104 protein-coding genes, 2 tRNA genes and 1 pseudogene (1 of these 107 running past the window's edge) are annotated in these 113,603 nt (G+C 67.9%); 66 read left to right on the forward strand and 41 right to left on the reverse strand.

Annotation, left to right across the window (positions count from 1 at the left end; genetic code table 11):
• Positions 1–401: 401 nt before the first annotated feature.
• The 5 genes from SH203_RS12785 (at position 402) to aguB (ending at position 6,879) form a co-directional block, all read left to right on the forward strand.
• Positions 402–1,760, forward strand: a complete 1,359-nt coding sequence (locus SH203_RS12785) for a capsular biosynthesis protein (protein WP_234989506.1) — start codon at positions 402–404, stop codon at positions 1,758–1,760.
• A gap of 24 nt (positions 1,761–1,784) precedes the next feature.
• Positions 1,785–4,391: a TonB-dependent receptor gene (locus SH203_RS12790; protein WP_234989507.1), complete on the forward strand. Its 2,607-nt coding sequence runs from the start codon at positions 1,785–1,787 to the stop codon at positions 4,389–4,391.
• A 172-nt stretch (positions 4,392–4,563) separates the two neighbouring features.
• The gene (locus SH203_RS12795; RefSeq protein ID WP_087121494.1) at positions 4,564–5,571 is read left to right on the forward strand and encodes an agmatine deiminase family protein; all 1,008 of its coding nucleotides are present in this window, start codon (positions 4,564–4,566) and stop codon (positions 5,569–5,571) included.
• Between the two features lie 24 nt (positions 5,572–5,595).
• Entirely contained in the window at positions 5,596–5,970 is a 375-nt protein-coding gene (locus SH203_RS12800; RefSeq protein ID WP_200808942.1) for a four helix bundle protein, read from the forward strand.
• Between the two features lie 45 nt (positions 5,971–6,015).
• Entirely contained in the window at positions 6,016–6,879 is an 864-nt protein-coding gene (aguB, locus tag SH203_RS12805) for an N-carbamoylputrescine amidase (protein ID WP_087121344.1), read from the forward strand.
• Positions 6,880–7,009: 130 nt separating this feature from the next.
• Here the strand turns inward: aguB and SH203_RS12810 are convergent, their stop codons facing one another.
• The gene (locus SH203_RS12810; protein WP_087121345.1) at positions 7,010–7,750 is read right to left on the reverse strand and encodes an alpha/beta fold hydrolase; all 741 of its coding nucleotides are present in this window, start codon (positions 7,748–7,750) and stop codon (positions 7,010–7,012) included.
• A 192-nt stretch (positions 7,751–7,942) separates the two neighbouring features.
• Here SH203_RS12810 and SH203_RS12815 point away from each other — a divergent pair, with 192 nt between their 5' ends.
• The 6 genes from SH203_RS12815 (at position 7,943) to rplT (ending at position 13,821) form a co-directional block, all read left to right on the forward strand.
• Positions 7,943–8,917: a glycosyltransferase family 9 protein gene (locus SH203_RS12815; protein WP_234989508.1), complete on the forward strand. Its 975-nt coding sequence runs from the start codon at positions 7,943–7,945 to the stop codon at positions 8,915–8,917.
• Positions 8,918–9,042: 125 nt separating this feature from the next.
• Positions 9,043–9,564: a translation initiation factor IF-3 gene (gene infC, locus SH203_RS12820; RefSeq protein WP_087121347.1), complete on the forward strand. Its 522-nt coding sequence runs from the start codon at positions 9,043–9,045 to the stop codon at positions 9,562–9,564.
• Positions 9,565–9,693: 129 nt separating this feature from the next.
• The gene (locus SH203_RS12825) at positions 9,694–11,682 is read left to right on the forward strand and encodes a S9 family peptidase (RefSeq protein ID WP_087121348.1); all 1,989 of its coding nucleotides are present in this window, start codon (positions 9,694–9,696) and stop codon (positions 11,680–11,682) included.
• A 28-nt stretch (positions 11,683–11,710) separates the two neighbouring features.
• On the forward strand, positions 11,711–12,997 hold the full coding sequence (locus SH203_RS12830) for an MFS transporter (RefSeq protein ID WP_087121349.1): 1,287 nt from the start codon (positions 11,711–11,713) through the stop codon (positions 12,995–12,997).
• A 163-nt stretch (positions 12,998–13,160) separates the two neighbouring features.
• Positions 13,161–13,358 (forward strand): 50S ribosomal protein L35, encoded by a 198-nt coding sequence (gene rpmI / locus SH203_RS12835; RefSeq protein WP_003166435.1) that lies wholly within the window; start codon positions 13,161–13,163, stop codon positions 13,356–13,358.
• A gap of 109 nt (positions 13,359–13,467) precedes the next feature.
• Entirely contained in the window at positions 13,468–13,821 is a 354-nt protein-coding gene (rplT, locus tag SH203_RS12840) for a 50S ribosomal protein L20 (RefSeq protein ID WP_087121350.1), read from the forward strand.
• A 185-nt stretch (positions 13,822–14,006) separates the two neighbouring features.
• Here the strand turns inward: rplT and SH203_RS12845 are convergent, their stop codons facing one another.
• Entirely contained in the window at positions 14,007–15,599 is a 1,593-nt protein-coding gene (locus SH203_RS12845; protein WP_087121495.1) for an ATP-binding protein, read from the reverse strand.
• Between the two features lie 171 nt (positions 15,600–15,770).
• Here SH203_RS12845 and SH203_RS12850 point away from each other — a divergent pair, with 171 nt between their 5' ends.
• The 5 genes from SH203_RS12850 to pheT are packed head-to-tail and all read left to right on the forward strand — an operon-like array spanning position 15,771 to position 21,095.
• Complete coding sequence (locus SH203_RS12850) at positions 15,771–16,754, forward strand: polysaccharide deacetylase family protein (protein WP_087121351.1); 984 nt, start codon at positions 15,771–15,773, stop codon at positions 16,752–16,754.
• A 42-nt stretch (positions 16,755–16,796) separates the two neighbouring features.
• Complete coding sequence (gene pheS, locus SH203_RS12855) at positions 16,797–17,873, forward strand: phenylalanine--tRNA ligase subunit alpha (RefSeq protein ID WP_087121352.1); 1,077 nt, start codon at positions 16,797–16,799, stop codon at positions 17,871–17,873.
• Between the two features lie 3 nt (positions 17,874–17,876).
• Complete coding sequence (locus SH203_RS12860) at positions 17,877–18,269, forward strand: hypothetical protein (protein WP_087121353.1); 393 nt, start codon at positions 17,877–17,879, stop codon at positions 18,267–18,269.
• Complete coding sequence (locus tag SH203_RS12865) at positions 18,266–18,664, forward strand: hypothetical protein (protein ID WP_087121354.1); 399 nt, start codon at positions 18,266–18,268, stop codon at positions 18,662–18,664. The genes SH203_RS12860 and SH203_RS12865 overlap by 4 nt, the downstream gene beginning before the upstream one ends.
• A gap of 7 nt (positions 18,665–18,671) precedes the next feature.
• Positions 18,672–21,095, forward strand: a complete 2,424-nt coding sequence (pheT, locus tag SH203_RS12870; protein WP_087121355.1) for a phenylalanine--tRNA ligase subunit beta — start codon at positions 18,672–18,674, stop codon at positions 21,093–21,095.
• Between the two features lie 9 nt (positions 21,096–21,104).
• On the opposite strand, the gene SH203_RS12875 is transcribed toward pheT, so the two are convergent.
• Positions 21,105–21,725: a LysE/ArgO family amino acid transporter gene (locus SH203_RS12875; RefSeq protein WP_087121496.1), complete on the reverse strand. Its 621-nt coding sequence runs from the start codon at positions 21,723–21,725 to the stop codon at positions 21,105–21,107.
• A gap of 71 nt (positions 21,726–21,796) precedes the next feature.
• Here SH203_RS12875 and SH203_RS12880 point away from each other — a divergent pair, with 71 nt between their 5' ends.
• Together SH203_RS12880 and SH203_RS12885 are read left to right on the forward strand one after the other, a co-directional pair.
• The gene (locus tag SH203_RS12880; RefSeq protein ID WP_087121356.1) at positions 21,797–22,690 is read left to right on the forward strand and encodes a LysR family transcriptional regulator ArgP; all 894 of its coding nucleotides are present in this window, start codon (positions 21,797–21,799) and stop codon (positions 22,688–22,690) included.
• Positions 22,691–22,830: 140 nt separating this feature from the next.
• Positions 22,831–23,442: a DUF1134 domain-containing protein gene (locus tag SH203_RS12885; protein ID WP_087121357.1), complete on the forward strand. Its 612-nt coding sequence runs from the start codon at positions 22,831–22,833 to the stop codon at positions 23,440–23,442.
• Positions 23,443–23,574: 132 nt separating this feature from the next.
• On the opposite strand, the gene SH203_RS12890 is transcribed toward SH203_RS12885, so the two are convergent.
• Both SH203_RS12890 and SH203_RS12895 read right to left on the reverse strand, forming a co-directional pair.
• The gene (locus SH203_RS12890) at positions 23,575–24,468 is read right to left on the reverse strand and encodes an NAD(P)-dependent oxidoreductase (protein WP_087121358.1); all 894 of its coding nucleotides are present in this window, start codon (positions 24,466–24,468) and stop codon (positions 23,575–23,577) included.
• A gap of 26 nt (positions 24,469–24,494) precedes the next feature.
• Entirely contained in the window at positions 24,495–25,718 is a 1,224-nt protein-coding gene (locus SH203_RS12895) for an NAD-dependent epimerase/dehydratase family protein (protein ID WP_087121359.1), read from the reverse strand.
• Between the two features lie 354 nt (positions 25,719–26,072).
• Here SH203_RS12895 and SH203_RS12900 point away from each other — a divergent pair, with 354 nt between their 5' ends.
• The 4 genes from SH203_RS12900 to SH203_RS12915 all read left to right on the forward strand — a co-directional run bounded on the left by SH203_RS12900 (position 26,073) and on the right by SH203_RS12915 (position 29,978).
• Entirely contained in the window at positions 26,073–27,023 is a 951-nt protein-coding gene (locus tag SH203_RS12900; protein ID WP_087121360.1) for a DUF4167 domain-containing protein, read from the forward strand.
• Between the two features lie 58 nt (positions 27,024–27,081).
• Positions 27,082–28,389 (forward strand): response regulator, encoded by a 1,308-nt coding sequence (locus tag SH203_RS12905; protein WP_087121361.1) that lies wholly within the window; start codon positions 27,082–27,084, stop codon positions 28,387–28,389.
• A 43-nt stretch (positions 28,390–28,432) separates the two neighbouring features.
• A complete protein-coding gene (locus tag SH203_RS12910) occupies positions 28,433–29,137 on the forward strand; it encodes a DUF4893 domain-containing protein (RefSeq protein WP_087121362.1) in 705 nt (234 codons plus the stop codon).
• Positions 29,138–29,201: 64 nt separating this feature from the next.
• Complete coding sequence (locus tag SH203_RS12915) at positions 29,202–29,978, forward strand: DUF4893 domain-containing protein (protein WP_087121363.1); 777 nt, start codon at positions 29,202–29,204, stop codon at positions 29,976–29,978.
• Between the two features lie 331 nt (positions 29,979–30,309).
• Here the strand turns inward: SH203_RS12915 and SH203_RS12920 are convergent, their stop codons facing one another.
• From SH203_RS12920 to SH203_RS12930, 3 genes are all read right to left on the reverse strand, one after another.
• The gene (locus tag SH203_RS12920; RefSeq protein ID WP_087121364.1) at positions 30,310–30,765 is read right to left on the reverse strand and encodes a hypothetical protein; all 456 of its coding nucleotides are present in this window, start codon (positions 30,763–30,765) and stop codon (positions 30,310–30,312) included.
• A gap of 92 nt (positions 30,766–30,857) precedes the next feature.
• Positions 30,858–32,510 carry a serine hydrolase gene (locus SH203_RS12925; RefSeq protein ID WP_087121365.1) on the reverse strand — a complete coding sequence of 551 codons (1,653 nt, stop codon included), beginning with the start codon at positions 32,508–32,510 and terminating at the stop codon, positions 30,858–30,860.
• 46 nt (positions 32,511–32,556) lie between these two features.
• Complete coding sequence (locus SH203_RS12930) at positions 32,557–34,458, reverse strand: BCCT family transporter (protein ID WP_087121366.1); 1,902 nt, start codon at positions 34,456–34,458, stop codon at positions 32,557–32,559.
• A 162-nt stretch (positions 34,459–34,620) separates the two neighbouring features.
• Between SH203_RS12930 and SH203_RS12935 the strand changes: the two genes are divergently transcribed.
• The 4 genes from SH203_RS12935 (at position 34,621) to SH203_RS15405 (ending at position 41,244) form a co-directional block, all read left to right on the forward strand.
• Positions 34,621–36,858, forward strand: coding sequence for an outer membrane beta-barrel family protein (locus SH203_RS12935; protein WP_087121367.1), 2,238 nt, complete (start codon positions 34,621–34,623; stop codon positions 36,856–36,858).
• Between the two features lie 66 nt (positions 36,859–36,924).
• On the forward strand, positions 36,925–37,575 hold the full coding sequence (locus tag SH203_RS12940) for an HPP family protein (protein ID WP_200808944.1): 651 nt from the start codon (positions 36,925–36,927) through the stop codon (positions 37,573–37,575).
• Between the two features lie 114 nt (positions 37,576–37,689).
• Positions 37,690–40,290 carry an ATP-dependent chaperone ClpB gene (clpB, locus tag SH203_RS12945; RefSeq protein WP_087121369.1) on the forward strand — a complete coding sequence of 867 codons (2,601 nt, stop codon included), beginning with the start codon at positions 37,690–37,692 and terminating at the stop codon, positions 40,288–40,290.
• 87 nt (positions 40,291–40,377) lie between these two features.
• Positions 40,378–41,244 carry a hypothetical protein gene (locus tag SH203_RS15405; RefSeq protein WP_143275738.1) on the forward strand — a complete coding sequence of 289 codons (867 nt, stop codon included), beginning with the start codon at positions 40,378–40,380 and terminating at the stop codon, positions 41,242–41,244.
• Between the two features lie 589 nt (positions 41,245–41,833).
• On the opposite strand, the gene SH203_RS12950 is transcribed toward SH203_RS15405, so the two are convergent.
• Complete coding sequence (locus tag SH203_RS12950; protein WP_087121370.1) at positions 41,834–42,082, reverse strand: DUF559 domain-containing protein; 249 nt, start codon at positions 42,080–42,082, stop codon at positions 41,834–41,836.
• Between the two features lie 239 nt (positions 42,083–42,321).
• Positions 42,322–43,233: a peptide chain release factor N(5)-glutamine methyltransferase gene (gene prmC / locus SH203_RS12955; protein ID WP_087121497.1), complete on the reverse strand. Its 912-nt coding sequence runs from the start codon at positions 43,231–43,233 to the stop codon at positions 42,322–42,324.
• 77 nt (positions 43,234–43,310) lie between these two features.
• On the opposite strand from prmC, the gene SH203_RS12960 reads away from it, so the two are divergent.
• A complete protein-coding gene (locus SH203_RS12960; RefSeq protein ID WP_087121371.1) occupies positions 43,311–44,588 on the forward strand; it encodes a YihY/virulence factor BrkB family protein in 1,278 nt (425 codons plus the stop codon).
• A gap of 9 nt (positions 44,589–44,597) precedes the next feature.
• On the opposite strand, the gene hslU is transcribed toward SH203_RS12960, so the two are convergent.
• The gene (hslU, locus tag SH203_RS12965) at positions 44,598–45,899 is read right to left on the reverse strand and encodes an ATP-dependent protease ATPase subunit HslU (RefSeq protein ID WP_087121372.1); all 1,302 of its coding nucleotides are present in this window, start codon (positions 45,897–45,899) and stop codon (positions 44,598–44,600) included.
• Positions 45,900–45,956: 57 nt separating this feature from the next.
• Positions 45,957–46,958, reverse strand: a complete 1,002-nt coding sequence (locus tag SH203_RS12970; RefSeq protein WP_087121498.1) for a DUF2268 domain-containing putative Zn-dependent protease — start codon at positions 46,956–46,958, stop codon at positions 45,957–45,959.
• A gap of 156 nt (positions 46,959–47,114) precedes the next feature.
• Between SH203_RS12970 and SH203_RS12975 the strand changes: the two genes are divergently transcribed.
• Positions 47,115–47,645 carry a GNAT family N-acetyltransferase gene (locus SH203_RS12975; protein WP_087121373.1) on the forward strand — a complete coding sequence of 177 codons (531 nt, stop codon included), beginning with the start codon at positions 47,115–47,117 and terminating at the stop codon, positions 47,643–47,645.
• Positions 47,646–47,712: 67 nt separating this feature from the next.
• On the opposite strand, the gene ppa is transcribed toward SH203_RS12975, so the two are convergent.
• Positions 47,713–48,273 carry an inorganic diphosphatase gene (ppa, locus tag SH203_RS12980; protein WP_087121374.1) on the reverse strand — a complete coding sequence of 187 codons (561 nt, stop codon included), beginning with the start codon at positions 48,271–48,273 and terminating at the stop codon, positions 47,713–47,715.
• A gap of 130 nt (positions 48,274–48,403) precedes the next feature.
• On the opposite strand from ppa, the gene SH203_RS12985 reads away from it, so the two are divergent.
• Positions 48,404–49,087: a DUF599 domain-containing protein gene (locus SH203_RS12985; protein ID WP_087121375.1), complete on the forward strand. Its 684-nt coding sequence runs from the start codon at positions 48,404–48,406 to the stop codon at positions 49,085–49,087.
• Between the two features lie 245 nt (positions 49,088–49,332).
• Here the strand turns inward: SH203_RS12985 and SH203_RS12990 are convergent, their stop codons facing one another.
• Positions 49,333–50,157: an N-formylglutamate amidohydrolase gene (locus tag SH203_RS12990; protein WP_087121376.1), complete on the reverse strand. Its 825-nt coding sequence runs from the start codon at positions 50,155–50,157 to the stop codon at positions 49,333–49,335.
• Between the two features lie 110 nt (positions 50,158–50,267).
• Between SH203_RS12990 and cpdR the strand changes: the two genes are divergently transcribed.
• On the forward strand, positions 50,268–50,624 hold the full coding sequence (gene cpdR, locus SH203_RS12995; RefSeq protein ID WP_017506825.1) for a cell cycle two-component system response regulator CpdR: 357 nt from the start codon (positions 50,268–50,270) through the stop codon (positions 50,622–50,624).
• Between the two features lie 125 nt (positions 50,625–50,749).
• Positions 50,750–50,824 (forward strand) — tRNA-Val (locus SH203_RS13000).
• A gap of 86 nt (positions 50,825–50,910) precedes the next feature.
• On the opposite strand, the gene SH203_RS13005 is transcribed toward SH203_RS13000, so the two are convergent.
• The 3 genes and pseudogenes from SH203_RS13005 to SH203_RS13015 all read right to left on the reverse strand — a co-directional run bounded on the left by SH203_RS13005 (position 50,911) and on the right by SH203_RS13015 (position 54,434).
• Positions 50,911–51,093, reverse strand: coding sequence for a hypothetical protein (locus SH203_RS13005; RefSeq protein ID WP_087121377.1), 183 nt, complete (start codon positions 51,091–51,093; stop codon positions 50,911–50,913).
• A pseudogene (locus SH203_RS13010) lies at positions 51,090–52,181 on the reverse strand (PepSY-associated TM helix domain-containing protein); the annotation flags it as partial. The gene SH203_RS13005 and the pseudogene SH203_RS13010, both read right to left, overlap by 4 nt.
• An 81-nt stretch (positions 52,182–52,262) precedes the next feature.
• Positions 52,263–54,434, reverse strand: a complete 2,172-nt coding sequence (locus SH203_RS13015) for a TonB-dependent siderophore receptor (protein WP_087121379.1) — start codon at positions 54,432–54,434, stop codon at positions 52,263–52,265.
• 132 nt (positions 54,435–54,566) lie between these two features.
• Here SH203_RS13015 and SH203_RS13020 point away from each other — a divergent pair, with 132 nt between their 5' ends.
• The gene (locus SH203_RS13020; RefSeq protein WP_087121380.1) at positions 54,567–55,217 is read left to right on the forward strand and encodes a DUF1345 domain-containing protein; all 651 of its coding nucleotides are present in this window, start codon (positions 54,567–54,569) and stop codon (positions 55,215–55,217) included.
• Positions 55,218–55,236: 19 nt separating this feature from the next.
• Here SH203_RS13020 and SH203_RS13025 read toward each other — a convergent pair whose 3' ends face one another.
• The 3 genes from SH203_RS13025 to SH203_RS13035 form a co-directional block, all read right to left on the reverse strand.
• On the reverse strand, positions 55,237–55,488 hold the full coding sequence (locus SH203_RS13025) for a DUF2171 domain-containing protein (protein WP_200808945.1): 252 nt from the start codon (positions 55,486–55,488) through the stop codon (positions 55,237–55,239).
• A gap of 156 nt (positions 55,489–55,644) precedes the next feature.
• A tRNA-Ala gene (locus SH203_RS13030) sits at positions 55,645–55,720 on the reverse strand.
• 290 nt (positions 55,721–56,010) lie between these two features.
• Positions 56,011–56,475, reverse strand: coding sequence for a TIGR02300 family protein (locus SH203_RS13035; protein ID WP_087121381.1), 465 nt, complete (start codon positions 56,473–56,475; stop codon positions 56,011–56,013).
• 125 nt (positions 56,476–56,600) lie between these two features.
• Between SH203_RS13035 and aroA the strand changes: the two genes are divergently transcribed.
• The 6 genes from aroA to mscL all read left to right on the forward strand — a co-directional run bounded on the left by aroA (position 56,601) and on the right by mscL (position 61,865).
• Positions 56,601–57,908, forward strand: a complete 1,308-nt coding sequence (gene aroA / locus SH203_RS13040) for a 3-phosphoshikimate 1-carboxyvinyltransferase (RefSeq protein WP_087121382.1) — start codon at positions 56,601–56,603, stop codon at positions 57,906–57,908.
• Complete coding sequence (locus SH203_RS13045; protein WP_143275739.1) at positions 57,905–58,174, forward strand: hypothetical protein; 270 nt, start codon at positions 57,905–57,907, stop codon at positions 58,172–58,174. The genes aroA and SH203_RS13045 overlap by 4 nt, the downstream gene beginning before the upstream one ends.
• Positions 58,175–58,317: 143 nt before the next feature.
• Positions 58,318–58,956 carry a (d)CMP kinase gene (gene cmk, locus SH203_RS13050; RefSeq protein WP_087121384.1) on the forward strand — a complete coding sequence of 213 codons (639 nt, stop codon included), beginning with the start codon at positions 58,318–58,320 and terminating at the stop codon, positions 58,954–58,956.
• Positions 58,957–59,155: 199 nt separating this feature from the next.
• A complete protein-coding gene (rpsA, locus tag SH203_RS13055; RefSeq protein ID WP_087121500.1) occupies positions 59,156–60,859 on the forward strand; it encodes a 30S ribosomal protein S1 in 1,704 nt (567 codons plus the stop codon).
• Positions 60,860–61,119: 260 nt separating this feature from the next.
• On the forward strand, positions 61,120–61,410 hold the full coding sequence (locus tag SH203_RS13060) for an integration host factor subunit beta (protein ID WP_087121385.1): 291 nt from the start codon (positions 61,120–61,122) through the stop codon (positions 61,408–61,410).
• 32 nt (positions 61,411–61,442) lie between these two features.
• Positions 61,443–61,865: a large-conductance mechanosensitive channel protein MscL gene (gene mscL, locus SH203_RS13065; RefSeq protein ID WP_087121386.1), complete on the forward strand. Its 423-nt coding sequence runs from the start codon at positions 61,443–61,445 to the stop codon at positions 61,863–61,865.
• On the opposite strand, the gene SH203_RS13070 is transcribed toward mscL, so the two are convergent.
• Positions 61,866–63,014: a hypothetical protein gene (locus SH203_RS13070; protein WP_087121387.1), complete on the reverse strand. Its 1,149-nt coding sequence runs from the start codon at positions 63,012–63,014 to the stop codon at positions 61,866–61,868.
• Between the two features lie 284 nt (positions 63,015–63,298).
• Here SH203_RS13070 and SH203_RS13075 point away from each other — a divergent pair, with 284 nt between their 5' ends.
• On the forward strand, positions 63,299–65,230 hold the full coding sequence (locus SH203_RS13075) for a peptide MFS transporter (protein WP_087121388.1): 1,932 nt from the start codon (positions 63,299–63,301) through the stop codon (positions 65,228–65,230).
• Between the two features lie 75 nt (positions 65,231–65,305).
• On the opposite strand, the gene SH203_RS13080 is transcribed toward SH203_RS13075, so the two are convergent.
• On the reverse strand, positions 65,306–67,378 hold the full coding sequence (locus SH203_RS13080; protein ID WP_087121389.1) for a TonB-dependent siderophore receptor: 2,073 nt from the start codon (positions 67,376–67,378) through the stop codon (positions 65,306–65,308).
• A 146-nt stretch (positions 67,379–67,524) separates the two neighbouring features.
• On the opposite strand from SH203_RS13080, the gene SH203_RS13085 reads away from it, so the two are divergent.
• Complete coding sequence (locus tag SH203_RS13085) at positions 67,525–68,469, forward strand: TraB/GumN family protein (RefSeq protein ID WP_087121390.1); 945 nt, start codon at positions 67,525–67,527, stop codon at positions 68,467–68,469.
• A 19-nt stretch (positions 68,470–68,488) separates the two neighbouring features.
• Here the strand turns inward: SH203_RS13085 and SH203_RS13090 are convergent, their stop codons facing one another.
• The 5 genes from SH203_RS13090 to SH203_RS13110 all read right to left on the reverse strand — a co-directional run bounded on the left by SH203_RS13090 (position 68,489) and on the right by SH203_RS13110 (position 73,095).
• On the reverse strand, positions 68,489–68,794 hold the full coding sequence (locus tag SH203_RS13090) for a hypothetical protein (RefSeq protein WP_087121391.1): 306 nt from the start codon (positions 68,792–68,794) through the stop codon (positions 68,489–68,491).
• 60 nt (positions 68,795–68,854) lie between these two features.
• The gene (gene tldD / locus SH203_RS13095; RefSeq protein ID WP_087121392.1) at positions 68,855–70,285 is read right to left on the reverse strand and encodes a metalloprotease TldD; all 1,431 of its coding nucleotides are present in this window, start codon (positions 70,283–70,285) and stop codon (positions 68,855–68,857) included.
• Between the two features lie 66 nt (positions 70,286–70,351).
• Positions 70,352–71,356 (reverse strand): hypothetical protein, encoded by a 1,005-nt coding sequence (locus tag SH203_RS13100; protein WP_087121393.1) that lies wholly within the window; start codon positions 71,354–71,356, stop codon positions 70,352–70,354.
• A gap of 42 nt (positions 71,357–71,398) precedes the next feature.
• Positions 71,399–72,166, reverse strand: coding sequence for an ABC transporter permease (locus SH203_RS13105; protein ID WP_087121394.1), 768 nt, complete (start codon positions 72,164–72,166; stop codon positions 71,399–71,401).
• Positions 72,163–73,095 carry an ABC transporter ATP-binding protein gene (locus SH203_RS13110; RefSeq protein WP_087121395.1) on the reverse strand — a complete coding sequence of 311 codons (933 nt, stop codon included), beginning with the start codon at positions 73,093–73,095 and terminating at the stop codon, positions 72,163–72,165. Before SH203_RS13110 ends, SH203_RS13105 begins: the two co-directional genes overlap by 4 nt.
• A 159-nt stretch (positions 73,096–73,254) precedes the next feature.
• Between SH203_RS13110 and SH203_RS13115 the strand changes: the two genes are divergently transcribed.
• The 13 genes from SH203_RS13115 to SH203_RS13175 all read left to right on the forward strand — a co-directional run bounded on the left by SH203_RS13115 (position 73,255) and on the right by SH203_RS13175 (position 87,655).
• Positions 73,255–74,616, forward strand: a complete 1,362-nt coding sequence (locus SH203_RS13115; RefSeq protein WP_087121396.1) for a hypothetical protein — start codon at positions 73,255–73,257, stop codon at positions 74,614–74,616.
• Between the two features lie 58 nt (positions 74,617–74,674).
• Entirely contained in the window at positions 74,675–75,493 is an 819-nt protein-coding gene (ccmI, locus tag SH203_RS13120) for a c-type cytochrome biogenesis protein CcmI (RefSeq protein ID WP_087121397.1), read from the forward strand.
• A gap of 58 nt (positions 75,494–75,551) precedes the next feature.
• Positions 75,552–76,046 carry a cytochrome c maturation protein CcmE gene (ccmE, locus tag SH203_RS13125; RefSeq protein WP_087121398.1) on the forward strand — a complete coding sequence of 165 codons (495 nt, stop codon included), beginning with the start codon at positions 75,552–75,554 and terminating at the stop codon, positions 76,044–76,046.
• Positions 76,043–78,031 (forward strand): heme lyase CcmF/NrfE family subunit, encoded by a 1,989-nt coding sequence (locus tag SH203_RS13130; RefSeq protein ID WP_087121501.1) that lies wholly within the window; start codon positions 76,043–76,045, stop codon positions 78,029–78,031. The genes ccmE and SH203_RS13130 overlap by 4 nt, the downstream gene beginning before the upstream one ends.
• Positions 78,028–78,534, forward strand: a complete 507-nt coding sequence (locus SH203_RS13135; RefSeq protein ID WP_087121399.1) for a cytochrome c-type biogenesis protein — start codon at positions 78,028–78,030, stop codon at positions 78,532–78,534. The genes SH203_RS13130 and SH203_RS13135 overlap by 4 nt, the downstream gene beginning before the upstream one ends.
• Positions 78,535–78,641: 107 nt before the next feature.
• Positions 78,642–80,186 (forward strand): Do family serine endopeptidase, encoded by a 1,545-nt coding sequence (locus tag SH203_RS13140; protein ID WP_087121400.1) that lies wholly within the window; start codon positions 78,642–78,644, stop codon positions 80,184–80,186.
• A gap of 82 nt (positions 80,187–80,268) precedes the next feature.
• Entirely contained in the window at positions 80,269–80,940 is a 672-nt protein-coding gene (locus SH203_RS13145) for a response regulator transcription factor (RefSeq protein ID WP_087121401.1), read from the forward strand.
• A 145-nt stretch (positions 80,941–81,085) separates the two neighbouring features.
• Entirely contained in the window at positions 81,086–82,504 is a 1,419-nt protein-coding gene (locus SH203_RS13150; RefSeq protein WP_087121402.1) for an ATP-binding protein, read from the forward strand.
• Positions 82,505–82,644: 140 nt separating this feature from the next.
• Positions 82,645–85,569: a bifunctional [glutamine synthetase] adenylyltransferase/[glutamine synthetase]-adenylyl-L-tyrosine phosphorylase gene (locus SH203_RS13155; protein ID WP_087121403.1), complete on the forward strand. Its 2,925-nt coding sequence runs from the start codon at positions 82,645–82,647 to the stop codon at positions 85,567–85,569.
• 45 nt (positions 85,570–85,614) lie between these two features.
• A complete protein-coding gene (locus SH203_RS13160) occupies positions 85,615–86,073 on the forward strand; it encodes an EF-hand domain-containing protein (RefSeq protein WP_087121502.1) in 459 nt (152 codons plus the stop codon).
• Between the two features lie 66 nt (positions 86,074–86,139).
• Complete coding sequence (locus tag SH203_RS13165) at positions 86,140–86,715, forward strand: RNA polymerase sigma factor (protein WP_087121404.1); 576 nt, start codon at positions 86,140–86,142, stop codon at positions 86,713–86,715.
• A complete protein-coding gene (locus tag SH203_RS13170; RefSeq protein ID WP_087121405.1) occupies positions 86,712–87,119 on the forward strand; it encodes a hypothetical protein in 408 nt (135 codons plus the stop codon). Before SH203_RS13165 ends, SH203_RS13170 begins: the two co-directional genes overlap by 4 nt.
• Positions 87,116–87,655 carry a periplasmic heavy metal sensor gene (locus tag SH203_RS13175; RefSeq protein ID WP_087121406.1) on the forward strand — a complete coding sequence of 180 codons (540 nt, stop codon included), beginning with the start codon at positions 87,116–87,118 and terminating at the stop codon, positions 87,653–87,655. Before SH203_RS13170 ends, SH203_RS13175 begins: the two co-directional genes overlap by 4 nt.
• Here SH203_RS13175 and SH203_RS13180 read toward each other — a convergent pair.
• A complete protein-coding gene (locus SH203_RS13180; protein WP_087121407.1) occupies positions 87,652–88,332 on the reverse strand; it encodes a bifunctional 4-hydroxy-2-oxoglutarate aldolase/2-dehydro-3-deoxy-phosphogluconate aldolase in 681 nt (226 codons plus the stop codon). The two genes, SH203_RS13175 and SH203_RS13180, sit on opposite strands and share 4 nt — an antisense overlap.
• Positions 88,333–88,542: 210 nt before the next feature.
• Here SH203_RS13180 and SH203_RS13185 point away from each other — a divergent pair, with 210 nt between their 5' ends.
• From SH203_RS13185 to SH203_RS13200, 4 genes are all read left to right on the forward strand, one after another.
• A complete protein-coding gene (locus tag SH203_RS13185; RefSeq protein WP_087121408.1) occupies positions 88,543–89,055 on the forward strand; it encodes a GNAT family N-acetyltransferase in 513 nt (170 codons plus the stop codon).
• A 72-nt stretch (positions 89,056–89,127) separates the two neighbouring features.
• On the forward strand, positions 89,128–89,385 hold the full coding sequence (locus tag SH203_RS13190) for an Lrp/AsnC ligand binding domain-containing protein (RefSeq protein WP_087121409.1): 258 nt from the start codon (positions 89,128–89,130) through the stop codon (positions 89,383–89,385).
• Positions 89,386–89,455: 70 nt separating this feature from the next.
• Positions 89,456–90,751 (forward strand): homogentisate 1,2-dioxygenase, encoded by a 1,296-nt coding sequence (gene hmgA, locus SH203_RS13195; protein ID WP_200808946.1) that lies wholly within the window; start codon positions 89,456–89,458, stop codon positions 90,749–90,751.
• Positions 90,748–91,113: a hypothetical protein gene (locus tag SH203_RS13200; RefSeq protein WP_087121410.1), complete on the forward strand. Its 366-nt coding sequence runs from the start codon at positions 90,748–90,750 to the stop codon at positions 91,111–91,113. Before hmgA ends, SH203_RS13200 begins: the two co-directional genes overlap by 4 nt.
• Before the next feature lie 61 nt (positions 91,114–91,174).
• Here the strand turns inward: SH203_RS13200 and SH203_RS13205 are convergent, their stop codons facing one another.
• The 13 genes from SH203_RS13205 to SH203_RS13265 form a co-directional block, all read right to left on the reverse strand.
• On the reverse strand, positions 91,175–91,480 hold the full coding sequence (locus SH203_RS13205) for a hypothetical protein (protein WP_087121411.1): 306 nt from the start codon (positions 91,478–91,480) through the stop codon (positions 91,175–91,177).
• Between the two features lie 81 nt (positions 91,481–91,561).
• Complete coding sequence (glk, locus tag SH203_RS13210; RefSeq protein WP_087121412.1) at positions 91,562–92,533, reverse strand: glucokinase; 972 nt, start codon at positions 92,531–92,533, stop codon at positions 91,562–91,564.
• A gap of 31 nt (positions 92,534–92,564) precedes the next feature.
• Complete coding sequence (edd, locus tag SH203_RS13215) at positions 92,565–94,454, reverse strand: phosphogluconate dehydratase (RefSeq protein WP_087121413.1); 1,890 nt, start codon at positions 94,452–94,454, stop codon at positions 92,565–92,567.
• Positions 94,454–95,164 (reverse strand): 6-phosphogluconolactonase, encoded by a 711-nt coding sequence (gene pgl / locus SH203_RS13220; RefSeq protein ID WP_200808947.1) that lies wholly within the window; start codon positions 95,162–95,164, stop codon positions 94,454–94,456. The genes edd and pgl overlap by 1 nt, the downstream gene beginning before the upstream one ends.
• 146 nt (positions 95,165–95,310) lie before the next feature.
• Complete coding sequence (gene zwf, locus SH203_RS13225) at positions 95,311–96,771, reverse strand: glucose-6-phosphate dehydrogenase (protein WP_087121415.1); 1,461 nt, start codon at positions 96,769–96,771, stop codon at positions 95,311–95,313.
• Between the two features lie 43 nt (positions 96,772–96,814).
• Positions 96,815–97,444: a bifunctional phosphoribosyl-AMP cyclohydrolase/phosphoribosyl-ATP diphosphatase HisIE gene (hisIE, locus tag SH203_RS13230; RefSeq protein ID WP_087121416.1), complete on the reverse strand. Its 630-nt coding sequence runs from the start codon at positions 97,442–97,444 to the stop codon at positions 96,815–96,817.
• A gap of 142 nt (positions 97,445–97,586) precedes the next feature.
• Entirely contained in the window at positions 97,587–98,354 is a 768-nt protein-coding gene (gene hisF, locus SH203_RS13235) for an imidazole glycerol phosphate synthase subunit HisF (protein WP_087121417.1), read from the reverse strand.
• A 31-nt stretch (positions 98,355–98,385) separates the two neighbouring features.
• Complete coding sequence (gene hisA, locus SH203_RS13240; RefSeq protein ID WP_087121418.1) at positions 98,386–99,117, reverse strand: 1-(5-phosphoribosyl)-5-[(5-phosphoribosylamino)methylideneamino]imidazole-4-carboxamide isomerase; 732 nt, start codon at positions 99,115–99,117, stop codon at positions 98,386–98,388.
• Between the two features lie 145 nt (positions 99,118–99,262).
• On the reverse strand, positions 99,263–99,865 hold the full coding sequence (gene hisH / locus SH203_RS13245; protein ID WP_087121419.1) for an imidazole glycerol phosphate synthase subunit HisH: 603 nt from the start codon (positions 99,863–99,865) through the stop codon (positions 99,263–99,265).
• The gene (gene hisB / locus SH203_RS13250; protein ID WP_087121420.1) at positions 99,862–101,286 is read right to left on the reverse strand and encodes an imidazoleglycerol-phosphate dehydratase HisB; all 1,425 of its coding nucleotides are present in this window, start codon (positions 101,284–101,286) and stop codon (positions 99,862–99,864) included. Before hisB ends, hisH begins: the two co-directional genes overlap by 4 nt.
• Positions 101,287–101,422: 136 nt before the next feature.
• Positions 101,423–102,742, reverse strand: coding sequence for a histidinol dehydrogenase (gene hisD, locus SH203_RS13255; protein ID WP_087121421.1), 1,320 nt, complete (start codon positions 102,740–102,742; stop codon positions 101,423–101,425).
• Positions 102,742–103,623, reverse strand: coding sequence for an ATP phosphoribosyltransferase (gene hisG, locus SH203_RS13260; RefSeq protein WP_087121422.1), 882 nt, complete (start codon positions 103,621–103,623; stop codon positions 102,742–102,744). The genes hisD and hisG overlap by 1 nt, the downstream gene beginning before the upstream one ends.
• A 10-nt stretch (positions 103,624–103,633) precedes the next feature.
• Positions 103,634–103,918: a YerC/YecD family TrpR-related protein gene (locus SH203_RS13265; RefSeq protein WP_087121423.1), complete on the reverse strand. Its 285-nt coding sequence runs from the start codon at positions 103,916–103,918 to the stop codon at positions 103,634–103,636.
• A gap of 180 nt (positions 103,919–104,098) precedes the next feature.
• On the opposite strand from SH203_RS13265, the gene SH203_RS13270 reads away from it, so the two are divergent.
• From SH203_RS13270 to SH203_RS13310, 9 genes are all read left to right on the forward strand, one after another.
• The gene (locus tag SH203_RS13270) at positions 104,099–105,304 is read left to right on the forward strand and encodes an NAD(P)/FAD-dependent oxidoreductase (RefSeq protein ID WP_087121424.1); all 1,206 of its coding nucleotides are present in this window, start codon (positions 104,099–104,101) and stop codon (positions 105,302–105,304) included.
• A gap of 109 nt (positions 105,305–105,413) precedes the next feature.
• Complete coding sequence (locus SH203_RS13275; RefSeq protein ID WP_087121425.1) at positions 105,414–106,835, forward strand: circularly permuted type 2 ATP-grasp protein; 1,422 nt, start codon at positions 105,414–105,416, stop codon at positions 106,833–106,835.
• Positions 106,835–107,773, forward strand: a complete 939-nt coding sequence (locus SH203_RS13280; RefSeq protein WP_087121426.1) for an alpha-E domain-containing protein — start codon at positions 106,835–106,837, stop codon at positions 107,771–107,773. Before SH203_RS13275 ends, SH203_RS13280 begins: the two co-directional genes overlap by 1 nt.
• A gap of 2 nt (positions 107,774–107,775) precedes the next feature.
• The gene (locus SH203_RS13285; protein WP_087121427.1) at positions 107,776–108,618 is read left to right on the forward strand and encodes a transglutaminase family protein; all 843 of its coding nucleotides are present in this window, start codon (positions 107,776–107,778) and stop codon (positions 108,616–108,618) included.
• Between the two features lie 61 nt (positions 108,619–108,679).
• Positions 108,680–109,471 (forward strand): peptidase, encoded by a 792-nt coding sequence (locus tag SH203_RS13290; RefSeq protein ID WP_087121428.1) that lies wholly within the window; start codon positions 108,680–108,682, stop codon positions 109,469–109,471.
• A gap of 92 nt (positions 109,472–109,563) precedes the next feature.
• Positions 109,564–111,930 (forward strand): TonB-dependent siderophore receptor, encoded by a 2,367-nt coding sequence (locus SH203_RS13295; protein WP_087121429.1) that lies wholly within the window; start codon positions 109,564–109,566, stop codon positions 111,928–111,930.
• 76 nt (positions 111,931–112,006) lie between these two features.
• Complete coding sequence (locus tag SH203_RS13300) at positions 112,007–112,693, forward strand: Fe2+-dependent dioxygenase (protein WP_087121430.1); 687 nt, start codon at positions 112,007–112,009, stop codon at positions 112,691–112,693.
• Between the two features lie 67 nt (positions 112,694–112,760).
• Complete coding sequence (locus SH203_RS13305; protein WP_087121431.1) at positions 112,761–113,438, forward strand: PepSY-associated TM helix domain-containing protein; 678 nt, start codon at positions 112,761–112,763, stop codon at positions 113,436–113,438.
• 11 nt (positions 113,439–113,449) lie between these two features.
• Positions 113,450–113,603: the start of a DUF2271 domain-containing protein gene (locus SH203_RS13310; RefSeq protein WP_087121432.1), read on the forward strand. Its footprint extends 359 nt past the window's final position; 154 of the gene's 513 nt are visible here — the first part of the coding sequence; it begins with the start codon at positions 113,450–113,452; the stop codon falls past the right edge of the window.

A 113,603-nucleotide genomic window follows, 5' to 3' on the forward strand; every position in this document is an offset into this window, starting at 1 on the left:
GATCGCCCTGGACGGCAAGGGCGAGACCAACCTGGCCAAGCCCACCGCCGACGGCGTGCGTGAACCGCTCAACCGCCGCGCGACCATCGACATCAACTTCTAAGTCCCCAAGGCCGGCCGGTCTGGACACCCGGATCGGCCGGCCAAAGGATCGATGAAGATGTCGATTTCGATACCGGAAGCCGTCGTCGCCTCATGGGCGATGGCGGCTTTCGTGCCATTAAGTCACAGCCGCCGACCCATTTCGGGAAACGTCGCCTTGATCGATGTTTCCTGTTGATCGCGCGGAACCGGCGCGACACAAGGCAAGGAATGACCGCTTTGTTTGAACGTCCTGATTGCGCCTTCCGCGCCAAAGCGGCGCCGGGCAAGGCGGGAGTGTTCGAGGGCGGGCGAGCGAGATGACCGACCTCAGATCGTCTTCCCGAATGCTGTCGGCGCGCCGTCGTCGTCGTTACCGCCTGCGTGCGGATACGGCGCAGCGCGAGGCCGTCTTGCGCGCAAGATCGGTTCAGTCGGGCGTCTCCGCCACCATCTCTGCCTTTCCGTCGCCGACAGCCCGTCTCCGCAGCGGTCTCAAAGGTCGTCGTTTTCTGATCGTCTCGGCGCCCTTCGGGGCCTTCGGCATGGCGCTGGCCAGCGTGCTGGAAGGGCAGGGCGCCAGCGTCAATCGCATGATCTTCAACGCCGGCGATGCGATGAACTGGCGTCGCGCGGGCGGCGTCCGTTTCAAGGACACGGCGCAGGCCTGGGCCGATGGGATCGCCGATCTGGACGCCTACAGCGACATCGTCGTCTTTGGCGAGGCCGGCCCCTACAATCGCGCCGTCCTGGCGGCGGCCGATGTCTTGTCCGCCCGCATCTGGGTGTTGGAAAACGGTTATTTCCGTCCCGACTGGATCACGGTGGAGCGGAACGGCGTCAACGGCTCCAGCGCCCTGCCGCGTTTCCGCGACGGCTATCCCGAGCCCGCGCCGCATCTGCCCGAGCCGCATCAGGTCGGCAAGATCCTGCCCCACCATGTCGCCAACATCAGCGCCTATCATACGGCTCAGATCTTGGGCGGCGCGCTGTTCCCCAACTACGCCGCCCCCTATGTCTTTTCCCCGCTGAAACAGTGCGCGGGTCATATCCGACGCTATGTCAGCCTGGCCTTCCGTCGCCCCGAAAACTGCGACGCCGATCTCATCAGGGCGAAGGGCGACTTCTTCATCGCCTGTCTTCAGCGCGAGGGCGACGCCCAGCTGCTGCGCTATTCGCGCTATGCCGACAACACCGCCTTCCTGACGGCGGTGATCAAGAGCTTCGCGGAACGGGCGCCCGCCGCCAGCCGGCTGGTGGTCAAGAACCATCCCCTCGATCCCGGCATCATCGACCTGCGCAAGGTGACGCGGCGCCTGGCCCGCGAGCATGGGCTGGACGGACGCATCGACTTCATCGACGGCGGCAATCTGGCGGCCCTGTGCCGGGCGTCGCGGGGCATGGTGGTCAACAACTCCAGCGCCGCCCTGTCGGCCCTGGGCTTCCACACGCCGGTCAAGGTGCTGGGCGACGCCTTCTTCGATTTCGAGGGGCTCACCGACCAGAAATCCATCGACGATTTCTGGTCCGCGCCGCAGGCGCCGGACACGGCCCTGTTCACCCGCTTCCGCGCCCATGTGATCGCCCAGAGCCAGGTCAACGGCAATTTCCACGAGCCCCACGCCATCCTGCCCACGGCGCGCGGCGTCGCCGACGTTTTCGAGCGCGCCGGCCTCTAGAGATTTCTCCTGCCGATCGGCGGGGTGTGTCGCGCGCGCCACCCTCGGCCGCTGTCATATTGCTGTTACATAACTGTCGTCCCAAGGTCGGAGATGGGTCCTAGAGGGGGCTGGATTGCGACAAGCGATGCACGCCTGTCGTCTTGGCCCTATGCCGTCGTCCATCTGGGGATAGATGTAATGAACACTCGTAAAAGCCTGATCTGGGCGACCACCGCCCTCGTCGGCTCGCTCGCCTTCGCCAGCGCCGCCGCCGCGCAATCGACCGGCACGACCGCTGTCGAAGTTGAAGAAGTCGTTGTCTCGGGACAACGCGGTCCCCGCAACATCGACGGCGCCATTGTGGCTGAAACCGTCGGCAAGTCGCGTTCGACGGTCACGCAGGAGTTCATCGAGGCCCAGGCCGCCGGTCAGACGATCAACGAAGTTCTGAACCTGGTTCCCGGCATGAGCTTCACCAACAACGACGCCTATGGCTCGTCGGGCGGCAACATCCGCCTGCATGGTTTTGACGGCCCTCGCATCTCGCAGACCTTCGACGGCATGCCGCTGAACGACTCGGGTAACTATTCGCTGTATTCGAACCAGCAGCTGGACAGCGAACTGATCGGCTCGGCTTCGGTCAACACCGGCACGACCGACGTTGACTCCCCGACGGCCTCGGCTTCGGGCGGCACCATCAACATGTCCTCGATCCCTGTTCCGACCGAGTTCGGCGGCCGCATCAAGGGTTCGCTGGGCGACAGCGACTATCGTCGGGTCTTCGCTCAACTGAATACGGGCGAAGTCGGTCCCTTCGGCACCCGCGCCTGGCTGGCCTATTCGGACCAGTCGTATGACAAGTACAAGGGTCGGGGCGACCTGAACAAGACACAGTACAACTTCAAGATTTTCCAGCCGATCCGCGACAACGGCGACTTCGTCTCGCTGGCCGGTCACTGGAACCGCAACCGCAACAACAACTATGCGGACCTGCAACTGCAACGCAACGCTGACGGTTCGGCCAGCCTGGCCAATGGCGTGACCTGGAACAGCGACTTCGACACCAACTACACGGCTCCGACCTACCGCAACGGCCAAGCCGATGTCGACGGCAACAGCAACCGTTTCTGGGCTCTGCGTCAGAACCCCTCGGATACGGGCAACCTCCGCGCCCAGTCGCGCTTCACCCTGCGCGACAACCTGATCTTCACCTTCGATCCGTCGTTCCAGTACACCCTGGCGACCGGTGGGTCGGGTCAGTTCGTCCTGTCTGAAACCGATCGTATGATCCGCGGCTCCAAGACCACGGGCGGCGTTGACCTGAACGGTGACGGCGACACGCTGGACAACGTCCGCATTCACTCAACCAATGTGACGCATACTCAGCGTTACGGCATCAGCTCTTCGCTGATCTGGAAACTGTCGGATACGCAGACAATCCGCGCCGCCTACACCCTGGACGACGCCCGTCACCGTCAGACCGGCCTCTATGGTCGGATCGACTTCTCGAATCCGACTGAGCCGCGCTTCTTCGATCCGTTCGCCGGCTTGCGTGACGACGATCATCGCATCGTCAACCTGGATGGTTATGAACTGCGTGCCCGTGACCGTCTGTCCTACGCCATCCTGAATCAGTTCGCGGTCGAATACGCCGGTCGCTTCCTCGACGATGCGCTGCGCGTCAACGTCGGCCTGCGCGTGCCCTACTTCAAGCGCGAGATGAACCAGAACTGCTATTCGCAGTCCAAGAGCAGCTCGGTTGTCTGCACGACTGAAACTGCAGTCAAGCAAACGGACGGCACCTACAAGGTCGGCACGCGCTCGCAGAGCTACATTGCGCCGTATTCGCGTGACGTGAAGTTCGATGACGTCTTGCCGAACGTGAACGTCAGCTGGAACTTCTCGGGCCCGCATTCGGTCTATGCTTCGTTCGCTCAGTCGCTGACCCTGCCGCGTACAGACAACCTGTACACCGTCTTCTTCGACGCGAAGGGCGAAATCACCTCGCCCATCACGGCGCCGGAAAAGACCACCACCTACGACCTGGGCTACCGTTATCAAACGGGCGCCCTGATCGCTTCGGCCAACGTCTGGTACACCCAGTTCCAGAACCGCATCGTGTCGCGCTACGATCAGGATCTGGGCGTTTCGTTCGACTCGAACGTCGGCGATGTGAAGCTGTACGGCTTCGACTCGCAGGTCGGCTGGTCGCCGATGGAAGGTCTGTCGCTGTACGCCACGGCTTCGTACACGGACTCGGAAATCGCCAACGACTATCTGGACGGCACGAACCTGATCAAGACGGGCGGCAAGTCGCTGACCGAGACGCCGGATTGGACCTTCGGTGGTCGCATCCAGTATGAAACCGGCCCGCTGCAACTGGGCGCTCAGGTCAAGTACACCGGCGAGCGTTGGGTGACTGACGTCAACGATCTGTACACGGACGCCTACACCGTCGTTAACGCCGACGCCAAGTTCGACCTTGGCTACTTCGGGTACAAGCACTCCAGCCTTGCGCTGCGTGTCGTGAACCTGTTCGACGAGAAGTACTTCGGTTCGATCTCCGGTGCGACGGATTCGTCCAAGTCCACCTATGCCTACCGTGGCGCCCCCCGCACCATCCAGGCGACCGTCACCTACGCCTTCTGATCGCGTAGCCGTTCAAGACGCTGAAAGGGCGGTCCGTTCGCGGGCCGCCTTTTTTGTTTGTCCGGGGCGCGGCGTTGAAGTCGGCGGGGGTTGGGGCCATATGGCGCGGTCCGGCGGTTTGACCGGGTTTCGCCCCAGTGAGGACGTCTGAATGACCGCCCCCGTCGTCGCCATGCCCGCCGCCATCCCTGCCGAATGGGCGCCGCACCGCGCCATGTGGGTGGGGTGGCCCAGCCATGCGGAATACTGGTTCGAGGCGCTGGAGCAGGCGCGCGACGAGGTCGAGGGGCTGGTGCGGGCGCTGGCCGGGCCGGGGCGCGAGCAGGTTCGGCTGATGGTCGGAAAGCCGGAAATCCTGGCCGAGGTTCAGGCGCGGTTCGCGGGCGTCGACAATGTCGAGGTGGTGGGCGGCGTTTTCGGCGACATCTGGCTGCGCGACACCGGGCCGATCTTCGGCGTGGGATCGAAGACGGCGGCGGCGTTCCGGTTCAACGGCTGGGGCGGCAAATACGACATGCCGGGCGATGATCTGGTGGCGGGCCAGATCGGCGAGCGGTCGGGTACGCCCCTGACCTGGAACGACTTCGTCATGGAGGGCGGCTCGCTGGATCACGACGGGGAGGGGACGGTCCTGACCACGCGCCAGTGCCTGCTGAACCCCAACCGCAACCCGGCCTGGAACCAGGACGAGGCCGTCGCGGCGGCGGCGCTGGAAAAGGCCGTGGGCGCGAAGGTCGTGCTGTGGCTGGGCGACGGGCTGTTGAACGATCACACGGACGGCCATGTCGACAACCTGGCCCGGTTCGTCGCGCCGGGCGTCGTCGCCTGCCCGATCGCCTGGGGAAGGAACGACGTCAACGCCGACGTCTATGACGCCACGGCGCGCGATCTGTCGGCCATGACGGACGCGGCGGGCCGCCGGCTGAAAGTGGTGCGGATTCCGTCGCCAGGCCTGGTGCTGGACGAGGACGAACGCCCGATCCCCGCCAGCCACATGAACTTCCTGATCGCCAATGGCGCGGTCGTGGTGCCGACCTATGGCGACGCGCGTGCGGCCGACATGGCCTGTCAGGCGTTGAAGGAGGCCTTCCCCGACCGCGAGATCATTCCGCTGCCCTCCAACGCCATCCTGACCGGCGGCGGCTCGTTCCACTGCATTTCGCAGCAGGAGCCGGAATGAGTGATGAGTGCTAGTGAGCAAGGGGTGAGCGAGGTCGCGCTCCGCAGTCACCGGGATCTGAAGGTCTGGCAAATCGCGCTGGATATGACCGAGACGCTCTATCGGACGACGGCGGACTGGCCCAAGTCGGAGCAGTACGGTCTGGTCAGCCAGGTGCGGCGGGCGGCCGTGTCTGTTCCTGCGAATATCGCAGAAGGGGCGGGCCGCAGGACATCGGGAGAATTCGCGCATTTCATAGGGATCGCGCGGGGCTCGTTGGCGGAGCTGGAAACCCTGCTGATCATTGCGCGTCGTCTTGGCTACATCGAAGAGCCGTCGTTCCGTGCCATAATGGATGACCTATTCGAGTTGGGCCGGATGACCACCGGCCTTCTGAAATCTCTGAGCGAGCGTCGCTGATCGGCTCACCCCTTGCTCACTCGCACTATTCACCCGGAGCCCCGCATGACCCGCACAATTACCGTCGCCGGCATCCAGACCTCGTATGGCGAGGACCTGCAGGCCAATATCGACAAGACCATCGGCTTCGTGCGCGAGGCGGCGGGGCGGGGGGCGCAGGTGATCCTGCCGTCGGAGCTGTTTCAGGGGCCGTATTTCTGCGTGTCGCAGGAGGAGCATTGGTTCAGCCACGCCTATGAATGGCGCGAGCATCCGTGCGTGACGGCGATGTCCGAGGTGGCGAAAGAGCTGGGCGTGGCCATTCCGGTGTCCATCTTCGAGAAAGACGGACCGCAATATTACAACTCGTTGGTCATGCTGGACGCGGACGGCGAGGCGCTGGGTGTCTATAGGAAGAGCCATATCCCCGACGGCCCCGGCTATCAGGAGAAATACTATTTTCGGCCGGGCGACACCGGCTTCAAGGTCTGGAAGACCCGGTTCGGCAAGGTCGGGGTCGGCATCTGCTGGGACCAGTGGTTCCCGGAATGCGCGCGGGCGATGATGCTGATGGGCGCCGACGTCCTGATGTATCCGACCGCCATCGGCACCGAGCCGCACGACGCGACGCTGCACACCGCTCAGCCGTGGTGCCGCGCCATGCAGGGCCATGCGGTGTCCAACGCCGTGCCGGTGGTCGGCGCCAACCGGATCGGGCATGAGCGCGTGACCGAGGTCGGCCAGACCTTCTACGGCCATTCCTTCATCGCCGACCAGCAGGGCGAACTGGTCCAGCAATTGGGCGCAGAGGAGGAGGGTGTGCTGGTCCACGGCTTCGACCTGGACGAGTTGGACAAATACCGCGCGGCCTGGGGTTTCTTCCGCGATCGGCGGACGGATCTGTATGGGGCGCTGACGGGCGGGAAATAGTCTTCCTGCCTTGCGTCATCCTCGGGCTTGACCCGAGGATCGGGCGCTGATCGGGCTGTGCGCTGTCCCAGGCGCAAGGCGGCGGAGGGCCCGGCCCTCGGGTCAAGCCCGAGGGTGACGGCGTTGTTATCTAGCCCCGCATCGCCTCCACCGCCGCGACCAGCCGGTCGAGGTCGGCGGGCGAGGACAGGCGGTGGTCGCCGCCTTCGATCAGGTCCAGGCGCACGTCGCCGCCGGTCAGGCGTTCGACCAGTTCGACCTGATGACGCCAGGGCACCACATCGTCGGCGCGGCCCTGAAGGATGTGGACGGGGGCGGCGATGTCGACGGCGTCTTCCAGCAGCAGCCAGTCCTTCGCCTCCTCGAACATCCGGCGGGTCAGGACGTATTCGCCCAAGCCCTCCTCGACGATCAGGGTCTCGCCCTCGCGCAGGATGGCCTGGCGTTCGTGATCGGCCAGACCGGGCCACATCAGCCGTTCGGTGAAGTCCTGGGCCGGATTGACCAGCACCAGCCCCCTGATCCGATCCGGCCGCGCCAGGGTCGCCAGCAGCGACACCCAGCCGCCCATGGACGAGCCGACCGGAATCACCGGACCCGACAGGCTGTCGATCAGGGCGACGGCGTCCTCTCGCCAGCGGCCGATGGTCGCCTGTCGCCAGTCGCCGGAGGAGCGGCCGTGGGCGAAATGGTCGTAGCGGACGAAGTTCCAGCCGCGTTCGCGCGCGGCGGCGTCCAGCGCCAGGGCCTTGGTCCCCTCCATGTCGGAACGGAAGCCGCCGACCCAGATCACGGTCGGGCCGTCGCCCTCGACACGTTTGAAGGCCAGGGTTTCGCCAGAGGGGCGGGGCAGGTGCTGGATGTCGGTCATGGCGGTGTTGTGCCCCGACTTTCAGCCTGCGTCATCCAGATGTTCCCCTGTCCGTCATCCTCGGGCTTGACCCGAGGATCAGGCGTGACGCACACGGACGACTGAAGGCGGCCCAGGCCGTAACCCCCGTCGCGCACGTTCCGCGCGGCGCTGCCGATCCTCGGGTCAAGCCCGAGGATGACGGAGGAAGAATTGTCCGCACCCCCAAAGTCGCCCCAGGTCCTGTTCGTCACCTCCAACCGCATCGGCGACTGCGTCATCTCGTCGGGCGTGATCCGCGAGATCGCGCGTCAGGTTCCGGGGGCCGAGATCACCGTGGCCTGCGGTCGGCCGCCCGCGCCCTTCTTCCGTTCGGCGCCCGGCGTGGTGCGGACGATCATCCTGGACAAGAAGAAGATGTCCGGCCACTGGCTCGATCTGTGGAAACAGGTCGTCGGCACGCGCTGGGATCTGGTCATCGACATCCGGGGCTCGGCGCTCGGCTATCTGATTCCGGCGAAACGGCGCATCGTCTATAATCGGTCGTGGGAGACGGGCCTGCGAAAGGTCGAGATGGTGTCGCGCCTGATGGGATCGCCCGCGCCGCTGGACCCCGAAATCTTCCTGGACGACCGGGCGCGGGCCGAGGCCGCCGCCGTCATCGACCCGCAGCTGGCGGGGGGCGCCGGTCCCGGCCGGATCATTGCTTTGGCCCCCATCGCGCACCAGCCGGGCAAGAGCTGGCCCGCCGACCGCTGGGGCGCGCTGGTCGAGAAGCTGAAGGCCGAGCCGCGTTTTGACGGCTGGCGCTTCATGCCCGTGGGCGGGCCGGGCGACCGGCCGCCGGCGACGCCTGCGCTGGAAGCCGCCGGGCTGAGGGCGATCGACTTCGTGGGCAAGGGCGACATTCTGGCCTCCGCCGCCGCCATCGACCGGGCCGATCTGTTCGTGGGCAATGATTCGGGGCTGATGCATGTCTCGGCGGCGCTGGGGCGGCCGACGCTGGGCCTGTTCGGCCCGACCGAATGGTGGCTTTACGGCCCGTGGGGGCCCCGGACGCGCACGGCGGCCTCTAACGAGACGCGGGGCCAGTTCGCGCCCATTGAGGACCTGAGCGTGGATCACGTGTTCGAGGCGGTGCTGGCGCTTCATGACGCCTATGTCGGCGAAACGCCCGCCAACCCTTGAAAAACGGGGCTTCCAGCGTCATATTGCCGACCTTGAGGGGAACGTGGCGCTCGCCGCGCGTTTCTGCTCATCAAGACACACGCTTCATCTGACCACATAAGGAAACGACGCCCATTCGCCGTCCCATGCAAGCGCCGCCCGTGAAAGACGGGCCGCGTATGAACCAGGATATCCGCGCCCCTCGCGTTCTGCTCATCGACCAGAACGGCGAAAAACAAGGCGTCATGCCCACCTCCGCCGCTCTGGAAGCCGCCGAGGAAGCCGGGATGGATCTGGTCGAGATCGTCTCCACCTCCGAACCGCCGGTGGCCAAGATCCTCGATTACGGCAAGCACCGTTTCCAGGAGCAGAAGAAGAAGGCCGAGCAGCGCAAGCGCCAGAAGGTCGTCGAGCTGAAGGAAATCAAGCTCCGTCCGAACATCGACACCCACGACTATGAGGTGAAGGCCAAGGCCATGCACCGCTTCTTCGACGAGGGCGACAAGGTGAAGGTCACGCTGCGCTTCCGCGGTCGTGAAATGGCGCACCCCGAACTGGGCATGAAGCTGCTGAACAAGGTCCAGGCCGACTTCGACGAAGTCGCCAAGGTCGAGTTCGCGCCCAAGATGGAAGGCCGCCAGATGATCATGATCCTGGCCCCGCGCTGATCGCGATCCCTCGCTGAAATCCAGAACGCCCCGGTCGCCAGACCGGGGCGTTTTTCGTTTGCGGAATGGAACGGGGTTGTCTGGACTTTCCTCTTCTGGTTGAGCTTGACCGTGGAGATGGGGGCGTCGATGCGGAAATCCGGTTTTGTCGAGCGGTTGGCGTTGGGCGCCGTTCTGGCCCTGACGCTGTTTGGACACGTCGCCGAGGCGGAGCCTGCGCCCGCGCGCGTCGAGGCCCTGCCGCTTGAGGTCTATGCCGCTTCGCCCGCCGTCGATCTGATGGCCTTGTCGCCCAGCGGCAAGCTGGTGGCGCGTGTGGCGGTGGCGGGCGAGGCGCGGGCCATCGTCGTCACCCATCTGGATACGGGCCAGAATCTGTTCACCGCGACCCTGGGCGATTCCAAGGTGCGCGACCTGGCCTGGATCGGAGAGGGGCGGGTGCTGGTCGTGGCGTCCGAAACTCGCGGCATTCCCATGTTGGGCGTGCCCAAGACGGAACTCTATTTCGGCGTCATCGCCGACCTCGCGAACGGCAAGCTGGTTCGCGTGCTGGACGGCACCCCGGATGTCCTGCCCGTGCTTTACGGCTCGGCCTCGGTGCGAAGGACCGACGCGGGCGAGACCCTGTTCGTGCGCGGCGTGACCCTCACCACCGATGCGATCGACCTCTACCGGATCGACCTTCGAAACGGTCGGGGCCGGGCGGTGCAGCCGATGGACAGGGAGACGGACGACTATGTTCTGGATCGCGCCGGCGGTTTGCTGGCGAGGGCGCGCTATGTCGAACGCACGGGCGCCTGGACGATGCAGCTGCCGCGCAACGTCCGGTTCCGCGACGCCTGGTCGGTGACGGAGCCGATCGATACGCCCCACTTCCTGGGCATGGGGCGTTCGCCCCGAACGGTGGTGGTCGAGGCGGATCGACCGGACCTGGCGGGCGGTGATCCCGAGGCCGAAGGGGCGGTGCTGTTCGAAGTGGATGTCGACACCGGGGAATGGACCCGCCTGCCGTTCGAACACGATCCCGACCAACTGCTGCATCACCCCGAAACCCGCCTGCTGATCGGCGCCGCGCGCACGGAGGAGGATGGCGAACAGTATGAGTTCATCGATCCGACGGCGGCCAGTCGCTGGCGCTCGATCCGGCGCGCGCTGCAAGACAAGCCCGCGCGGCTGGTGTCGTGGAGCGACGACTTGAGACAAATCCTGATCTTCACCGACACGGAAGAATCGGGTCTCTATCAGCTGGTCGATTTCGATCGCGGCGTCGCCGATGCGGTGGCCGAGGCCTACCCGGACATCACGCCCGAGCAGGTCGGCGTGGCGCGCCCCATCCGATACGTCGCCGCCGACGGTCTTGAGATTTCCGGTTATCTGACCCTGCCGCCCGGCGTCGAGACGGCCGAAAACCTGCCCTTGATCGTACTGGCCCACGGCGGGCCGGCGTCGCGCGACGTGGCCGGCTTCAACTGGGAGGCCCAGGCCCTGGCCTCGCGCGGCTATGCGGTGCTGCAGGCCAATTTCCGGGGCTCTACGGGCTATGGCCGCACCTTCCTGGAAGCCGGCTATGGCCAGTGGGGGCGCAAGATGCAGACGGACCTGTCGGACGGGGTTCGGTGGCTGGCGGGGCAAGGCATGATCGATCCCCGGCGCGTCTGCATCGTCGGCGCCAGCTATGGCGGTTACGCCGCCATGGCCGGTCTGACGCTGGATCGCGGGGTCTATCGCTGCGCGGTGTCCTACGCCGGGGTTTCCGACCTGAGGCGCATGGTCAATCGGGAGGCCCGGCAACAGGAACGGCGCGACAATCAGACGGTGCGCTACTGGAATCGGTTCATGGGCGCGGCGCGGTTGAACGACCGGGCGCTGGACGCCCTGTCGCCCGCCTTTCTGGCCGAGGCGATGGACAAGCCCTTGCTGCTGATCCACGGCCGCGACGACACCGTCGTTCCCATCGAGCAGAGCCGGGTCATGGCCGAGGCGATGCGGCGCGCCGGAAAGCCGGTGGAGTTGATCGAGCTGGCGGGCGAGGATCACTGGATGTCGCGGGCCGACACCCGGTCGAGGGCGCTGCAAGAGACTGTGCGGTTTCTGGAGGCGAACAATCCGCCTCGCTAGACGGGCGGGGCCGCGCTAGATCATCGGCATGACGACATCCGCCGCTCCGCCCAAGATCCATGCGCCCGCCTTGGCGGTGCTGTTTGCGGTGGTGTTCATCAATCTGGTCGGGTTCGGGCTGGTGGTGCCGTTGCTGCCGTTCTTCGCCCAGAGCCTGAAGGCCGAGGCGTGGCAGATCACCTTGATGTTCTCGGCCTATTCGCTGGGGCAGTTCTTCGCCGAGCCATTCTGGGGGCGGCTGTCGGATCGGATCGGGCGAAAGCCGGTGCTGCTGATGACGCTGGTCGCCAATGCGCTGGGCTATCTGATGCTGGCCTTCGTTCCCAACATCTGGCTGGCCATCGCGGTGCGGCTGTTCACCGGCCTGGGGGCGGGCAATATTTCGACGGTCCAGGGGTATGTGGCCGATGTGACGCCGCCCGAGCAGAGGGCCGGGCGGATGGGGCTGATCGGGGCGGCGTTCGGCCTGGGCTTCATCGTCGGGCCGGGTCTGGGCGGGCTGCTGACCCAGCCGCAGATGGGCCATATCGGCTATCAGCTGCCGATCTTCCTGGCGTCGGCGCTGGCGGCCCTGGCGGCGGTCGGGGTGATCGTCTTTCTGCGCGAAAGCCGAGCCAAGGCCGATCCGGCCGCGCCGCGCCCGGCCTTCCTGTCGGGCCTTAAGGCGGCGCGCGACAACGATGTGGTGTCGCGGGTTCTGGTCGTGACCCTGATCTATATGGCCGGGTTTTCGGCGATGGAGAGCGTGTTCGGCCTGTGGGCCGAGAGTCGCTATCAATGGGGCGCGCGTGAGGTGGGGCTCAGCTTCATGATCGTGGGGGTGATTTCGACCCTGAACCAGGGATTCCTGGCCGGGCGGCTGGCGCGGCGGTTCGGGGAATCGCGCGTGCTGGCGACCGGGATGCTGCTGTTCGGAACGTCGCTGGTGCTGCAGGTGCTGGCGCCTGTCGCCTGGTTTCCGGCGACGGAACTGAGGCTGGGCGCCCTGTCGATCCCGGTGGTGCAGGGCTGGAGCATTCCCATCGTCATGGCGGTGGGGGCGTGCGGCATGTCGCTGGCCATGCCCAATATCTCGGCCATGATCAGCCGGGCCTCGCCGCCCGACCGGCAGGGGGCGATGCTGGGGCTGAACATGGCGTCCAGTTCGGTGGCGCGCATCTTCGGGCCGATGATCGCCGGCGCCCTGTTCTCGGGCCTGGGCCACGACTGGCCCTTCCTGATCGGGGCCTTGCTGACCGTCCCCGCGGCGGTCATGGCGATCAACGCCGGGCGGGCGATCCGGCGCGGCCAGAGCGCGGCCAAGCTGTTGAACTGACTCGCCTTGCGTCGCGGGGCGTCTTGGCGTAGAAGCCGCGCCTTCGCGTACCGAACCGTCGGGCGAACAGGCATGCCTGGGCGGTTCTTAAACTCTGGAGAGACGCCACCCAACGGGCTCAAGTAGTCCGAAGGACGGTAGCCCCTCCAAAAAGGAGACTGAAATGCCGAAACTGAAGACGAAGTCGGGCGCCAAGAAGCGCTTCAAATTCACGGCCACTGGCAAGGTCAAGGCCGGCGTTGCGGGCAAGCGTCACCGCTTGATCAGCCATAACTCGAAATACATCCGCCAGAACCGCGGCACCTCGGTCATGGCCGACGCCGACGCCAAGAAGATCAAGTCCTACATGCCCTACGCCTGATCGGCGCCGGGTTCACAGACGATCTTCCGCACTGAATTTGAACAACAGTCCCTCAAGCAGCAAGCCGCCGCGCGGCGCGCGATAGGGACTTCCCGAAGGGAAAAACATCATGGCTCGCGTTAAACGTGGCGTAACCTCGCACGCCAAGCACAAGAAGGTTCTGGAGCAGGCCAAGGGCTTCTCCGGCCGCCGCAAGAATACGATCCGCACGGCCAAGGCCGCCGTCGACCGCGCCGGGCAATACGCCTATCGCGACCGTCGCGCCAAGAAGCGCAACTTCCGCGCTCTGTGGATTCAGCGCATCAACGCCGCGGCCCGCATCGAAGGCTTCACCTACAGCCAGTTCATCAACGGCCTGAACAAGGCCGGCATCGAACTGGACCGCAAGGTCCTGGCCGCCATCGCCGCCGATGCGACCGGCTTCAAGGCCGTCGCCGACAAGGTTCGCGCCGCCCTGGCGTAAGCTGGGTCGTCACGACGAAGATCAACGCCCGCTCCGGTTCGCCGGGGCGGGCGTTTTCGTTTCGGGCAAAGCGTCCTTCATTCCGGGGCCGAGCGGAGCGCGGTCGTGCGCTTGGATGCATTGGGCGCCGGGGATGTTCTCCCGGGTTCCGGGTTCGTCCTGCGGACGCCCCGGAAGGACGATCTCTAGGCGGCTTGGGATAAGGCGGTTTCGGCGGCGGTCATGACCTGGCGGATGGCGTTCAGCAGGGCGTCGGGCTGGATCGGCTTTTGCGCCACCCCGTTCATGCCGGCGGCGACATAGTCCATCTCGTCGCGCTCGTCGGCGTTGGCGGTCAGGGCCAGGATGGGCAGGGCGCCGGCCGGGGCGGGCAGGGCGCGGATGGCGCGCGCAGCCTGAACCCCGTCCATCACCGGCATCTTGATGTCCATCAGCACCAGATCGAAGGGGCGGGCGGCGACGGCGGCGACGGCCTCGCATCCGTTCTCGACCATTTCGGCGGTGCAGCCGAACATCTCCAGCAGCTTGCCGGCGACGAAGCGGTTGGCGGCGTTGTCGTCGGCCACCAGCACATGCAGCGTCGGGTGCGGGGTGGGGGCGACCATTTCCGGTGTCGCAGGCTCGGCCGGGACCGCCGGACGTAGGGGCAGGCGCACCTGAAACCGCGCGCCGCCCTGGGGCGAGGCGCCCAGGGCGATGTCGCCGCCCATCCGCTCGGCGATCTGGCGGCAGATGGCCAGGCCCAGGCCCGCGCCCGCGCCCTCGCGCCCCGCCTTGCCGGTGTTGAACGGCTCGAAGATGGTCGCGGCGGCGGCCTCGGGCACGCCGGGGCCGCTGTCGTCCACGGTCAGGATCACCAGCCCGTCCGCACGGCTTTCGATCAGGGCCGAGACCCCGCCCGTCAGGGTGAACTTCAGCGCATTGCCGATCAGATTGTTCAGCAGCTGCTTCAGCCGCATCCCGTCGGCCTGGACGAAGGGGACGGCCAGGTCGGTGCGGACGCTGAGCGTCAGGGCCTTTTCCTCGGCCCGCGCCCGCCACAGGGCGTCGATGTCGACGGCGACGGCCGACAGATCCAGCGGCTCCTCCTCAAGCGTCAGCATCCCGGCCGAGGCGCGCGACATATCCAGGGCGTCGGTCAGCAGCCGCAGCAGGCTCTGGCCCGAATCGATGACGGTGCGGACGTAGGGGCGCAGCTCCTCCTGCTCCAGCTTCTTGTCCATCAGGGCGGCGACGCCCAGCACTCCGTTCAGGGGCGTGCGGATCTCGTGGCTCATCACCGCCAGGAACTCGGACTTGGCGCGGCTGGAGGCGACGGCCTCGGCCTCGGCCAGGGCCAGGTCGCGGGCCAGGGCGCTCATCGCCTCGGCGCGCTGGCGGTGGACGGCGGCCCCGGCCTGAACCACCTGCAGCGCCGTGCCGACGCCGAGGTAGCGGCCGTCCGACACCACGACGAAGCCGCCGAGCAGGGCGCCCAGTTCGGCGGCGTCATAGGTGTGGAAAAAGGTCTCGGCGCTGGTCGAGGCCTCCGTGACCGGCGCATTGCGGTCCATCAGGCTGTCGGCCGGCTTGCGGGCGTAGAGGGCGCGGCCGAACTCGGCCGCCATCCGCAGGGTGAAGGCGTTGCGTTCGATGACGCCCAGGGGCCGGCCCTGATCGTCGACCACGGCCAGGGCCAGGGTGTTCGGCTCGTTCTGGAACCGCTCGAAGATCTCCGCGCCCAGGGTGGACGGCGCCACGGGCGCGATCAAGTCGACGAAATCACCGATCAGCGGCATCGCGGTCCCCACCTGTTCCGCCATCGCCTTAACGTCTGAAATTTAACGCCAGCTTTGCCGTTCATGAAGCTTTCGCGGCGGGTTTTCGACAGTTGCTCCGTCGGCGGATCGAAATGCGCCGGGTGGAAGTCCGCGTTCCCACAAGGGCGATCGTGGGATAGGCTGAACCCCATGATGCGCGCCCTGATCTGCGGCCTGGCTGCGGCCCTTCTTCTTGCACAGACCGCGATGGCGCAGGATCGGCGCGTCGCCGTCACCTTCGACGACCTGCCGTTCCAGGCGGACGCCGTCACGATGTGCGATCCGGCCCGGCTGATGGCCATCGCCCACGACTTCACCGCCATGCTGAAGCCGCTGGACACCCATGCGACGGCCTTCGTCAACGCCGGGCGGGTGTGCGAGGCGCAGCGCGACGCGGTCCTGCCGCGCGTGCTGAACGTCTGGCTGGATGCGGGGCTGGACCTGGGCAACCACACCTTCAGCCACATCAACATTCACCGCACGACCCCGGAGGCCTATCTGGCCGACGTCGACGCCGGGGCGCCGGCGGCGCGGGCGGCGCTGGAGGCGCGCGGGATGCGTCTGCGCTGGTTCCGCCATCCCTATCTGTTCACCGGCGAGACCCCGGCCAAGCACGACGCCCTCGCCGCCGGCCTGGCCCAGCGCGGCTATGTGATCGCGCCCGTGACCCTGGACAACAACGACTGGATGTTCGGCGACGTCTATCGCAAGGCCGAGCAGATCGGCGATGAGGCGCTGAAACAGCGGATCGGCGCGGCCTATGTGGCCTATATGACGGCGGTGCTGGACGTCATGGAGCCCTATAGTGCCGAACTGACCGGCGGACGCGAGCCGGCGCAGGTTCTGCTGCTGCACGCCAACAGTCTGAACCAGGCCTGGTATCCGCAGATCCACGCCCTGTATCTGGCGCGCGGCTATCGTTTCGTGCCGTTGGAGGCGGCGCTGGCCGATCCGATCTACGCCCATGCGGACACCTTCGTCGCGGCCAATGGCGTGTCCTGGCTGCATCGCTGGACCCAGACCGACGGGCGGCCGATCCGCTGGGGGCCAAAGCCGCCCGCCTGGATCGTCGCGGCCAATGCGGCCCCGGCGTCGGAGCTGGAGGCCATCGCGGCGAACCAAACCGCGCCTTGAAGGGTGACGAAACGGCTCGGGGCCGTTAAGGCGTCAGCCATAATGACCGATCTCGCCACACTCGAACTCGAACTGATCAACGCCATCGGCTCGGCCGAAAGCGTCGCTGCCCTGGAAGAGGTGCGGGTCGCCGCGCTCGGCAAGTCCGGCTCGATCTCCGGCCTGTTGAAGGGGATGGGGGTGATGAGCCCCGATCAGCGGCGCGAACAGGGGCCGATCATCAACGGCCTGCGCGACCGGGTCGCCTCGGCCATCGCCGGCCGCAAGACCGCGCTGGAGGCCGCCGAGCTGGACGCCCGGCTTCAGGCCGAACGCATCGACCTGACCCTGCCGGCCCGGCCGCGTCGCAAGGGCGGGGTCCACCCCACCATGCAGGTGATGGACGAGATGGTGGCCGTCTTCGCCGAGATGGGCTTCGCCGTGGCGGAAGGCCCGGACATCGAGGACGACTTCCACAACTTCACCGCCCTGAACTTCCCGCCCAAACACCCGGCGCGGGAGATGCACGACACCTTCTTCCTGAAACCCGACCCCGAGACGGGCGAGCGCAAGGTGCTGCGGACCCACACCAGCCCGGTGCAGGTCCGCACCATGATGTCGCAGAAGCCGCCGATCCGCATCATCGCGCCGGGCCGCACCTTCCGTAAGGATTCGGACGCCACCCACACGCCGATGTTCCACCAGATCGAAGGTCTGGTGATCGACCGCGACATCCATATGGGGCATCTGAAGACCACGCTTGAGACCTTCATCGCCCGCTTCTTCGAACTGGACGCGGTTCAGGCGCGGTTCCGGCCGCACCACTTCCCCTTCACCGAGCCGTCGGCCGAGATGGACATCCGCTGCGACCGTTCGGGCGGGAAACTGGTGTTCAACACCGGCGACGACTGGCTGGAGATCCTGGGCTGCGGGATGGTGCATCCCAATGTGCTGAGGAACTGCGGCATCGATCCTGACGAATATCAGGGCTTCGCCTTCGGCATGGGCGTGGACCGTCTGGCCATGCTGAAATACGGCGTGCCGGACCTGCGCCCCATGTTCGAGGCCGACACCCGCTGGCTGGCCCACTACGGCTTCTCCGCCTTCGCCGCCCCCAACCCGGCCTCGGGCCTGAGCTGATCCATGACCGACGTTCAAGACACCATCACCTTCAAGCGGATCGGCGACGGGCCGATCTATGAGAAGGCGCAAATCTGGCTGCCGCAACTGATCGCAGAGGCCATGTCAGGCGGCTCCAGTCTGGTCGAGAACAAAACCTTCGTCGATTGCCGCATCGAGGGGCCGGCTGTGCTGCTGGCGATGGGGGGCTGCGACTTCGACGCCTGCGACATGGGCAGGACCGGAGGCGATATTCGCAATCTGTTGCTTGCGCCGGTGGGACCGGAAAAGGTGATCGGCGCGGTCGGCTTTCGCAATTGCGTTTTCCGGCGCTGCAAATTCTTCGCCGTCGGATTCACGGGCGCGCCTGAGTTCCTGCAGAATTTCCAGAACGTTCTGGGCGGGGAAGCTGCATGACCTCCATTCTGCCGATCAATCGTCCACCGGCGGACGCGCCTGACCTGAACGCCAAAACCTTCGAAAACGTCGACATCATCCTGTATGAACTCTTCACGGCGGCGGCCGCGAAGGGCGTTCCGCTGATCGAGGGGCGGACGTTCCGGGGATGCCGGTTCCAGGGGCCGGCCATCGTCCTGGCCTCGACCGGCGTGACCTTCTCCGACACCAATTTCGGCGAAAGCCGCGGCGGCGTCGCCAATCTGTTGCTGCGCCCCGTGGGCGACAAGGCCATCGGGACCATTCCGATGCGCGACTGCCATTTCATCGGCTGCGAATTCTACGGCGTCGGTTTCACCGGGCCAGAATCGTTCATCGCCGAGGTCAGCACCCTGACCGACAAGCCCAAGGCCTGAGACGACCATGAAATTCACCCTGTCCTGGCTGAAGGACCACCTCGAGACCGAGGCGGACGTGCATCAGATCGCCGAGGCCATGACCATGGCGGGACTGGAGGTCGAGGAGGTTCTCGACCCCGCCGCCAAGTTGGCGCCCTTCACCGTGGCCCGGATCGTCTCGGCCGAGCGGCATCCGAACGCCGACCGGCTGCAGGTCTGTCAGGTCGAGACGGTGGACGGGATGAAGGAGATCGTCTGCGGCGCGCCGAACGCGCGGGCGGGCCTGACCACCATCTACGCCCCCATCGGCGCCTATGTGCCGGGTCTGGGCGTCACACTGGTCGAGAAGCCGGTGCGCGGCGTGGTGTCCAATGGGATGCTGTGTTCGGCGTCGGAGCTGGAGCTGGCCGACGAGAGCGACGGCATTCAGGAGCTTCCGCCCGAGATCCCGGTGGGAACCCCGGTCGCGGGCCTGTTTGGGGCCGAGCCCGTCATCGATTTCGAGGTCACGCCGAACCGGCCGGACTGGCTGGGTGTCGCCGGGATCGCGCGTGATCTGGCCGCCGCCAGCGTGGGCAGGCTCAAGCATTTCGACATCGCCGTGGTGCGCGGCGGTTTCGCCTCGCCGATCTCGGTGCGGCTGGATGCGCCCGAGATGTGCCCGGTCTTCGCCGGGCGCGTCATTCGCGGCGTGCAAAACGGCCCGTCGCCGGCCTGGCTGCACAAGCGTCTGACCGCCATCGGCCTGCGCTCGATCAACCGTCTGGTCGATGTGACCAATCTGATCGCCTACGACCGCGCCCGCCCGCTGCACGTCTATGACCTGGCCAAACTGTCGGGAACCGAGATCGTGGTGCGGGGCGGTCTGACGTCCGCCGAGACGGGCGAGCACGAGCATCTGATCGCCCTGGACGGCAAGACCTATGTGGCCGGCCCGACCGACTGCGTCATCGCCGATGCGGGCGGCGAACGGCCCATCGGCCTGGGCGGCGTCATGGGCGGGGAATCGACCGGCTGCGACGACGACACCACCGACGTCTTCCTGGAAAGCGCCTGGTTCGATCCGCTGGTCATCGCCCAGACGGGGCGGACGTTGGGCATCCATTCCGACGCCCAATATCGGTTCGCGCGCGGCGTCGATCCGGTTTCGCTCACGCCGGGGCTGGAGCTAGCCACCCGCCTGATTCTGGACCTGTGCGGGGGCGAGCCGTCCGACATCGTCTTCGTCGGCGAACCCCCGGCCAGCCCTTCGCCCTTCGCCTTCGATCCCGCCCATGTGAAGCGACTGACGGGCATGGACCTGGCCGACGACCGGATCGGGACCATCCTGGGCCAGCTGGGCTTCCTGGTTCAGGCCGCGCCCGCCGGTCAGGCCGAGCCGTGGATCGTCACCCCGCCGTCGTGGCGCCGCGACGTGGAAGGCCCCGCCGATCTGGTGGAAGAGGTCGCCCGCATCGAAGGCTTCGACACTCTGCCTGAGGTCGCCCTGCCGCCGGTCGCCAACACCGCCGGGGGCGTGCTGAGCCCGCGTCAGGCCCGCGTCCGCACGGCGCGCCGGGCGCTGGCGGCGCTGGGATACGCCGAGGCCGTCACCTGGTCCTTCACCAAACAGTCGACGGCGGCCCTGTTCGGCGGCGGCGACGACAGGCTGGTGCTGGAGAACCCCATCGCGGCCGATCTGGACTGCATGCGGCCCTCGGCCCTACCGAACCTGATCCAGGCGGCCGCCCGCAACGCCGCGCGCGGTTTCGCCGACGCCGCCCTGTTCGAGATCGGCCCGATCTATCTGGGCGACGGGCCAGGCGATCAGCGCACGGTCATCGCCGGTCTGGTCGCGCCGCACGCCGCTCGCCACTGGGGCGGTCCGGCCGAGGACGCCCTGTTCGCGCTGAAGGGCGACCTGAACGCCGTGCTGGAGGAGATCGGCGCGCCGGTCGCCTCGCTGCAGCTGGTTCAGGGTCAGAACCGCGACTGGTGGCACCCCGGCCGTTCGGCTCGGCTGCAACTGGGACCCAAGAATGTGATGGTCGAGTTCGGCGAACTGCACCCGCGCGTGCTGAAGGCGCTGGATGCGGACGGCCCCATGCTGGGCTTCGAGATCGTGCTGGACAACGTCCCCGAGCCGCGCGGCAAGTCGGGCAAGGCGCGCGGGTCGGCCGACCTGTCGGCCTTCATGCCCCTGACCCGCGACTTCGCCTTCGTGGTCGAGGATGGGAAGCCGGTCGGCGATCTGGTCCGCGCGGCGACCGGCGCCGACAAGGCCCTGATCGCCGAGGTCCGCGTCTTCGACGTCTATCGCGGCAAGGGCGTGGACGACGGCTTCAAGTCCGTCGCCCTGGAGGTCGTTATCCAACCCCGCGACGCCACCCTGGCCGAGGCCGAGATCGAGGCCCTGACCGCCAAGGTCGTGGCGGCGGTGGAGAAGCAGGGCGGCAGGCTGCGGGGGTGATCGACCGGCTCACGGCAGGACGTCCAGAACCAGACCGAGGGCCAGGGCCGTCATCATCAGGCCGGTGACGGCGTCCAGAAGCCGCCAGGCGACGGGGCGGGCGAACACGGGCGTCAGGAGACGCGCGCCGAAGCCGATGGCCGCGAACCAGAGGAAGGAGAAGGTCGCGGCGCCGAGGACGAAGAACGGCCATTCCGGCCTCGGCAAGGACGATCCCACCGCGCCCATCAGCATCACCGTATCGATATAGACGTGCGGGTTCAGCAGGGTGAAGCCTGCGGTCGCGGCGATGGCGGCCCCGAACGACAGGGGCGCGCCGCCTTCGACGACGAAGGCCGAGGGCCGCAATGCGCGGCGGAAGGCGCCGAGGGCGTACCCCAGCAGGAAGGCCGCTCCGCCCAGGCTGAGGGCTAGCGTCAGGCCGGGAACGAGCGCCAGCATGGCGCCCAGCCCATAGACGCCCGCGAACACCAACACGGAATCGCAGGCCGCGCAGAACAGGACGATGGGCGCCACGTGCTCGCAGCGCAGACCCTGGCGCAGCACAAACAGGTTCTGGGCGCCGATGGAGACGATCAGGCCCGCCGACATGGCCAAGCCCTTCATCAGGGGAGGGAGGAAAAACGTCATCATGACCGCGCAATGCCATCGCGGGTCGATGTAGGATAACTAATCCTGCTTATGTCAGATTAGGTCGCCTAATGTTGGACTATGCCGCCCTCGCCGCCCTGTCGGCCGTCGTCCGCACCGGGGCCTTCGACGCCGCCGCAGCGCGGCTGGCCGTCACGCCGTCCGCCGTGTCCCAGCGCATCAAGGGGCTGGAGGAGCGTCTGGGCCTGCCGCTGATCGTGCGGTCCACGCCGTGCCGGGCGACGGAGGCGGGCGCGCGTCTGGTGGCGCATTTCGATCAGGTGTCCCTGCTGGAACATGATCTTCTGCAGGAGGGAGCGCCCTGGGCGGCGGCTTTCGGCGGGCCGCGCCCGACGGTGAGGCTGGCGGTCAATTCGGACAGTCTGGCCACCTGGATTCCCGCCGCCGTCGCCCGCTTCTCCGCCTCGGCCGAGACCACCCTGGCGCTGGTGCTGGACGACGAGAACCATACGGCCGAGCGGCTGCGGACGGGCGAGGTCATCGCGGCGGTGACGACGAACGGCAAGCCGGCGCCGGGGTGCCGCGTCGCGTCCCTGGGGCGGATGCGCTATGTCGCCACCGCCTCGCCGGCCTTTGCCGGGCGGTGGTTCGCGGATGGAGTGACGCAGGCGACCCTGGCCCCGGCGCCCGTGCTGCGGTTCGATCAGGACGACCGGCTTCAGGATCGGTGGGCCGCCCAGGCCGTCGGCCGGTCCCTTTCGGCGCCCACATACTGGGCGCCGTCGACGCAGGGGATGCTGGACCTGACCCTGGCCGGGGTCGCCTGGTCAATGACGCCCGAGACGATCGCGGCGCCGCTGGTCGCGGCCGGGCGCCTGGTCCGGCTGAAGCCCGAAACGTCGCTGGACGTGCCCCTGTTCTGGCAACATCTGCGGATCGCCTCGCGCACCCTTGAGGGCCTGACCCGCGCGGTGCGGGAGGAGACGCGACACTGGCTGATCTGACACCATGACCGCGCGCGGCCGGGGCGCCGGTAAGGTCCGGTTAACCTTGAAGCCGCAAGGGTGCCGCAAAGGTCGGGGACGGTGGCGTCGAGTTCGGCGTCTCAGCCGGCCGTCTTCCCGCCGTCTCTCGGAGCGCCCTCATGCATCGTCGCCAACTGATCCTTTCGGGCATCGCCACCGCCGCCGGCGCCTCGTCCCTGGGGGCCTGCGCCACCTCGCCGGCGCGCGATCCCAACTATCCGATCGCGTCGGACCAGAACGCCCAGGCCTACAGTTTCGACGAGCTGGTGGCGGCCGGATCGCGCGAACTGGGCATCGCGGCCGAGGTCGTGGGCGGCGCCATCGAGCGCGTCTTCGCCGATCAGGGCGACCGCCCGACCGCCTATATCGCGGGCGAGGAAGGCTCCGGCGCCGTGGTCGTGGGCGCGCGTTACGGACGCGGCGCCCTGCATATGAAGGACCTGTCGGCCTCGCAGGAGGTGTTCTGGCAGGGCGCATCGGTGGGCTGGGACTGGGGCGGCAACGCCAGCCGCGTCTTCACCCTGGTCTATGGCCTGTACCACCCCGACATGATCTATCGCCGCTATCCGGGGATCGAGGGTTCGGCCTATCTGGTGGCCGGTCTGGGCGTGAACTATCAGCGCGCGGACGGCATCGTCCTGGCCCCGATCCGCACCGGCGTCGGCCTGCGCCTGGGCGCCAATGTCGGCACCATGAGCTATAGCCGCCAGCGTAACCTGCTGCCGTTCTAGGTCCACGCGCCGTCCGTCTCGACCTGAGGACCGGGCGTCGGTCGGGCTGTGCGTCGATCCTGTCGCATGCGCGGCGGATCATCCGATCCTCGGGGCAAGCCCGAGGATGACGCCAGTTTTGGGTGGGGCGTTCTAGCTCACCAACCGCAACGGCGGCGGGGCGTCCATCAGGGCCGCCAGGCCCTCGCGCCAGGTCGGATAGTGCGGACGCCAGCCCAGTTCGGCCTTGGCCAGGGCGTTGGAGACGCGCTTGGAGTCCAGATAGAAGCGGCGCATGGCCTCGCTGACGCTGTCGTCGGTCCAGTCGACCTCGGGTGGGCGGGGCAGGCCCATGCGGTCCGCCGCCCATTCCATCACCACATCGGCGGGCGCGGGTTCGTCGTCGATCAGATTATAGGCCGCGCCGGGACGCGGACGGGCCATCGAGGCGAACAGGCCCGAGACGATGTCATCGATGTGGATGCGGTTGAAGATCTGGCCCGGCTTCCTGACCAGCCGGGCCGTGCCGTCGCGCAGGCGCTCCACGACGTTGCGGCCGGGGCCGTAGAAGCCGGGCAGGCGGAAGATCTGCACCGTCAGCCCCATGCCCTGCGCCCCGTCCAGCCAGTCGCGCTCGGCCCGGACGCGACGCGCCCCCTCCAGATTGGCGGCGTTCAGCGGGCCGTCCTCGAACACCCAGCCGCCAGCCCGGTCGCCATAGACGGAGGTGGAGGAGAGATAGCCGATCCAGTCGGGCCAGGCGTCGCCCGCCAGCGGCCCCAGGGCGCGCAGGGCGGGACAGCCGTGGGCGTCGGGCGCGGCGGTGATCAGGACGGCGCCGGCGGCCTCCAGCGCGGTCTTCAGGGCGGCCGCGTCGGCGGGGTCCAGGGCGGCGATCCCCTCGGCCTCCAGCGAACGCCGACGGTCGGGATCGCGCGAGGTGGCGGTCGCCCGCCCGCCGCGCCGGATCGCCTCCAGCGCCGCCGCCCGCCCCACATAGCCGCCGCCGAAGACCAGCAGATTCGGGACGGCGGCGTCAGCAGGCATGGGATCGGAACTCGGTCGGCGAAGGGTCAGGCGGACAGGGCTTGGTCGGCGGCGGGCGGCGGCCCATCGGATTTCAGCGCCTCGGCGCGGCGTTGGTTCCAGGCGGACACGCAGGGCACGCGGCCCAGGTCGGCGCGGTCGGCGTAGCGGCGGGCGATGTCGGTCACGTCCTGCATCAACCCCTCCGCCAGGGTGATGGGTTTCAGCCCCAGTTCGCGGAACTGGTCGTTGGCCACGACCAGATCGTTCTCGTCCGCCTCCTGACGCGGATTGGGCAGGTTCTGGATTTCGGCGCCGGTCAGATCAGCGACCATCCGGGCCAGGTCGCGCACCCGGCGGCTCTCGGTCATCTGGTTCAGGATCTTGACCCGGTCGCCCCGGCGCGGCGGGTTCTTCAGCGCCAGTTCGACGCAGCGCACCGTGTCCTGGATGTGGATGAAGGCTCGCGTCTGGCCGCCCGATCCATGCACGGTCAGCGGATGGCCCAGGGCCGCCTGCATCAGAAAGCGGTTCAGCACCGTGCCATAGTCGCCGTCATAGTCGAAACGGTTGATCAGCCGCTCGTCCGCCCGGGTTTCCCGCGTCTGGGCGCCCCAGACGATGCCCTGGTGCAGGTCGGTGATCCGCAGCTGGTCGTTGCGGGCGTAGAACTGGAACAGCAGGGCGTCCTGCGTCTTGGTCATATGATAGATGCTGCCCGGATTGGGCGGGAACAGGATTTCCTGTTCGGCGGGGCCGTTGTCGGTGTCCACCGTCACTTTCAGATAGCCCTCGGGGATGCGAAGGCCCGCCGTGCCGTAGCCATAGACCCCCATCGTCCCCAGGTGGGCCAGATGCACGTCCAGCCCGCTTTCGACGATGGCGGCCAGCAGGTGGTTGGTGGCGTTGATGTTGTTGTCGACGGTGTAGAGCTTGTGCCGCGCCGACTTCATCGAATAGGGGGCCGCCCGCTGTTCGGCGAAATGGACCACGCTGTCGGGTTTCAGGTCGCGGATCAGGGCGACAAGCCGGTCGAACTCCTTGCCCACCGTCATGTTGACGAAGCCGATGTCGCGGCCGGAGACGTCCTTCCACGCCCTGATCCGTTCGCCCATCGTGCGGATCGGGGTCAGGGACTGGATTTCCAGCTCGTTGTCGATGTTGCGGCGGCTGAGGTTGTCGACGACGGTGACGTCCCACCCTTCGGCCGACAGGTGCAGGGCCGTGGGCCAGCCGCAGAAACCGTCGCCGCCCAGAACCAGAACACGCATGGGGGAAGCCTCGTCGTCGTCTCAAACCCCCTGCCTAGCCCAGCCGAGCGGCTGCGGCAAAGGACGGCTGTTAAAGTCGCGGTGCGACGCTTTGACGAATCCCCCTTGGAAAGGCGCCGCGCACAGGCTAAGTCAGGCCTGTCTCCCACTCAAACGCAGCTTTACGGGCGCATACCCGGCTGTTCGCGGCTTGAGCCGATCATGACGGTCGGTCCCGAAAGGACCGGCGCACCATGCGGGCGACAAGGCATTCCGACAGATCGACAATCGGGGATCGGCCCCGAGCGAAACGGAACCCAGAAACGGACGAACCCGGCCATCGGCCTGGCCTCGTCCCTGCACACGGTAGCGCGAATGAGAGATTTCAAGGGCATGAAGCGTCAGCGCGGACGCAATCGGAACAAGGCGGGCGCCAATAACGCCAACAACGCCAATCCGAATCGTTCGTGGGATTCGCAAGGCCCCGAGAACATCAAGGTCCGGGGCAACGCCCAGACCGTGTACGAACGCTATCAGCAGCTGGCCCGCGACGCGGCGTCCAGCGGCGACCGGGTGCTGGCCGAAAACTATCAGCAGCACGCCGAACACTATTACCGGGTGCTGCGCGCGCTGCAGCCCCAGCGGTCCTTCTCCGACATCGCCGCGCGCGAACAGTCGAACCAGGGCTTCGACATCGATTTCGAGGACGAATCGGGCGTTCAGGCCGCCGCCTTCCTGGCCGCTCAGCAGGCCGCCGAGCGTCAGGCCGCCGAAGCCGCCGAACGCGCCGAGCAGAACCAGAATCAGCCCCGCGACCGCGACCGTGACCGTGATCGCGACTACAACCGCGACCGGGATCGGGACCGCGATCAGAACCGTGAACCGCGCGAGCCGCGCGAAGAGGGTGAGGCCCGCGCCGAGGGCGAGGGCGGCGGTCGTCGCGAGAGCCGCCGCGAACGCTGGGAGCGCCGCCGCGAGGAACGCAACCGTCGCTTCGACAACCGCGAGGAGGGCGCCGAGGACGCCGCCGCCCGCGCCGACGCCGAACCCGCACAAATGGACGCCCCCGTCGCCGAAATCCCGGTCGTCGAGACGTCTGCGGATGTCGCGGCCGAGCCGGCGGCCGACGCCCGTCCCGCCCGCCGTCCACGTCGCAGCGCCGCCGCCACGACGGACGAGGGCGAGGCCCCGACCGCCCTGCCGGGCTTCCTGACCCGCGCGCCCGCCGCCGCTTCGCCCGCCGCTTCGACGGACGGCGAGGCCGAGGCCCCGGTTCGCCGTCGCGCCCCGCGTCGCAAGCCCGAGGCCGCCGTCAGCGAAGACTGACGACGGCTTTACGATCCTGCAACTCTGACGGGTTATTCCTGGCGCCTGGGAGGGCGTCATGGATATCGTCTTGTGGGTCCTGTCCCTGGCCTTGGCGGGGATGTTCGCGGGGATCGGGCTGTGGCTTCGCGCACAGAGCGCGGTCGCCCGCCTGACCCGTGACCGGACGCGGCTGGAGGCTCGCCTCGCCGAGGCCGACGAGACGCAGCGCCGGGCCGTGGGCGTGGTCGAGGCCGAGGTGCGCCGCCTGACCGCCGAGGACGCCGCCAAGGGCCGGATCATCCAGGCCCTGTCCCATGAACTTCGCACGCCCCTGACCACCCTGATGGGCTTCACCCAGCTGCTGCGGACCCATGCGGAAGCCGAGCGGTTGACGCAGCGCCAGTCGCAGGGCCTGCGGCAGATCGAGGGCGCCGGCGCGGTCCTCCTGGCCCTGATCGAGGAGGCGGACGAGGTCGTGGCCTCGGGCGAGGCCGGCGCCCCGCCCTTTCTCCAGCGGGTCGATCTGCGTCTGGCCCTGCGTCAGGTCTGCGACGGGCTGGAGCCGCAGGCGCGACAGGCGGGCGTGACCCTGGCCTGTCCCGAGGCGCAGTCGGGCCTGGGCGTCATTGCCGATCCGGTCGCGGTGCGGCGCATCCTGCGACGGCTGGTCGTCAACGCCCTGAACCATTCGGCGCCGGAAACGACGGTGCGGATGACGGCGGCGCGGCAAGGGGAACGGGTGACGATCGACATCCACGATCCCGCCCGTATGCCCGAGACGGCGACGCTCCGGCCGTTCCAGCCGTTGGACGGACAGGACGCGCGGGGCGGCACTGCCGTCGGGCTGGGCGCAGCGCAACGCCTGGCCGAGCGGATGGGCGGGCGGCTGGACGCCGCGCGCGACGCCTGGGGCGCGACGACCTTCTCCCTCGTCCTGCCGGCGGCGGGCGCGGATGCGGCGACGCGGGACGGGCCGCAGGCGACGGTCCTCTATGTCGAGGACAATCCGGCCAACGTCGCCCTGATGCGTCAGGCGGTCGAGGCGCTGGGCCTGACGCTGCACGCCGCGACGACGGGGACGGAGGGGCTGGAACTGGCGCGCGCCCTGGGACCGGACGTGATCCTGCTGGATCTGGGGCTTCCCGGCATGGACGGTTTCGAGGTCAAGGCGGCGCTGGGCGTCGACCCGGTCACGCGCGACATTCCCGTCCTTGCCGTGACGGCGGCGGGCGGGCCTGAGGACCGGCGACGCGGACGTGCGGCGGGCTTCGAGGCCTATCTGACCAAGCCGCTGGACCTGAACGCCCTGGCCGACGCCCTCTCTCGCGTCCTGTCCCGCGTTTTGCCTGGCGGCCTTGACGGGGACCGGCGTCAAAGGGCCTAAGGGACCGATCTCGCCGTCAGGTTTCGCCCAGGGTCAGCGTTCGATGCCTCAGTTCGCCCGGTTGGTTTCGTCCCGTCTTCGCAGCCGTTTCGGCTTGCGCCTGGCCCTGCTGGGCGGGTTGGCGACCCTGGCCGCCTGCGCCGCGACCCCTCCGCCGCCTCCGCCGCCGCCCGCCGCGACGGGTTCGGGGGCCGCGCCCCTGATGGACTGGCGCGGGGTCATCACCTCGGGCGACCGGGACCGTTATCGCCGCGTCGACGCCGCCTGGACCCTGGCCCTGCAACAGGCGCGTCGCCAGCCGGGATCGGGCGATCTGAGCGGTCTGGGCGATCTGATCCAGCCCAAGGCGGCCCGGCCCGGCGTCGCGCCTGCACCCGGCGACTATCGCTGCCGCACCGTCAAACTGGGCTCGCAGGGCGGCGAGGACGGGCTGGGCTATGTCGTCTATGGCTGGTTCGCCTGCCGCATCGAACAGACGCCGCGCGGGCTGAAATTCTCCAAACTAACCGGCTCGCAGCGCCCGTCCGGCCTGCTGTTCCCCGAGAACGACCGCCATATGGTGATGCTGGGGTCGATGGCCTTGGCCCAGGAGCCGGCCGCCAACTCCTATGGCCGCAACGCCGAGCGCGATCTGGTCGCCATCCTGGAACGGATCGGAGAGGCGCGCTGGCGGCTGGTCGTGCCCTGGCCGCAGAACGAATCGAACCTGGACCTGATCGAACTGGTCCCCGGCCGGGCGCCCGCCTGATCCCTGAAGGCTGAACCGGGAGAGGGCCGCAGCGTTTCCTTCGTCGTAATCGAAGGAGGCGCCCATGCGCGGCACATCGTTGATCCTGTCCCTGACCACGGCGACGGCCCTGTCCGCCGCCCTCGCGGCCTGTGGGGACAATCGTCCGGCCAGCCCGGCCCAGACTTCGCCTGCCGAGACGTCGCCCGCCGTGTCCGCGCCCGCCGCCGGGGGTCCGCCACAGGCCGCGCCGGAGGCCGTGGCGACCCCACAGCAGGCGGCCGCGACGCCCGCAGGCTCGCCCGAAGGCGGGATGCAGGGCGGAACGGACGACTGGCGCAAGGTCGCCAGGCCCGGCGACGCCTCCGCTCTCGGTCGCATGGACGAGGCCTGGCGTCTGGCCCGCGCCGAGGCCGAGAAGGCCGGCTTCTCCCGTCAGGTCGAGGCGCTGGGACCGCTGGCCGATCCCAATGCGGGCCAGAGCGGACGGCTGCAGCCCGCGCCCGGAACCTATCGCTGCCGCACGATCAAGATGGGCAGCCGCGATGGGGCGGGCCTGGCCTATGTCGACTATCCGTGGTTCGCCTGTTCGGTCGAGATGACGCCCGGCGGTGACCTGATCCTGAGCAAGACCACCGGATCGCAGCGGACGCAGGGCCTGCTGTATCCCGACACGGATCGCCGTCTGGTCTATGTCGGCGCCCAGGCCTGGGGCGACGAGGCCCACTATCCCCGCTATGGCCAGACGCCCGAGCGCGACCAGCTGGGCGTGCTGGAACGGATCGGCCAGAACCGCTGGCGCCTGGCTATTCCCTGGCCCAAGCAGGAGGCCAAGCTGGAGCTGCTGGAGATCGTTCGGTAGGCCGTCCCAGGTTTGGGTTGATCGTCATTCCAGAGGCTGCAAACGCGCTTCTTGAGCATTCGACGGTCGAAACGCATAGGGTTCATCACAACGGGCACAGCGAGGTCACGACGAACACAACGGAGACGTACTCCGTTCCGGCAAGGTACCAGGGCCTGCGGCGGAGAAGCCGCAGACTTATCAATGGCTTGAGACCTAGGGGCGACCCCATCGGGTCTCGTCGTGGTCTTCGTGACTTCGCTGTGCCCGTTGTGATGAAAGCCTTTCAGGCTCTGGGTTCCGGGTTCTTCGCTTCGCTCAGCCCCGGAATGACGAGAATCCCGCCTGCCCCTCACCGCGCCCCGGTCGAGCGGGCGATGGCGGCGCGCATGCCTTCGGCGTGCAGGGCGCCGGAGGGGGCGATCTTGGTGTTGGGGGTTTCGGCCGGGCCGGTGTCGACGGTGCGGTCTTCGGGGCCGGTCCAGCGCGGGGTGTCGGCCTTTCGCGCCACGGCCTTGCGCAGATTGGCGGTCGCGGAACGCCCGTCCTTGCGCGCCGCCATTTCGTCGACCACGCGGTCGATGGCCTCAGTCAGCAGCGCCTTCTTCTCGCGCGCGCCCGTATCCGGCTCGTCGCGACCGTCGCGCACGCGGGTTCGGATCTGACGCTGCACCCTGTCGCGCCGCGCGCGCAACCGTCCGATCAGGTCGCGCAGCTCGGCCGGGCCGTGATCGTTCAGGGCCTTGGACTGCTCCACCATCTGGGCCTCGTCACGGTCGAGCGCGCGGGGGTTCTGGATCTTGGACATGACGGTCTCCCTTCGGATTGATGGGAAGACAGCGCATCGTCCCGGACCCCGTTCCGGCTTTGCGACCCTGGGTCACAGCCGGCGGGCCACTCTCACACCCGCGTCAGGCGCAGGTCCTGATAGTCGTAGCTGAAGTCGATGTCGGGGCTGACGCCCTTCATCGTGGCGGTCGCCGGGCGGGCCGTCTGGATGGCGAAGGTGACGAAGGCGTCCTCCTCGCGCTTGTCGGGGAAGCGGGTGCGGAAGGTCTCGCCGTCATAGGGCTCCAGCCAGCCCTGCAGGGCGGGGGTATGGGTGAAGCGCAGCCACAGGCCGCTCTTGCGATTTCGGCCCCGGCCCTCGGTGCGCGGTTCGATGACGATGTCGCCATACCAGGGGTCGCGCCAGGTTCCGGCATAGGCGTCCAGCGGCATGGCGGGCGGGGCGCCGGCGCGTTGCTTGGCGTCGATCTCGACGGCGGCGGCCTGGGACTTGGCCTCGCCCTCGGCCTCCAGCTTCTTGGAATCGGCGATCCAGTCGACGTCCACCTTGCCCATGCACAGGTCGGTGATGCCCGAGCGCAGGGCGCGCAGCAGGAAGCTCTCTTCCGCATTGGAGAAGATGCAGAAGCCGGTCTTGCGGCCGGGGATCAGCACCGTCGCCGAAATCCCGCCGGGCGAGCCGCCGCCGTGGCTGGCGATCCGCTCGCCGCGATAATCCTGAACCTGCAGACCCATGGCGTAGGTCGAGGCGATCGACCGATTGGGCAGTTCCGCCGTCGGTCCCGGCGACGAGCCGACGATGATGTTGGGGCGATACATCTCGCGCGCGGCGTCTTCGGAATACAGCCGGGTTCCGTCGGCCAGCCTGCCCTCGTTCAGGCGCACGGCGATCCATTTGGCCCAGTCGGTCGGAGTGGTGCAGACGCCCCCCGCCGCCGCGGCCGAATCCCAGTTCCAGACCTCGACGATGGACTGGGCGATCTGGACCATCGGCCCGTGGGTCCGCAGCGGCGGCCCGACGCGGGCGTGGGGCAGGGCGGACTTCGACGCATCCGCCAGACGGGCCAGAGGGACCGTCTCGGTCATGCCCACCCGGTCCAGGATGCGCGTCTGGATGAAGGTCTCCCACGCCATGCCCGACACGGCCTCCAGCACCGCCCCGGCGACCACGAACATCAGGTTGCAGTAGTGATAGCGCGCCCGGAATCCGTCCTCGATCGGCACGAAGGCGGCCTGGGCCACCACCTCGGCGCGGGTGCGATCCGAATTGGGCCAGAACAGCAGGTCGCCGGCGCCCAGGCCGAAGCCGGCGCGGTGGCTGAGCGTATCGCGCACCGTGATGTGTTCGCCGATATAGGGATCGGACAGTTTGAAGTCGGGCAGATAGGTTTTGACGGGTTCGTCCCATTTCACCTTGCCCTCGTCGACCAGGATGGCCAGGGCGGCGGCGGTGACGTTCTTGGTGTTGGAAGCGATGGCGAACAGGGTGTGTTCGTCCGCGCGGGCCGACTTGCCCTGAACCTTGACGCCATAACCGCGCGCCAGAATCGTCGCCCCGTCCTTGACCACGGCGACGCCCAGCGCCGGCTGATCGGGCCAGGCCGCCATGCATTTCGCCACATAGGCGTCCACCGCCTGGACCAGGGAGGCGTCGTCGTTCGCCGCCGAAGTTTGGGCCCCCGTCTGGGCGAAAGCCGGCTGCGCCGCCAGCGCTGCGGCGCCGCCCGAGGCGAACAGGGATCGGCGCGAAAGGCGAAGGGACATGGCGAACTCCGACGAAGACGCCGCGACGCTAGCGCCCCGCGTCGGCTTACGCCAGTCGCCACCCCTGCAGCTTGTCCAGGACGTCGGCGACGATCTGGCCCTGGGTGAAGCCGGTGATGTCGTGGGGGCGTTCGCCGGCGCCGGTCTGGGCGGTCAGGCGCCATTCCAGCGGGCGGCGGCCGACCGGCGCGTCGCGCTGGGTGATAGCGGGGCGGGCGCGCGAACGGGCGCCCAGCCGATACATGAACACCCGGTCGGCGTGGCGGATGGTCAGCCAGGCGGCGGCCTCGTCGCGGCCGATCTCGGCGTCGGAATCCTCGGCGCCCAGGGCGGCGTAAACCGTCTCCAGCGCGGGCAGGCCCTGGCGTTCGATCTCTTTCAAGATGTCGGTGCGGCTGGCGGGCGTCATGATCCGCTTCAACTGCTGCGACAGGGGGGCGCCTTCGGTATTGAGGATTTCACCCGTCAGGTCGGCGTTCATCTGGCGGAACAGGCCCGCGACCAGCAGGATCATGATGATGCAGAAGGGCAGGGCGGCCACCAGGGTCGCGGCCTGCAAGGCCCCAAGGCCCCCCGCCAGCAGCAGCAGGGCCGCCGCCGCCCCCTGCATGACGCACCAGTAGATCCGCTGCCAGCGCGGGGTGTCGTCCGCCCCGCCCGAGGCCAGGGTGTCGATCACCAGAGAGCCGGAATCCGCCGAGGTCACGAAGAAGACCCCCACCAGCAGGATCGCCAGGGTCGAGGTGAACAGGGTTCCCGGCAACTGTTCGAAGAAGTGGAACATCGCCGTGGACAGGTCGGCCTGAACGGCCTGGGAGATCGCGCCCGCCGCCTGGCCCATGTCGTAGGCCATGGCCGTATTGCCGAAGACCGTCATCCACAGGAAGGTGAAGCCGGTCGGAACCAGCAGCACTCCGACCACGAACTCGCGCACCGTGCGCCCGCGCGAGATGCGGGCGATGAACATGCCCACGAACGGCGACCAGGCGATCCACCAGGCCCAGTAGAACAGGGTCCAGTCCGCCATCCAGGCGCGCGGCTCATAGGCGTAGAGGGTGAAGGTGCGCTGGAAGAAGTGATCCAGATACAGGCCGAAATTCTGCACCAGCGCCCGCATCAGGAACAGCGTCGGTCCCGCGAACAGCACGAACAGCATCAGGCAGACGGCCAGGAGCAGGTTCAGCTCCGACAGCCGCCGCACGCCCTTCTCCACGCCCGACAGCACCGACAGGGTCGCGACCCCCATCACCGCCACGATCAGCCCAACCTGGATCAGCACCGTGTTCGGAATGCCGAACACATAGTCCAGGCCCGCCGCCATCTGGGCCACGCCCAGCCCCAGCGAGGTGGCGATGCCGAACAGGGTGCCGCAGATGGCGAAGATGTCGACCGCATCGCCGATCGGCCCGTTGATCCGCTTGCCCAGCAGGGGATAGAGGCCTGACCGCATGGTGAGCGGCAGGCCCTTGCGGTGGGCGAAATAGGCCAGGCTGAGCCCCACCACCGCATAGATGGCCCAGGCGTGGACGCCCCAGTGGGTGAAGGTGATGACCATGGCCTCGCGCGCCGCATTCACCGTACCCGGCGCCTCGTCCGGCGGGGCGATATAGTGCTGAACCGGCTCGGCGACGGCGAAATACATCAGGCCGATGCCCATGCCCGCCGCGAACAGCATGGCCAGCCAGGACAGATAGGGGAAGTCCGGCTCGGCGTCGTCCGGCCCCAGTTTCAGCCGCCCGGTCGGCCCCGCCGCCAGCCAGACCACCGCCCCCAGAAAGCCCGCGACGGCGGCGACGTAGAACCAGCCGAAGGTGTCGATCACCCAGGCCTGGGCGTGGCCGAAGATCAGGTCCGAGGTCCGGGGCGCCACCAGCGTCGACAACAGAAGGACGCCGGCGATGCCGCTGGCGCCCCAGAAGACGCGGGGATTCATTTTCGTGGTCAGCATCGGGCCAAAGCGTATGGCGAAGCTGAGGGTTCCAAACCTTGGCCGCATCCCCGCCACGCGCATGAAGAAGATGTAACTTTGCATTTCAAAGTAACGTCGGTAGTCACGGGCATCGACGGGCGCTTCAGACGCCCGCGCTCTCTCTTTCAGGATCGCCGGGGCATGACCTCTTCCAAACTCGTTCTCATGGTGGGCGTCGCGTCTGTCGCCCTGCCCGGCGCCGCGCTGGCGCAGTCGCAGACGCCGGCTGCAACGCAGGCTCAAACGCCCGCCGCCCGCACGGCGCCGGCCCAATCGACCCCGCAGCAGCCGGCCAGCGTCGGCGACGTGGTGGTCAACGCCCGCGCCGCCGACGTTCGGGCCTCCATCGATTCGACCAGCTACAGCCTGGCCAACGATCTTCAGGCCCAGACCGGCACCCTGGCCGAGGCCCTGCGCAACGTCCCCTCGGTCGAGGTCGATCCCGACGGCAACGTCAGCCTGCGCGGCGATTCCAACGTCACCATCCTGGTCGACGGCCGCCCCTCGACCCAGTTCAACGGCCCCAGCCGGGGGCAGATGGTGCAGCAGATTCCGGCCGCCCAGTACGCCCGCATCGAGGTCATGACCAATCCGTCGGCGGCCTACAGCCCCGAAGGCTCTGGTGGGGTCATCAACCTGATCACCAAGCCGTCGGTGGTGCGCCCGACCCAGACGACCACGGGTTCGATCCGCGCCAACGTCGGCGACGACGGCCGCTACAACATCGGCGGCAACGTCGCCCATGTGAACGGCAAGCTGACCCTGTCGGCCGACGTCGGCCTGCGTCACGACGGCTATGTCGCCGAAACCAGCCGCGTGCGCGAAAGGCTGGACGCGGGCTCGGGCCGCTTTCTGCAGTCGCGCCAGAGCCAGAACGTCGACGGGGCGTCCGACAGCGCCTACGTCCGCCTGTCCGCCGAATACAATCTGGACGCCAAAACCCAGCTGGTCGGCGAACTGCGCCACACCGACGTCGATGCGGGCGGCGACGGCGTGACCCTTTACGAGGCCGACAGCGCGGCCGGCGGCATCGGTTCGGCCTATCGCCGTGCAGGCGACGGTCGCTTCCAGGGCCAGTTCTCGGGCGCGACGGCGCGGGTGCTGCGCCGCTTCGACGACCAGGGCCACGAATGGACCAACGAGGTCCGCTTCGACCGCAACACCTTCAACTTCAGCTCCAACAGCCTGGTCGATCAGCAGATCCCGGCGGCCGCCGACTTCATCGAGGCGACGGCCAACGAGAACCACCAGGACCAGTGGGGCGTGACCAGCGCCTATGTCCGGCCGCTGTCGGACGGCGGCAAGCTGCGCCTCGGCTACGAACTTCAGGCCACGCTGCTGCAGCTGGACAACGGCGTCGAACGCGGGGCGTCCCAGGCGACCCTGACGCCCGACCCGCTGGTCTCCAACCGCTTCGACGTCGATCAGGTCGTCCACGCCCTGTACGCCACCTACGAAAAGCCGTTCAGCGAGAAGCTGTCGGCCCAGTTCGGCCTGCGTCTGGAACAGGCGAACCTGGACCTGGATCAGGTCACGAGCGGCGTGAAGACGTCCCAGGACTATTTCCGCGCCTATCCGACCGGCCATCTGTCCTACAAGCTGAACGACAAGGACACGCTGCGCGCCAGCTACAGCCGTCGCATCCAGCGGCCCGGCCCGGCCGATCTGAACCCCTTCCTGGCCTATGGCGATCCGCAGAACTATCGCTCGGGCAATCCGAACCTGCAGCCGCAGGAAACGGATTCGTTCGAACTGAACTGGCAGCGCCGGGTCCAGCAGACCTTCTATCAGGCGACCCTCTATTACCGCGACACGAACAAGGCCTTCACCCAGACGACGACGGACACCGGAAACGGCGTCTTCCTGACCCGGCCCGAGAACCTGGGTTCCAGCACCTCGACCGGGCTTGAACTGGTGGCCAACGGGCCGCTGCTGCCGACCCTGCGCTACAGCGCCAGCCTGAACGTCTATCGCCAGGAGATCGACGCCGCCGGCATCGTCGGCGCCCAGGATCGGTCGGGCGACGCCGTTTCGGGTCGTCTGTCGCTGAACTGGCAGGCCACGCCCAAGGATTTCGTCCAGGTCACGGGCATCTGGAGCGGCGACCAGCTGCTGGCCCAGGGCGTGCGCGAGCAATCGACCTTGGTCAACCTGGGCTATCGCCGCAAGCTGAACGACGCCTGGTCGATGCAGGCGACGATCCGCGACGTGTTCGACGATTTCGGTTCGACCACCACCCTGACGACCCCGACCTTCCGCGAGCGTTCGGAACAGAGCTTCGGCGGCCGGGCGGCCTATATCGGCCTGACGTGGAACTTCGGCGGCGGCCAGCGCCGGCCCGAACAGTTCGACTTCCAGGGGCCGACGACCGGCGGCTGATCGCGCCTGCTTCCTTCCGGCCCGCCCGCCGACTATCAGTGCGGATCGGGGGAGATGAGGATGCGAGTGTTCAGGCCCATTCTGGCAGGCGCGACCCTGCGCGACCGCGCCTTCGCCTGTCTGGGCGCCCTTGGCGGCATGGGTCTGGTCGGCTTCGTCTCGCACTGGCTGATCGGCGCGGACAAGGCGGCGCATCTGGTTCTGATCGGCTCCATCGGCGCCTCGGCGGTGCTGGTCTTCGCCGTGCCCGCCAGCCCCCTGGCCCAGCCCTGGCCCGTGCTGGGCGGCAATGTCGTCTCGGGCCTGGTCGGGGTGGTCGTGGCCCATACGATCCCCGATCCGATGATCGGGGCGGCGGTCGCGGTCGGGGTCGCCATCGCCGCCATGTCCCTGCTGGGCTGTCTGCATCCGCCGGGAGGCGGAACCGCCCTGACGCCGGTGCTGGTCGGGCCGAGCATCGGCTGGATGTTCCCCCTGGCGCCGGTCGCGCTGAATGCGGTCCTGCTGATCGGCGCAGCCTGGCTGTTTCACCGCCTCGCCCGCCACGCCTATCCGCACCGGGCCGAGACGGTCGCCCCCGGTCCGCTGGCGATTTCCGAGGCGGACATCGACGCCGCCCTGGCCGAGTTGCACGAACCGCTGGACGTCAGCCGCGACGACCTGAAGGCCGTCGCCGTTCTGGCCGCTCGCCACGCGGCGTCGCGACGCAAATCCTGAAGCCGCCCTCTTGTGTGCCTCGCAGGCCACACCATCTCGGAGACGAAGGCCCAGGGCGTCGCTTCCTGCGAGGGCGCCGACGGGTGATTGTCCGCCTTTCAGGGGATGCCCAGAATGAATCTCGAACTCTACTCCGACCGCGCCAAACAGGCCGTCCAGTCGGCCCAGTCGCTGGCGCTCGCGCGCCGTCACCAGCAGTTCGCGCCGGAACACCTGCTGAAGGTGTTGCTGGAGGAACGCGACGGACTGGCGCGCAATCTGATCACCGCCGCCGGCGGGGACGCCCGCCGCGCCGAAGCCGATGTCGAAACCGCCCTGAAGAAGCGCGCCCAGGTCTCTGGCGGCTCGGGCCAGCTTTATCTGGACGGCGACACCGCCCGCGTCTTCGCCGCCGCCGAGGAGGCCTCCAAAAAGTCCGGCGACGCCTTCGTCACCACCGAACGGCTGCTGGCCGCGCTGGCCAAGGAAGGCGGGGTCGCCGCCGAGGTGCTGAAAGCCTCGGGCGTCACGGCCGACAAGCTGGACGCCGCCATCGCCGAGGTCAGGAAGGGCAAGACCGCCGACTCGGCGGGCGCCGAGGATGGCTATGACGCCCTGAAACGCTATGCCCGCGACCTGACCCTGGCCGCCCGCGACGGCAAGATCGACCCGGTCATCGGCCGCGACGAGGAGATCCGCCGCACCATCCAGGTCCTGGCCCGCCGGACCAAGAACAACCCCGTCCTGATCGGCGAACCCGGCGTCGGCAAGACCGCCATCGTCGAGGGTCTGGCCCTGCGGATCGTCAACGGCGACGTGCCCGAGAGCCTGCGCGACAAGACCGTCATGGCGCTGGACATGGGCAGTTTAATCGCGGGCGCCAAATACCGCGGCGAGTTCGAGGAGCGGCTGAAATCCGTCCTGTCCGAGGTGTCGGCGGCCGAGGGCGGGATCATCCTGTTCATCGACGAGATGCACACCCTGGTCGGCGCCGGAAAGGGCGACGGGGCGATGGATGCGTCCAACCTGCTGAAGCCTGCTTTGGCGCGTGGCGAACTGCACTGCGTCGGCGCCACGACGCTGGATGAGTATCGCAAGCACGTCGAGAAGGACGCGGCCCTGGCCCGTCGCTTCCAGCCGGTCTTCGTCGCCGAACCGACGGTGGAGGACACCGTCTCCATCCTGCGCGGCCTGAAGGAGAAGTACGAGGTCCACCACGGGGTGCGGATCAGCGACAGCGCCATCGTCGCCGCCGCCACCCTGTCGAACCGCTACATCACCGACCGCTTCCTGCCGGACAAGGCCATCGACCTGATCGACGAAGCCGCCAGCCGCGTTCGCATGGCCGTGGACTCCAAGCCCGAGGCCCTGGACGAGATCGACCGCCGCCTGGTCCAGCTGAAGATCGAACGCGAGGCCCTGAAGAAGGAAACCGACACGGCCTCCCAGCATCGTCTGGAAAAGCTGGAAGACGAGATCGCCGATCTGGAAGGCCAGTCCGACGACCTGACCGCGCAATGGAAGGCCGAAAAGGACAAGGTAGGGCAGGGGGCGCAACTGCGTGAAACCCTGGATCGCCTGCGCCTGGAACTGGCCAACGCCCAGCGCGCCGGCGACTTAGGGAGAGCGTCGGAGATCGCCTACGGCCAGATCCCGCAGATCGAAAAACAGCTGGAAGAGGCCGAGGCCAACGAGACCTCCGGCGCCTCAGGTCGTGGTGGTCCCCTGACCCCCGAGGTCGTCGACGCCGAACAGATCGCCGCCGTCGTCAGCCGCTGGACCGGCGTGCCCGTCGACAAGATGCTGGAGGGCGAGCGCGAGAAGCTGCTGACGATGGAGACCGCGCTGGGCGGCCGCGTCGTGGGTCAGGACGAGGCCTTGGCCGCCGTGTCGGACGCCGTGCGCCGCGCGCGCGCCGGCCTGAACGACCCCAACCGTCCGCTGGGCAGCTTCCTGTTCCTGGGGCCGACCGGCGTGGGCAAGACCGAACTGACCAAGGCGCTCGCCGACTTCCTGTTCGACGACGAGGCGGCCATCACCCGGCTGGATATGTCGGAATATATGGAGAAACACTCGGTCAGCCGCCTGATCGGCGCCCCTCCCGGCTATGTCGGCTATGACGAGGGCGGCGCCCTGACCGAGGCCGTGCGCCGTCGCCCCTATCAGGTCGTCCTGTTCGACGAGGTCGAAAAGGCTCACCCCGACGTCTTCAACGTGCTGCTGCAGGTGCTGGACGACGGCCGCCTGACCGACGGCCAGGGCCGCACCATCGATTTTAGGAACACCCTGATCATCATGACCTCCAACCTGGGCAGCCAGTATCTGGCCGATCAGGGCGAGGGCGATGACGTGGAGGCCGTGCGCCCCTTCGTCATGGACGCCGTCCGCGCCCACTTCCGGCCCGAGTTCCTGAACCGGATCGACGAGATCATCCTGTTCCACCGCCTCGGTAGAGCGCAGATGGGGGGCGTCGTCCGCATCCAGCTGTCACGCTTCGAGAAGCTGCTCGCCGACCGCCGCCTGACCCTGGACCTGGACGACAGCGCCCTGGCCTGGCTCGCCGACCGCGGCTACGACCCCGCTTATGGCGCACGACCCCTGAAACGCGTCATCCAGAAGGACCTGGTCGACCCGATCGCGAGGAAGCTGTTAGCCGGCGAGATCGAGGACGGCGGGGTGATCGCCGTGACGGCGGGCGAGGGCGGTCTGGAGATCGGGAAGATGCGGGTGCATTAGCATTGGACCCTAGCTTAGAGGCGAGTTTGCGGGCACACGCTTGCGTTATTTTTGCCACCACCTAGAGTGCAAGAAAGCGAGGCGGAAATGGCAAAAAAAGTTGCTCGGCGCATCTACGAATACGCGCTTCATAAACATCGGGGGGCGGGTAGCTACCGTGACCTTTTCGAGTCAATTTCGCAGGTTGATGACGCCGAACTTCTTGTTAAAGTTGGCCACAAGAAAATATTTATCTTCCACCCTAAAGAGCTGAACGGCGAGCTGTTCTTTCGAGCCCTATGGGTTAAGGACGACCGCGAATTTCTTCGATTCAATCAAGCTGAATTGGAAGAACACGAAGACGAGTTAGATCGTGACGACCGGTTTGCAGTAGCTGCGCACGGTGTCGTCATGCCTGAGTCTCGTAAACTCCTATTTGAGTATGTCCGAGGCGGCCCCAAAGCCGAAGAGTTTGTGACTGCGATACAAGATATCCTTCAGAACAACATAGACGGGTATAAAAATCTCAGTTTGACTGCAGTTCCTGAGTACGCCGGTTCGTTTTCCGATGAAGTATCAGCTCTAGAGAGAATAAAATCAGTGCGTCTGGATCTAGTTCGGCCAAATATAGATTGGTCGGATGAGGCCGATAGGCTTCACGAACTAGCAGACGAATCAAATGCGAAACGGATTTCTGTAGAAGCGGTAGCTTCAAGAAGCGAAAGTCTTACACGTGATGACGGTATTGTCGCAATTGTGACAGAGCAATCAGATGGGGATATGTCTCACGTCACGCGAGCGGTCGTTGAGGGTCAGCGCCCTGGTGAAAGCGGCACAACAACGATTAGATCTGATGATCATGTGAAATTTGATCGTGGCTCCGTCGATACCGACAGTAGTGGCGGAGCAAATATTTTGTCGGCATTGGCAATGTTTGGCAATCTTATTCGCAAACGAAACCGGAGGCGCGATTAGTATGGTCGCGGGAACTGGTCTATATTTTTCCAGATATGTGCGACCTCAGGCCGGGGCTATTATGCGCTCGCCCCATCTTTGGTTGGCATTACTGATTGGATTGATCGTTGTCACACATGGTAGGGCTTATAGAGGGTTTATAGCGCCAGACATTACCGAAGTTTTTGTCAACTATAACTTCATGGTATTTGGATTTACTATCGCTGCCCTTACCATTGTATTTGCTGTGCCGACCCAAAAATTCGTCAACTTCCTCGCGGAGTCAGGTGAGAAAATTCCTCGTAACGTTACGGGTCCATGGGAAAAGGCGCTTTTTATAATGTCGTGGAATGGTTTTGTTCATTTCTGCGCTCTTGTTTCTTCACTAAGTGTTTTGATATTCTCGTTTAATGAATCGAACGGACAGAAAACTTTATACTGGAGCATGTCAGAGCCAATAGTGGCTAGCGTATACTTTGTATATGTGTCTTTACAAGTTTATGCATTATTACAGTTTCTAGCTTCGCTTCTATCAGTATACTTTTTTTGCGCAGTCTTTATTGCACATGCAAAGAAAAATACGGATTAGTGTCTGCTATTTTCGTAAGATCTAACTGGCAGGCTGTTGGCGGTCTTGATCGTTCAAGATGATCTTGTTGCGTTCCCAAATTCCCCTGTCGATGACCAGCCGCAGCGGCACGCAGGCGAAATCCACCACATAGCCGCCGATCGGATGCTGGCGACGCATCTTCCAACCGTCGACGGCGCCGCCGCGCAACCGCGCCCAGATCCGGTCCTCGGCCAAGCCGCCGTCTTGGCGCAGTCCGCGAGCGCGCGGCGTCAGGCGGTTGGTCGTCATGGGCGGCTCCTCGTGGCGCACCCTAATGCAAAGCCGCCAGCCCGCGCATCTGCGACGCGCACCGTCAACGATTCCAACACCCTGCCGCCCGCCAGCGTCATTCTCCTGCCCAAGGCTCCAAACCGTGCGATCCTGTCTCGGTTCGTCCGCAGGGGACGCATCGCACGGCCGGGGAGGGGCAATTCAGACGAATTAGACGAATTAGACGGTGTTTTTGTCCGTCGACCGTCTGAAGTCGGTCAATCTTGCGGGATCGGATTGGTGCGCGGGTCGGGGCCGTTGGTGATGACGCGGTCGCGGTCGCCCAGGTCCTTGATGATCTTGACGTCCGTGAAGCCGGCGGCCTCGAACAGGGTCTTGACCTGCGGGCCCTGGTCGAAGCCGATCTCGACGGCGAAGACGCCCAGCGGCTTCAGGATGCGTTTCACCTCGGGCGCCAGATCGCGATAGGCCTGCAAGCCGTCGGGGCCGCCGTCCAGGGCCAGGTGCGGGTCGTGGTCGCGGACCTCGGGGTCCAGGGTCGCGATGTGGTCGGTGGGGATATAGGGCGGGTTGGACAGAACCAGGTCGAAGCTGGCGTCGCCGAAGCCCGCGGCCCATTCGGTGCGCAGGAAGGTCGCGCGCTCGTTCATATCCAGGTTGGCGGCGTTCTCTTTCGCCACCGCCAGGGCCTCGGACGAGATGTCGGTGCCGACGCCGCGCGCGGCCGGCCGCTCGGACAGCAGAGCCAGCAGGATCGCGCCCGAGCCGGTGCCCAGGTCGATGGCGTCGAAGGCCTCGTTTTTGGCGAAGGCCAGCATGGCCACGTCCATCAGGGTCTCGGTGTCGGGGCGGGGGCTGAGGACGTCGGGGGTGACGTTCAGCATGATCTTCCAGAAGCCCTTCTTGCCGACGATGCGCGACACCGGCTCGCGCTTCAGCCGGCGCTCGACCATGGCCTCGTAGGCGCTCAGCTGGTCGGCGGTGATGGGCCGATAGGGGTCGGTCAGGATGTCCATGCGGCTGGCGCCGGCGGCGGCCTCCAGCAGCAGGCGGGCGTCGATGGCGGGGCTGTCGATGCGGCCGGTCTTCAGCCGGGCCTGCGCGGCCTTCCAGGCGGTCAGCAGGGTCGGGGCGTCGGTCTCGGACTTGGGCGTGATGGGGTCGGTCATGGGCGTTGATTGGCCCCAGCCGACGACGATTTCAAGCATTTGCGGAACGGGCCGCCAGCTATACCGTTCGCCTGACCATGTCCAAGCGCGCCTCGCCCCTGTCCCGTCTGACCACCGCCGTCGCGGCCCGCTCGCCGTCGCGGCGCGGACGAACGGGGGGCGGCCTGTGGCGCTATCTGGCGGCGGCGGCCGGCGGTCTGGCGGCGGGGGCGGGGGCGGCGCACCTACTCTATAGCCAGGGTCACAAGGTGGGGGTGGAACTGCGCGCGCCCCGGCCCGAGGTCCTGCCGCCCCCGCCGCCGACGCCCGCCGACTATGACGCCAAGGAGCCGGGGCGCGGGCGGCTGGCCGACCGGCCGCACCGCATCCCGCGCAAGGGGTGGACCGACATCGTCTGGCGGGCCGGGGCTTCCTACTTCGGCGACCGGGTGGGCTTCGTGGCCGGGGGCGTGACCTTCTTCACCCTGTTGTCGCTGTTCCCGCTGCTGGGCTCGTTCGTGACCCTGTACGGCCTGTTCGCCGATCCGGCCGACGCCTGGGGCCGGCTGCAGTTCCTCTACGCCCTGATGCCCGACAGCATCGCCGAGTTCCTGGGCGCCCAGATGCAGCGCCTGGCCGAAAACTCCAGCACCCAGTTGACCCTGACCCTGATCTGGACGCTGATCCTGTCGCTGTGGGCCGCCAGCGGGGCGGTCAAGATGCTGTTCTACGGGCTGAACGTCGCCTACCACGAGACCGAGAAGCGCAGCTTCATCCGCTACAACATCATCTGCCTGACCTTCACCATCGGGGGGCTGCTGGCCGTGCTGGTCACGTCGGGTCTGGTGGTGGGCGTGCCGGTGGTGGTGCGGCTGTTCGGGCTGGAGGAGGAGTGGGGCCTGTTCGCCCCCTTGCGCTGGCCGCTGCTGTTCGCCGGCTATGTGCTGGCCCTGATGGGCATCTATCGCTACGGCCCGTGCCGCCAGAACGCGCGCTGGCGCTGGCTGACGCCGGGAGCGATTTTCTCGGCGACGCTGAGCGTCAGCCTATCTTTGGCCTTCAGCTGGTATCTGAGCCATTTCGTGCGGACCGACAGCTATGGCCCGCTGGCGGCCATGATGGGCTTCCTGCTGTGGACCTGGCTGTCGGTACAGCTGATCCTGCTGGGCGCCGCGCTGAACGCCGAGATCGAGCATCAGACCGCCGTGGACACCACCACCGGCAAGCCCCTGCCGCTGGGCCAGCGCGGGGCGATGGTGGCCGACAGCGTGGGGCCGCGACGCGGCAACCCCGCCGCCCTGGCCTTCACCCAGCGTCAGGCCGAGGCGGTGGCCGACAAGCTGCTGAAACACCGGCTGAAACGGAACGCCCGCTAGGCAGCCGGATCAGAGGATGAACCGGCTCAGGTCCACGTCCTTGGTCAGGGCGTCCATGCGGCCGCGCACGGCCTCGGCGTCGAAGGTGACGGTCTGGCCCGACAGGTCCGACGCCTTGAAGCTGGTCTCCTCCAGCACGCGCTCCAGCACGGTCTGAAGCCGGCGCGCGCCGATGTTCTCGACCGCGCTGTTGGCCGCCACCGCCGCATCGGCCATGGCCTCGACCGCATCGTCGGTGAAGACCAGCGCGACGTCCTCGGTGGCCAGCAGGGCTTGGTTCTGACGGATCAGATTGGCCTCCGGCTCCGTCAGGATGCGCTTGAAGTCGTCGCGCGTCAGGGCCTTCAGCTCGACCCGGATCGGCAGGCGGCCCTGAAGCTCGGGCAGCAGGTCCGACGGCTTGGCGACGTGGAAGGCGCCCGAGGCGATGAACAGGATGTGGTCGGTCTTCACCGGCCCGTATTTGGTCGAGACGGTGGTGCCCTCGATCAGGGGCAACAGGTCGCGCTGCACCCCCTCGCGCGATACGTCGGCGCCCGATGCGCCCTGCCGGGCCGCGACCTTGTCGATCTCGTCCAGGAAGACGATGCCCTCGTTTTCGGCCAGCGACAGGGCCTCGGTGGTCAGGCTGTCCTGATCCAGCAGCTTGTCGCCCTCCTCGGCGATCAGGGGCGTGGTCGCGTCGCGCACGGTCAGTTTGACGGTCTTGGTGCGCCCGCCGCCCATCTTGCCCAGCATTTCCGACAGGTTCAGCAGGCCGACGTTGCCGCCGCCCGGCAGGTCCAGCCCCTGGATCGGCGAGGCGGTGTCGGCTAACGACACCTCGATCTCCTTGTCGTCCAGTTCGCCGGCCCGCAGCTTCTTCCTGAAGCTGTCGCGCGTCGTCGCGCCCGCGCCCGGCCCGACCAGGGCGTCCAGGATGCGGTCCTCGGCGGCGGCCTCGGCCTTGGCCCGCACGTCGCCGCGCCGGCGGTCGCGCACCATGACCAGGGCGCTTTCGACCAGATCGCGCACGATCTGGTCCACGTCGCGGCCGACATAGCCGACCTCGGTGAATTTGGTGGCCTCGACCTTCAGAAAGGGCGAGCCGGCCAGACGGGCCAGGCGGCGCGCGATCTCGGTCTTGCCCACGCCCGTCGGGCCGATCATCAGGATGTTCTTGGGCGTCACCTCGTCGCGCAGGTCCGACGGCACGCGCTTGCGGCGCCAGCGGTTCCTCAGGGCGACGGCGACGGCGCGCTTGGCGTCATTCTGGCCGACGATGTAGCGATCCAGTTCCGAGACGATCTCGCGGGGGGTCAGTTCAGTCATGCGACGCAGATAGGAGACCCCGAACCGTTGCGGGAGGGGGCAGGGCGTCGCGGCGCGTCAAATCCCCGATCCGGCGCCCGCGTTCAGATAGCCCGAGGCGTCCACGAAGGCCTGCACCGCCGCCTGATCGGCATAGTCCAGCTCCAGCATCGCCTTGATCGCCGCCGCCTTGTCCGGGGCGCGGTCGTAGTAGCGGCTGGCGATGATGTAGCCGACATAATAGCCCAGGTCGGCCGTGCCGAACGGGTTGTTGACCCCATTGTACAGCCAGCCGCCGAAGTCCTCGCCGTTCATGTCGGCGCGGAAGGCCGTCCTGATCGCCGCGTCGTTGGCAGGGCCATAGGTCACATAGGGCAGTTTCGGCATCCGGCCGGTCGCCTTCTCGGCCACGAAATCGGCGACGCCTTCATAGACCACCTGGGCCAGCAGGGTCTGGCGCTCGCCCCGCTGCTGGGTGTGGACCACCTCGTGCGCCGCCAGCAGGTCCAGGTTCTCCAGAGGATCGCTGGCGAAATAGGTGGTGAAAAAGCGTTTCAGATTGGGCGGCATCTGCGACAGGTCCACGCTGGCGTCGCCTGTGGCCATCTCCACCCCGATCAGCACCTTGTCGCCCTGGGTCGTGCCGGCCGAGCGCAGGGCGCCGACCTCGAAATAGACGCCGGCGGGACGCAGGTCGGGATAGAGTTCGCGCAGTCGCGCCAGATGGATCTCCAGCTTCTCCAGCGCCTGACCCGCCAGGGCCGTGCGCGGCCGCACCGTGTCCCAATAGGTCGGATAGGCCCGGATCGCGTCGAGGAAGGTGTCTATCGTATAGCCCTTGGCCTGCATGAAGGCGGCCAGGCCCGGCGTGCCCTGGTCGATATACAGCCGCTGGAACAGGTCGCGCTGACGGGCCGGGTCGCTCTCGGCGCGCACGGCGTCATAGGCGGTCCAGAACCGGGCGATGTCGCCGTCGACGACCTGAACCCGCGGCGCCGGAGCGGCGGGCGACTGGGCCAGCACGGGCGCGGACGACAGGACGGCGAGCGCCGCGCAGGCGGCGAACAGGACGTGGCGCATGATGATCTTTCCCCCAAGGATCGGCATGGGGACGCAAGCGTCGCCTGGGCTCAAATGAAATCGCTGTAATCCCTGGGACGGATCAGGGACGTCATGTCGCGTCATGTCGGTCGCATTCCTAGGTTAGGACGGCGCCGGACGAACGGGAGACGACGGATGAAACCGATAGAGACGGATCGTCTGATCCTGAGACGTTTTCAGGCGGGCGACGCCGCCGATCTGTTCGCCTATCTGCACCAGCCGCGCGCCGCCTGTTTCCTGTCGATGCGGTTGGCGGATCTGGATGCAGCCAAGGCCGAGGCCGTCAAACGCGCCGGGTCCGACGACATCATCGCCGTCCAGTCCAGGGCCGACGGGCGGGTGATCGGCGAGGTCTTCGCCCATTTCGAGGAGCCGGACACCTGGTCCATCGGCTGGAGCTTCAACGGCGATGTCGCCGGGAGGGGCTATGCGTCCGAAGCGGCGGGGGCCCTGGTCGATCATCTGTTCGCGGATCGCGGCGCGCGTCGCCTCTACGCCTATGTCGAGGACGACAATCTGGCGTCCCAGCGGCTGTGCGAACGGTTGGGCATGCGGCGCGAGGGGCTGTTCCTCGACTTCATCTCGTTCGAGAACGACGACGCGGGCCGGCCGATCTACGTCAACACCTGGCAATACGCCCTGCTGAAACGCGAGCGGCAGGTCTGACGGGACAGCAGAAAGGCGTCCCCCGATCCGGGGGACGCCTTTGAAGCGCGTGCCGATGTCGCCCGGATCAGGCGGCGTTGGCGGCCTTCTTCTTGGCCAGCTTGTCCTGATGGGCCTTCATGCCGGCCTCGATCAGGGCGGCCGCGTCGCCGGCGTCGCCCCAGCCCTTGACCGTCACCGACTTGCCCTTCTCCAGATCCTTGTAGCGGGTGAAGAAGTGTTCGATCTGCTCGATCAGGATGGCCGGCAGCTGACGATAGCTGGCGATCTCGGTGTAATAGGGGTTCAGCTTGTCGACTGGCACGGCCAGGATCTTTTCGTCGCCGCCGGCCTCGTCCACCATCATCAGCACGCCGATGGGGCGCGAGCGGATGACGCAGCCCGGCACGACCGGCGTGGGGTTCAGCACGATCACGTCGCAGGGGTCGCCGTCGTCCGACAGGGTGTGCGGGATGAAGCCGTAGTTGCCCGGATAATACATGGCCGTGTGCAGGAAGCGGTCGACGAACAGGGCGCCCGATTCCTTGTCCATCTCGTATTTCACCGGCAGGCCCCCTTGGGGGATTTCGATGACGACGTTGATGTCCCAGGGGGCGTTCGGACCGACGGGGATGGCGTCCAGGTTCATGGCGGGTCTTTGCTGCGACTGCGAAATTCTTGAAGGCGAAGGGTGATAGGCCGCGCGGGCGCGGACGGCAAGGCCGACCTGTGGCGAACGGGCTTGCGCCGGCCGGGCGGATCACGGACATCATGGGGTCATGAGCTGGATCGACTGGGCGGCGCTGGCCCTCTTCTTCATCTGCTGGCTGGGCTATGGCCCCATCCTGTCCTTCATCGGCAGGCGCGGCGGGTCGCTGAACGACGACATGACGCATGTGCGCGCCATGTGGATGCGCTCCATGACCCATCGCGAGATGAAGTTGATCGACAGCCAGCTGATGGGCCATTCGATCAATTCGGCCTCCTTCTTCGCCTCGACCAATCTGCTGCTGATCGCGGCGGTGGCGGGCATATTGTTCGGCGGTGAAAGCGCCCTGAAGGGATTTGCGGCGGTCGGGGCCGAGAACGTGCCGACCCGGATTCTGGAGGCCAAGCTGGCCCTGGTCCTGATCTGTCTGGCGCGCGGCTTTCTGGATTTCATCTGGGCCCTGCGTCAGATGAACTACGCCCTGGCCCTGATCGGTGCGGCGCCGGAGCTGCATTCCAACACCGACCGCAAGGCGTTCGGCGAGGCGGCGGGCCAGTTGCTGAACCCCGCGCTCAGCGCCTTCAGCCAGGGGGTGCGCGGCTATTATTTCGCCCTGGCGGCGGCGGCCTGGCTGTTTGGGCCGCTTTGGCTGGCGCTGGGGGTGGCGTCCGCCTTCGGTCTTCTGATCTATCGCCAGGAGGCGTCGCCGGCCGCGCGCGCCATTCGCAATGCGCGCCGACTTCTGGAACACTGAGGGCTGCGTCTTCGCACTTGCGAGATAAATCGGGCGATCGCCTTGATTCAGGCGATCGCCATGCCATTGGAATTGCGTAACACGGCGTGACCGACACAGGCGCACAGGGGCCTTGACCCATTGTGCATCGCAACCTAGATTGTTCTTCGACGCCTCCGGGCGTCTTGCCCTTCCTGGGCGTTTCCTCCCTATAGACTTTAAATGCCGCACCTTCGGGTGCGGCTTTTTTTTGATCTGATCAGCGATCAGTCAGCCCACGGCTCCGCGCACAGGGCGGCGATGACCCGCCCCAGCGCCTTCTGCGTGCGGCCATAGCCGGCGCCGGGCGTCAGGGTCGCCTCGTCCAGATATAAGGCCCGGCTGATCTCGATCTGGATCGCCTCATAGCCCTCGTCCGGCCGGCCCCAGCACTGGGTCGACCACCCCCCGGCGTAGGGGCGGTTCAGCGACACCCGCCAGCCCAGCCCCTCGAACAGGTCGCGCAGTCGTCGCGTCAGGCGTGCGCCGCAGGCCGAGCCGTAGCGGTCGCCCAGCACCACCTCGGCCCCGACCGCCCGCGCCGGCATGGAATGCCAGTCGATCAGCACCGCCCGCCCATGCCGCGCCCGCGTCGCCTGCATCAGCTCGTCCAGGGCCTGATGATAGGGCCGGTGGACCGCCGCGATCCGCCCTTGCGCCTCTTCCAGCGTCAGGCGTCGGTCGTAGAGGGGCGTCCCGTCCCCGGCCAGGCGCGGCAAGACGCCATAGCCCGCCGCCGTCTTGGCCCCGACCGGCCCGTCCAGCCCCTCGATCAGGGCAGGGTCCAGTTCGCCGGGATCGCGGTTCAGATCGACATAGGCCCGGCCGATCCGCCCCTCGATCAGCGACGCGCCCCGACGCGGCCCCTCCGCCGTCAGCCGACCGACCAGGGCGTCTTCCGCGCTTCTCAGGCTGGCGGGGCTCAAGCCCGGCGCCGCGCCCATGTCTTCAGGATAGCGGTCGCCCGAATGGGGCGAGGCGAACACCAGGGCCGTCGCCCCCGCCGCCGGCGACGCCGCGGTGATCCAGAAACTGTCTCCGGCGTCGGTCATGCCCCGGCATAGCGGGTTTCGCTGTGGAAGGAAGTCGGCTGATCGTTGAATTTCATGGGCGGTTTACCGTTGCGTCCTAGGTTGGCGGCCTGTTTCAAGGGTGTTTCTGCATGGCGCGTATCCTTTTGGCCGAAGACGACGGCTCCCTGCGCGGCTTCCTGACCCGGGCGCTGGAGCGCGCGGGCCATCAGGTGATCGACTGCGAGAACGGCGACGACGCCATCGATGCCCTGGAACACGGCCCCTACGACCTGCTCCTGACCGACATCGTCATGCCGGGCGCCGACGGGATCGAGGTGGCCCGCGTCGCCGCCGCCCGCCAGCCGGGCCTGCGCATCATGTTCATCACCGGCTTCGCCGCCGTCGCCCTGACCGCCGCCCAGGCCACGCCCGACGCCAAGGTCCTGTCCAAGCCCGTCCACCTGCGCGACCTGGTCAACGAGGTCGAACGGATGGTCGCCGCCTGACCCGCTGATCCGACGGCGTTTTTCGAGAAATCTCTTTCTTGCCGTGAAATCGGCTTGATGCCGACCGACCACGCCGCTATACGACCGCTCTTCCCGCTCCGAACCCGTTTTCGGAGCCCTACGGCGGATGCGTAGCTCAGCGGGAGAGCACCTCGTTGACATCGAGGGGGTCACAGGTTCAATCCCTGTCGCGTCCACCATTTCCTTCCCGACATTATGACGCCAGCCGCCGCGATCGCGGGGATTTCGGCTGTGCTGGGTCTAGGCTCTGTCGGGCGCGCGGGATTTAACGGCGACGGCGGACCAGCGCCCAGATCAGGACGATCAGCCATGCGGTCAGCAGGGCGGCGCCCAATATGTCCCAGAGGCCGTCTTCCAGCAGGGCGCCGATCAGGCCGGTCAGGGTGAGGACGAACAGGATGGCGGGCGCGGCGAAGATGGCGCGCAGGCTGAGGTCCTTGCGGCTCATGACGGCTTCCTGCGCTTGGCCAGCCACAGATAGAGGCCCGAGATCAGGATGACGATGGTGGCGATGTCCAGCAGCGCCCAGACGATCTTCAGCCCCAGCCCGCCATAGTCGCCGAAGTGCAGCGGCTGGGACAGGGACAGGGTCCTCACATACCAGGGCATGGAGGCCACCGCCGCCAGCTCGCCGGTGCGCGCATCGATCAGGGCGGGCGTGGTCATGTGTTTGGTCAGCGGCGTGTCGCCATGGAAGAAGACGGCGTAGTGGTGGTCTGTGGAATAGGTCGAGCCCGGAAAGGCCACGAACTGCAGCGTCATGCCGGGCAGGGCGGCCCTGGCGCGTTCGACGGCGGCGTCCAGAGAGGCGCGCCGGCCGGCCGGGGCGGGCGCGTCATAGGCGACGGTCAGTTCCTTCAGCGCCGTGTCCTTCCAGAAGGCGATGATCGGCGTGGCCAGGGTGTTGACCACGCCCGTCGCCCCCACCACCAGCACCCAGGCCAGGGTCACGACGCCCAGGAGGTTGTGATAGTCCAGCCAGCGTGTCCGCGCCGCCTTTGACGCCCGCACCGTGCCGAACGGCAGACGGCGCATGAAGGGCGCATAAAGCACCACCCCCGACACCAGGGCGGCCACCAGCATCAGCCCCATGACGCCCAGGAACAGCATTCCCGGCAGGCCCAGGAACATGTCGGTATGCAGTTGCAGCAGAAACTCCATCACCGGATGGCCAGCGACCAGGGGGGCGACCTGGCCGCTGGTCTGGTCGATGGGTTCGAAACTGTATTGGCCGGCGGGGGCGTCGGGGGCGCGGCTGGTGACGTTCACCACGGGCCGATCCTCGTCGAAGCTCATGAAGGCCGGAACCTCGCCGGGATGCAGAGCCAGGGCCGCGCTCAACACCTGATCCAGGTTCAGCAGCGGTCCGTCCGGGTTCCGGGGCTGCCAGGGTTCGTGCAGCAGCACCTCGTCCAGTTCGTGCGTGAAGACCAGCGGCAGACCCGTGACGCACAGCATCAGCAGGAACACGGTCGAGATCAGGCTCGACCATTTATGGACCCAGGACCAGGCGCGGATCGTTCGGGCTTTCATCGGTCGCCTCTAGAACGGCTGGGGGCCGGACGGAACCGGGTCTGGGCTCCGTCCGGGGGCGTCATCATGTCGCGAAAGACGGGATCAGAACTCGGCCGAGATCGACAGGCGCAGGGTGCGCGGGGCGCCCAGCGTCAGATAGTTGGAGCCCGGATAGCCGCCGACGGCGACCCACTGGTTCTCGTCGGTCAGGTTTTCGACCCGCGCCCGCAGCGTCAGGGGCTTGCCGCCCGCCTCGAAGGCGTAGCGGACGCCGGCGTCGTAGCGGGTCCAGCTGTCCAGCTCGACGGCGTTGTCGGCGCTTGCCGGCTGGGCGCCGGTGTGGACGACCCGGCCTTCCAGCGTCAGGCCGTCGACGGCGCGGATGTCCCATTCGACGTTCAGATTGGCCTGGAAGTCCGGCACGCCGATGGCCGACTTGCCGTCAAGCGCCGGGTTCAGGGCGCGCTTGATCTCGGCGTCCAGCCAGGTCGCGCCGCCGATCACCCGCACCCCCTCCAGCGGCTCGCCGAAGACGGTCAGTTCGACGCCCCGGTTCTCCTGCTCGCCGCCGGCGGAATAGGTGCGCGTCGCGGCATCGAAATATTCGCTGGGCAGGGTGGTGCGGAAGGCGCTCAGCGTGGCGCCGAACGCCCCGGCGTCGTATTTCACGCCGATCTCGTTCTGTTCGGCGCGGAACGGCTCCAGCACTTCGCCGGCGTTGGCGACCGGCAAGCCATTGACGGCGCCGGGCGCCGTCTTTCCGGGGACCAGGGCCTCGGAATAGTTGGCGTAGAGCGAGACCTTGTCGATGGGGCGATAAACGACGGCGAAGACCGGCGTGACCGCATCGCTGGCGTAGCCGCCGTTCCGGGCCGTGGTGTTGTAGTCATAGGACCGGGTGTCGATCTCCTGATAGCGGGCGCCCAGGGTGATCATCAGGCGGTCGTCCAAGAAGGAGGCCATGTCGGCGATGGCGACGCTGTTGGTCCTGACCCGCCCCACGACGGTCGGATCGGTCAGGGAGCCGGCGGCCAGGGCGGTCGGGGCCGGGGCGGGCGTGAAGACCGGCGCATACAGGTTGCTGGCGAAGCCGCCGAAGTCGGAGAAGGCGTAGGAGTTCTTCTCGCGCGACTGCACCTGGGCGGCCGAGGCGACCAGACGGTGGCGGACAGGGCCGGTGGCGAAGTCGGCGCGCACGCCGACATCGGCCGAGAAGACCTGATCGCGCCGGCCGTTGTCGAACCGATAGGCGTTCAGCGATCCGTCCGCATTGGCGCGCGGATTGGCCAGGCTGTTGCGCTCCTTGCCGTCGCGACCGCCCACGGCGGCCCAGACGGTGACGGCGTCGGTGACGTCGAACTCGCCGCGCGCGGCGCCGAACAGCTGGGTTTCGTCCGTATAGGTCCAGGGCTGGGCGAAGTTCTTGTCCGCGTCCGGGGCGCGGGGAATGGCGCCGTTCGGCGTCACCTGCGGACGCGGCGCGTCGATGCGGTTGTCCTGCCAGCCCAGATCGGCCGAGAAGCGGGCCCGGTCGCCGCGATGATCCAGCCCCAGGCCGATCACCTTCATGTCGCGGTCCTCGCCCTCGACCGCGCCTTCGCCGGCGCGGCTGGCCAGGTTCAGCCGCAGGCCCCAGTCGCCATCCCGGCCGAAGCGGCGCGACAGGTCGGCGGCGGCGTAGATCTGATCGCCGCCCTCACATCCGGCCGTCAGCCGGTTCAGCGGCGCATCGCCCGCGCGTTTGGGGGCCAGGTTGACGGCCCCGCCCACGCCGCTGCCGCCCGGCGCGGCGCCGTTTAGGAAGGCGGTTGCGCCGCGGAAGACCTCGACCCGTTCCAGCAGCTCGGCCGCCACGAACTGACGCGGCAGGACGCCATAGAGACCGTTATAGGTCATGTCGTCCGAATAGACCGGGAAGCCCCGGATTACGTACAGTTCCTGGAAGTTGCCGAACCCCTTGGTCAGCCGCACGGCCGGATCGTTCTGAAGCACGTCGCCGACGCTGCGGGCCTGCTGATCGCGCGCCAGTTTCTCGGTGAAGCTTGTGGACGAGAAGGGGGTGTCCATGACGCCCAGATTGCCGAACAGACCGACCCGTCCGCCGCGCGCCACCTGGCCGCCGGCATAGGCGGGCGGCAGGGCGACCTGCGATCCCGTCACCACGATGTCCGACAGGATGGTCGGAGCTTCCGACTGTTGGGCCAGGGCGGGGGCGGCGTCGAGCAGCGTCGCGACGGAGGCGGACGCCAGAAGGCCGAACAGGGAAATACGCATCGGGGAGAGATCGCTCTGATTATAAGAATGCGTCGCAATACCCCTGTAACCGGCGTGTGACAACTGCGGCGTTCGGCCCCTCCTCGACGGACGAACGGTGGACGCGGATCGGCAAATGCGCGATTTCGGGGCATGGGTTTCATCGCGCGCCTGTTCCGTTTGCACACCTCCCTGTGGCTGGGGTTGGCGGTGCTGGCGATGACGGTGGCGGCGACGCCCGCCTCGGCGGGGCTGGCGGTGCGGCTGGCGGCGGGCTGGGACGCGGGGGTGGCGGCGTTTCTGATCCTGACGCTGGTTCACATCCTGCGTTCAAGCTCGCAGGAGGCCATCCGACGCCGGGCGGCGGAGCTGGATCAGGCGGGGGCGCTGGTTCTGCCGCTCAGTCTGACGGCCGCGGTCGCCAGCTTGGTCGTTCTGGTGCTGGCCCTGATGCATGGCGGAAAGCCGTCGCTGGCGCAGGCGGGGTTCTCGATCCTGACGGTGGGTCTGTCGTGGCTCTATGTCCACGTCATCTTCGCCCTGCACTACGCCCACGGCTTCTATGCGCCCAAGGAGAAGGGCAGGGGCGATCAGGGCGGGCTGATGTTTCCGGGCGAGGAGGAGGCCGACTACTGGGACTTCCTGCATTTCAGCCTGATCATCGGCGTGGCTAACCAGACGGCCGACGTGCAGATTTCCAGCCGCAAGCTGCGCGGGCTGGCGACGGTGCATTGCCTGATCGCCTGGTTCTTCAATGCGGTGGTGCTGGCCCTGACGGTCAATCTGGCGGCGGCGCTGTTCTGAACGCCGCCGCAGATCGGGTTCAGAGGTGGACCGGCTTGCCGGACTCTTCTTCTTCCAGCGTGACGGCGATGTCGGCGTTGGCCGACAGACGCACCTTGTCGCCCTCCACCCCGGCGACGAAGCCTTTTTCGATATAGTGGTGGTGATCGCTGTGGGCGCCCGTGTTCTCGCGCCGGGTCAGTTTGATGCGGTCGCCATCCAGACGGTCCACCGTGCCGACATGGACGCCGTCGGCGCCGATGACCTCCATGCCTTCCCTGATCTCGCTCATCGTCGTTCTCCTGGCTGAAGCGGATTACAGCAGGGGGAGCGCGACGGCGGGGGCGAGGTTCCGCAGACGCGCGAAAGGGCGAAGGCGAAAACGGCGATGTTGGGAGGGTGGCCAGTCTCCCTCTTCCCCGGCGAACCGATGGAAGAGGGAGGCTGATGGTGGAGCTTAGCGGAGTCGAACCGCTGACCTCTTGCATGCCATGCAAGCGCTCTACCAACTGAGCTAAAGCCCCGGACCTTGCGGTCTGGTTCGCCCGGTTCATCTTGCGATGGCCCCCGGCGAGGCGGCGGAAACTATGTCAGGCTTTTTCTGCGATCAAGCCCGTTTCGAGATTTATTTTCACCCCGTTCCCAAGGGTGAAAATGCGCAGGGTTTTCAAACCGGAAGGGTCCGAAAGCCCTGCTGTCCCGCCGCGTCTCCCTAACGGGAAATGCGGCGGGTGCAACAAGAATCTGAGCCTTTGACGAGATGCCCACAGGAATGGGCCTCAACCTCGCGCAAGGCTCGGCAGGCTCGGACGGATCAGTCGTCGTCGCGCGACGGCTTGGTGATCTCGTCGTCGATGGAGTCGTCGTCCTCGTCCTCGATGAAGGGGACGGAATCGTCGTCGTCGTCGGCCAGCAGATCGTCGTCGTCGCCGTCCGTGGAACCCATGCCGGGCTCTTCGGAAGCGTCGGCGGGGGAATCGTCGTCGTCGTCGGGCGTCAGGATCGGCTCGTGACCTTCCTCGTCGATTTCGGGCGTGGAGGTCTCGTTATCCTCCTCGTCCTCGTCGCCGTCGGCCGACTTGGTCTTGACCTGATCTTCAGTGTCCTCGTCGTCGGCGGGATAGCCGGGACGGGCGCGGCGGCTGCGCAGCTTCATCGCCTCTTCGGGATCGAAGTCCGTGCCGCATTTGGGGCAGTGGGCCGGGCGGCGGTTCAGATCGTAGAATTTCGCCTGGCAGTTCGGGCAGACCTGTTTGGCGCCCAGTTCGGGATTGGCCACGGGGGGATGCTTTCAACGGGTTGAATTCGGGGCGGTCCCTTGCCACCCCTTAGGGCCGCTGTCAAAAGCTGTCTTTCGCGCCGCCCGCGCACTCCTTTCGCCATCGACGCCTGAAGCGGGTGAATATGCCTTCCCAACTGACCGCCCGACGCTCCTCCGCACTGACCGGAAAGGTCCGTGCGCCCGGCGATAAATCCATGTCGCACCGGTCGATGATCTTCGGCGGCATGGCGTCCGGCGTGACCACGGTGGAGGGGCTGCTGGAAGGCGACGACATCCTGGCCACCGCCCGCGCGGTCGAGGCGTTCGGCGCCCAGGTCGAGCGGACCGGAGAGGGCGAATGGCGCATCGTCGGCGCCGGCGGCTTCAAGACCCCGATGTCCGTGATCGACTGCGGCAACGCCGGAACCGGGGTGCGTCTACTGATGGGGGCGGCGGCGGGTTATCCGCTGACGGCGACCTTCGATGGGGACGCCAGCCTTCGCAAACGGCCGATGAAGCGGGTGACGGGGCCTCTGGCCGAAATGGGCGCGCGGTTCGGCTGGCTGGCGGCCGAGGACCGGGTGCCGGTGGCCCTGACCGGCGGGGCGCTGAAGGGCATCGACTATGTGCAGACCGTGGCCTCGGCCCAGATCAAGTCGGCTATCCTTCTGGCGGGGCTGAACGCCGAGGGCGTGACGACCGTGACCGAGCCGGAAAAGAGCCGCGACCACACCGAGCGGATGCTGCGGGCCTTCGGCGCCGAAGTTCTGGTCGAGGATCGGGGCGAGGGCTGGACGATCACCCTGAAGGGCCGTCAGCCGCTGAAGGGAACCCATGTGGCGGTGCCGGGCGATCCGTCCTCGGCCGCCTTCCCGCTGGCGGCCGGTCTGATCGTTCCGGGATCGGAGGTGACGGTCGAGGGGGTGATGCTGAACACGCTTCGCACCGGCCTGTTCGACACCTGGATCGAAATGGGCGCCGACCTGACCATTCAGAATCGCCGCCAGGCCGGGGGCGAGGACGTCGGCGACATCACCGCCCGCCATTCCCGACTGAAGGGCGTGGTGGTTCCCGAGGATCGCGCCGCCTCGATGATCGACGAATATCCGATCCTGGCGGCGACGGCCGCCTTCGCCGAGGGCGTCACCGTCATGCGCGGCGTGGGCGAGATGCGGGTCAAGGAAAGCGACCGGATCGCCCTGATGGTCAACGGGCTGCGGGCCTGCGGCGTTCAGGTCGAGGAGGAGGCCGAGGGCTTCCTCGTCACCGGCGGGCCCGTGCGCGGCGGGGCCACGGTCGCCACCGCCCACGATCATCGCATCGCCATGAGCCATCTGGTCCTGGGCCTGGCCGCCGAACAGCCGGTCTCGGTGCTGGACCCCGAAATGATCGCCACCAGCTTCCCCGGCTTCGTCGAGATGATGAACGGACTGGGGGGACGGATCGCGTGAAGTGGCGGCGTGATCTGATCTGGAGATCGGGTTCCGCGCTTGCCGCCATGGTCTGTTTCGGCGGTTTGTGGATCGTCACTCGCCAGGTCTGGGCGGGGGTGACGACAGGGCGTATTCGAGGAAAGTACGGCTGGACGCTCCGCCAGGATCATCCGATCATGTTCGACATCACGGTGGGGCTGAATGTCCTGGCCGCCGTTCTATGGCTCGGCCTTGCCGTGCTGGCGATCTGGTTCGCCTGTTCGCGCAGCCTTTACGAGGATTGAGCGCGAAGACGCACGAGATGCTGTTCTGAGTGACAGACCGCTTGTGTTTTGCTCTCTGAGCAGGTTCTACGGTGCGGCGGGGCAACCTGACTTCTCATCGCCCTTCGTGACTCCACAAGAAAGAAAATCTCCTGACGAAAGCCATGGTCATCGCCGTCGACGGACCGGCCGCCTCTGGCAAGGGGACCATCGCCGCGCGCCTGGCCCGGACCTATGGCCTGCCGCATCTGGATACGGGGCTGCTGTATCGGGCGGTGGGGCTGAAGGTGCTGCAGGACGGCGGCTCGCTGGACGACGAGTCGGCGGCGACCGAGGCCGCGCGGGGGCTCGACGCCACGGGTCTGTCGGACGACGCGCGCCTGACCACGGGCGAGGCGGGCGAGGCGGCCAGCCGGGTCGCGGGCTATCCCGGCGTGCGCGCGGCCCTTCTGGAACTGCAACAGGCGTTCGCGGCCCAGGCGGGCGGGGCGGTGCTGGACGGGCGCGACATCGGCACGGTGATCGCCCCCGACGCTCCGGCCAAGCTGTTCGTCACCGCCACGCCCGAGGTCCGCGCCACCCGCCGCTGGAAACAGCTGACGGCGCGCGGGATCGAGATTTCGCTGGAGGCCATGCTGGCCGACATCCAGCGGCGCGACGATCGCGACGCCGGACGCGGCGCGGCGCCGATGGTGCAGGCCGAAGACGCGGTCTTGCTGGATACGACCGACATGGGTATAGAGGCCGCCTTCGATGCGGCCCGCCGTATCGTCGAGGCGGCGCGCGCGAAACACGGTCTTTGACCGGCCCTCGCAAATCCAACGCGCCATCCTCGGCTTCCGCGGGCGTCCTGATCGTTTCTGAACGGCCTCGCATCCTGACGACCTGACTAAATCCTTCTCCCATCGTTTCACGCGCGGCGTTTCGTCGTTCGAGAAGCGTTCAACCGCGCGAGGCCCCTGTGGTCGCGCGCCCTTAGCCCCCAGGATGCTTTCCAGCTCCATGACTGACACCCTTACCCCCACCCGCGACGATTTCGCCGCCCTGCTCGACGAACAACTGTCGGGCCGCGACTTCGGCGAAGGCCAGGTCGTTCACGGCCGCGTCGTCGGCATCGAAAAAGACATCGTCATCATCGACGTCGGTCTGAAGACCGAAGGCCGCATCGCCATGCGCGAATTCGGCCAGGGCGAAGACGGCAAGCTGCCCAAGGTCGGCGACAACGTCGAGGTTTACCTGGAGCGCGTCGAGAACGCCCTGGGCGAAGCCGTCATCAGCCGCGACAAGGCCCGCCGCGAAGAAGCCTGGACCCGTCTGGAAGTCGTGTTCGCCGAAGGCCAGCCGGTCAACGGCGCCATCGTCGGCCGCGTCAAGGGCGGCTTCACCGTCGATCTGGGCGGCGCCTCGGCCTTCCTGCCGGGCTCGCAAGTCGACATCCGTCCGGTTCGCGACGTCGGCCCGCTGATGGGCAAGGAACAGCCCTTCGCCATCCTGAAGATGGACCGTCCGCGCGGCAACATCGTCGTCTCGCGCCGCGCCATCCTGGAAGAAGCCCGCGCCGAACAGCGCACCGAGCTGGTCGGCCAGCTGCAAGAGGGTGAAATCCGCGAAGGCGTCGTCAAGAACATCACCGACTACGGCGCGTTCGTCGACCTGGGCGGCATCGACGGCCTGCTGCACGTCACCGACATGTCGTGGAAGCGCGTCTCGCACCCGTCGCAGGTTCTGGCCGTCGGCGACACCGTCAAGGTCCAGATCGTCAAGATCAACCCGGACACCCAGCGCATCTCGCTGGGCATGAAGCAACTGCAGTCGGACCCCTGGGACGGCGTGGAAGCCAAATATCCGGTCGGCGCCAAATACACGGGCCGCATCACCAACATCACCGACTACGGCGCCTTCGTGGAGCTGGAAGCTGGTGTCGAGGGCCTGGTCCACGTCTCGGAAATGTCCTGGACCAAGAAGAACGTCCATCCGGGCAAGATCGTCTCCACCTCGCAGGAAGTGGACGTGGTCGTCCTGGACGTCGACGCCTCCAAGCGCCGCATCTCGCTGGGCCTGAAGCAGGCTCAGGACAATCCGTGGGACGCCTTCGTCGCCAACCACCCGATCGGCTCGACCGTCGAGGGCGAAGTCAAGAACGCCACCGAGTTCGGCCTGTTCATCGGCCTGGACAACGACATCGACGGCATGGTCCACCTGTCCGACCTGGACTGGTCGGTGTCGGGTGAAGAAGCCATCCAGCGCTACCGCAAGGGCGAAATGGTCAAGGCCAAGGTGCTGGACGTCGACGTCGAGAAGGAACGTGTCTCGCTGGGCATCAAGCAGCTGGGCGGCGATCCGATCGGCGAGGGCGACACCTATCGTCGCGGCCAGCAGATCACCGTCACCGTCTCGTCGATCGAGTCGGGCGGCATCGAGGTCAAGTTCGGTGAAGACGACGCGCCGGTCACGGCTTTCGTCCGCAAGTCGGACCTGTCGCGTGACCGCAACGAGCAGCGCCCCGAGCGTTTCGCCGTCGGCGACCGCGTCGACGCCATGATCACCGCCGTCGACAAGGCCTCGCGCCGCGTCTCGGTGTCGATCAAGGCGCTGGAAATGAAGGATGAGCAGGAAGCCATCGAACAGTTCGGATCGTCCGATTCGGGCGCTTCGCTGGGCGACATCCTGGGCGCCGCGCTGAAGAACGCCGGCTCCAAGGAGTAATCCTGGTCCGAAAGGCGTCAGGCGCTTCGCTCAAGCCGCGAAGCCCGCGCATTTCACAAGAATGAAGGGCAGCGGGCGCGATCCCGCCGCCCTTTTTTCTGCCCAAAGCGTCGCTGTGTGCGAAAGCGGACGTAATTCCGACCGTTGACGCGGGTCCTTGTCGGATAAGGGCTTTTTCGAACGCCAGTCGGGCGTTAGGGTGCGCCATCTGGATCGAGGGGGACGAGACGGCCCCTCCTCACGACCGACCGGGGACGCCGATGATCAAGTCCGAGCTGATCGAAAAGCTGGCGATGGAGAACACCCACCTGACCCACGCGGAGGTGGAGCGGCTGGTCAACGCCATTCTGAACACCATGACCACGGCCCTGTCGGAAGGCGGGCGGGTCGAACTGCGCGGTTTCGGCGCCCTGTCGGTGCGCGGCCGGCCGGCGCGGGCGGGCCGCAACCCCCGCACCGGCGAGGCGGTCGAAGTGCCCGCCAAGGCCGTCCCCTTCTTCAAGAGCGGCAAGGAACTGCGCGAGCGCCTGAACGCCTCGGGCGACGCCTGAACCCCCTGCACATTTCCAATCAAGGATAGCCCATGAGTCTTCTGTCGGAATTCCGCGAGTTCGCGGTCAAGGGCAATGTCGTCGATCTGGCGGTCGGCGTGATCATCGGCGCGGCCTTCAACGGCATCGTCAAAAGCCTGGTCGATCAGGTGGTGATGCCGCCCATCGGTCTGCTGACCGGCGGGATCGACTTCTCCAAGCTGGAATGGGTGCTGCGGGCCGAGAACCCGGCGACCGAGGCGGTCGAGAAGGTCTCGATCCAGTACGGCGCCTTCATGAACACGGTCATCCAGTTTCTGATCGTGGCCTGGGTGGTGTTCCTGGTGGTCAAGGGGATCAACGCCCTGCGTCGCCAGGAAGCGGCCAAACCCGATCCGGCGCCCGCCGCCCCCACCGCGACCGAGGCCCTGCTTGCCGAAATCCGCGACGAGTTGAAGGCCCGGCCGAACGGCTGATCAGGCCTTGGCCGCCCGGCCGCGCGACGCGGCCAGGGCGGTCGAGCGGCGCCGCACCGTCGGCGCCGGCGGATTACGCAGACAGATGCCGTAGTCGCCGTCGAACGGCGTCGGCGCCCAGGCTTCGGCCAGGGCCGGGTCGTCCACGATGGCGTGGCAATGCCCCCATCCGCCCTCGCGTCGGGCGCTTTGCGTCAGGTCGCCCAGCGCCTCCAGCAGGCGCGGCGTCGTCATCTGCAACCGCACCTTGGCCGCGCCCATCGCCCGTGCATTGGCGATCAGCGCCCGCGTCAGAAGGGGCAGGGCGTCCTGATCCGTCTCCAGCGCGATCAGATCGACGATGTCCAGGCACGGCGGCTCGATCAGGCTGGTCTTGGTGATCTGCGCCATGGCCAGACCGACCACGGCGCCGCCGCGCATACAGGTCAGCATCACCGGCGGCAGGGTCAGGTCGGGGTCCGACAGACGCCAGCGCAAGGTCGCCGGGCTGCGATCCGCCAGCAGCCGATCCTCTTTGGACAGGCGCCTCCAGAAGTCCCCATAGGCCGAGGCGTCCGACAGGTCGCGCAGGACGCTGACGCCGTCCGGCAGGGTCAGGACGTGGCGCCCGAAGACCCGGGGGTTCATCAGCTGTTCGCCCAGCCGCGCCGCCGTCTCGGCCGAGATGCCGCCCAACAGGGTTCGCAGCACCCGACCCCCGATGCAGGCCAGGCGGTCGGTGGTCCAGGACAGTTTCAGGGCGTGGGTCTGACCCGGCCACGGCCTCAGGCCGAACAGCCCGTACAGCGGCGCCGAGCGCGCATTGGCGTTGAAGGTGTAGCGGGCGAACAGGCCAGATTGTTTCAGAAAGGCGCGGATCAGCGGCCGGCTGGCGCCCTTGCGGCTGGGCGGCACGATGATCGAAAAGCCCGTCGCGCCATACAGGGTGCGCGACCCGTGCTGGAATCGCTGCACGAAGTTGCCCAGCATGGCCGCCGGTCGGTCATGCTCGTCGGTGATGACCCAGCCGGCGGGCGCGTCGAGAGCCTCGCGCGCCGGATTGCTCTCCAGCCAGCGCCAGCCCGCAGGCGAGCGTTCGGGCCAGCCCACTTCGCGGTGCAGCCGGTTGAGGGCGTCGTGATCGGATCTGACGATCGGCCGGACGGCCATGGGACGGTCCTTCCCAAAATGAAACCGCAACTCTGTTTGCGTCAGTCCAATGCAGACAATGCGCCAATCGGGATAACCATAGGTTGTTATTTTAAGGCGGACGCTCGCGGCACGCTGTCCCATGACGGCCTTAACCCTTGTTCGGATTTCCCGAGCGTGCTGGTTATGCGCCTTTCATGCGTCGGTTCGGGCGCAGCAGTCAGGAGTGAGCCGTTGACACAAACGGACATGGGGGGAGCGCGACTTACGCGCCGCGTTAACGGTCTTCGATGCGGGGTGGCGGGATGAATATCGTCGTCGCCCTCGGGCTGATCATCACCTTCGCGACCGGCGTGCCGGTCATGATGCAGATCTTCAAAAACCACCCGCGCGGACTGATCATCCTGTTCTTCGCCGAGATGTGGGAGCGGTTCTCCTACTACGGCATGCGCGGAATCCTGATCTTCTTCCTGACACAGCACTTCCTGTTCGACGACGCCATGGCGGGGTCGACCTATGGTTCCTACACCTCGCTGGTCTATCTGCTGCCCCTGCTGGGCGGCATCATGGCCGACCGTTTCATCGGCACGCGCAAAGCTGTGGCCTTCGGCGCCCTGCTGCTGGTCGCCGGTCACGGCATGATGGCCTTCGAGGGGCGTCCGGCGACGGAAACCCTGACCTATGCGGGCCAGACCTATCAGATCGACGCCGAAGGGCGCGGCGCGGCGCGCGACGTCTCCATCGTCGTCGACGGCCAGAAGTACAAGTTCGAGCCGGCCGAGAACGGCCTGGCCATCCAGGGCCTGCCGGCGACCTCGACCCTGCCGGCCGTCATCCCGACCGCCGACTACAAGATCGAGACGACCCGCGACATGGCGGGCGTGAACGTCTTCTATCTGGCCGTTTCGCTGATCATCATGGGGGTCGGCTTCCTGAAGCCGAACATCTCCACCATCGTCGGCCAGCTGTATCCGCAGGGTGATCCGCGACGCGATTCCGGCTTCACCCTCTACTATTACGGCATCAACCTGGGCGCCTTCTGGGCCGCCGTCCTGTGCGGCCTTCTGGGCCAGACGGTCGGCTGGTGGGCGGGCTTCGGCCTGGCCGGCATCGGCATGGCGCTGGGCTGGGTGGTCTTCATGCTGGGCAAACCCCTGCTTCAGGGCAAGGGCGAACCCCCGGCGGAGGCTGATCTGAAGAAGCCCGTGCTGGGCCCGATCAACCGCGAATGGTCGATCTATCTGGCCAGCATCCTGGGCGTCGGCGTCGTCTGGTTCATGGTTCAGCGCAACGCCCTGGTGGGCTGGGTGCTGGGCGCCGCGACCGTGGCCTCGCTGCTGTTCATCCTCTACGTCATCGTCAAGGTCTGCGAGAGCAAGGCCCAGCGCGAGCGGATGATGCTGGCCCTGGTGCTGATCTTCGGCTCGGTGGTCTTCTTCACCCTGTTCGAACAGGCCGGCACCTCGCTGAACCTGTTCGCCGACCGGAACGTGGACCTGTCCATCACGCCGCGCGCCTTCCAGTTCCTGGGCATGACGGTCGGGACGCCGGCGCAACTGGCGGCGGCGGGCATCACGCCCAGCGGCCTGTGGATCGACGCGACCATCACGGCCGCCCAGACCCAGTCGTTCAACGCCGGCTTCATCCTGATCTTCGCGCCGATCATGGCGGCGCTGTGGGCCTTCCTGGCCAAGCGCAACCTGGACCCCAATCCGACGATGAAGTTCGGCCTGGGCCTGCTGCAGGTCGGGCTGGGCTTCATGGTGGTGGTGTGGGGCGCCGGCATGGCCAACTCGGCCTTCCAGATGCCGCTGCTGCTGCTGGGCCTGCTCTATCTGTTCCACACGACGGGCGAGCTGTTCCTGTCGCCGGTGGGCCTGTCTGAGATCACCAAACTGTCGATGGCCAAGGTGGTCAGCTTCATGATGGCCGTCTGGTTCCTGGCCAGCTCCATCGCCCAATATGTCGGCGGCTGGATCGCCGGCCTGGCGGGGACGGAAACCGTGGGCGGCCAGGTGCTGAATCCCGGTCTGGCGCTTCAGACCTCGCTGGAGGTGTTCAAGCTTCTGGGCCTGTGGGGCATGGGCATCGGTGTGGCCTTCATCGCCATCAGCTTCGTCATCAAGGGCTGGTCGCACGGGGCCAACAGCGGCGGCGACCATCCGGGCCCGGCGCTGAGCGATCGCGGTCAGGAAGACGGCAACGTCGCCGCCCCGCGCACCTCCACCGTCGGCTGATCCCGAAAGCGGATCGACCAGACAGAAGGGCGGCGTCCATGCGGACGCCGCCCTTTTCTTGCCCCGAAGACGGGATCAGAAGGTCTTGCGCACCCGGATCGAGACGAAGGTGCGCGGATCGACCTCGCTGTCCTCGGTGAAGGCGACGGCGCGGGTCTGACGGTCGGCGAAGACGGTGCGGGTCTGGGTGAAGTCGTTCCAGACGGTCAGCTGGGCGCGCAGCGACAGGGTCGGGCTGGGCTTGTACTCCACGAAGGTCTCGAAATAGTTCGCGCCCCTCCACTTCGACACCTGGTCGGGGGAATAGTTGCCCTGGCCCAGGTGCGGCAGCCAGCTGACGCCCCACTGCAGTTTCCAGCGGGTGATGTCCTGTTCGAAGCCGACGTTCGCCTGGGACGCGCGGACGCCCGAGATCGGCCGCTCCAGCCCCGTCGTCGGATCGGTGACGGAGGTCTTGTTCCAGTCGTTCTTGAAGGTGAAGCGCGCGCCGGGCACGCCCAGCTTGGTCAGGGGCACGGTGACGTTCAGCGACAACTGGTCCAGCGTGCCGTCGCCGATATTGCCCACCGCCGACAGGCCGTCGGCCAGAGGAATGCGGTCGATGGCGTCCACGATCTGGTCGTGGCGATAGCCGACGGAGACGATGCCCTCGCCCCAGAAGCGACGCTCGTAGATCAACTCGGAGATCCAGCGCTGCTCGGGCACCAGATTGACGTTGCCGCCAAAGACGTTCTCGGAGTTGAGGTCGGCCGAGGCGGCGAAGTCCGAGAAGTCCAGCTGACCGACCTCGCGTTCGAAGCGCAGGCGCAGTTGGTTGTTGGCGCGCGGCGTCCAGGTGGCCAGAAGGCGAGGCTTGGCGAAGAAGAAGCTCTTTTCCTGATTGGCGTCGCCCGACTGGCTGATGGTCGAGGTTTCCAGCCGCAGGCCGGCCTCCAGCGTCAGGTTGGACCGCACCCGCCAGGTGCCCTTGGAGAAGGCCTCGCCGCGCGTTTCCTCGACCTTGACCGAGGCGCTGGGCAGGGGGATGGCGACGCCGCCCTCGCTATAGGCCTGATCGGTCTGACGCATGTTGTAGGCGATCTCGCCGCCGGTCTCGACCGTCAGCTTGGGCGACCATTCCTGACGCACCAGGGCGCGCAGGATGGTTTCGGACTTGTCGCCCGAATAGGCGAAACGCTGCTCGGGCGCGGCGACGCCGTTGTTCAGAACATTGTAGGTCGACAGGCCGTCCCAGCTGCCGAACTCGTGCATCAGCCGGGTTTCCAGGTTGAAGCGCGGGCTGAGCGCGCGGGTCCAGGTGGCGCCGAATTCGCCGCCCTTGGTGTCCTGATCGTCCAGGCTGTTACGCGAGACGGATTCGGAGCGGCTGGCGTTCGATCCATGCCAGTCGTTGATCCCGTAGCGGGCCGTCAGATCGATCTTGCCGCCCGCCAGAGGGCCGGCGTAGGTGCCGCGGATCGAATTGCCGCCTCCATAGCCGTCCTGATCGGTGCGCTCGTCGCGGATCACGACGCCCGCGGCGTTACGACGGACGGTGCGGCCGGGGCCGTTGGAATCGCTCATGCTGATCCCGTTGGACAGGGTCACGCCCCAGCTGCGGTCGCCGTTGCGGGCGGTGAACTGATAGCTGCCGCCGTACAGATCATGGCCCGTTCCCTCAAACTGGGTGGTGTTAAGGGTCAGGATCGACTGGCGGCTGCTCTCCTTCTTCAGAATCACGTTCACCACGACCGAAAAGCCCTGCATGTCGATGCCGGCGGCGCCGCCCCGGATCAGTTCGATACGCTCGACCTGACCGGCCGGGGTGCGGCTCAACACGTTGGAGCCCGAGTCGTTCTTGGACGCCGGGCGGTTGTTGTTGATCAGCACATTGCCGACCGCGCCTTCGAACCCGCGCGCGCCGGAGCCGTCATCGACCGAGAAGCCCGGCACGCGGTTGACCATGTCCAGGGCGGTGTTCGGGCGCTGGGCGGTGAAGAAGTCGGGCGTGAAGACCAGCACGCCGCGCTGGACCGCGTCGGTCAGCGGCGCCTGGCTGGTCGGGCCAGTGGGCACGGGGGCCTCGGCCACTTGCGGCGCATCGCCGGCGAAGGCGGAAGCGGCGCTGAAAAGCAGGGCGGTGCTGGCCAGCAGCAGGGTCTTGGTCATCGGTTTTCCCCTCGGTTCGTTGGCGAGAGGTGTGCCGGTCAGCCTGCTTCATCTCCAGTTACAAGGCGGCAAGGTGGATTAAATCGACGACATCATTACAGGGATTTCATTACATTCAGGACAGTAGAAAATCGTATATCGACGCGATGACCACGCGCTCTTCTTCCCTGTTCTTGGCTTTGTTGGCGACTGCGGCCCTGACGTCGGGCGAGGCGAGGGCGCAGGAGGTCCCCGAGACCGGCAGCGTCGAGGACATCGTCGTCACCGCCCGCCGCGTGGAGGCCCCGATCTGGGAGGTGCGGCGCGGCGACAGCGTCCTGATCCTGGTGGGGGCCATCGAAGGCCTGTCGCGCGACATGGAATGGCGCACCGACGCCCTGGTCTCGGCGGTGGAGCGGGCCGACCGGGTGCTGTTCCCGGTGCAGGGGCAGGCGTCGCTGGCGGACCTGGGGCGGGTGATCTGGCGCATCCGCACGGTGACGCGCCTGCCGGACGAGCGGACCAGCGCGGACTATCTGTCGCCGGATCTGGAGGCGCGGGTCGAGCGGATCACGGGCGAGGGGCCCAGCCGCAAGAGCTTCCTGATGCTGTCGGCCGACCTGATGGAGCATGGCGGTTATTCGCGGCGGGTGCGGCCGGTGTCCGACATCGTGCGTCGGGCCGCGCGGGCCAACAAGACGCCGGCCCAGCCTGTGGGCGTCTATCGTGGCGACGAACTGATCGACAATGTGCTGACCACCCCGCCCGAGGCCTATCTGCCCTGTATCGAGGCGGCGACGGCGGCGGCCGAGGCGGGGCCGGTCAGCGGCGCGCAAAGGGCCGAGAACTGGCGTCGGCGGCGCATCCCCGCCGTTCTGGATTCGCCGCTGGAACAGGCGGCGACGGCCTGTTCCTACTGGTCGGTGATGGGGCAGGGGCCACGCCTGCGCGGCATCTGGAACGATGCGGTGGATCAGGCCCTGTCGGAACGGGGCGTCACCGTCGCCATCGCGCCGTTGGGCCTGCTGGCCGAGGCGAACGGAGTGCTGGACCGGCTGACGGCGGACGGGCTGGAGCCGCTAGGCCCCGACTGGCGCCCGCCCCAGCCCTGATCCTTCTTCGCTCAGGCGATCAGTTGGCCGGCGCCGAGGGGCGTTCCGGCACGGCGTCGCGGGCCGCATTGCCGATGTTGTCGGCCGCATTGCCGACGCTCTCGGCCGCCCCGGCGATGGCGTTGGATTCGACCGCGTCGTTGCGGTTCATGTTCATCAGGAAATAGCCGATCACCACCACGGCCAAGAGGCCGATGATCAGGGCGACGATGGCGCCCATGCCGCTGCCGCCCCGGCGTTCCACGACGGTCGTGGGGGCGGCGTTGCTTTCGGTGATGCGTTCGACCCGGCCATCGGGATGTTCGACAGTGCGTTCGGTGGGCATGGTGCTTCCTCTCCAGTTGTGGCGGGGAAACACACGATCCGGCGGTGCGGTTCCGAACGGTCAGACCGCCGTGCCGCCCACCGTCAGGCCGCCGATCTTGAGGCTGGGCTGGCCGATGCCGACCGGCACGCCCTGACCCGCCTTGCCGCAGACGCCGACGCCGGGGTCGAAGGCGAAGTCGTCGCCGATCATCTGAATCTTCGTCAGGGCCGTGGCCCCGTCGCCGATCAGGGTGGCGCCGCGCACCGGGGCGGTGATGACCCCGTCCTCGATCAGATAGGCCTCGTTGCACTGGAACACGAACTTGCCGTTGGTGATGTCCACCTGACCACCCGAGAAGTTGGCGGCGTAGAGGCCGCGTTTCGTATTGGCGATCATGTCGGCGCGGCTGTCCCGGCCTGCCTCCATGAAGGTGTTGGTCATGCGCGGCATGGGCATGTGGGCGAAGGACTGGCGCCGTCCGTTGCCGGTGGCGGCGACGCCCATCTGACGCGCCGACAGCCGGTCGTGCATCAGGCCGACCATGATCCCGTCCTCGATCAGCACGGTGCGGCCGGTCGGGGTGCCCTCGTCATCGACGGAAAGGGAGCCTCTGCGCCCCGCGATGGAGCCGTCGTCCACCACGGTCACGCCGGGGGCGGCGACGCGCTTGCCCATCATGCCGTTGAAGACGGACGAGCCCTTCCTGTGAAAGTCGCCCTCGAAGCCATGCCCGATGGCCTCGTGCAGCAGGACGCCGGGCCAGCCCGCGCCCAGCACCACGTCCATTTCGCCCGCCGGGCAGTCGATGGCGTCCAGATTGACCAGGGCCTGACGCAGGGCCTCGTCCACCTGGGCCTGCCAGCGGTCGGGGGCGATCCATTCCTCGAAGCCCGCGCGGCCGCCCGCGCCGGACGAGGCGCTCTCGCGCTTGCCGTTCTGCTCGACCGTGACCGAGACGTTCAGCCGGACCAACGGGCGGATGTCGCGCACCGCCCGGTCGTCGGCGCGCAGGATCTCGATGGCGCGGCGCTCTCCGACCAGAGAGGCGGACACCTGGACCACGCGCGGATCGCGCGCCCGCGCCCAGGCGTCGATCTCGGCTAAAAGCGCGATCTTGTCCGAGAAGGCGGGCGAGGCGAGAGGATCGACCTCGCCGTACAGTTTCTGATTGGTGGCGCGGGGGGCGTCGGCGACGCGGGCCGCGTGACCCTGTTTGGCAAGCGCAGCGCTGTCGGCGGCGCGGCGCAGGGCGGCGGCCGAGACTTCATTGGCGTGGGCGTATCCGGCGGTCTCGCCCGCCACGACCCGCAGGCCGAATCCCTCGGTCGCATCATAGGCGGCGGATTTCAGCCGCCCGTCGTCGAAGACCAGGCTCTCGCTCTCGGCGCGCTCCAGAAACAGCTCGCCGTCGTCGGCCCCGGTCAGGGCCGTCTTCAGGATGGACAGGGCTTCGTCGGCGTCGACGCCGGCGGTGTCGAGGATGGGCGGCGGGGAGGCGGAAACGGTCATGGACGCTAGGTAGGGGTTGGCGAGCGCTTCGTCACCTGCCCCGACCGTGAAACCTTGGGGGTCGGATCAGTCCAGCGGCTGGGGCCGGGTGACGACCGGGGCGTCCGGGTCGCTGCTCGTCGGGCGCGCGGCCGTCGGCGCAGGCGTGGACGGCACGATCACCAGGGGCTCGGACTGCGCGGCCGGCGCCGGGGTCGATGTCGCGGGCGCCGAGGCAGGGCGCGACGCTGCGGGCGTCTGCGTCGTCGTCGCCGGCCGGGTCGCAGCGGTGGACGGCGTCGTCGTGGCGGCGCGGGCAGGGGTCTTAGAGGCAGCCGCATCCGCAGCCGGGGGCGGCGCGCTGGCCGTCGCCGGGGTCTGAGCGGTCGGAGCAGCCGGAGCGGGTGCGGTGGCGACCGGCGCGGCGACAGGCGTGGTCGCGCCCGGCAGGGTCTCGGCGGGCGGCGCGGTCAGGGGCGCGGGCTGAGCGGGGGGCGTCGCCGGGCGAAGCGCGAACCACAGGCCGCCGCCCAGCGCCAGAACGGCGACGACGCCGGCCCCGACATAGAGCGGCAGCCGCGAAGCCTTGGCGGGCGTGCGTGCGAAACTCGGCGTCGCCTGCGGGGCGGGCGCCGCTGCGGGAACGGCCGCGACCGGCGCGGGCTCCACGACGGGCAAAGGTTCGACGGCCGGCGTCGGCAGGGGGCGCACCGTCAGGTCGGCCGGGGCTGCGGGCTGCTGAGGCGCGGGGGCTGGCTGAGCCAGACGCCCGGGCGTCGGGGCCGTCGGTCGGGCGGTCGGGATCAGCGAGCCGCCCAGGATATTACCGCGCGGCGCCGCCGGGCGGGGCGTTTGCGGCGCGGCGGGCGTCTGCGCCGGACGGGCGGGCGCGAGGCCCGAGGCCAGGCTCTGGTCGCGGATGTCGCGCGGCTGTTGCGGCGGCGGGGCCTTGCGCGGCGGATCGGGGATGCGGTCCAGCGGATTGGGCGCGACCGGCACCGGCCCGACGTGGAAGGTCGTCGCGGGCATGCGTCCCCAGGTCACGGCCTTGCGGACGAAGGGTTCGGGCGGGGTCTTCTGGTCGTCGGACATGGTCTTCTCAATCGCTGGCGATCTGGCCCGTTTCGTGACGGATCAGTTCTTGAGGCGGTAGCCGGTCTGGAACATCCACATGACGATGGCCAGGCAGACGGCGAAGAAGCCCAGCGTCGCCGCCACGCTGACCCCGACCGCCACGTCGCCCTGGCCGTAGAAGGCCCAGCGGAAGCCCGAGATCAGATAGACCACCGGGTTGAACAGGGTCACGGTGCGCCACCCCGCCGGCAGCATGTCGATGGAATAGAAGGCGCCGCCCAGGAAGGTCAGGGGCGTCACGATCAGCATCGGGATCATCTGCAGCTGTTCGAACCCGTCGGCCCAAACGCCGATGATGAAGCCGAACAGGCTGAACGTCACCGAGATCAGGATCAGGAAGGTCATCATCCAGACCGGGTGCAGAATCTGCAGCGGCACGAAGAAGGCCGCCGTCGCCAGGATGATCAGGCCCAGCACCGCCGACTTGGTCGCCGCCGCCCCGACATAGGCCAGCACGATCTCCAGCGACGACACGGGCGCGGACAGGATTTCGTAGATGGTGCCGGTGAATTTGGGGAAGTAGATGCCGAACGAGGCGTTGAAGATCGACTGGGTGAACAGGCTGAGCATGATCAGGCCCGGCACGATGAAGGCGCCGTAGGGCACGCCCCCGACCTCCTGCATCCGGCTGCCGATGGCGCCGCCGAAGACGACGAAATACAGGGCCGTGGTGATGACCGGCGTGACCACGCTCTGCCACAGGGTGCGCAGCGCGCGCGCCATTTCGAAGCGATAGATCGCCCAGACGCCGTAGGCGTTGAAGGTCATGTGGCGGCTCCGTTCGTGTGAACCAGGCTGACGAAGATGTCTTCCAGCGAGCTCTGGCGGGTGTTCAGGTCCTTGAAGCCGATGTTCAGCCCCTCCAGCCGACGAATCAGCGAGGGGACGCCGGTGTCCTCGGCGTTGGCGTCGAAACTGTATTCCAGTTCGCCCCCGTCGGTCTTCAGCGTCAGGTCCCAGTCGGACAGCTCGGCGGGCAGGGCGTCCAGCGGCTCGACCAGGTTCAGCGTCAGGGTCTTCTTGCCCAGCTTCTTCATCAGGGCCGTCTTCTCCTCGACCAGGATCAACTCGCCCTTCAGGATCACCCCGATCCGGTCGGCCATCTCCTCGGCCTCCTCGATATAGTGGGTGGTCAGGATGATGGTGACGCCGCGTTCGCGCAGCGTCCTGACCATCGCCCACATGTCGCGGCGCAGCTCCACGTCCACGCCCGCCGTCGGCTCGTCCAGGAACAGGATGTCCGGCTCGTGGCTGAGGGCCTTGGCGATCATGACGCGCCGCTTCATGCCGCCCGAAAGGGTCCGCAGCTTGGCGTCGCGCTTGTCCCACAGCGACAGGTCGCGCAGCAGCCGTTCGATGAAGGCCGGGTTCGGCGCCTTGCCGAAAAGGCCCCGGCTAAAGGTGACGGTGGCCATGACCGTCTCGAAGGCGTCGGTGGTCAGTTCCTGCGGCACCAGGCCGATCTTGGTGCGGGCGGCGCGGAAATCGGCCTGAATGTCGTGACCGTCGGCGACCACCGTGCCCGTCGAGGGGGTGACGATGCCGCAGATGATGGAGATCAGGGTGGTCTTGCCCGCCCCGTTCGGCCCGAGAAGCGCGAAAATCTCGCCCTTCTCGATGCTCAGGTCGATGCGCTTCAACGCCTGAAGCCCCGACTTGTAGGTCTTGGTCAGGCCGTCGATCTGGATAACGGGCATGCAGCCTCCTGGCGCGGCGGGCGCAGGGGCGCGTCGCCGGATGTGGCGGCAATATGGCGTGCCGGCGGCCGCACTCAAGGGGCATGCGCTACGCCAAGCCGTTGTTAACCCGATTGGTCCACCGTGGCCGCCTGTGCCTGGTTTCGACGGGAGCTTCGCGTGTCGTCCCTGTCCCCCGCCCACCGCGCCGCTCTCATGGCGGTCGTCGAGGCCTGTCCCGATGCGTCGCTGGCGCAACTGGGCGAGGCGGTGGCGGCGCTGCCGGGGGAAAAGGCGGCGGAGCTGGCGGTCATCGTGGCCGAACAGGCGCGTGATCGCGCCCGGCGCGCCACCGCCTTCGCGCCCCTGCTGCCCCTGTTTCAGGCCCGCGCCGACGGCGTGCCGGCCCTGACCTTTCCGCCCGTGGTTTTGGCGCGCGTCTGGCGCGAGGCGACGGTCGGCGAGGAGGCGTTCCTGCCCCTGCTGGACGGGGCGGCGACGGTGGACGGCGAATGGACCCTGGCGGCGGATCGTCTGTGCGCGCGGGCGGCGGCGGTGCTGCGCGACCGGCCGCGCGACGTCTGGCCGGAGTTCCAGCGCCCGCCGGACGGCGCCCCGCCCGCCACCCCGTCGGAGCTGGCGGGCTGTTTCGATATGACCCCCCTGGCCCGGACGGCCCTGCCGCGCCTGCCGATCTGGCTGGAGCGGCCGGACGACAACCAGCTGGCGGGGCTGCGCCTTCTGATCCAGGACTGTCTGGCCGTGGCGCCCGACGGGGGGCGGCGGATGATCGACATCCTGTTCGCCCATGTGGCGGACGCCGAGCGGATGTTGCGGGTCGTGACGCGCACCAGCCGTCTCGCCGACCGCGAGGTGACGCTGAGCCATTCGGACATGGCCGTCTTCGTCGAGCGGCTGCTGGCCTCGGTCCAGACGCGGGTGCAGCGGATGGCGTCGCTCAGAACCTCGCTGTCCGAGGAGGCCATGCAGACGGTGGTGGATCAGGTCGTCTGGTGCGCCGGGGTGCTGGCCGAGATGGACATGACCCTGCAGATCCGTCCCGACTCCAGCTGGGGCAAGACGGCGCGGATGGCGCGGGTGCAAGTGTCGGGCCAGCTGTCCGGCCTGATGAAGTCGACGACGGCGGCGGTTCACGCCGCCCTGCCGCTGAAACGCCGCGCCATCGCCGGCCGCATGACCCGGATGTCGCCGTGGCTGGAGGCGCCGGCCGACGGCGAGCCGATCGAGGCGGCGGCGGCCCTGCTGACGGCGTCGGCGGCGCTGCGGGGAGCGGCTGTGACCTTCGGCTGCGAGGCGGATCGCGCGGCCCTGCAGACCGAACTGACCGACTATCTGACCACCTGGGCCAACGAGGCGCTGGACGGGATGGCGGACGGGGAGGTCGAGAACCCGGATCAGGCGCTGCGGCTGGTCGGGGTGGCGGCGCGGTTCCTGACGCTGATCGAGGCGCTGGAGGCGGCCCGCGCGGTTCGGCGGCGCGCGGCGACGGCCGAGATCGCCCGCCTGCCGTCATCCGACTGAAAATCAGGCGCGAATGGCGTCTCGCCCGACGCCCATTGTTCGGCTAGACCCCTGAACCATGATCGCCTTCTGGATGATGACGGGACTGGCGGCGGCCCTGGCCGCCCTGTTGGTGCTGGCCGGCGCGCGTCGCGGGGCGGAACCGGCGGCGGACGTCGAGACGCAGGCCGGATCGCGCGAGATCGAGGAACTGGACCGGCTGAAGGCACGTGGTCTCTTGGACGAGGCCGCTCATACGGCGGCGCGGGCCGAGGCGGGGCGCCGATTGCTGGCCGTGACGGCGACGGCGGCGCCCGTCGCCGGCGCGCGGGACCGGCTGTGGGTTCTCGGCGGGATCGGCGTCATGGTGGCGGGGGCGCTGGGTCTCTATGTCGCGACCGGAACGCCCGGCCTGCCGGACCAGGGCTATGAGCGGCGGGTCGACGCCTGGGCGGCCGATCTGAACGGGTTGGAGCCGGCGCAGCTGGCGGCCGTGACCGCCCGCGTCGTCCGGGAAAAGCCCGGCGATCGTCAGGCCCTGGCCATGCTGGGCGCCGCGCGCTTCGCCGCCGACGATCCACTGGGGGCGGCCTCGGCCTTTCGCCGGCTGATCGACCTGGACCCCAAAAACGCCCAGGCCTGGGCGCGGCTGGGCGAAAGCCTGGTGGTGGCCAACGACAACCAGATCGGCGGCGACGCCGAGGCGGCCTTCCGTCAGGCGCTGAACCTGGACCCCGATCAGTTGGGCGCGCGCTTCTTCCTGGGTGAGGCGGCGCTGCGGCGGGGCGACCGGACGGCGGCGCGCGACCTGTGGGCGCCCCTGATCGCGGCCCTCGATCCCGCCGATCCGCGCCGTCGGGATCTGGAACGCCGCCTGCCCGAGGCCAAGCCGCAATGACGCATTGGTCGCGCCCGGCGCCGGGGCTATACGGCGTCGAACCTCGGAAGTCCGTCGCATGAGCTGGCTGCCCAAATCGCCAAAGGCCCGTCGCCGCCTGTGGGTCGTCGCCGCCGTGGCGCCGATCCTGGCGCTGGCCGTCGGCCTGTCGCTGTGGGCCATGCAGGACAGCGTGACCTTCTTCTACTCTCCGTCCGAGGCCACGGCCGACAAGGCGCCGGAGGGGCGCAACATCCGTCTGGGCGGTCTGGTCGAGGTCGGCAGCGTCAGGAAGTCCGGGGACGGCGTCGTGGCCTTTTCCGTCACCGACAATGTGGGCGTCACCCGCGTCGTCTATCACGGCGACCTGCCCGACCTGTTCCGCGAAGGGCAGGGGATCGTGGCGCAGGGCGCGTTCGGCGCCGACCGCACCTTCCACGCCAGCCAGGTTTTGGCCAAGCACGACGAGAACTATATGCCGCGCGAAGTCGCCGACCGCCTGAAGGAAAAGGGCGAATGGCGGCCCGCGGCGGCCCCGACGGCGGCGGCCGCCAGCCAGACCCTGCCCTCATGATCGCCGAGTTCGGGGCCTTCGCCCTGGCGCTGGCGCTGGCGCTGTCGATCCTTCAGATGGGTTTGTCGGCGGCCGGGCGCGTGCGGCGCAGCCCGGTGCTGGCGGGTGCGGCCGAAGGGGCGGCGCTGGCGGCGGCGGCGGCGGTCGCCCTCAGTTTCGCGGCCCTGATCTACGCCTTCGTCGTGTCCGACTTCTCGGTCTCGAACGTGGCGGCCAACAGCCACACCGACAAGCCGATGCTGTACAAGGTCGCCGGCGCCTGGGGCAGCCACGAAGGCTCGCTGCTGCTGTGGTGTCTGGTCCTGACCGTCTTCGGCGGGGCGCTGGCGCGGGCGCGCGGCCTGCCGTTCGGGCTGAAGGCCTCGGCCGTAGCGGTGCAGGGCGCGCTGGGGTCGCTGTTCCTGGCCTTCGCCGTCTTCACCTCCAGCCCCTTCGCTCGCCTGGACCCCGCGCCGTTCCAGGGCGCGTCGCTGAATCCCCTGCTGCAGGACCCGGCGCTGGCGGTGCATCCGCCGCTGCTCTATGTGGGCTATGTCGGGTTTTCGGTCTGCTTCTCCCTGGCGGTCGCGGCCCTGATCGAGGGACGGGCGCAGACGGCCTTCTGGCCCGCCTGGGGGCGATGGGTCCGGCCCTGGGCGCTGGCCAGTTGGGCGTTTCTTACGGTCGGCATCACCCTGGGGTCGTTCTGGGCCTATTACGAGTTGGGCTGGGGCGGCTGGTGGTTCTGGGACCCGGTGGAGAACGCCTCCTTCATGCCCTGGCTGGCGGGCGCGGCCCTGCTGCACAGCGCGGTCGTGACCGAGCGGCGCGGCGCTCTGGCGGGCTGGACCGTGTTTTTGGCCCTGTTGGCCTTCACCTTCTCCATGCTGGGGGCGTTTCTGGTGCGGTCGGGCGTGCTGACCAGCGTTCACGCCTTTGCGGTCGATCCCAAGCGGGGGATGATGCTGTTGGCCATATTGGGCGTCACGGCAGGCGCCGCCTTCGCCCTGTTCGCCTGGCGCGCGCCTCAGCTGAAGGGCGGGGGCCTGTTCGCGCCGATCAGCCGCGAGGGCGCGCTGGTGCTGAACAATCTGTTCCTGACGGCGGCGGCGGCGACGGTGCTGCTGGGGACGCTCTATCCCCTGATCCTGGAGGCCGCATCCGGGGCGACCATCTCGGTCGGGCCGCCCTATTTCGCCGCCACCTTCACGCCCCTGATGATGGTCGCCTTCCTGATCCTGCCGGCGGGGCCTCTTTTGGCATGGAAGCGCGGCGATTTGCCCGGCGCGATGCAGAGGCTGGCCGTGGCGGGGGGCGTGGCCATCCTGTCGGCCGTGGCCGCCTATGCCCTGTGGGAGCCGCGCAAGGCCTTGGCCGCCGTCGGAATCGGCGTCGGCGCCTGGCTGATCGCCGGATCGCTGGCCGAGGTCGCCGAGCGCATCCGCCTGTTCCGCGCCGCCGGGGCCGAGACCTGGCGACGGGCGAAGGGCCTGCCGCTGGGCGCCTGGGGCATGACGCTGGCGCATCTGGGGGTGGGGGTCTTCATCCTGGGCGCGGTGGTCGAGACAGGGTTCAAGGCCGAGGCCGCGCGGTCGCTGACCCTGGGCCAGAGCCTGTCGGCCGGGCCGTGGACCGTCACGCTGGACGATGTGCGGGTGGTCGAGGGGCCGAACTATCTGGCCGAACAGGGACGGCTGACCGTGCGCCCCGCCGACGACCGGGGGCGGGCCACGGCCGTCACGGCCGAGCGGCGGTTCTTCCCCGCCGGGGGGCAGACCACCACCGAGGTCGGTCTGGATTTCCGGGGGCTGGACGACGTCTATGTGGTGATCGGCGAGCGGGCCGGCAGTCCCGAGCAACCGGCCTGGGTCGTGCGCCTGTACTGGAACCCCTGGGCGCGGCTGATCTTCCTGGGACCGGCGATCATGGCCCTGGGCGGGGCGCTGTCCTTGATGGATCGGCGGCTGCGTCTGGGTGTGGGGCAAAGACGGCGCAGGGCGGCATGAGGCGTCTGACGGTCCTTCTGGCCGCGCCGATCCTTGCGCTGATGCTGACGGCGGCCGAACCGCCCGCCGCGCCCGACCGGCCCCTGCCCGATGCGGCGCAGGAGGCCCGCGCCCAAGCCCTGTTCAAGAACGTGCGCTGCGTCGTCTGCCAGCACGAGGCCATCGCCGACAGCCCGGCGGGCGTCGCAGGCGACATGCGCCGTCTGATTCGCGAGGAGATCGCGTCCGGCGCGACCGATCAGGCGGTGCGCGACGATCTGGTGCGCCGGTTCGGCGACTATGTGCTGTTCACCCCGCCGGTGCGGGCGGGAACCTGGTTTTTGTGGTTCGGGCCGTTCGCCCTGGTCGTGCTGGCCGGGATCGCCCTGATGCTGCGCGCCCGGCGTCGGCCCGCCGAGACGCCCGGCCTGACGCCCGACGAGGAGCGGCGGCTGGACGAAGTTCTGCGAAATGAGAAGCTTCGCCGCGATCCTGACGCAACCTCGCCTCACGACGGGCTTTAGTCGGGATCAACCATCGACGGTCGGCATTGGCGCAAAAGCCTTCCGGCCTATATCAATCGCGAAACCGGCGCCCGTCTGGCGTCGGACAGAGGATCGCAAGGACCACGATGCTGAAGCGCAAGGAGTTCATTCTCGGGGCCGCGGCCGGCCTGACCCTGGCGGCGGCGGCGACCGCCGGCGGCGTGATCAACTGGCCCGGCGCGCACGCCGAACCCCAGGCGGTCAACCGCATCACCCCGGTCCCGGCCAATGGCGACAGCTTCACCCCGCCGCCGGGCGCGCCCAACAGTTTCGCGACCATCTTCGAACAGGTGGCCCCGGCCGTCGTTCAGATCGACGTGACGGTCAAGGTCGACCAGCCCCAGGGCGGCGCCTTCAGCATTCCCGGCCTGCCGTTCCAGTTCGTGCCGCCGCAAGGCCGCGGCGGGCGGGGCGGCAATGACGAGCCGCAGACGACGCAAGGCGCCGGCTCGGGCTTCTTCATCTCGCAGGACGGCTTCATCGTCACCAACAACCACGTCGTCGCCGACGCGACCGAGATCAAGGTCAAGATGTCGGACGGCCGCGAACTGCCGGCCCGCCTGATCGGTCGCGACGCCGGCACCGACCTGGCGGTGATCAAGGTCGAGGGCAACGACTTCAAATACGTCAGCTTCGAAGAGACGGCCCAGCCCCGCGTGGGCGACTGGGTCATCGCCATCGGCAACCCCTTCGGCCTGGGCGGCACCGCCACGGCGGGTATCGTCTCGGCCAAGGCGCGCGACATCGATCCGTCCGGCTACAACGACTACATCCAGATCGACGCGGCCATCAACCGGGGCAACTCGGGCGGCCCGACTTTCGACATTCACGGCCGCGTCATCGGCGTGAACTCGGCCATCTATTCGCCGACCGGCAGTTCAGTCGGCATCGGCTTCGCCATTCCGGCCGAGACGGCCAAGGCGATCACCGAGCGGCTGATGCGCGGCGAATCCATCGAGCGTGGCTATCTGGGCGTCCAAATCGGCAACCTGACCGACGAGTACAAGGAAAGCCTGGGACTGCCGGCGACGACAAAGGGCGCCTACGTCGTCGAGGTCACGCCGGATGCACCGGCGGCGCGCGCCGGCCTTCAACCGGGCGATGTCGTGGTGAACCTGAATGGTCGCGCGATCGAAGGCTCCAGCGAGCTGACACGGGCGGTGGGATCGGCCAAGCCGGGCGACACCCTTCGGCTTGAACTGTTGCGTGAAGGCCGTCGCCAGACGGTCAATGTCCGCGCCGGCACCCGTCCTGCGAATCTGGAAGTCGCCGGATCGGAAGACGGTGATGGTTCCAAGGCGCCGTCCAACCCAGGTGCCGCCACCGGCGAAGTCGTAGAAGGCCTGACCGTCGCACCCGTCACCGGCGCGCTGCGCGGCCGGTTCGACATCCCCGAGGGCGTTCAGGGCTTGGTCGTCACGAGCGTGAACCAGCAGTCGCGCGCAGGGCGTCTGGGCTTCCAGCCGGGGATGGTGATCATTCAGGCGAACGGGCGCAGCGTCGGATCGACGGTTGACCTGAAGGGCGCCGTGGAAGCCGTGAAGGGCGCGGGACGTCCCGGCATTCTGTTGCTGGTTCGCACCCCGCGCGGGAACAGTCCCATTGTTCTGCCGCTGCAGGACAAGAACTGATCGGCATTCTGACCAAGCCTTAACTCGTCAATCGCCGCCGATGCGCTAACATCGGCGGCGATTTTGATTCCGGGAGGGGTTCATGCGGATTCTGGTGGTCGAGGATGACGCCGAGGCGGCGACCGCCATGGTGCGGGGTCTGTCCGAAGCCGGACATGACGTCACCCACGCCGTGGACGGCGCCTTCGGCCTGTTGGAGGCGCAAAAAGGCGGTTACGACGTCTATGTGGTGGACCGGATGATGCCGCGCCTGGACGGGGTCGGCATGGTCGAAACGGTCAGGAAGGGCGGCGACCAGACGCCGGTCCTGTTCCTGTCCGCACTGGGCGAGGTCGAGGATCGGGTGACGGGGCTGAAGGCCGGAGCCGACGACTATCTGGTCAAACCCTACGCCTTCGCCGAACTGATCGCGCGGGTGGAGGCCCTGGCGCGTCGGCGCGAGACGGGCGGGGTGCAGACCGTGCTTAAGGTCGGCGACCTGGAGATGAACCTGATCGGCCGCACCGTGCATCGCGGAACGACCGAGATCGACCTCCAGCCGCGCGAGTTCCAGCTGCTGGAGTTTCTGATGCGCCACGCGGGCCAGTCGGTGACGCGCACCATGCTGCTGGAAAAGGTCTGGGAATACCATTTCGACCCCCAGACCAACGTCATCGACGTCCACATCAGCCGCCTGCGCTCCAAGATCGACAAGGGCTTCGACAAGGCCATGCTGCAGACCGTGCGTGGCGCGGGGTATCGGTTGGAGGCGTAACCTCATGCGTGAGTGGTGAATGGTGAAGGGTGAGCAGGGAGGATCGCAGCGAAAATTGGTTGCGAACACGGCTTATGTTTCCGCATCGATCTGACCATTCCGCCATTCCGCCATTCACCCATCACGAGTCACCGCTCACGCCCTCATGCGCCTCCCCTCCGTTCTTCGCCGCACGCCGTTTCGGCTGACGCTGCTGTTCCTGGCGCTGTTCGTGGCGGCGGCGGGGGCGATCCTGGCCTATGTCTATTTCGCCTCGGCGTCGGAGGCTCAAGGGCGGGCGCGGGCGGACGTGGAGGGCGAACTGGGCGCCCTGACCGCCATTCACCGCACGCGCGGGATCGACGCTCTGAACCAGGCTCTGGTCGAACGCACCATTCGCGGCGGGCCGTATCTGTATCTGCTGACCGGGCCGGACGGAAAGATCGTCACCGGCAATCTGTCGGTCATGCCGTTCGACCTGAAGGAAGCGCCCCAGGTCGGAAAGGGCGAATGGAGCACCTTTCGCCTGACCAGCACCGACGACGAGGGGCGGGTGCAGAACCGGCGCTCCATCGGCGTGGTCCTGCCGCTGGTCGGGGGCGACACCCTGTTCGTGGGCGAGGATATCGGCGGCATCGAGGCCTATCTGGCGCGCCTGACCCAGGCGCTGTGGGGCGCCATGGCCCTGGTCATGCTGCTGGGTCTGGCGGGCGGTCTCTATATCAGCCGCAAGGTCGAGCGGGCGATGGCCGGGCTGAACCAGGTGGTTCATGCGGTGCAGGAGGGCGATCTGAAGCAGCGGGCGCCGGTGCGCCATACGGGCGACGAACTGGACGAACTGGGCCAGGGGTTGAACACCATGCTGGATCGGCTGGAGGCGTCGATGGCCTCGATCCGGCACGCCGGGGACGCCATCGCCCACGACCTGCGTTCGCCCCTGACGCGGATGCGGGCCAAGCTGGAGGTCGCCCTGATCGACGCCGAGGCGGGCAAGATCGACGGGGTGGACGCCCTGGGCGTCGCCCTGGACGAGGCGGATCACCTGCTGAAGACCTTCAACACCGTCCTGGCCATCGCGCGGCTGCAGGCGGGGGGCGCGCCCGATCCGAAGACGATGGACGCCGCCGACTTGGCCGCCGACATGGCCGAGCTTTACGAACCGGCGGCCGAGGACAAGTCCATCGACTTCTCCGCCGAGATCGAGCGGGGGCTGATGATCGAGGGCAACCAGCCCTTCCTGGCCCAGGCCCTGGCCAATCTGATCGACAACGCCATCAAATACACGCCCTCCGGCGGGGCGGTGAAGCTGAGGGCGCGCAGGCGGTCGTCGGGCGAGATCGAATATTCCGTCACCGACACCGGGCCGGGCGTGCCGGAAGAGGACCGCGAGCGGGTGGTCCAGCGGTTCGTGCGCCTGGACAACAGCCGCACCGAGCCGGGTTCGGGCCTGGGCCTGTCGCTGGTGACGGCGGTGGCCGAGGCGCACGGCGGGCGCCTGGTGCTGGACGAGGGGCCGGGGGCTTACGGTGACTTCGGGCCGGGACTGCGGGTGGCGCTGGTGTTGCCGCCGGCGCTCCAGAGTTAAAGGTTCCGCTCATCCCCGCGAAGGCGGGGACCCAGGTCTTTGGTCGCGCGGGCTTGTGGGGGTGTCTCGGCTCGTGGTCCAAAGCTGTACCGAGCGAAAGCACTGGGTCCCCGCCTTCGCGGGGATGAGCGGATAATCTGATGCATGATGCCAAAATTTCTGTTCCACTGGCGGACAGTCTAAAATCGGCCGGTCCCATCGTGAACCCGGCCGCCGCCGACCGCCTGCACGAAACCCTGACCGAGGCCGCAACGGCGGATGGATGGTCCGAAACCCTGACCGTCGCCTGGCCCGCCCTGGCGCCCGTCGCCGGGGCCTCGCCCTATCTGACCGGGCTGATGCGGCGGCGTCCGGCCCATCTGCGTCGCCTGCTGCAGGCCGATCCGGCCGAAAGCCTGGTCCGCATCCTCGGCGACACGGACGCTCTGGACGGCGAACCCGACGAGGTGCGCGCGCCGCTGCGGGTGCTGAAGGCCGATCTGCATCTGCTGACGGCGCTGGCCGATCTCGGGGGCGTGTGGGACCTGGACCAGGTCACGGCCGCCCTGTCGGCCTTCGCGGACGCCGCCTGCCGGGCCGCCCTGCGCGCCGTCGCCGCCGAGCAGCGGGCGCGTGGTCGGCTGATCTCGCCGCCCGACGATTCGCGCGGCCCCGTCCCCGGCCTGTTCGGCGTGGCCATGGGCAAGCACGGCGCCGACGAGCTGAACTATTCCTCCGACATCGACATCTCGCTCTTCTTCGAGCCCCGCCTGACCGGCCTGGCCTTGGCCGAGGGGGTGGAGATGCAGGACTTCGCCAATCGGGTCGGCAAGGGGATCGCCACCCTGCTCAGCGAACGGACGGCCGACGGCTATGTCTTCCGCGTCGATCTGCGTCTGCGGCCCGATCCGTCGTCGACGCCGCCGGTGGTCGCCGCCCCCATGGCCCTGGCCTATTACGAAAGCGTCGGTCAGAACTGGGAACGGGCCGCCTTCATCAAGGCGCGGCCGGTGCTGGGCGACCTGCGCGCGGCGGGACGGTTCCTGAAGGCGCTGGTCCCCTTCGTCTGGCGACGCAGCCTGGACTATGCGGCCGTGCTGGACATCCAGTCGATCAAGAAACAGATCCACGTCCACAAGACCGGCGAGGGGCTGGCGGCGGCGGGCGCCAATCTGAAACTGGGGCGGGGCGGCATACGCGAGATCGAATTCTACGCCCAGACCCAGCAGCTGATCCTGGCCGGACGCGATCCGGGGCTGAGGACGCCGCGCACTATCGAGGCGCTCTACGCCTTGGCCGACGCCGACCATATTCCGCGCGCCGCCGCCGACGAACTGTCGGCCGCCTATGTCGAACTGCGCGGTCTAGAGCATCGGGTGCAGATGCTGGACGACGAACAGACCCACCGCCTGCCCGAGGACGCAGAACGCCGCGCCGCCGTCGCCGCCTTGGCCGGATGGTCGGACCTTTCGGCCTTCGACGCCCATGTCGAGGCCCTGCTGGCGAGGGTCAACGCCCGCTATGGTGAACTGTTCGAGGGCGGGGAGGAGCTGGATTCCCGCTATGGCAGCCTGGTCTTCACCGGCGTCGAGAACGACCCGGAAACGCTGGAGACCCTGAAGCGGATGGGGTTCTCCGAGGCGGCCTCGGTCGCCGACACCATCCGGTCCTGGCATCACGGCCGCATCCCCGCGACCCGCACCGAGCGGGGGCGCGAACTGTTCACCCGCCTGGCGCCGCGTCTGCTGGAGGCGGTGGCGCGATCCGGCGCGCCCGACGACGCCTTTCGCCGGTTCGCCGTCTTCTTTTCCGGTTTGGCGGCGGGGGTGCAGGTCCAGGCCCTCTTCCTGAACCAGCCCAAATTGTTCGAGATGGTGCTGGGGGTCATGGCCTTCGCCCCGCGTCTGGCCCGCACCCTGGGGCGTCAGCCGGCGGCGCTGGACGGGGTGCTGGACGCGCGTTTCCTGACCGACCTGTCCGACGACATGGGCCTGACCGAACAGATCCTGCGTGAAGCGGGCGAGACGGACGATTTCGAGGGCGCCATGAACGCCGTGCGTCGCCTGCACCGCGAACAGATGTTCCGCATCGGCATCCACGCCCTGACCGGGCGGGCGGGAACCGAGACGGCGGGCCGGGCCTACGCCGCCCTGGCCGACGCCGCCATGCGGACCCTGTCGCCGGCGGCCTTGGCCGAGACGGTGCGGCTGGGCGGCGAATTTCCGGGCGCGGTCGCGGTGGTGGCGCTGGGCAAGGCCGGCTCGCGCGAGATGACGGCTGGGTCCGATCTGGACCTGATGACGCTGTACGAAGCGCCGCCCGAGGCGACCTCGACCCTGAAGGAGTGGACCGCAGACGTCTTCTACGCCCGCTTCACCCAGCGGCTGATCGCGGCCCTGTCGGCGCACACGGCCGAAGGGGGGCTGTACGAGGTCGACATGCGCCTGCGGCCTACCGGGTCGAAGGGGCCGGTGTCGGTGCGTCTGTCGGCCTTCGACGCCTATTACGCCAAGGAGGCGGAGACGTGGGAGTTCATGGTCCTGACCCGCGCCCGCGTGGTCTGGGCCAGCGATCCGGCGTTTGGCGCGCGGGTCGCGGCGGCCATCGAGGCGGCCCTGCGTCGTCCGCGCCCCGGCGTCGACGTCGCCGCAGACGTCCGCAAGATGCGGGGGCTGATGGACCGCGAGCGTCGTCCGCACGGCTTCTGGGATTTGAAACTGTCGCCGGGCGGACAGGTGGACGCCGAGTTCGCGGCCCAGTTCCGCCAGCTTCAGGCCGCCGCCGCCGGTCAGCCGCTGACCCTGTCGACGCTGGAAGCCCTGCACGACGATCCGGTGCTGGCCGAGGCGTGGCGGATGCAGCAGCGGCTGGCCCATCTGCTGGCCGCCGCCTTCGAGGGGCGGGTCGATCCCGAGGCCGAGCCGTCGGTGTTTCAGCTGCGCCTGGCCGAGGCGGCGGGCGCGCCCGATTTCGAGACGCTGAAGACCCGGCTGACGGACCTGCGCCTCCGCGCCCGCAAAGCCTTCGAACAGGCGGTTCCAGAGGCGCGCGACGGAGATTCGGAGACGCCGCGTTCAATCTCCTGAGGGGCGATGTCCGGTCGCTGCGCGCGACCCAAGGAGACGAACGAGATGAGAAAGACCTTTTTGGCCGGCCTGGGCGTCGTCGCCTTGACCGCCGGCGCGGGCGTCGCGACCGCCCAGACCCCGCCCGCGCCGCCGGCCGGAGCGCCTGCGCCGCATCATGCGCGAGGCGAGGCGAGCCGCCCGATGACCCGCGCCGCCTTCGTCGAGGCGCGCGTCGCCCGCCTGACGGCCATGGATGCGAACCACGACGGGACGGTCAGCGTCGAGGAGCGACAGGCCGCCCTGCAGGCCGATCCCGCCATGCGCGGCTCCGGCGGTGAAGGACGCGCGCGCGGTCCCTTGGTGATCGCGGACTATGCGGCCAGGCTGGGCGAGCGGTTCGACAGGATGGACACGGACCACGACGGCGTGATCTCGCGCGAAGAGCGTCGTGCGGCCATGACGGCGCGTCGCGCCGAGCGTCCCGCGCCGCAAGCCGCTTCCCCGGCTCCGGCTTCGGAGTAAGAACGGTGTCGGGGTCGGCCGTCACGGACGAATCGGTCCCTTTCGTCAGCAGCGGAAGAGGCGGGTTTGGTCGCGATCGTCGACCCCGACGAGGATCTGGTGCGCCGCGTGGGTCAGGGCGATCCGGCGGCGTCGCAGGCGTTGGTCGCGCGCAAGCTGCCGCGCATCCTGGCCCTGGCGCAACGGATGCTGGGCGACGCGGCCGAGGCGGAGGACGTGGCGCAGGAGGCGATGCTGAGGGCTTGGCGACAGGCGCCGAAATGGCGGCCGGGCCAGGCGCGGTTCGACACCTGGCTGCACAGGGTGGCGCTGAACCTCTGTTACGACCGGCTGAGGCGACGTCGCGAAATCCCGACGGACGCGCCGCCGGATCGGCCGGACGAAGGGCCGGGGCCGGATCGGGGGCTTCTGGCCGCCGAGACTGGCGCGCGGGTGACGACGGCGCTGAAGCGGCTGCCCGACCGACAGCGCGAGGCCATCGTGCTGTGCCACTATCAGGAGCTGTCCAATATCGAGGCGGCCGCCCTGATGGAGATCAGCGTCGAGGCGCTGGAGAGTTTGTTGTCGCGCGGTCGTCGCGCATTGCGTCAGGCGCTGTCGGACATGGTTCCGAACGGGGCCTCTAAGGGAGACGGACGATGAAGGCGGAACGGTTGCAGGCCCTGGCGGACGCCTATGGCGCGGACCTGCGTCGCTGGCCGGCGGACCAGCGCGCCTTCGCCGAGAGCCTGCTGGCCGCCGATCCGTCGCTGCGGGAGCTGCTGGCCCAGGCGGCGACGCTGGACGCCCTGCTGGACGCCGCGCCGACGCCGGTCCCGTCGGCGGCCTTGACGGCGCGCGTCCTGGCGGCGGCGCCTCGACGGAAGGCGCGGGCCGGGTGGCGTGAGGCGGTCTGGTATCTGGGGGCCGGATGGGCGGCGGCGGCCTGCGCCGGCGTGGTGGCGGGCGTCGGCCTGACCACCCATCTGACGGCCGATGCGCGGGCGGATGCGGTGCTTTATCAATCGGCCCTGACCGGGGTGGACGACACCGAGGTTCTGGGATGACGAACAAGACGTTGAAGATCGCCCTGGCCGTGTCGGTGGCGCTGAACCTGTTCGCCGTGGCGGGGGGCGTCACCTATGTCGTCGGCCGCGACAAGATCGAGCGGCGGATCGACGAACAGCGCCGGGGCGGCCGCGAGGGGCCGTTGGCCGAGGTGCTGGCCCGGCTGGACCCCGCCGTGCGCCAGCGCGTGCGCGCGTCCCTGCGCGAAACCGCCCTGTCGGCGCGTCCCGATTTCGAGGCGGCGCGGGCGGCGCGGCGCGAGGCCATCGCCGTCGCCGGTCAGCCCACGCTGGACGCCCCGCGCGTCCGGGCCCTGCTGGAGCAGTCGCGCGCCGCCGAAATGCGCGGTCGTCAGCGTCTGGAAACCGGGGCGGTGGACCTTCTGGCGACCCTGACGCCCGAGGAGCGCAAGGCCATGACGCCCCTGTTGCAGCGCAAGGGCGGCGCCCGTCGCGAGGCGGCGCGTCACGACGGGCCGCAGGCGCATGGCCCGGACGGCGTCGCCCAGGCCCCGGGCGACCGTCCCGGTCGTTAGGCGGCCTTCGACGCGCGGAAGGCCGCGACGGCGTCCACGGCCGCGCGCACCGAGGTCTCGATGGCGGCCCAGTCGCCGGCCTTGACCGCCGCGTCCGTCACAAGTTTGGAGCCCATGCCCGCCGCCACGATGCCGGCGCCGAACCATTTGGCGATGGAGGCTTCGTCGGGATCGACGCCGCCGGTCGGCATGATCTTGACCCAGGGCATTGGCCCCTTGACCGCCTTGACGAAGTCCGGCCCGCCGACCGACGAACCGGGGAACAGTTTGACGATGTCGCAGCCCAGTTCATGGGCCTCGCCGATGTCCGTCACCGAACCGCAGCCGGGGAAATAGGCGACCATGCGCCGGTTGCAGACCCTGGCCACGTCGGGGACCAGGCAGGGGCTGACCACAAAGCGCGCGCCCCGGTTCAGATAGAGGGCCGCCGTGCCGCTATCGACCACCGAGCCGATGCCCAGCACGATGTGCGGATCGGTCCTGATCAGTTCGCGATTGATCTCGCCGAACAGGTCGCAGGCGAAGTCGCCGCGATTGGTGAACTCCACCACCGGCGCGCCGCCGCGCGCGCAGGCGCGGATGACGTTCAGGCTGACCTCGGGATCGGGATGGTAGAAGACGGGGCAGACGCCCTGGGTTTCAAGCGCCTGAAGCACGCTGACGCGATCGTGGGCCATGGTCTGTCTCCTGTCGGCGGGATCGAAGGGGCCGTCGGTCGAGGGGCGGCCTGTCGGCGTCCTGCTTAACCCACGCCCGGTCCAGGCCAAAGCCTTGCGCGCCGGCTTCGCCGTGAAGCGACGGAACATATTGTTTCATCCGCACGTCTTGATCGAGGTCAAGGCGCGGCGGCGTACCCTGGTCCAGGGCTGGAGACGAAGGAGAAGCCCATGACCCTGCTCGACCGTGAACGGCTCGTCACCCGCACAGGCGTGCGTCTGGAGGTCCGCGCGGCGCGCGGCGAGGACGAGCGGGCGTTGAGCGCCTTCCTCGCCAAGGTGACGCCGGAGGATATGCGGTTCCGCTTCCTCTCCACCCTGGGCGCGCCCGGTCACGATCAGCTTGTGGCCCTGATCGAAAAGCCGTCGGCGAATGGCGAGAGCCTGATCGCCTGGGGCGAGGACGGCGCCATTGCGGCGACCGCCGTTCTGGCCGGCGATGCGGCGGGCGAACGGGCCGAGGCCGCCATCCTGCTGCGCGGCGACCTGAAGGGGCAGGGGATCGGCTGGACCCTGCTGGAAAGGCTGGTGGCCGAGGCGCGGTCGCGCGGCTATGCGGTGGTGGAATCGCTGGAGGACCGCGCCAACCACGCCGCCCTTCGGGTCGAGAACGACATGGGATTCGACACCGCCCCGGTCGAGGACGACCCGACCCTGGTCTGGGTCAGCAAGCGGCTGCGTTGATCGGCGCCTTCGGCGTTTCGGCGGCGGTCGCCATCGGCTAGAAGGCGTCCAAACTTCAGGAAGGCCACGGCCATGATGACCGCCATCTTCGTCTTCATCAAATGCGAGCTGGGCTATGCCAACGACGTGGCGGCCGACATCGTGGACAATGTGGAAAACGTGTCGGAGGTCTATTCCACCTCGGGCCAGCATGATCTGTTGGCCAAGTTCAACCTACCGCGCGAAGCCGACATTGGCACCTTCGTCACCAAACAGGTCCAGACGCGCCCGCACGTGCGCGACACCTTCACCGTCATCACCTTCTCGCCCTTCCTGCCGTCCAGGGGCTGAAACGCCGCCCGCGCGACAGGGTGACGCTGGCGTGCGCGAAGGCTAAACCGGGGTCATAGGGAGAGACCACATGACGCGATCCAACGCGCCCGCCTACATGACCGGCTTCGGCAATCATTTCGCGACCGAGGCCGCGCCCGGCGCCCTGCCGGAAGGCCAGAACTCGCCGCAGAAGACGCCGATGGGGCTGTACGCCGAACAGCTGTCGGGCACGGCCTTCACCGCGCCGCGCGCCGAGAATCTGCGAAGCTGGCTCTATCGCCTGCGGCCCTCGGCCCAGCACGGCCCCTATGTCGCCTTCGACCAGGGGCGGGTCCGCTCCGGCCCGTTCGACGAGACGCCGCCCAATCCCAACCGGATGCGCTGGGACCCGCTGCCGATCCCCGAGACCCCGACCGACTGGGTCGAGGGGCTGACGACCTATGGCGGCAACGGAGAGCCGGACGCCGGCGCCGGGGCGGGCGTCCACCTGTATGTCGCCAACCGCTCGATGACCGACCGCGTCTTCTACGACGCCGACGGTGAACTGCTGATCGTGCCGCAGGATGGGGCGCATCGGTTCGTCACCGAGATGGGGGTGATCGAGGCCCAGCCGGGCCATATCGTCCTGATCCCGCGCGGGGTGCGGTTCCGCGTCGAGGTCGAGGGGCCGGTGCGGGGCTATGTCTGCGAGAACTACGGCGCACCGTTCCGCCTGCCGGACCTGGGCCCCATCGGCGCGAACGGCCTGGCCAATCCGCGCGATTTCGAAACGCCCGTCGCGGCCTATGAGGACGTGGATCGCCCGACCCAGTGCGTGCAGAAATACGGCGGCCGCCTGTGGGCCACGACCTTCGATCACAGCCCGCTGGACGTGGTGGCCTGGCACGGCAATCTCGCGCCCTGCCGCTATGACACGGCGCGGTTCAACACCATCAACACGGTCAGCTACGACCACCCGGACCCGTCGATCTTCACCGTCCTGACCAGCCCGTCCGAGACGCCCGGCACGGCCAACATCGACTTCGTCATCTTCCCGCCGCGCTGGATGGTGGCCGAACACACCTTCCGCCCGCCATGGTTCCACCGCAACGTCATGAGCGAGTTCATGGGGCTCGTGACCGGCGCCTATGACGCCAAGGTCGGCGGCTTCGCTCCGGGCGGGGCGTCCCTGCACAACCGGATGAGCGGGCACGGGCCGGATCAGGCCAGCTACGAAGGCGCGATCAGGGCCGAGTTGAAGCCGCACAAGATCGAGAACACCCTGGCCTTCATGTTCGAAACCCGGATGCCGATCCGCATCACGAAATGGGCGTCGGAAACGCCGCAGATGCAGCTGGACTATGACGACGTCTGGTCGGGCTTCGCCAAGGGACAGGTATCATGATCCGCGTTTCGATGATCGCCGCCGCCGCGCTTCTGGCGGCCGCCTGCACGCCGCAGACCACGACGGGCGCGGGTTCGGACGCGCCGATGCAGAGCGCCGAGGCCTCGGCCTGCGCCACGCGCGGCGGGACGATGAAACAGGTCGGGCGGCTGCAGTCCTGGCAGTGCGTGATCAGCTATGCCGACGCCGGCAAGCGCTGCATCGACGGCGCGCAGTGCCAGGGCGACTGCCGCGTCGAGGGCAATACGGGCGTCTCGGCGGGAACGGCGACGGCGGGCGTGTGTCAGGCGACCAGCGACCGCTTCGGCTGTCACGCCACGGTCACGGACGGCAAGGCCGGCCCGACCCTCTGCATCGACTGATCGCCGGACAGGAAAAAGCCCCCGTCGCGAACGACGGGGGCCGGTCCATCCGTAAACGGATTTAGTGGGTCGAGGGCGTGTTGGACGTGGTCATGCCGCCGTCGGCGTTGCCGCCCTGTTGCTCGACACGGTCGGCCTTGCGGTCGGCGTTCTTCTCGACCTGATCGGCCTGGGCGTTCAGAGCGTCCTTCTGGGCCTCGGTCGGGGCGGTGGCGGCCTGGGCCTCCAGCTGGTCGGCGCGGGCTTCGCCCGTGGCCTCGATGGCGTCGGCCTGCTTTTCGGCGGCCTTGTCCGCAGCGCTTTCACCGCAGGCGGCGACGCCCGACAGCACGAACAGCGATGCGGCGGCGATGGCGAACTTTTTCATTTTCGTTTCCTCTCCTGTTGGAGACGGGGAAACGTCACGGCGGCGGTTCGGTTCACGCCGCCGTGAGATTTGCGTGATCGCCTAGTTTCCGGCCTCGGCGAAGGCGACGCGGGCGGCGCCCAGCAGGGCGGCGTGCTTGTGCATGATCACCTTGGTCGGGATTTCGGCCATATAGTCCTTGAACCGGCCCTTGCGCTCGAACCGCTGGCGGAAGGGGCTGGCCTTGATGAAGGGCAGGATGCGCGGAACGATGCCGCCCGCGATATAGACGCCGCCGCGCGCGCCGGTGGTCAGAGCGATGTCGCCGGCGACCGCGCCCAGGATGGCGCAGAAGCGGGCCAGGGTCGCGCCGCAGGGGCTGTTCGGATCGGCCAGGGCGGTCTTGGTGATCTCGGCCGGATCGTCCACGTGGGTCTCGCGTCCGTCGATCTCGGCCAGGGCGCGGTGCATGTTCAGCAGGCCGGGGCCGCAGATCAGACGCTCGATCGAGACGCGGTCATAGCGGCGGCGCAGGATGCGCAGGATTTCGTCCTCGACCGGATCGCCGGGGGGGAAGCAGGCGTGGCCGCCCTCGGACGGCATGGCCATCTCCTTGCCGTGGGCGTCGCGCACCAGGGCCGCGACGCCGAAGCCGGTGCCGGGACCCAGCACGGCCACGGTGGAATGCGGATCGCCATCGACCGGCCCGCCCAGGCTTTCCAACTGGTCCGCCGGCACCACGGGCGCGCCCCAGGCCAGGGCCTCGAAGTCGTTGATCAGCTTGACCGGCTTCAGGCCCAGGGTCTGCAGCTCGCTTTCCGACACCTGCCAGGGCGAGTTGGTCAGGTCGATGGCGCCGTCGGTGACGGGGCCGGCGACGGCGATGACGCCGCCGGTCGGCTTGACCTCGCAGCCGTCGATGAAGGCGGCGACGCCCTCAAGGAAGGTCGGATAAGTCTCGGCCGGGAAGCTGTCGTGGTGGTCCAGCACGGGCTGTCCGTCCACCATGCGGGCCAGGGCGAAGCGGGCGTTGGTGCCGCCGACGTCGCCGACGAGGAGGGTCTTGTCATTCATTTCAGGCGTTTCCTGCGGTCGGTTCGGTGGATCAGGCGTCCACGGTCCGGTCGACGAAGTTGGGGTTGGGCGGCGTGTCGTCGTGACCGCGCGATCCCGGCGGAATGGCGAAACAGACGGTCGCCCCCTGTTCGGCGGTGGTGACGACATGGCGGAAGGCGCCGAACAGTTCGCGGCCATAACCCCAGGACGAACCCTCGGCGTTGGCGGCGGATCGGGCGGCGGCGGGGCGGGCGGTCAGGTCGGCGACGCCCACGGTGGTCAGCACCCCGGCCTCGGCGTCCAGACGGATGATATCGCCGTCCTTCACATGGGCCAGGGGGCCGCCGGCCAGGGCTTCGGGCGAGACGTGGATGGCGGCCGGCGTCTTGCCGCTGGCGCCCGACATCCGGCCGTCGGTGACGAAGGCGACCTTGAACCCCTTGTCCTGAATGACCGACAGGGCGGGCGACAGGCTGTGCAGTTCGGGCATGCCGTTCGCCTTCGGCCCCTGGAAGCGCAGGACCACGACCACGTCGCGGAACAGCTTGCCGTCCTTGAAGGCCTGTAGCGCGTCTTCCTGGGTTTCGAAGACGGCGGCGGGCGCCTCGACGATGCGGTTCTCGGGCTTGACCGCCGAGATTTTGATGACCGCCCGGCCCAGGTCGCCCTTGACCAGACGCAGGCCGCCCTCGCGGTCGAACGGGTCGGAGGCGGGACGCAGGATGTCCCGGTCCAGGCTCTCGCGCACCCCGTCGCGCCAGACCAGTTCGCCGTCCACCATCGACGGTTCCTGGAAATAGGCCTCGATCCCGCGCCCCATGATGGTCGTGACGTCGGTGTGGATGTTGCCGGCCTGGGCCAGCTCGCGAGCGATGAAGGCGACGCCGCCTGCGGCCTGGAAGGCGTTCACATCGGCCGAACCGTTCGGATAGACCCGCGCCAGCAGCGGCGTGACCGAGGACAGTTCGTCCATGTCGGTCCAGTCGATCAGCACCCCCGCCGCCCGCGCCATGGCGACCAGGTGGATGGCGTGGTTGGTCGATCCGCCGGTGGCCAACAGGGCCACGATCATGTTGACGATGGCTTTTTCGTCGATGACGTCGGCCATGCGGCATTCGCCGCTGCGGGCCAGCTCGACCGCCCGTTTCGCCGCCGCCGCCGTCAGGGCGTCGCGCAGGCCGGTGTCGGGATGGACGAAGGCGGTGGAGGGCATGTGCAGCCCGCCCAGCTCCATCATCATCTGGTTGGAGTTGGCGGTGCCGTAGAAGGTGCAGGTGCCGGGCGAATGATAGCTGCCGATCTCGCTTTCCAGCAGGGTCTGACGATCGACCTTGTTCTGGGCGTATTCGGCGCGGACGCGGGCCTTTTCCGCATTGGGAATGCCCGACGGCATGGGGCCGGCGGGGGCGAAGACGACGGGCAGGTGGCCGAACGCCAGGGCGCCCATGAACAGGCCGGGCACGATCTTGTCGCAGACGCCCAGCATCAGGCCGGCGTCGAAGGCGTCGTGGGTCAGGGCCACGCCCGCCGACATGGCGATGACGTCGCGGCTGAACAGCGACAGCTCCATGCCCGGACGCCCTTGCGTGACGCCGTCGCACATGGCGGGCGTGCCGCCGGCGACCTGGGCGGTGGCGCCGACTTCGCGCACGGCCGCGCGCACCACGTCGGGGAAGCGCTCGAACGGCTGGTGGGCCGACAGCATGTCGTTATAGGCGGTGACGATGCCCAGGTTCGGCTTGGACCCGTCCATCGCGGTCAGTTTGTCGGCGATGGTTTGGCCGGCGAAGGCATGGGCCCAGTTGGCGCAGGACAGTTTGGCGCGGCCCGTCCCGCTGTCGCGGGCGGCGTCCATGCGCCGGATGTAGTCGGCGCGGGTCTCGCGGCTTTTTTCGACGATGCGGGCGGTGACGGCCGCCACGGTGGGGTGAAGCGCCATTAGCCTTCCTCCGTCCACAGAACTTCAAGGGGAACGCCGGCGGCGATCAGTGCGGCGATGGGCTGGACCTTGGGATCGCCCTTGGACTGTTCCTCGAAGACGCGACGCTTGGCGGCGCCCTTCAGGCCCAGGATCACGCGACCGGCGGACATCAGATAGGGCAGGTTGATCGACAGGCGTTCCAGGCTCGGCGCCATGCCGTCGCGACCGTGCGGCACACCCAGCACCGTGGCCTTGAGCGTCGGGGTCAAGAGGGTCTTCAGCGTCGGACTTTCGGGGAACATGGAGCAGATGTGTCCGTCCTCGCCCATACCGAGCAGCACCGCATCGAACCGACCGCCGGCGTCCGCCAGGGCCTTGGCCGCGACCATGGCCGCCCGGTCCACGGTGACCTCGGGCGTATAGAGGGGGATGAAGCGCGCGGCGGCCGCCCTGTCCTGCAACAGCACATCGCGGATCAGGCGGGCGTTGGACTCCGGCGAGGTCTCGGGGACGTAGCGTTCGTCCACCAGGGTCACGGCGACCCTGGACCAGTCCAGATCGGTCGTCGCCAGCCGCCGATAGACGGGGGCGGGGGTCGAGCCGCCGGGGCCGGCGAACAGGGCCGAGCCCGTGTCGCGCACGGCGGCCGACAGGGTCTCGCTCAGCCGGGCGGCGATGGCCTCGGCCCAGGCGTCGACGGTGGCGAAGGTTTCGATGGAATAGGTCATTCTAACAGTCCTCCCTGCCGTCATCCTCGGGCTTGACCCGAAGATCGGACGCGGCGGCAGGAAAGACTCCACACGTCATCGCACTAGCTCGCGGAACACCCGGTCCTCGGGTCAAGCCCGAGGATGACGGAGTGATTTTGATCAGATCACGCATCTGTCGTGTTCCAGTCGCGGCCGGTTCGCATCATCAGCATGTCGGCGCTGTCGGGGCCCCAGGTTCCGGCGACATATTCGTCGGGTTTCAGGCCGGATTCGGCCCAGGCTTCGGACACCTCGTCCACCCATTTCCAGGCCTGTTCCGCCTCGTCGCGGCGCACGAACAGAGTGGAATCGCCGGCCATCGCATCCAGCAGCAGACGCTCATAGGCGATGCGGCGGCGCGGCGGGGCGTCGCCCTTGCCATCGACACCCCACGACAGGCTCATCTTGATCGGCTGAAGCTGCATCCGCCGGTCCAGGCCGGGGCGCTTGTTCATCACGGTCAGGGAGATGTCTTCCTCGGGCTGCAGCTCGATGATCATGCGGTTGGCCTTGACCTCTCCGCGATCGTCGCTGTCGAAGATCGAGTGGGGCACCGGCTTGAACTGGATGACGATCTCGGTGCGCTTCTCGGGCAGGCGCTTGCCGGTCCGCATGAAGAAGGGCACGCCGGCCCAGCGCCAGTTGTCGATGTCGGCGCGGATGGCGACGAAGGTTTCGGTGTCCGAATCTTCGCCCCGCTCCTCGTCATAGCCCTTGGCCGGCTTGCCCTCGCTGGTCCCGGCGACATACTGGCCGCGCACGGTGACGCGCTCGGCCTCGTCGGGGGTGATGGGGCGCAGGGAGCGCAGCACCTTGACCTTCTCGTTGCGCACGGAGTCGGGGTCCAGGTCGCTGGGCGGCTCCATCGCCACCAGGCACAGCAGTTGCAGCATATGGTTCTGCAGCATGTCCCGCAGCGCGCCGTATTCGTCGTAATAGGGCCAGCGGTCGCCGACGCCCACCGTCTCGCCGATGGTGATCTGGACGTGGTCGATCGACAGATTGTTCCACAGCGGCTCGAAGATGGTGTTGCCGAACCGCAGGGCGATCAGGTTCTGAACCGTCTCCTTGCCCAGATAGTGGTCGATGCGGAACACCTGCTTCTCGCTGAAGGCATGGGCCACGGCGTCGTCGATTTCCAGGAAGGATTTCAGGTCGCGCCCGACCGGCTTTTCCAGAACGATGCGGCAGTTCTTCTCGGCCAGACCGGCCGCCTTCATCGCGGTGACGATGCGGGCGTAGAGCGAGGGCGACACGGCCAGGAAGGACGTGACCGCGCCGTCGCCGACCTTGTCCTTCAACGGCTTCAGGCTGTCGGGCGAGGTGGCGTCCACGGCCAGATAGTCCAGCCGCGCCTTCATCCGCGCCCAGCTGTCCTCGTCCCAGGCCTTGTCGGCCTCGGCCTTGGTCTTCACCGCGTCGTGGACCTTGGCGACATAGTCGGCGGCGCTCTCGTCCGAACGCGCGGCGCCGATGATCTTCAGCCCCTCGGGCAGCAGGCCGTCGTGTTCCAGGAAATACAGCGACGGCAGCAGCATGCGCATCGCCAGATCGCCGCCGCCGCCGAACAGAATAAGAGCCGCCATGGAAATTTCCCTTCAGCGATCCCGCTTTGTGGGACCGACGCCGTTAAGGTGCAGGTTGGCCTTTGCCCGCTTCGGCGCGCGAGGCCAACACATCCAGCACGTCCTGAAACACCATGTTACGGGCATGGAGAAGAACGAGCAGGTGATAGATCAAATCCGCGGCCTCGCAGGCGAGTTCCTCGTCAGGGCCGGCGACCCCGGCCAAGGCCGTCTCCACCCCCTCTTCGCCGACCTTCTGGGCGATGCGTTTGGGGCCTTCGGCGATCAGCCGGGCGGTCCAGCTTTCGGACGGATCGGCGGCGGCGCGGCGGGCGATGGTCTGTTCCAGACGGGCGATGCGGCCCAGGCCCGGCGCGTCGGCGTCGCCGAAACAGCTGGTGCGGTGCAGGTGGCAGGCGTCGCCGACAGGCCGCACGCCTAGAACCAGGGCGTCGCTGTCGCAGTCGGCGGTCAGGGAGACGACATGCAGCCGGTCGCCCGAGGTCTCGCCCTTCCTCCACCGCCCGCCGCGCGAGCGTGAGAAGAAGGTGGCCTCGCCCGACTGGATCGTCTCATCCAGGGCGGCGCGATCCATATAGGCCAGGGTCAGCACCTGAAGGGTGGCGGCGTCCTGCACCACCACGGGAACGAGGCCGTTCCCTTTTTCGAAGTCGATGGTGTCGGGGTCGATCATTTTTTTCCGCTCATCCCCGCGAATGCGGGGACCCAGTTCTTTTGTCTGACGGGTGTTGGATGGAGGTCCGTGGTGGATCGGCGACGATGATCGCCCAAAGCGCTGGGTCCCCGCATTCGCGGGGATGAGCGGAGATTTGGCGTCATATCCGCATCTCCTGCCCTTCGCCGGCGAGATACCGCTTCAGGTCAGGAATGGCGATGGCGCCGGTGTGGAAGACGCTGGCGGCCAGGGCGCCCGACACGTCCGCCTGGTCGAACACGTCGCGGAAATGCTCCGGCGCGCCGGCCCCGCCCGAGGCGATCAGGGGGATGGTCAGCCGCTCGCGGGCCGCCGCCAGCTGCGCGATGTCATAGCCCTTTCGCACCCCGTCCTGATCGATGCAGTTCAGCACGATCTCGCCGGCGCCCAGGGCCTGGGCCTCGTCCAGCCAGTCCAGCGTCCGCTTGCCCGCATGGCGGCGCGCATCGGGATCGCCGGTGTATTTGTGGACGACCCATTCGCCGTCTTCCAGACGACTGTCGACGCCGACGACGACGCACTGCGATCCCAGCCGTTCGGCCATTTCCGCGATCAGTTCGGGCCGCTCCAGCGCGGGCGAGTTGATCGACACCTTGTCCGCCCCGTGGTCCAGACAGCGCGCCGCCTGCTCCACGCTGCGGATGCCGCCCGCGACGCAGAAGGGAATGTCCAGCAGCCGGGCGATGTCCCTGATCCAGCCGTAGTCCAGCGTCCGCCCCTCGGGGCTGGCCGTGATGTCGTAGAAGACCAGTTCGTCGGCGCCTTCGTCCCGATAGCGCGCGGCCAGTTCGGCCGCGTCGCCCATGTCGGCATGGCCCACGAACTTCACGCCCTTGACGACCCGGCCGTCCTTCACGTCGAGGCAGGGGATGATCCGGCGGGCGGTCATGGGACCGCCCTCTCGCCTGGGAACGGGGCGGTCATGCGGCGGCCGCGATGGCTTCGGGCAGGGTGAAGCGGTTTTCGTAGAGGGCGCGGCCGACGATGGCTCCGTGGCAGCCCAGGGCCTTGATCGCCCGGATGTCCTCCAGCGAAGACACCCCGCCCGAGGCCTGAAGCACCAAGTCGGGGCGACGGCGGCGGATTTCGGCCAGAAGCTGCAGATTGGGTCCGGTCAGGGCGCCATCCCGGCCGACGTCCGTGACCAATATGTGTTTCGCCGTCCCCTCGGGATAGCGGTCCAGCGCGTCCCACAGGGTCACGCCCGACGACTGGGTCCAGCCCTTCAGGGCGGGAACGGGCGCGCCGTCCTCGATCTTGACGTCCAGGGCCAGGGTGATGTGCTCGACGCCATAACCCTTGAGCCAGGCCGCCACATCGTTGGGCTGGGTCACGGCGAGCGAGCCGACGACCACGCGCGACACGCCCGCATCCAGCAGCTTGGCGACGTCGTTGGCGCCGCGAACCCCGCCGCCCGACTGGATGTTGACGTCGATGGCCTGGGTCAGTTCGCCGATCAGGCCGTGCTGACGCGCCTCGCCCGCCTCGGCGCCGTCCAGGTCGACGATGTGAATCCACTGCGCCCCCTCCGCCGCGAAGGCGGTCAGTCGGGCGGCCGGCTGTTCGTCATACCGCGTCACCTGGTCGAACTTGCCGTGCATCAGGCGCACGCAGACGCCGTCCTTCAGGTCGATGGCGGGATAGATCAGCATGGGGTCGGTTTCCGGTCGTCATCCTCGGGCTCGACCCGAGGATCAGGTGTGGGGCGGCCCATGCGCATCCGTCGTCGCATGAGCGATAGAAGGTCCGATCCTCGGGTCGAGCCCGAGGATGACGGGGCGGGGAGAGCGGCGCGGCTCACACCGCAAGCTCCAGGAAATTCTTGAGGATGGTCGCCCCGGCCTCGGCCGAGCGTTCGGGGTGGAACTGGCAGCCCCAGCGGTTGGCGGATCGCACCATGGCTGGAACCGGCCCGCCATAGTCGGCGCGGGCCAGGGTGGCGGGTCCGTTCGGGCAGACGAAGCCGTGGACGAAATAGGCGTAGGCGCCGTCGGCGACGCCCTCCAGCAGCGGATCGTCGCGGTCGCGCGTCAGACGGCTCCAGCCCATGTGCGGCACGGGCAGGGGCGCGTCCGGCTCAAGCCGCCGCACCGTACCGGGGATGAGGCCCAGCATCTCGACATCCTCCCCCTCGTCGCTGCGCTCGAAAAGCAGTTGCTGGCCCAGACAGACGCCCAGCAGGGGGCGTTCGAAGGCGCGCAAGGGCTCGATCAGGTTCAACGCCGCCAGCCGCGACATGGCGTAGCCCGCCGCCCCGACGCCGGGCAGGACGACCCGCTCGGCCTCTGCGATCACAGCCGGTTCGGCGGTCAGGCGCACGGTCGCGCCCAGCCGCTCCAGCGCGAACTGGACCGAGGCGATATTGCCCGCGCCATAGCTGATGACGGCGACCTCGGTCACAGCACCCCCTTGGTCGAAGGCACCGCGTCGCCCTCGATGCGGATGGCCTGGCGCAGGGCGCGGCCGAAGGCCTTGTAGACGGCCTCGGTCTTGTGGTGGTCGTCCTGGCCCGTGACGGTGATGTGGACGGCGGCACCCATGGCTTCGGCCAGCGAGCGGAAGACGTGGGCCGTCAGGTCGGTGCGGTAGTCGCCGATATAGGGTGTCTCGAACGTCCCTTCGAACAGCGGATAGGGGCGGCCCGACAGGTCGATGGAGACGGTCGCATTGGCCTCGTCCATCGGCAGAACGAAGCCGTAACGCGCGATGCCTTTCCGCTCGCCCAACGCCTTTTTCAGCGCCTGACCGAGCGCGATGGCGCTGTCCTCGATGGTGTGGTGCGGGTCGGTGTGCAGGTCGCCTTCGCATTGCAGACGCAGCGAGAAGCCGCCGTGGGCCGCGATCTGCTCCAACATGTGATCGAAGAAGCCGACGCCGGTTTCGATCTTCACCGGGCCGGGCGCGTCCAGATCGACGGCGCAGACGATGCGCGTCTCCTTGGTGTCGCGCACGGCCTGACCGACGCGCGGCGCGCGGCGCCTGGCGGGCGTCAGGCCGAAGGCGGCCAGCAGCCGGTCATTGACCTCGGGCTTGATGGAGATGGGCAGGCGCAGCCGCTCGCCCGACAGGTCGGCCTCGACGCCATAGGCTTTCAGACCGGCCAGGACGGCGGCGGGGTCTTCCGGCCGCGTCAGGACGATGGGACCGACGCCGGGTTCGACGGGCGTCAGACGGCCCAGCTCGCGGGCGACCCGCTCGCGCTCGCGCCGGACGGCGGCGATGCGTTCCGCCGTCTCGATCATCCGCGACGGGTCCAGCGCCTGCTGCGCCAGCCGCACCAGCGGTTCGGGCAGGGCGTAGGGTTCCAGCACCGAGGCCAGCCGGGCCAGCGTCCGGGGCTGGGCGATGGCCGTCCCGACCCGCGCGCCCGCCAGCCCATAGGCCAGCGACAGGCTGCGCAGCACGATCAGGTTCGGCTGGTCCTTGACGACCGTGACGGCCGATTTGCTGTCGGAAAACTCGATCAGTCCCTCGTCCACGACCAGCAGGGCGGGGGCGACGCGGGCGGCCATTTCCGCGACCGCCTCGGGCGAACCCAAGGCACGGACGACGACGACGGCGGGATCGCCCTTCGCCGGATAGATGGCGCTCAGACTGTCATAGGGTTCGGCCTGGGGCGCCTGGACCGAACCGCCGTCGCGGGCGGCGAGGCGCCAGGCCAGCTCCAGCCCGTGGGTCAGGCCGCGCACCGGCAGGACCTGATCGACGGGCGTGGCGTAGATGGCGGCCATGCGGGCGGCCAGCGCCGGGGCGTCGCCCGGATAGCGGTCCAGACCTTCGCCGCCGGAGACCAGCGGGGAATAGGGGGCGGGCAGGGTCATCGGCGGCCTTTGTCGGGGAGGCTCGGGGTGAGGCGTGCTAGTGAGCAAGGCGTGAGCTTGAGAGCGTCGAAATCAGCACAGTCCCGCTCACCTCTTTGCTCACCAGCACTCTTCACTGAAACCGTTCTAAAGTCCCTCATCCTTCGCTCCTCAGATCGGCGGCGCGGGCGTGGGCTTCTAGGCCTTCCATCCGGGCCAGACGGGCGGCGATGGGGGCCAGGGCGCGGGCGCCGGCCTCGGTGACGAGTTGCACCGACATGGTGGTCATGAAGCTGGCGGTGGTGACGCCGCCCAGCGTCCTGGCCCCGCCGTCGGTCGGCAGGACGTGGCTGGGGCCGGCGGCGTAGTCTCCCAGCGTCTCGGCGGCGAACCGGCCGACGAAGACGGCTCCGGCGGCGTTGATGGACTCCACCAGCGGTTCGGGATCGTCGATCTGGATCGCCAGGTGTTCGGGGCCATACAGATTGGCGACTTCGGCGGCGGCGTCCAGGTCACGGACCAGGATGGCGCGGGCTTCCTGCAGCGACGCGCGAGCGATGGCTTCGCGCGGCAGGGTGGCGACCTGAACCTCGACCTCGGTCAGGATGTAGTCGATGGTGGCGCGGCTGGTGGAGACCAGCAGAACCTGCGCGTCCGCATCGTGTTCGGCCTGGCTCAGCAGGTCGGCGGCGACGATCTCGGGCGCGGCGTCGCGGTCGACGATGACCATCAGCTCCGACGGCCCGGCGGGCATGTCGACGGCGGGGCCGCCCGGCAGGGCGGACGCCTGCTTCTTGGCCTCGGCCACATAGGCGTTGCCGGGTCCGAACAGCTTGTCGCAGGCCGGGATGATCCCGTCCTCAAGTTCGACGCCGAAGGTCAGGGCGGCGATGGCCTGCGCCCCGCCCATCAGCCAGAGGGCGTCCAGACCGGCCTCGGCGGCGGCCAGGATCATGGCGGGGTGGACGCCGCCCTCCTTGTCCGGCGGTGTGACGGCGATCCGTTCGCCCACGCCCGCGACCCCGGCCGGGATGGCCAGCATCAGCAGGGACGAGAACAGCGGCGCCGTGCCGCCCGGAACATACAGGCCCGCCGAGGCGATGGGCCGCCACGCCAGTTTGGAGCGCACGCCGGGCGTGGTCTCGACGAAGGGGGTGTCTTCCGGCCGGGTCGCCTGGTGGAAGACGCGGATGTTGTCGGCCGCCATCCGCAGGGCGCGCACGTCGCCAGGGGGCAGGGCGTTGCGGGCGTCCGCCACCGTCTGTTCGGTGATGGCGATGCGGCGCGGCGGGGCCTTGTCCAGCTTGAGGCACCAGTCGGTCACGGCCGCGCCGCCGCGCACCCGCACGTCGTCCAGAATGGTGCGGACCACCTCGGTCACGTCGCCGGCGGTGCGTCGGGACGGGCGGGCGAGCGCCGCCGTCTTTCCAGCGGCGTCGAGCGACGACCAGTCGATGCGTTTGAACAGGTCGCCCATCACATCATCTTCTCGATGGGCAGGACCAGAATGGCCGAGGCGCCGGCGGCCTTCAGCTTCTCCAGCGTCTCCCAGAAAACGGCCTCCTGGCAGACGGCGTGGACCGCCACCGCGTCGTCGCGGCCCGACAGGGGCATGACGGTGGGCGAACCGGCGCCGGGCAGGATGGCGGTGATCTGGTCCAGCGCGGCGCGCGGCGCGTTCAGCATGACGTATTTGGCGCCTTGCGAGGACACCACGCCCGCCATCCGTTCGATGATGCTGTCCAGCAGGGGCTGCAGGCCGGGTTCGGGCGCGGTCGGCGACTGGATCAGCACGGCCTGGCTTTCCAGAACCGTATCCTTGGCGCCCAGGCCATTGGCCTCCAGCGTCGCGCCGGTCGAGACCAGATCGCAGATGGCGGCGGCCAGTTTCAGCCGGGGCGCGACCTCGACGGCGCCGCGCATGACGACGATGTCGGCCTGAACCCCGCGCTCGTCCAGGAACCTGCGCAGGATCTTGGGATAGGAGGTCGCGATGCGCAGGCCCTCCAGCGAGGCCGGGCCGTCATAGGCCAGGCTCGGCGGCGTCGCGAGTTTCAGCGTGCAGCGGCCGAAGCCCAGCGGCATGACGATGGAGGCGTTCGGCCCCCCGTTGCGGCCTTCCTCCAGCACGTTCTCGCCGACGATTCCCAGATCGCAGACCCCGTCCGCCACGAAGGTCGGAATGTCGTCGTCGCGCACGCGCAGCAGGTCGATGGGATAGTTTTCGACCCGATACAGCAGGTCGTTGTGGCCCTTGACCCATTTCAGGCCCGCGTCCCGGATCAGGTCCAGGCTGCGGTCGGCCAGACGGCCGGATTTCTGGACGGCGATGCGGAGCCGGCCCTGGACAGTGCTCATGTTCGGATTCTCAGTCTTTCAGCCGGTCCAGGGCGATGCGGTATCCCTGATGCGGCATGTCTTTCAGATAGCGGGCGACGCGGACGACGGTGGTGGGGCTGGCATGGGCCTCGGCCGCGATCTCGCGATAGGACTTGCCCCCGGCGTCCAGCAGACGCGCGACCTGCCACCGCTCGGTGAAGGCGCGCAGTTCGGCGGGCGTACAGAGATCGGCCAGAAAGGCGTCGATCTCCTCGCGCGTCTGCATCGACAGCAGGGCGTCATGAAGGGCGGCGCGGGTGGGCGGGGTCGTCATGCGTGTTCCATTATGGTGTAACGATGGAACGGTCAAGGGGGAGAGGAGTGTTAGTGAGCGAAGTGTGAGCGTGGCGCGGTCGAAATCCAAGCTCACCTCTTGCTCACCAGCACTTCTCACTCATCCGCCACTCGCCACTCGCCACTCGCCACTCGCCACTCGCCGCTCTAAATGCGTCCCATGACCAAGGTTCTCATCATCGGCGCGGGACACGCGGGCGGCTCCGTCGCGGCCTTTCTTCGGCAGTATGGCCATGAGGGGCCGATCGTTCTGGCGGGCGAAGAGGATGCGCCGCCGTATCAGCGGCCGCCCCTGTCCAAGGCGTGGCTGAAGGGCGAAGCCGACCTGGAGGCCCTGCTGCTGCGGCCTCTGAGCTTCTACGCCGAGCAGAACATCGACTTCCGGCCTTCCTCCGTCGCCGTGTCCATCGACCCGGAGGCCAAAACCGTCGCCTTCCGCGATGGGGCCAGCGAGACCTATGACGTGCTGGTGCTGGCGACCGGATCGACGGCGCGCAAACTGCCGGTTCCGGGCGGCGACCATCCCGATCTGCTGGAGTTGCGGACGCTGAAGGACGCCGAGCGGCTGAAGGCCGCTCTGGGGCCGGGGCGGCGTCTGGCGGTGGTCGGCGGCGGCTATGTCGGGCTGGAGGCGGCGGCGTCCGCCCGCGCGCTGGGGGCCGAGGCCATCGTCATCGAGCGGGCGCCGCGCGTGCTGGCGCGGGTGGCGTCTGAAACGCTTTCGGCCTTCTTCACCGAACAGCATCGGGCGCGGAGCGTCGAGATTCTGACGGGGGCCGAGGTGGTCGCCGTGACGCGCGACGGCGTGACCCTGGCCGACGGAACCGTGGTTCGGGCCGATGCGGTGCTGGTCGGGGTCGGCGCCCTGGCCTGCGACGGCCTGCCCCGTTCGGCGGGCCTGCGGTGCGACGGCGGAGTGGTGGTGGACGATCAGGCGCGGACCAGCGATCCCGCCGTCTTCGCCGTCGGTGACATGACGCGCCGCCCGATCCCGGTCCACGGCGGGGTGCATCACCGGCTGGAGAGCGTGCCCAACGCCCTCGAACAGGCCAAACAGGCGGCCGCCGCCATCGTCGGTCGGCCCGGGCCGGCGCCCGAGGTTCCGTGGTTCTGGTCGGACCAGTACGACTACAAGCTGCAGATCGCGGGTCTGCCGTTCGCGGCGGATCGTCAGGTGGTGCGTGGCGACCCGGCCGCCGGAAGCTTTGCGGTGTTCCATCTGGCCGGCGACCGCATGGTCTGCGTCGAAGCAGTCAATGCGCCGCCGGAGTTCATGGCCGGCAAACAACTGATCGCTAGGGCGACGCCGGTGGACGCGGACAAGCTGGCGGACATGGCGGTGTCGATGAAGGCGGTTGCGGCCTGATCGTCTCCTCCCGCGAAGCGCGGAGGAGGCGTCGTCGCCGCAGTGCAACAAAACTGTTGCGCTTTCCGTTCCGAGGCCCTCACTCTGTGGTTTCTTCTCGGCGGGGCGGATGACGAAAGCGTTCGACGAAATGAGCGGCGGCGGGTCAGGTGCGATCCGCGACAGCTACAAGACCCTGGCGGCCTGGCTTGAAAACGCGCCGGCCGACCTATTGCAGGCGCGCTCGCGTCAGGCGGAACTTTTCTTCCGCCGGATGGGCGTCACCTTCGCCGTCTATGGCGACGAGGAATCCAACGAACGTCTGATCCCCTTCGACGTGGTGCCGCGCATCATCGGCGCCGACGAATGGGGCGGGCTGGAAAAGGGGTTGAAGCAGCGCGTCACCGCGATCAACGCCTTTCTGAAGGATATCTATGGCGCGCAGGAATGCATCAGGGCGGGCATCGTCCCGGCCGACCTGATCCTGACCAATCCGCACTATCGGCCCGAGATGCAGGGCCGTCGTCCGCCGGGCGACGTCTGGTGCCATATCTCGGGCGTCGATCTGGTCCGCACGGGCGAGGACGGCTTCTACGTTCTGGAAGACAACTGCCGCACCCCGTCCGGCGTCTCCTACATGCTGGAGAACCGCGAGATGATGATGCGGCTGTTCCCCGACCTGTTCGCGGAACACGCTGTGCGGCCGGTCGAAATCTACACTGACATGCTGTTGCGCTCGCTGCAGGCGTCCGCACCGGCCGGGGCGGGGGCCGATCCGACCATCGTCGTGCTGACGCCCGGCCCGTTCAACTCGGCCTATTATGAACACAGCTTCCTGGCCGACAAGCTGGGGGTGGAGCTGGTCCAGGGCACCGACCTGTTCGTCAACGACGACACGGTCTTCATGCGCACGACCGAGGGGCCGAAGCGGGTGGACGTCATCTATCGCCGCATCGACGACGACTTCATCGACCCCCTGACCTTCATGCCCAACTCCACCATCGGGGTGCCGGGGCTGATGTCGGCCTATTTCGCGGGCCGGGTGACGCTGGCCAATGCGGTCGGGACGGGCGTGGCGGACGACAAGGCCGTCTATACCTATATGCCCGAGATCATTCGCTTCTTCACCGGCGAAGACGCCATATTGAAGAACGTCCCGACCTGGCGATGCCGCGAACCGGACGCGCTGAAGGCGGTGCTGGATCGGTTGCCGGAACTGGTGGTCAAGGAGGTGGGCGGATCGGGCGGCTACGGCATGCTGGTCGGGCCGACCTCGACCAAGGCCGAGATCGAGGATTTCAGGGCCAAGCTGATCGCCGACCCCGACGACTTCATCGCCCAGCCGACGCTGAGCCTATCGACGGCGCCCACGCTGAACGGCGGAGCCCTGTCGCCGCGCCACGTCGATTTGCGGCCCTTCGTCCTGTCCAGCCCGGCGGGCGTGCGCGTCGCGCCCGGCGGGCTGACGCGGGTGGCGCTGAAGGAAGGGTCGCTGGTGGTCAACTCCAGCCAGGGCGGCGGAACCAAGGATACCTGGGTGCTGGACAACTGATGCTTTCACGCACCGCAGACAGCCTCTACTGGACCGGCCGCTATATGGAGCGGGCGGACTTTCTCGCGCGCATTCTGGAGGCGGCGATCCGTCTCGCCGCCCTGCCGGCCAAGGATCAGGCCGCGGTCACGGCCTGGGCCGGCGCCATCGCCTCGTCGGGGGTGAAGTCCAGTTTCGACGCGACCGGCCGCACGGTGTCGGAGAAGTCGGTGCGGGAATATCTCGCCTTCGGCTCGGACAATTCGACCTCGATCAAGGCCTGCATCACCAAGGCCAGGACCAATGCGCGCTCGGTGCGCACCGCCCTGACCATCGAGCTGTGGGAGGCGATCAACGGCGCCTGGAACGGGCTGAACGAACTGGGCGAGCCGACAAAGCGCGACGACTTCACCAACTTCCTCGACTTCGTGAAATCGACGTCCCTGGCGGTCGAGGGGGCCTCGTCGCGGACGATGTTGCGCAACGACGCCTACTGGTTCCTGCGCCTGGGCATGGCGATCGAGCGGGCCGACAACACCGCTCGCCTGCTGGACGTCAAATACCATCTGCTGCTGCCGCCCGGCGAACGGGTCGGAGGACAACTGGACTATTTCCAGTGGACGACCCTGCTGCGCGAGGTTTCGGCCCTGACCGCCTATCGCTGGGTTTACCGCGAGAGCGTGCGTCCGTGGCTGGTTGCGGACCTTCTGGTGCTGAACCGCCAGATGCCGCGTTCGCTGGCCTCGTGCCAGGGGATGATCGTCAGCTATCTGGAGCGGCTGGCGACCGATTACGGGCGGCGCGGCCCGGCGCAGCGGCTGGCCTCCAACCGCCTCAGCCAGTTCAACGAGGCCAAGATTGAGGACATCTTCCAATCCGGCCTGCACGAATACATCCAGAACTTCCTGAACGAGAACAACGCCCTGGCCGGCGCCATCCACGAACAATATCTGGTCTGACCATGCGGATACGGATCGACCATTCCACCCGCTACGCCTATGCGCGCCCCGCGCGGTTCATCGTGCAGATGCTGCGACTGACGCCCAAGTCGTGCGAGAGCCAGCAGGTGCGCGACTGGCGCATCGAAACCGATGTGGACGCCCGGCTGCGCCGCAGCGAGGACGCCTTCGGCAACATCGTCCACAGCCTCTATACCGAGCGGCCCACCGACGCCCTGACCATCCGCGTCACCGGCGAGGTCGCCACCGTCGACACCGGCGGGGTGGTGAAGGGCCAGGCCGAACGCCTGTCGCCGTTGGTCTATCTGCGCGAAACCCCGATGACCAAGGCGGACGCCGGCATCGTCGATTTTGCTCGTGCGATCCCCGAAGGCGCGACGCTGAACCGGATGCATCGCCTGATGAGCGCGCTGAAGGAGGCGGTGGCTTTCGAGGTGGGATCGACCTCGGCCAACCACACCGCCGCCGAGGCCTTCGCTCAACGGCGCGGCGTCTGTCAGGACCATTCGCAGATCTTCATCGCGGCGGCGCGGCAGATGGGGGTGCCGGCGCGCTACGTCTCGGGCCATCTCAGCCGTCAGGACGGACGGCACGATCAGGACGCCGCCCACGCCTGGGCCGAGGCCTGGGTCGAAAACCTGGGCTGGGTCGGTTTCGATCCGGCCAACGGCGTCTGTCCGACCGAACACTATGTCCGCGTCGCCGTGGGGCTGGACGCGCGCGGGGCCACGCCGATCCGGGGCGCGAGCTACGGCGGCGGTCAGGAGAGCCTGACGGTCGCCCTGAATGTGCGGCCGGTGCAACAGAGCCAGCAACAACTGCAATCCAGCGGATGGCCCCGATAGGCATGATGCACGAATCTGTTAGCGTCGGGGGATTCGCAACGCGGGGAGCGAATAGAGCGAAGTGACCTATTGCGTAGGCATGTTGGTGGACGAGGGGTTGGCGATGATCGCCGACACGCGCACCAATGCGGGCGTGGACAACATCTCGTCCTATCGAAAACTGCACCTGCTCCAGTCTCCGGGCGAACGGATGCTGGCGGTGGCGACGGCGGGCAATCTGTCGGTGACGCAGACGGCGCTGGCCATGGTCGCGGCCGGGATCAAGCTGCCGGACTCGGCCGCACCCGAAACCCTTCAGACGGTGCCGACCCTGTTTCGCGCGGCGCAGCTGCTGGGCCATGCGATGGCCAGCGTGCGCGCCAGCATCAATACCCCGCCGACGCCGGCCGCCGACGCCCTAAACGTCTCGGCGTCCATGCTGCTGGGCGGTCAGATCGCGGGCGGCAAGATGGGCCTGTATCTGATCTATGGTCAGGGCAATTTCATCGAATGCGGGCCGGACACCCCCTATCTGCAGATCGGCGAGCTGAAATACGGCAAGCCCATCCTGGACCGCGCCCTGCGTAGCGCGACGCCGCTGTCGGAGGCGGTGAAGCTGGGGCTGATCTCGTTCGATTCCACCATCCGCTCCAATGTCGCGGTCGGGCCGCCCCTGGATATGGTCGTCATTCCACGCGACCGCCTGACCGGCGTCGCGCGGCGCATCGAGGCCGAAGACCCCTATTTCCGCGATCTGGCACGTCGCTGGTCGGAAGCCATGGCCTCGGCGCACAAGGCCATTCCCGATCCGACCTGGTTGAATGCGGGCATGGAGACGGCCCCGGCGCCGAAGGCGATGTCCGCCGTCGGTTGATATTGCGATTTGCTCGCATTTCTTCTTGTGCGACAAAATGAAGCTGGTTATTGCGACCGCATCGCAAAATCAGACCAAAAGGTCGCAACAAAATGTCCGACTCCCGCGCCGCCTCCCTTCGTGCGCTTTTGTTCGCCTCTAGCGCCGCCGGAATGCTGGTCGCCGCACCGGCCTTCGCCGCCGACGCCGCGGAGGATGTGATCACCACGGCTGACCAGCAACAGCCCGCCAACCTGGGCACGATCGACGTCAACGGCCAGGTCAAGAAGCCGGCGCCCGTCAGTCCCGAGTTCGTCGCGCCGCTGGTCGATACGCCGCGCGCCATCACCGTCATTCCCCAGGCCATTATCGAACAGACCGCCGCCTCGTCGCTGCAGGATCTCTTGTCCAATTCGCCGGGCATCACCTTCGGCGCGGGCGAGGGCGGCCAGCCGCTGGCCGACCGGCCGTTCATTCGCGGCCAGTCCTCGGGCAACAACATCTTCGTGGACGGTCTGCGCGACACCGGCGGCCAGCAGCGTGAAGTCTTTAATCTGGAGCAGGTCGAGGTCATCAAGGGGCCGGACGCCGTCTATTCGGGGCGCGGATCTGGCGGCGGCAGCATCAATCTGGCGTCGAAATCGCCCAAGCTGAACGTCTTCAACAACATCTCGGCCGGCGTCGGGACGGACGATTATCTGCGCGGTACGATCGACAGCAATCTGCCGCTGGGCGAAACCGCCGCCCTGCGCATCAATCTGATGGGCGCCCGGGGCGACGTGCCGGGCCGCGACGCTGTCGATTACGACAAATGGGGACTGGGTCTCAGCCTGGGCGCGGGGCTGGGCACGCCGTCGTCGATGGTTTTCAGCTACTACCACCTGACCAGCGACCAGATGCCGGACTACGGCATTCCGCTGTTCACCAAGATCCAGAACCGCACGACCGACAGCGGCGTTCTGGACGTGCCCTACAGCAGCTTCTACGGCCTCAAGGCGCGCGACTACATGACCAATAAGGTGGATACGTTCACCTTCAAGGCCGAATACCGTCTCAGCGACTTCGCCACGGTGCGCAACGTCAGCCGCTATTCCGAGACGCTGAACGACTACATCGTCACCAACCCCGGCGACGGCGGCTATGTCGGTCGCGCGGCCGATGGGACCTACTGGATGAAGCGCGGGACCAAGACGCGCTGGAATCCGGTCACGACCCTGGCCAATGTGACGGACGTCTATGGCCAGTTCGCCACGGGCGGGATCAAGCACAGCTACGACGTCGGCGTGGAGCTGTCGCGAGAGCGGAACCGCAATGCGACCTATTCGGCCTACACCACCTCGGGCGCCGCCTGTCCCACCGGCCTGACGACGGTGGTCGGTTCGCCGCCGACCGCGAACGGAGCCTCGGGCGTGGGCGACTGCACCCCGGTCTATAATCCCAATCCCGACGACGCCTGGACCGGCGTGATCAATCGCGGTCCGACCAGTTCGAACACGACCGAGGCCGTCGGCGTCTATGTCAACGACAGCATCGCCCTGACCGAGCGTCTGCTTCTGAATCTGGGCGTCCGCTGGGACCAGTATTCGGTTAAGGGCGTGAACGCCGTGCTGGGCTCGCCGTCCTCCACTGCGGGCGTGTGGAATGTCGCCGGCTACGTCCCCGTGCCGAAACGCACCTGGGAGTTCACCAACTATCAGGTCGGTCTGGTCTATAAGCCGACGCAGAGCAGCAGCGTCTATGCGTCCTGGTCCACCGCCTCGACGCCGCCGACCATCTCGGCGGGCGACCAGAACGCCTCGGGCGGAACGGGCACGGTCGACGGCGTGGCCAATACGGTGCTGGACCCGGAGGACACCGAAAGCTTCGAGATCGGCGCCAAGGCCAATGTGTTCCACGACCGCCTGGCCCTGTCGGCGGCGGCCTTCCACCTGACGCGCAAGAATGCGCTGATCCTGGTCCAGCCGAACATCTTCCGTCAGGAGGGCGAGGTCGAGGTCAAGGGTGTCGAGCTGGGCGTGTCGGGCAACATCACCCCGAACTGGACCGTGTTCGGCGGCTATACCTATATGGACTCCGAGCTGACCAGGGCGGCCAGGGTCTTCACCGCCGCCACGCCGCCGGTGGAAATCGTCAATCCGCTGCAAGGGCTGCCGCTGGCCAATACGCCCAAGAACAGCGCCAGCCTGTTCACCACCTATCGCCTGACGCCCAGGCTGACGGTCGGGGGCGGGGTCTATTACACCTCCAAGTCCTTCGGCGGGAACCAGGGCGGGGCCGGCGGCGGGAACAATCGCATCTATGCGCCGTCGTGGACGCGGCTGGACCTGTTAGCTGCCTATGACGTGACCGACCGCGCGACGCTGCAGCTGAACGTCAAGAACGCCACGGACGAGGACTACATCATCCGCACCAACGGCGTTCACCACGCCGATGTGGCGGCGGGACGTCAGGCCATCCTGGCCCTGAACCTGCGCTTCTAAAGACCGCTTCCCCCGGTCTATCCTGGCGGCCCCGTCCTTCCGGCGGGGTCGCCTTTCCTTTTCAGCGAGACCGCCTGTGCTGCTCCAGATTCCCGAAGTCTTCTCGAAGGCGGAAGTGAAGGCGTTGCGCGAACGGCTGGACGCGGGGCCGTGGGCCGACGGCAATATGACCTCGGGCCATCAGTCGGCGACGGCCAAGCGCAACCGGCAACTGCCCGAGGACTGCGAGGCGGCGAGGGAGGTTTCGGCTCTAATTGTCCAGGCGCTGAACGCCAATCCGATGTTCGTCGCCGCCGCCCTGCCGCACACGATCTTTCCCCCCCTGTTCAATCGCTACGAGGGCGGGGGCGAGTTCGGCCTGCACGTCGACAACGCCATTCGCCAGGCGCGGGGCGGGGGCGCCATGCGTATCCGCAGCGACCTGTCGGCCACCCTGTTCCTGTCCGAACCCGAGGATTACGACGGCGGCGAACTGATCATCGAGGAGATGTACGGATCGCAGTCGATCAAACTGCCGGCGGGGGACATGGTCCTCTATCCGTCCAAGAGCCTGCACCGGGTCATGCCGGTGACGCGCGGCGCGCGGGTGTCGTCCTTCATGTGGATGCAGAGCCTGATCCGCGACGACGGCGACCGCGAGATGCTGTTCCGCCTGGACGTGGCGACCCAGCGCGTCGCCACCGAGAAGGGGCCGAAGGATCAGGCGGTGATCGAACTTACCGGCGTCTATCACAATCTGCTGCGGCGCTGGGCCGAGGTCTGACGGTTCTTGTGTCGCGCGCCTGTCGAACGCTATTGCAACCCGTTCGCAACAATGGCAGAGCGGGCGCGTGACCGAACTCGCCGCACAGCGTCAGGCCAAACCCGAAGCCAAGGGGCCGAAACCCAGGGCGGCGCTGAACGGCGCGCGCGCCTTCTGGCTGAAGCAACTGCACAGCTGGCACTGGATTTCGGCGGCGGTCAGCCTGGTGGGTATGATCCTGTTCGCCGTCACCGGCATCACCCTAAACCACGCGGCCTCCATCCCTGGCACGCCGGTGACGGTCGAACAGACCAAAACCCTGCCGGCCCCGCTGCTGCAACGGCTGAAGACCTTTCCCGAGGAGACGACCCAGCCGGTTCCCGACGCCGTGGCGCGCTGGGCCTCCGAGGCGTTCAAGGTCGAGATCGCCGGCAAGCCGACCGAGACCACGCCGGAAGAGGTCTATGTCGCCCTGGCCATGCCCGGCGGCGACGGCTGGATCACCATCGACCGTTCGACGGGCCAGACGCTGCATGAAAAGACCACGCGCGGCTGGATCGCCTACCTCAACGACCTGCACAAGGGCCGCAACGCGGGTGTGGTCTGGTTCTGGTTCATCGACGTGTTCGCGGCGGCCTGCGTCATCTTCGCCGTCACGGGCCTGGGCCTGATGGTCCTGCACGCCAAGGGCCGCCCCTCCACCTGGCCGCTGGCGGCGTTGGGTCTGTTGATCCCCGTCGTCATCGCCCTAATCTTCATCCATTGACGAGTTTTCCGATGCGCCTTCTCCCCGTCGTCATCACCACGGTCGGTCTCGCCGCGGCGGCCGCGCCCGCCATGGCCGCCGATCTGACCGTCTCGGTCGAGATTCCCCGGCTGAACACCGCCTCCTATCACCGCCCCTATGTCGCCGTGTGGATCGAGAAGCCGG

This window comes from Brevundimonas sp. SH203, assembly GCF_002157625.1.
GTDB lineage: Bacteria > Pseudomonadota > Alphaproteobacteria > Caulobacterales > Caulobacteraceae > Brevundimonas.

Bases quoted from the DNA above. Each gene is read 5' to 3' on its own strand.
- SH203_RS12865 (WP_087121354.1), top strand. From the start codon at position 18,266: ATGACCTCCATTCTGCCGATCAATCGTCCACCGGCGGACGCGCCTGAC.
- SH203_RS13080 (WP_087121389.1), bottom strand. From the start codon at position 67,378: ATGACCAAGACCCTGCTGCTGGCCAGCACCGCCCTGCTTTTCAGCGCC.
- SH203_RS12910 (WP_087121362.1), top strand. From the start codon at position 28,433: ATGCCTCAGTTCGCCCGGTTGGTTTCGTCCCGTCTTCGCAGCCGTTTC.
- SH203_RS12880 (WP_087121356.1), top strand. From the start codon at position 21,797: ATGTTGGACTATGCCGCCCTCGCCGCCCTGTCGGCCGTCGTCCGCACC.
- SH203_RS12795 (WP_087121494.1), top strand. From the start codon at position 4,564: ATGCCCGCCGCCATCCCTGCCGAATGGGCGCCGCACCGCGCCATGTGG.
- SH203_RS12960 (WP_087121371.1), top strand. From the start codon at position 43,311: ATGTCCAAGCGCGCCTCGCCCCTGTCCCGTCTGACCACCGCCGTCGCG.
- SH203_RS13145 (WP_087121401.1), top strand. From the start codon at position 80,269: ATGCGGATTCTGGTGGTCGAGGATGACGCCGAGGCGGCGACCGCCATG.
- SH203_RS12850 (WP_087121351.1), top strand. From the start codon at position 15,771: ATGATGCGCGCCCTGATCTGCGGCCTGGCTGCGGCCCTTCTTCTTGCA.
- SH203_RS13175 (WP_087121406.1), top strand. From the start codon at position 87,116: ATGACGAACAAGACGTTGAAGATCGCCCTGGCCGTGTCGGTGGCGCTG.
- rpsA (WP_087121500.1), top strand. From the start codon at position 59,156: ATGACTGACACCCTTACCCCCACCCGCGACGATTTCGCCGCCCTGCTC.
- SH203_RS12975 (WP_087121373.1), top strand. From the start codon at position 47,115: ATGAAACCGATAGAGACGGATCGTCTGATCCTGAGACGTTTTCAGGCG.
- SH203_RS13100 (WP_087121393.1), bottom strand. From the start codon at position 71,356: ATGTCCGACGACCAGAAGACCCCGCCCGAACCCTTCGTCCGCAAGGCC.
- SH203_RS12905 (WP_087121361.1), top strand. From the start codon at position 27,082: ATGGATATCGTCTTGTGGGTCCTGTCCCTGGCCTTGGCGGGGATGTTC.
- SH203_RS12890 (WP_087121358.1), bottom strand. From the start codon at position 24,468: ATGCCTGCTGACGCCGCCGTCCCGAATCTGCTGGTCTTCGGCGGCGGC.
- hisIE (WP_087121416.1), bottom strand. From the start codon at position 97,444: ATGATCGACCCCGACACCATCGACTTCGAAAAAGGGAACGGCCTCGTT.
- prmC (WP_087121497.1), bottom strand. From the start codon at position 43,233: ATGACCGACCCCATCACGCCCAAGTCCGAGACCGACGCCCCGACCCTG.
- SH203_RS12950 (WP_087121370.1), bottom strand. From the start codon at position 42,082: ATGACGACCAACCGCCTGACGCCGCGCGCTCGCGGACTGCGCCAAGAC.
- SH203_RS12915 (WP_087121363.1), top strand. From the start codon at position 29,202: ATGCGCGGCACATCGTTGATCCTGTCCCTGACCACGGCGACGGCCCTG.
- zwf (WP_087121415.1), bottom strand. From the start codon at position 96,771: ATGGCGGCTCTTATTCTGTTCGGCGGCGGCGGCGATCTGGCGATGCGC.
- infC (WP_087121347.1), top strand. From the start codon at position 9,043: ATGCAAGCGCCGCCCGTGAAAGACGGGCCGCGTATGAACCAGGATATC.
- SH203_RS12810 (WP_087121345.1), bottom strand. From the start codon at position 7,750: ATGACCGACATCCAGCACCTGCCCCGCCCCTCTGGCGAAACCCTGGCC.
- mscL (WP_087121386.1), top strand. From the start codon at position 61,443: ATGAGTCTTCTGTCGGAATTCCGCGAGTTCGCGGTCAAGGGCAATGTC.
- hslU (WP_087121372.1), bottom strand. From the start codon at position 45,899: ATGACTGAACTGACCCCCCGCGAGATCGTCTCGGAACTGGATCGCTAC.
- SH203_RS13275 (WP_087121425.1), top strand. From the start codon at position 105,414: ATGACGAAAGCGTTCGACGAAATGAGCGGCGGCGGGTCAGGTGCGATC.
- SH203_RS13020 (WP_087121380.1), top strand. From the start codon at position 54,567: ATGGGTTTCATCGCGCGCCTGTTCCGTTTGCACACCTCCCTGTGGCTG.
- SH203_RS13140 (WP_087121400.1), top strand. From the start codon at position 78,642: ATGCTGAAGCGCAAGGAGTTCATTCTCGGGGCCGCGGCCGGCCTGACC.
- hisF (WP_087121417.1), bottom strand. From the start codon at position 98,354: ATGACCGCCCGCCGGATCATCCCCTGCCTCGACGTGAAGGACGGCCGG.
- SH203_RS12900 (WP_087121360.1), top strand. From the start codon at position 26,073: ATGAGAGATTTCAAGGGCATGAAGCGTCAGCGCGGACGCAATCGGAAC.
- SH203_RS12920 (WP_087121364.1), bottom strand. From the start codon at position 30,765: ATGTCCAAGATCCAGAACCCCCGCGCGCTCGACCGTGACGAGGCCCAG.
- SH203_RS12785 (WP_234989506.1), top strand. From the start codon at position 402: ATGACCGACCTCAGATCGTCTTCCCGAATGCTGTCGGCGCGCCGTCGT.
- SH203_RS13015 (WP_087121379.1), bottom strand. From the start codon at position 54,434: ATGCGTATTTCCCTGTTCGGCCTTCTGGCGTCCGCCTCCGTCGCGACG.
- SH203_RS12990 (WP_087121376.1), bottom strand. From the start codon at position 50,157: ATGACCGACGCCGGAGACAGTTTCTGGATCACCGCGGCGTCGCCGGCG.
- SH203_RS13025 (WP_200808945.1), bottom strand. From the start codon at position 55,488: ATGAGCGAGATCAGGGAAGGCATGGAGGTCATCGGCGCCGACGGCGTC.
- SH203_RS12970 (WP_087121498.1), bottom strand. From the start codon at position 46,958: ATGCGCCACGTCCTGTTCGCCGCCTGCGCGGCGCTCGCCGTCCTGTCG.
- SH203_RS13105 (WP_087121394.1), bottom strand. From the start codon at position 72,166: ATGACCTTCAACGCCTACGGCGTCTGGGCGATCTATCGCTTCGAAATG.
- ccmI (WP_087121397.1), top strand. From the start codon at position 74,675: ATGATCGCCTTCTGGATGATGACGGGACTGGCGGCGGCCCTGGCCGCC.
- SH203_RS13135 (WP_087121399.1), top strand. From the start codon at position 78,028: ATGAGGCGTCTGACGGTCCTTCTGGCCGCGCCGATCCTTGCGCTGATG.
- SH203_RS12935 (WP_087121367.1), top strand. From the start codon at position 34,621: ATGACCTCTTCCAAACTCGTTCTCATGGTGGGCGTCGCGTCTGTCGCC.
- SH203_RS13270 (WP_087121424.1), top strand. From the start codon at position 104,099: ATGACCAAGGTTCTCATCATCGGCGCGGGACACGCGGGCGGCTCCGTC.
- SH203_RS13005 (WP_087121377.1), bottom strand. From the start codon at position 51,093: ATGAGCCGCAAGGACCTCAGCCTGCGCGCCATCTTCGCCGCGCCCGCC.
- SH203_RS13150 (WP_087121402.1), top strand. From the start codon at position 81,086: ATGCGCCTCCCCTCCGTTCTTCGCCGCACGCCGTTTCGGCTGACGCTG.
- SH203_RS13075 (WP_087121388.1), top strand. From the start codon at position 63,299: ATGAATATCGTCGTCGCCCTCGGGCTGATCATCACCTTCGCGACCGGC.
- SH203_RS12895 (WP_087121359.1), bottom strand. From the start codon at position 25,718: ATGCGTGTTCTGGTTCTGGGCGGCGACGGTTTCTGCGGCTGGCCCACG.
- SH203_RS13110 (WP_087121395.1), bottom strand. From the start codon at position 73,095: ATGCCCGTTATCCAGATCGACGGCCTGACCAAGACCTACAAGTCGGGG.
- SH203_RS12930 (WP_087121366.1), bottom strand. From the start codon at position 34,458: ATGCTGACCACGAAAATGAATCCCCGCGTCTTCTGGGGCGCCAGCGGC.
- pgl (WP_200808947.1), bottom strand. From the start codon at position 95,164: ATGACCTATTCCATCGAAACCTTCGCCACCGTCGACGCCTGGGCCGAG.
- SH203_RS13070 (WP_087121387.1), bottom strand. From the start codon at position 63,014: ATGGCCGTCCGGCCGATCGTCAGATCCGATCACGACGCCCTCAACCGG.
- aroA (WP_087121382.1), top strand. From the start codon at position 56,601: ATGCCTTCCCAACTGACCGCCCGACGCTCCTCCGCACTGACCGGAAAG.
- SH203_RS12825 (WP_087121348.1), top strand. From the start codon at position 9,694: ATGCGGAAATCCGGTTTTGTCGAGCGGTTGGCGTTGGGCGCCGTTCTG.
- SH203_RS12925 (WP_087121365.1), bottom strand. From the start codon at position 32,510: ATGTCCCTTCGCCTTTCGCGCCGATCCCTGTTCGCCTCGGGCGGCGCC.
- SH203_RS13265 (WP_087121423.1), bottom strand. From the start codon at position 103,918: ATGACGACCCCGCCCACCCGCGCCGCCCTTCATGACGCCCTGCTGTCG.
- SH203_RS12830 (WP_087121349.1), top strand. From the start codon at position 11,711: ATGACGACATCCGCCGCTCCGCCCAAGATCCATGCGCCCGCCTTGGCG.
- hisA (WP_087121418.1), bottom strand. From the start codon at position 99,117: ATGCTGATCTATCCCGCCATCGACCTGAAGGACGGCGTCTGCGTGCGC.
- pheS (WP_087121352.1), top strand. From the start codon at position 16,797: ATGACCGATCTCGCCACACTCGAACTCGAACTGATCAACGCCATCGGC.
- tldD (WP_087121392.1), bottom strand. From the start codon at position 70,285: ATGACCGTTTCCGCCTCCCCGCCGCCCATCCTCGACACCGCCGGCGTC.
- SH203_RS13285 (WP_087121427.1), top strand. From the start codon at position 107,776: ATGCGGATACGGATCGACCATTCCACCCGCTACGCCTATGCGCGCCCC.
- glk (WP_087121412.1), bottom strand. From the start codon at position 92,533: ATGAATGACAAGACCCTCCTCGTCGGCGACGTCGGCGGCACCAACGCC.
- SH203_RS12860 (WP_087121353.1), top strand. From the start codon at position 17,877: ATGACCGACGTTCAAGACACCATCACCTTCAAGCGGATCGGCGACGGG.
- SH203_RS13295 (WP_087121429.1), top strand. From the start codon at position 109,564: ATGTCCGACTCCCGCGCCGCCTCCCTTCGTGCGCTTTTGTTCGCCTCT.
- rplT (WP_087121350.1), top strand. From the start codon at position 13,468: ATGGCTCGCGTTAAACGTGGCGTAACCTCGCACGCCAAGCACAAGAAG.
- hisG (WP_087121422.1), bottom strand. From the start codon at position 103,623: ATGAGCACTGTCCAGGGCCGGCTCCGCATCGCCGTCCAGAAATCCGGC.
- SH203_RS13155 (WP_087121403.1), top strand. From the start codon at position 82,645: ATGCATGATGCCAAAATTTCTGTTCCACTGGCGGACAGTCTAAAATCG.
- hisB (WP_087121420.1), bottom strand. From the start codon at position 101,286: ATGACCCTGCCCGCCCCCTATTCCCCGCTGGTCTCCGGCGGCGAAGGT.
- SH203_RS13170 (WP_087121405.1), top strand. From the start codon at position 86,712: ATGAAGGCGGAACGGTTGCAGGCCCTGGCGGACGCCTATGGCGCGGAC.
- SH203_RS12845 (WP_087121495.1), bottom strand. From the start codon at position 15,599: ATGCCGCTGATCGGTGATTTCGTCGACTTGATCGCGCCCGTGGCGCCG.
- cmk (WP_087121384.1), top strand. From the start codon at position 58,318: ATGGTCATCGCCGTCGACGGACCGGCCGCCTCTGGCAAGGGGACCATC.
- SH203_RS12985 (WP_087121375.1), top strand. From the start codon at position 48,404: ATGAGCTGGATCGACTGGGCGGCGCTGGCCCTCTTCTTCATCTGCTGG.
- SH203_RS13130 (WP_087121501.1), top strand. From the start codon at position 76,043: ATGATCGCCGAGTTCGGGGCCTTCGCCCTGGCGCTGGCGCTGGCGCTG.
- clpB (WP_087121369.1), top strand. From the start codon at position 37,690: ATGAATCTCGAACTCTACTCCGACCGCGCCAAACAGGCCGTCCAGTCG.
- hmgA (WP_200808946.1), top strand. From the start codon at position 89,456: ATGACGCGATCCAACGCGCCCGCCTACATGACCGGCTTCGGCAATCAT.
- SH203_RS13185 (WP_087121408.1), top strand. From the start codon at position 88,543: ATGACCCTGCTCGACCGTGAACGGCTCGTCACCCGCACAGGCGTGCGT.
- SH203_RS13190 (WP_087121409.1), top strand. From the start codon at position 89,128: ATGATGACCGCCATCTTCGTCTTCATCAAATGCGAGCTGGGCTATGCC.
- SH203_RS13060 (WP_087121385.1), top strand. From the start codon at position 61,120: ATGATCAAGTCCGAGCTGATCGAAAAGCTGGCGATGGAGAACACCCAC.
- SH203_RS13180 (WP_087121407.1), bottom strand. From the start codon at position 88,332: ATGGCCCACGATCGCGTCAGCGTGCTTCAGGCGCTTGAAACCCAGGGC.
- ccmE (WP_087121398.1), top strand. From the start codon at position 75,552: ATGAGCTGGCTGCCCAAATCGCCAAAGGCCCGTCGCCGCCTGTGGGTC.
- SH203_RS13090 (WP_087121391.1), bottom strand. From the start codon at position 68,794: ATGCCCACCGAACGCACTGTCGAACATCCCGATGGCCGGGTCGAACGC.
- edd (WP_087121413.1), bottom strand. From the start codon at position 94,454: ATGGCGCTTCACCCCACCGTGGCGGCCGTCACCGCCCGCATCGTCGAA.
- SH203_RS13205 (WP_087121411.1), bottom strand. From the start codon at position 91,480: ATGAAAAAGTTCGCCATCGCCGCCGCATCGCTGTTCGTGCTGTCGGGC.
- SH203_RS13280 (WP_087121426.1), top strand. From the start codon at position 106,835: ATGCTTTCACGCACCGCAGACAGCCTCTACTGGACCGGCCGCTATATG.
- SH203_RS12885 (WP_087121357.1), top strand. From the start codon at position 22,831: ATGCATCGTCGCCAACTGATCCTTTCGGGCATCGCCACCGCCGCCGGC.
- SH203_RS15405 (WP_143275738.1), top strand. From the start codon at position 40,378: ATGGCAAAAAAAGTTGCTCGGCGCATCTACGAATACGCGCTTCATAAA.
- SH203_RS12875 (WP_087121496.1), bottom strand. From the start codon at position 21,725: ATGACGTTTTTCCTCCCTCCCCTGATGAAGGGCTTGGCCATGTCGGCG.
- aguB (WP_087121344.1), top strand. From the start codon at position 6,016: ATGACCCGCACAATTACCGTCGCCGGCATCCAGACCTCGTATGGCGAG.
- rpmI (WP_003166435.1), top strand. From the start codon at position 13,161: ATGCCGAAACTGAAGACGAAGTCGGGCGCCAAGAAGCGCTTCAAATTC.
- SH203_RS13160 (WP_087121502.1), top strand. From the start codon at position 85,615: ATGAGAAAGACCTTTTTGGCCGGCCTGGGCGTCGTCGCCTTGACCGCC.
- cpdR (WP_017506825.1), top strand. From the start codon at position 50,268: ATGGCGCGTATCCTTTTGGCCGAAGACGACGGCTCCCTGCGCGGCTTC.
- SH203_RS13085 (WP_087121390.1), top strand. From the start codon at position 67,525: ATGACCACGCGCTCTTCTTCCCTGTTCTTGGCTTTGTTGGCGACTGCG.
- SH203_RS13200 (WP_087121410.1), top strand. From the start codon at position 90,748: ATGATCCGCGTTTCGATGATCGCCGCCGCCGCGCTTCTGGCGGCCGCC.
- ppa (WP_087121374.1), bottom strand. From the start codon at position 48,273: ATGAACCTGGACGCCATCCCCGTCGGTCCGAACGCCCCCTGGGACATC.
- pheT (WP_087121355.1), top strand. From the start codon at position 18,672: ATGAAATTCACCCTGTCCTGGCTGAAGGACCACCTCGAGACCGAGGCG.
- hisD (WP_087121421.1), bottom strand. From the start codon at position 102,742: ATGGGCGACCTGTTCAAACGCATCGACTGGTCGTCGCTCGACGCCGCT.